At 70.8% G+C, this 114,972-nt stretch carries 99 protein-coding genes, 5 tRNA genes and 1 pseudogene (2 of these 105 running past the window's edge); 45 read left to right on the top strand and 60 right to left on the bottom strand.

Annotation, left to right across the window (positions count from 1 at the left end; translation table 11 throughout):
* From TR33_RS14875 to TR33_RS14860, 4 genes are all read left to right on the top strand, one after another.
* Window positions 1-503, top strand: the 3' portion of a protein-coding gene (locus TR33_RS14875) for a TIGR01777 family oxidoreductase (RefSeq protein ID WP_017535102.1). Its footprint begins 430 nt before the window's first position; 503 of the gene's 933 nt are visible here — the last part of the coding sequence; the start codon falls outside the window, past its left edge; its stop codon occupies window positions 501-503.
* 9 nt (window positions 504-512) lie between these two features.
* Window positions 513-1,214 carry a lipoyl(octanoyl) transferase LipB gene (gene lipB, locus TR33_RS14870; protein WP_014909162.1) on the top strand — a complete coding sequence of 234 codons (702 nt, stop codon included), beginning with the start codon at window positions 513-515 and terminating at the stop codon, window positions 1,212-1,214.
* Window positions 1,215-1,314: 100 nt separating this feature from the next.
* Window positions 1,315-2,268, top strand: a complete 954-nt coding sequence (gene lipA, locus TR33_RS14865) for a lipoyl synthase (RefSeq protein ID WP_014910578.1) — start codon at window positions 1,315-1,317, stop codon at window positions 2,266-2,268.
* 216 nt (window positions 2,269-2,484) lie between these two features.
* The gene (locus tag TR33_RS14860; protein WP_014909057.1) at window positions 2,485-3,204 is read left to right on the top strand and encodes a DUF4191 domain-containing protein; all 720 of its coding nucleotides are present in this window, start codon (window positions 2,485-2,487) and stop codon (window positions 3,202-3,204) included.
* Between the two features lie 74 nt (window positions 3,205-3,278).
* Here TR33_RS14860 and TR33_RS14855 read toward each other — a convergent pair whose 3' ends face one another.
* The 5 genes from TR33_RS14855 to TR33_RS14835 all read right to left on the bottom strand — a co-directional run bounded on the left by TR33_RS14855 (window position 3,279) and on the right by TR33_RS14835 (window position 8,092).
* The gene (locus tag TR33_RS14855) at window positions 3,279-3,518 is read right to left on the bottom strand and encodes a helix-turn-helix domain-containing protein (protein WP_042283744.1); all 240 of its coding nucleotides are present in this window, start codon (window positions 3,516-3,518) and stop codon (window positions 3,279-3,281) included.
* Window positions 3,518-4,162 (bottom strand): DUF2975 domain-containing protein, encoded by a 645-nt coding sequence (locus TR33_RS14850; protein WP_017535100.1) that lies wholly within the window; start codon window positions 4,160-4,162, stop codon window positions 3,518-3,520. The genes TR33_RS14855 and TR33_RS14850 overlap by 1 nt, the downstream gene beginning before the upstream one ends.
* Window positions 4,163-4,303: 141 nt before the next feature.
* Window positions 4,304-5,728: an LCP family protein gene (locus TR33_RS14845; protein WP_042283742.1), complete on the bottom strand. Its 1,425-nt coding sequence runs from the start codon at window positions 5,726-5,728 to the stop codon at window positions 4,304-4,306.
* Between the two features lie 275 nt (window positions 5,729-6,003).
* Complete coding sequence (locus TR33_RS14840) at window positions 6,004-7,431, bottom strand: LCP family protein (protein ID WP_042283741.1); 1,428 nt, start codon at window positions 7,429-7,431, stop codon at window positions 6,004-6,006.
* A 160-nt stretch (window positions 7,432-7,591) separates the two neighbouring features.
* Entirely contained in the window at window positions 7,592-8,092 is a 501-nt protein-coding gene (locus tag TR33_RS14835; protein ID WP_026125093.1) for an RDD family protein, read from the bottom strand.
* 318 nt (window positions 8,093-8,410) lie between these two features.
* On the opposite strand from TR33_RS14835, the gene glnA reads away from it, so the two are divergent.
* On the top strand, window positions 8,411-9,835 hold the full coding sequence (gene glnA, locus TR33_RS14830; protein WP_014908758.1) for a type I glutamate--ammonia ligase: 1,425 nt from the start codon (window positions 8,411-8,413) through the stop codon (window positions 9,833-9,835).
* A gap of 60 nt (window positions 9,836-9,895) precedes the next feature.
* On the opposite strand, the gene TR33_RS14825 is transcribed toward glnA, so the two are convergent.
* On the bottom strand, window positions 9,896-10,513 hold the full coding sequence (locus tag TR33_RS14825) for a hypothetical protein (protein ID WP_042283739.1): 618 nt from the start codon (window positions 10,511-10,513) through the stop codon (window positions 9,896-9,898).
* Between the two features lie 160 nt (window positions 10,514-10,673).
* Here TR33_RS14825 and TR33_RS14820 point away from each other — a divergent pair, with 160 nt between their 5' ends.
* A complete protein-coding gene (locus TR33_RS14820) occupies window positions 10,674-13,724 on the top strand; it encodes a bifunctional [glutamine synthetase] adenylyltransferase/[glutamine synthetase]-adenylyl-L-tyrosine phosphorylase (protein WP_017535096.1) in 3,051 nt (1,016 codons plus the stop codon).
* Here TR33_RS14820 and TR33_RS14815 read toward each other — a convergent pair.
* Together TR33_RS14815 and TR33_RS14810 are read right to left on the bottom strand one after the other, a co-directional pair.
* Window positions 13,712-14,824, bottom strand: a complete 1,113-nt coding sequence (locus TR33_RS14815; RefSeq protein ID WP_042283738.1) for a sensor histidine kinase — start codon at window positions 14,822-14,824, stop codon at window positions 13,712-13,714. The two genes, TR33_RS14820 and TR33_RS14815, sit on opposite strands and share 13 nt — an antisense overlap.
* A complete protein-coding gene (locus tag TR33_RS14810; protein WP_042283736.1) occupies window positions 14,821-15,495 on the bottom strand; it encodes a response regulator transcription factor in 675 nt (224 codons plus the stop codon). The genes TR33_RS14815 and TR33_RS14810 overlap by 4 nt, the downstream gene beginning before the upstream one ends.
* 169 nt (window positions 15,496-15,664) lie before the next feature.
* Between TR33_RS14810 and TR33_RS14805 the strand changes: the two genes are divergently transcribed.
* Window positions 15,665-16,285 carry a M15 family metallopeptidase gene (locus TR33_RS14805; protein ID WP_234305851.1) on the top strand — a complete coding sequence of 207 codons (621 nt, stop codon included), beginning with the start codon at window positions 15,665-15,667 and terminating at the stop codon, window positions 16,283-16,285.
* A gap of 10 nt (window positions 16,286-16,295) precedes the next feature.
* Here the strand turns inward: TR33_RS14805 and TR33_RS14800 are convergent, their stop codons facing one another.
* The 3 genes from TR33_RS14800 to TR33_RS14790 form a co-directional block, all read right to left on the bottom strand.
* Window positions 16,296-18,101, bottom strand: a complete 1,806-nt coding sequence (locus TR33_RS14800; protein ID WP_042283733.1) for a carbohydrate-binding module family 20 domain-containing protein — start codon at window positions 18,099-18,101, stop codon at window positions 16,296-16,298.
* Window positions 18,102-18,399: 298 nt separating this feature from the next.
* Complete coding sequence (locus tag TR33_RS14795; protein WP_014909896.1) at window positions 18,400-18,738, bottom strand: hypothetical protein; 339 nt, start codon at window positions 18,736-18,738, stop codon at window positions 18,400-18,402.
* Between the two features lie 76 nt (window positions 18,739-18,814).
* A complete protein-coding gene (locus tag TR33_RS14790; protein WP_042283731.1) occupies window positions 18,815-19,477 on the bottom strand; it encodes a COG1361 family protein in 663 nt (220 codons plus the stop codon).
* Between the two features lie 385 nt (window positions 19,478-19,862).
* Here TR33_RS14790 and TR33_RS26920 point away from each other — a divergent pair, with 385 nt between their 5' ends.
* Window positions 19,863-20,012 carry a hypothetical protein gene (locus tag TR33_RS26920; protein WP_199806144.1) on the top strand — a complete coding sequence of 50 codons (150 nt, stop codon included), beginning with the start codon at window positions 19,863-19,865 and terminating at the stop codon, window positions 20,010-20,012.
* Window positions 20,012-22,975 (top strand): helix-turn-helix transcriptional regulator, encoded by a 2,964-nt coding sequence (locus TR33_RS14785; protein ID WP_042283730.1) that lies wholly within the window; start codon window positions 20,012-20,014, stop codon window positions 22,973-22,975. The genes TR33_RS26920 and TR33_RS14785 overlap by 1 nt, the downstream gene beginning before the upstream one ends.
* 1 nt (window position 22,976) lies before the next feature.
* Here the strand turns inward: TR33_RS14785 and TR33_RS14780 are convergent, their stop codons facing one another.
* Window positions 22,977-23,582: a TetR/AcrR family transcriptional regulator gene (locus TR33_RS14780; protein WP_017535087.1), complete on the bottom strand. Its 606-nt coding sequence runs from the start codon at window positions 23,580-23,582 to the stop codon at window positions 22,977-22,979.
* A 123-nt stretch (window positions 23,583-23,705) separates the two neighbouring features.
* On the opposite strand from TR33_RS14780, the gene TR33_RS14775 reads away from it, so the two are divergent.
* Window positions 23,706-24,314 carry a dihydrofolate reductase family protein gene (locus TR33_RS14775; protein ID WP_042283729.1) on the top strand — a complete coding sequence of 203 codons (609 nt, stop codon included), beginning with the start codon at window positions 23,706-23,708 and terminating at the stop codon, window positions 24,312-24,314.
* 247 nt (window positions 24,315-24,561) lie between these two features.
* Entirely contained in the window at window positions 24,562-25,923 is a 1,362-nt protein-coding gene (locus TR33_RS14770) for a gamma-glutamylpolyamine synthetase GlnA2 (protein WP_014911719.1), read from the top strand.
* A gap of 57 nt (window positions 25,924-25,980) precedes the next feature.
* On the opposite strand, the gene TR33_RS14765 is transcribed toward TR33_RS14770, so the two are convergent.
* The 4 genes from TR33_RS14765 to TR33_RS14750 all read right to left on the bottom strand — a co-directional run bounded on the left by TR33_RS14765 (window position 25,981) and on the right by TR33_RS14750 (window position 32,410).
* Window positions 25,981-28,848 (bottom strand): helix-turn-helix transcriptional regulator, encoded by a 2,868-nt coding sequence (locus TR33_RS14765; protein WP_042283787.1) that lies wholly within the window; start codon window positions 28,846-28,848, stop codon window positions 25,981-25,983.
* Window positions 28,849-28,981: 133 nt separating this feature from the next.
* Window positions 28,982-30,190, bottom strand: coding sequence for a globin domain-containing protein (locus TR33_RS14760; protein ID WP_042283727.1), 1,209 nt, complete (start codon window positions 30,188-30,190; stop codon window positions 28,982-28,984).
* Between the two features lie 115 nt (window positions 30,191-30,305).
* Entirely contained in the window at window positions 30,306-30,764 is a 459-nt protein-coding gene (locus TR33_RS14755; protein ID WP_014910586.1) for an RrF2 family transcriptional regulator, read from the bottom strand.
* Window positions 30,765-30,811: 47 nt separating this feature from the next.
* The gene (locus TR33_RS14750) at window positions 30,812-32,410 is read right to left on the bottom strand and encodes an MFS transporter (RefSeq protein WP_042283725.1); all 1,599 of its coding nucleotides are present in this window, start codon (window positions 32,408-32,410) and stop codon (window positions 30,812-30,814) included.
* Between the two features lie 356 nt (window positions 32,411-32,766).
* On the opposite strand from TR33_RS14750, the gene panB reads away from it, so the two are divergent.
* Entirely contained in the window at window positions 32,767-33,621 is an 855-nt protein-coding gene (panB, locus tag TR33_RS14745) for a 3-methyl-2-oxobutanoate hydroxymethyltransferase (protein WP_014909621.1), read from the top strand.
* Here panB and TR33_RS14740 read toward each other — a convergent pair.
* The gene (locus tag TR33_RS14740; RefSeq protein ID WP_042283722.1) at window positions 33,609-34,931 is read right to left on the bottom strand and encodes an MFS transporter; all 1,323 of its coding nucleotides are present in this window, start codon (window positions 34,929-34,931) and stop codon (window positions 33,609-33,611) included. The genes panB and TR33_RS14740 overlap by 13 nt on opposite strands.
* Window positions 34,928-35,563, bottom strand: a complete 636-nt coding sequence (locus TR33_RS14735) for an ArsR/SmtB family transcription factor (protein WP_042283719.1) — start codon at window positions 35,561-35,563, stop codon at window positions 34,928-34,930. The genes TR33_RS14740 and TR33_RS14735 overlap by 4 nt, the downstream gene beginning before the upstream one ends.
* 188 nt (window positions 35,564-35,751) lie before the next feature.
* Between TR33_RS14735 and TR33_RS14730 the strand changes: the two genes are divergently transcribed.
* Complete coding sequence (locus TR33_RS14730) at window positions 35,752-36,792, top strand: LLM class F420-dependent oxidoreductase (RefSeq protein WP_014912050.1); 1,041 nt, start codon at window positions 35,752-35,754, stop codon at window positions 36,790-36,792.
* A 51-nt stretch (window positions 36,793-36,843) separates the two neighbouring features.
* Here TR33_RS14730 and npdG read toward each other — a convergent pair whose 3' ends face one another.
* A complete protein-coding gene (gene npdG / locus TR33_RS14725; protein ID WP_014913149.1) occupies window positions 36,844-37,539 on the bottom strand; it encodes an NADPH-dependent F420 reductase in 696 nt (231 codons plus the stop codon).
* A gap of 56 nt (window positions 37,540-37,595) precedes the next feature.
* Window positions 37,596-37,787, bottom strand: a complete 192-nt coding sequence (locus tag TR33_RS14720) for a hypothetical protein (RefSeq protein WP_014911821.1) — start codon at window positions 37,785-37,787, stop codon at window positions 37,596-37,598.
* A 130-nt stretch (window positions 37,788-37,917) separates the two neighbouring features.
* Between TR33_RS14720 and map the strand changes: the two genes are divergently transcribed.
* The 8 genes from map (at window position 37,918) to TR33_RS14680 (ending at window position 46,555) form a co-directional block, all read left to right on the top strand.
* Window positions 37,918-38,769, top strand: a complete 852-nt coding sequence (gene map / locus TR33_RS14715; RefSeq protein ID WP_234305850.1) for a type I methionyl aminopeptidase — start codon at window positions 37,918-37,920, stop codon at window positions 38,767-38,769.
* Between the two features lie 455 nt (window positions 38,770-39,224).
* Window positions 39,225-39,797 carry a hypothetical protein gene (locus TR33_RS14710; RefSeq protein ID WP_026125091.1) on the top strand — a complete coding sequence of 191 codons (573 nt, stop codon included), beginning with the start codon at window positions 39,225-39,227 and terminating at the stop codon, window positions 39,795-39,797.
* 65 nt (window positions 39,798-39,862) lie between these two features.
* Window positions 39,863-40,696 (top strand): M55 family metallopeptidase, encoded by an 834-nt coding sequence (locus TR33_RS14705; protein WP_014913275.1) that lies wholly within the window; start codon window positions 39,863-39,865, stop codon window positions 40,694-40,696.
* 206 nt (window positions 40,697-40,902) lie between these two features.
* Entirely contained in the window at window positions 40,903-42,294 is a 1,392-nt protein-coding gene (locus TR33_RS14700) for a M20/M25/M40 family metallo-hydrolase (RefSeq protein ID WP_014910214.1), read from the top strand.
* Window positions 42,295-42,389: 95 nt separating this feature from the next.
* Complete coding sequence (locus TR33_RS14695) at window positions 42,390-43,406, top strand: S66 peptidase family protein (protein ID WP_017535077.1); 1,017 nt, start codon at window positions 42,390-42,392, stop codon at window positions 43,404-43,406.
* A gap of 77 nt (window positions 43,407-43,483) precedes the next feature.
* On the top strand, window positions 43,484-43,756 hold the full coding sequence (locus TR33_RS14690; RefSeq protein ID WP_017535076.1) for a helix-turn-helix domain-containing protein: 273 nt from the start codon (window positions 43,484-43,486) through the stop codon (window positions 43,754-43,756).
* Window positions 43,757-43,910: 154 nt separating this feature from the next.
* Window positions 43,911-45,884, top strand: coding sequence for an acyl-CoA dehydrogenase family protein (locus TR33_RS14685; RefSeq protein WP_014909212.1), 1,974 nt, complete (start codon window positions 43,911-43,913; stop codon window positions 45,882-45,884).
* Window positions 45,885-45,964: 80 nt separating this feature from the next.
* Window positions 45,965-46,555 (top strand): PadR family transcriptional regulator, encoded by a 591-nt coding sequence (locus TR33_RS14680; protein WP_042283715.1) that lies wholly within the window; start codon window positions 45,965-45,967, stop codon window positions 46,553-46,555.
* A gap of 18 nt (window positions 46,556-46,573) precedes the next feature.
* Here TR33_RS14680 and TR33_RS14675 read toward each other — a convergent pair whose 3' ends face one another.
* Entirely contained in the window at window positions 46,574-47,323 is a 750-nt protein-coding gene (locus TR33_RS14675; protein ID WP_017535075.1) for a DUF8817 family protein, read from the bottom strand.
* 123 nt (window positions 47,324-47,446) lie between these two features.
* Here TR33_RS14675 and TR33_RS14670 point away from each other — a divergent pair, with 123 nt between their 5' ends.
* Complete coding sequence (locus TR33_RS14670) at window positions 47,447-48,739, top strand: MFS transporter (RefSeq protein WP_042283711.1); 1,293 nt, start codon at window positions 47,447-47,449, stop codon at window positions 48,737-48,739.
* A 48-nt stretch (window positions 48,740-48,787) separates the two neighbouring features.
* Here TR33_RS14670 and TR33_RS26050 read toward each other — a convergent pair.
* The 6 genes and pseudogenes from TR33_RS26050 to TR33_RS14645 form a co-directional block, all read right to left on the bottom strand.
* Window positions 48,788-49,378, bottom strand: a pseudogene (locus TR33_RS26050) (hypothetical protein); the annotation flags it as partial.
* A gap of 98 nt (window positions 49,379-49,476) precedes the next feature.
* Entirely contained in the window at window positions 49,477-50,124 is a 648-nt protein-coding gene (locus tag TR33_RS14665) for a TetR/AcrR family transcriptional regulator (RefSeq protein ID WP_042283708.1), read from the bottom strand.
* Between the two features lie 22 nt (window positions 50,125-50,146).
* Complete coding sequence (locus TR33_RS14660) at window positions 50,147-51,319, bottom strand: acyl-CoA dehydrogenase family protein (RefSeq protein WP_042283705.1); 1,173 nt, start codon at window positions 51,317-51,319, stop codon at window positions 50,147-50,149.
* Complete coding sequence (locus TR33_RS14655) at window positions 51,316-53,412, bottom strand: ATP-binding protein (protein WP_042283702.1); 2,097 nt, start codon at window positions 53,410-53,412, stop codon at window positions 51,316-51,318. The genes TR33_RS14660 and TR33_RS14655 overlap by 4 nt, the downstream gene beginning before the upstream one ends.
* Window positions 53,413-53,425: 13 nt before the next feature.
* Window positions 53,426-55,024 (bottom strand): acyl-CoA carboxylase subunit beta, encoded by a 1,599-nt coding sequence (locus tag TR33_RS14650; protein WP_042283699.1) that lies wholly within the window; start codon window positions 55,022-55,024, stop codon window positions 53,426-53,428.
* Complete coding sequence (locus TR33_RS14645) at window positions 55,021-56,769, bottom strand: acyclic terpene utilization AtuA family protein (protein ID WP_042283697.1); 1,749 nt, start codon at window positions 56,767-56,769, stop codon at window positions 55,021-55,023. The genes TR33_RS14650 and TR33_RS14645 overlap by 4 nt, the downstream gene beginning before the upstream one ends.
* A gap of 146 nt (window positions 56,770-56,915) precedes the next feature.
* On the opposite strand from TR33_RS14645, the gene TR33_RS14640 reads away from it, so the two are divergent.
* Entirely contained in the window at window positions 56,916-57,386 is a 471-nt protein-coding gene (locus tag TR33_RS14640) for a hypothetical protein (RefSeq protein ID WP_017535067.1), read from the top strand.
* Between the two features lie 104 nt (window positions 57,387-57,490).
* Entirely contained in the window at window positions 57,491-58,060 is a 570-nt protein-coding gene (locus tag TR33_RS14635; RefSeq protein ID WP_017535066.1) for a hypothetical protein, read from the top strand.
* Between the two features lie 202 nt (window positions 58,061-58,262).
* On the opposite strand, the gene TR33_RS14630 is transcribed toward TR33_RS14635, so the two are convergent.
* The 10 genes from TR33_RS14630 to TR33_RS14585 all read right to left on the bottom strand — a co-directional run bounded on the left by TR33_RS14630 (window position 58,263) and on the right by TR33_RS14585 (window position 69,356).
* Window positions 58,263-59,552, bottom strand: a complete 1,290-nt coding sequence (locus TR33_RS14630; protein ID WP_042283694.1) for a thymidine phosphorylase — start codon at window positions 59,550-59,552, stop codon at window positions 58,263-58,265.
* A 96-nt stretch (window positions 59,553-59,648) separates the two neighbouring features.
* On the bottom strand, window positions 59,649-60,089 hold the full coding sequence (locus TR33_RS14625; protein WP_017535064.1) for a cytidine deaminase: 441 nt from the start codon (window positions 60,087-60,089) through the stop codon (window positions 59,649-59,651).
* Window positions 60,068-61,327: an ABC transporter permease gene (locus TR33_RS14620; RefSeq protein WP_014911018.1), complete on the bottom strand. Its 1,260-nt coding sequence runs from the start codon at window positions 61,325-61,327 to the stop codon at window positions 60,068-60,070. Before TR33_RS14620 ends, TR33_RS14625 begins: the two co-directional genes overlap by 22 nt.
* On the bottom strand, window positions 61,324-62,907 hold the full coding sequence (locus TR33_RS14615) for an ABC transporter permease (protein ID WP_017535063.1): 1,584 nt from the start codon (window positions 62,905-62,907) through the stop codon (window positions 61,324-61,326). Before TR33_RS14615 ends, TR33_RS14620 begins: the two co-directional genes overlap by 4 nt.
* Window positions 62,904-64,505, bottom strand: coding sequence for an ABC transporter ATP-binding protein (locus TR33_RS14610; RefSeq protein WP_042283691.1), 1,602 nt, complete (start codon window positions 64,503-64,505; stop codon window positions 62,904-62,906). The genes TR33_RS14615 and TR33_RS14610 overlap by 4 nt, the downstream gene beginning before the upstream one ends.
* 182 nt (window positions 64,506-64,687) lie before the next feature.
* Entirely contained in the window at window positions 64,688-65,737 is a 1,050-nt protein-coding gene (locus tag TR33_RS14605) for a BMP family lipoprotein (RefSeq protein WP_042283689.1), read from the bottom strand.
* A 327-nt stretch (window positions 65,738-66,064) separates the two neighbouring features.
* Window positions 66,065-66,781, bottom strand: a complete 717-nt coding sequence (locus TR33_RS14600) for an alpha/beta fold hydrolase (protein WP_234305849.1) — start codon at window positions 66,779-66,781, stop codon at window positions 66,065-66,067.
* A gap of 174 nt (window positions 66,782-66,955) precedes the next feature.
* Window positions 66,956-67,297: a biotin/lipoyl-containing protein gene (locus tag TR33_RS14595; protein ID WP_042283681.1), complete on the bottom strand. Its 342-nt coding sequence runs from the start codon at window positions 67,295-67,297 to the stop codon at window positions 66,956-66,958.
* Between the two features lie 5 nt (window positions 67,298-67,302).
* On the bottom strand, window positions 67,303-68,322 hold the full coding sequence (locus TR33_RS14590) for an alpha-ketoacid dehydrogenase subunit beta (RefSeq protein WP_042283678.1): 1,020 nt from the start codon (window positions 68,320-68,322) through the stop codon (window positions 67,303-67,305).
* Window positions 68,319-69,356, bottom strand: a complete 1,038-nt coding sequence (locus TR33_RS14585; RefSeq protein ID WP_042283674.1) for a thiamine pyrophosphate-dependent dehydrogenase E1 component subunit alpha — start codon at window positions 69,354-69,356, stop codon at window positions 68,319-68,321. Before TR33_RS14585 ends, TR33_RS14590 begins: the two co-directional genes overlap by 4 nt.
* Window positions 69,357-70,108: 752 nt before the next feature.
* On the opposite strand from TR33_RS14585, the gene TR33_RS14580 reads away from it, so the two are divergent.
* Entirely contained in the window at window positions 70,109-70,603 is a 495-nt protein-coding gene (locus TR33_RS14580; RefSeq protein WP_014911596.1) for an Lrp/AsnC family transcriptional regulator, read from the top strand.
* Between the two features lie 10 nt (window positions 70,604-70,613).
* Here the strand turns inward: TR33_RS14580 and TR33_RS14575 are convergent, their stop codons facing one another.
* From TR33_RS14575 to deoC, 6 genes are all read right to left on the bottom strand, one after another.
* Window positions 70,614-72,287, bottom strand: coding sequence for a phospho-sugar mutase (locus tag TR33_RS14575; RefSeq protein WP_017535057.1), 1,674 nt, complete (start codon window positions 72,285-72,287; stop codon window positions 70,614-70,616).
* Window positions 72,288-72,381: 94 nt separating this feature from the next.
* Complete coding sequence (locus tag TR33_RS14570) at window positions 72,382-73,179, bottom strand: purine-nucleoside phosphorylase (protein WP_014911701.1); 798 nt, start codon at window positions 73,177-73,179, stop codon at window positions 72,382-72,384.
* Between the two features lie 260 nt (window positions 73,180-73,439).
* Window positions 73,440-74,084 carry a GNAT family N-acetyltransferase gene (locus tag TR33_RS14565; RefSeq protein WP_234305848.1) on the bottom strand — a complete coding sequence of 215 codons (645 nt, stop codon included), beginning with the start codon at window positions 74,082-74,084 and terminating at the stop codon, window positions 73,440-73,442.
* Between the two features lie 63 nt (window positions 74,085-74,147).
* The gene (locus tag TR33_RS14560; protein WP_017535055.1) at window positions 74,148-75,119 is read right to left on the bottom strand and encodes an aldehyde dehydrogenase family protein; all 972 of its coding nucleotides are present in this window, start codon (window positions 75,117-75,119) and stop codon (window positions 74,148-74,150) included.
* A complete protein-coding gene (locus TR33_RS14555; RefSeq protein WP_017535054.1) occupies window positions 75,112-76,542 on the bottom strand; it encodes an aldehyde dehydrogenase family protein in 1,431 nt (476 codons plus the stop codon). The genes TR33_RS14560 and TR33_RS14555 overlap by 8 nt, the downstream gene beginning before the upstream one ends.
* 2 nt (window positions 76,543-76,544) lie before the next feature.
* Window positions 76,545-77,492 carry a deoxyribose-phosphate aldolase gene (deoC, locus tag TR33_RS14550; RefSeq protein ID WP_017535053.1) on the bottom strand — a complete coding sequence of 316 codons (948 nt, stop codon included), beginning with the start codon at window positions 77,490-77,492 and terminating at the stop codon, window positions 76,545-76,547.
* A 342-nt stretch (window positions 77,493-77,834) separates the two neighbouring features.
* Between deoC and TR33_RS14545 the strand changes: the two genes are divergently transcribed.
* Entirely contained in the window at window positions 77,835-78,521 is a 687-nt protein-coding gene (locus TR33_RS14545; RefSeq protein ID WP_014912451.1) for a hypothetical protein, read from the top strand.
* A 10-nt stretch (window positions 78,522-78,531) separates the two neighbouring features.
* On the opposite strand, the gene TR33_RS14540 is transcribed toward TR33_RS14545, so the two are convergent.
* The 6 genes from TR33_RS14540 to TR33_RS26635 all read right to left on the bottom strand — a co-directional run bounded on the left by TR33_RS14540 (window position 78,532) and on the right by TR33_RS26635 (window position 85,340).
* On the bottom strand, window positions 78,532-79,797 hold the full coding sequence (locus TR33_RS14540; protein WP_042283672.1) for a heparan-alpha-glucosaminide N-acetyltransferase domain-containing protein: 1,266 nt from the start codon (window positions 79,795-79,797) through the stop codon (window positions 78,532-78,534).
* 115 nt (window positions 79,798-79,912) lie between these two features.
* Complete coding sequence (locus TR33_RS14535) at window positions 79,913-81,919, bottom strand: acetoacetate--CoA ligase (protein WP_042283670.1); 2,007 nt, start codon at window positions 81,917-81,919, stop codon at window positions 79,913-79,915.
* A 213-nt stretch (window positions 81,920-82,132) separates the two neighbouring features.
* Window positions 82,133-82,810, bottom strand: coding sequence for an HAD family hydrolase (locus TR33_RS14530; RefSeq protein WP_042283668.1), 678 nt, complete (start codon window positions 82,808-82,810; stop codon window positions 82,133-82,135).
* A 44-nt stretch (window positions 82,811-82,854) separates the two neighbouring features.
* Window positions 82,855-83,532: a DUF4126 domain-containing protein gene (locus TR33_RS14525; RefSeq protein WP_042283664.1), complete on the bottom strand. Its 678-nt coding sequence runs from the start codon at window positions 83,530-83,532 to the stop codon at window positions 82,855-82,857.
* A 109-nt stretch (window positions 83,533-83,641) separates the two neighbouring features.
* Window positions 83,642-83,887 (bottom strand): DUF2630 family protein, encoded by a 246-nt coding sequence (locus TR33_RS14520; protein WP_014911967.1) that lies wholly within the window; start codon window positions 83,885-83,887, stop codon window positions 83,642-83,644.
* Window positions 83,888-83,948: 61 nt separating this feature from the next.
* Window positions 83,949-85,340 (bottom strand): hypothetical protein, encoded by a 1,392-nt coding sequence (locus TR33_RS26635; protein WP_159068792.1) that lies wholly within the window; start codon window positions 85,338-85,340, stop codon window positions 83,949-83,951.
* Window positions 85,341-85,581: 241 nt separating this feature from the next.
* Between TR33_RS26635 and TR33_RS14510 the strand changes: the two genes are divergently transcribed.
* Both TR33_RS14510 and TR33_RS14505 read left to right on the top strand, forming a co-directional pair.
* Window positions 85,582-85,872: a metal-sensitive transcriptional regulator gene (locus TR33_RS14510; RefSeq protein WP_017535043.1), complete on the top strand. Its 291-nt coding sequence runs from the start codon at window positions 85,582-85,584 to the stop codon at window positions 85,870-85,872.
* Between the two features lie 53 nt (window positions 85,873-85,925).
* On the top strand, window positions 85,926-86,576 hold the full coding sequence (locus TR33_RS14505) for a hypothetical protein (RefSeq protein ID WP_042283661.1): 651 nt from the start codon (window positions 85,926-85,928) through the stop codon (window positions 86,574-86,576).
* Here TR33_RS14505 and TR33_RS14500 read toward each other — a convergent pair.
* A complete protein-coding gene (locus tag TR33_RS14500) occupies window positions 86,564-87,937 on the bottom strand; it encodes an NAD(P)/FAD-dependent oxidoreductase (protein ID WP_042283659.1) in 1,374 nt (457 codons plus the stop codon). The genes TR33_RS14505 and TR33_RS14500 overlap by 13 nt on opposite strands.
* A 304-nt stretch (window positions 87,938-88,241) precedes the next feature.
* Between TR33_RS14500 and TR33_RS14495 the strand changes: the two genes are divergently transcribed.
* Complete coding sequence (locus TR33_RS14495) at window positions 88,242-88,802, top strand: hypothetical protein (protein WP_052358167.1); 561 nt, start codon at window positions 88,242-88,244, stop codon at window positions 88,800-88,802.
* 83 nt (window positions 88,803-88,885) lie between these two features.
* On the opposite strand, the gene TR33_RS14490 is transcribed toward TR33_RS14495, so the two are convergent.
* Window positions 88,886-89,479 (bottom strand): SACE_7040 family transcriptional regulator, encoded by a 594-nt coding sequence (locus TR33_RS14490; protein WP_042283657.1) that lies wholly within the window; start codon window positions 89,477-89,479, stop codon window positions 88,886-88,888.
* A gap of 156 nt (window positions 89,480-89,635) precedes the next feature.
* Here TR33_RS14490 and TR33_RS14485 point away from each other — a divergent pair, with 156 nt between their 5' ends.
* From TR33_RS14485 to TR33_RS26915, 6 genes are all read left to right on the top strand, one after another.
* Entirely contained in the window at window positions 89,636-91,246 is a 1,611-nt protein-coding gene (locus TR33_RS14485; RefSeq protein ID WP_017535038.1) for a carboxyl transferase domain-containing protein, read from the top strand.
* Window positions 91,247-91,253: 7 nt separating this feature from the next.
* Entirely contained in the window at window positions 91,254-93,335 is a 2,082-nt protein-coding gene (locus TR33_RS14480) for an acetyl/propionyl/methylcrotonyl-CoA carboxylase subunit alpha (protein WP_042283654.1), read from the top strand.
* A complete protein-coding gene (locus TR33_RS14475; protein WP_017535036.1) occupies window positions 93,332-94,489 on the top strand; it encodes an acyl-CoA dehydrogenase family protein in 1,158 nt (385 codons plus the stop codon). Before TR33_RS14480 ends, TR33_RS14475 begins: the two co-directional genes overlap by 4 nt.
* A 203-nt stretch (window positions 94,490-94,692) precedes the next feature.
* On the top strand, window positions 94,693-95,556 hold the full coding sequence (locus tag TR33_RS14470; protein ID WP_042283653.1) for a serine/threonine-protein kinase: 864 nt from the start codon (window positions 94,693-94,695) through the stop codon (window positions 95,554-95,556).
* Between the two features lie 307 nt (window positions 95,557-95,863).
* Window positions 95,864-96,544: a hypothetical protein gene (locus TR33_RS14465; RefSeq protein WP_042283650.1), complete on the top strand. Its 681-nt coding sequence runs from the start codon at window positions 95,864-95,866 to the stop codon at window positions 96,542-96,544.
* Window positions 96,545-96,645: 101 nt separating this feature from the next.
* Entirely contained in the window at window positions 96,646-96,804 is a 159-nt protein-coding gene (locus tag TR33_RS26915) for a hypothetical protein (RefSeq protein WP_014913300.1), read from the top strand.
* Window positions 96,805-96,880: 76 nt separating this feature from the next.
* On the opposite strand, the gene thrS is transcribed toward TR33_RS26915, so the two are convergent.
* Window positions 96,881-98,854, bottom strand: coding sequence for a threonine--tRNA ligase (gene thrS / locus TR33_RS14460; protein ID WP_026125088.1), 1,974 nt, complete (start codon window positions 98,852-98,854; stop codon window positions 96,881-96,883).
* A 538-nt stretch (window positions 98,855-99,392) separates the two neighbouring features.
* Between thrS and TR33_RS14455 the strand changes: the two genes are divergently transcribed.
* Window positions 99,393-99,686 (top strand): PGPGW domain-containing protein, encoded by a 294-nt coding sequence (locus tag TR33_RS14455; protein WP_199806143.1) that lies wholly within the window; start codon window positions 99,393-99,395, stop codon window positions 99,684-99,686.
* Between the two features lie 137 nt (window positions 99,687-99,823).
* Here the strand turns inward: TR33_RS14455 and TR33_RS14450 are convergent.
* Window positions 99,824-99,897, bottom strand: a tRNA-Val gene (locus TR33_RS14450).
* Window positions 99,898-100,376: 479 nt separating this feature from the next.
* Between TR33_RS14450 and TR33_RS14445 the strand changes: the two genes are divergently transcribed.
* The gene (locus TR33_RS14445) at window positions 100,377-100,799 is read left to right on the top strand and encodes an SsgA family sporulation/cell division regulator (RefSeq protein WP_014910549.1); all 423 of its coding nucleotides are present in this window, start codon (window positions 100,377-100,379) and stop codon (window positions 100,797-100,799) included.
* A 126-nt stretch (window positions 100,800-100,925) separates the two neighbouring features.
* Here TR33_RS14445 and TR33_RS14440 read toward each other — a convergent pair whose 3' ends face one another.
* Window positions 100,926-101,768: an aminotransferase class IV gene (locus TR33_RS14440; protein WP_042283648.1), complete on the bottom strand. Its 843-nt coding sequence runs from the start codon at window positions 101,766-101,768 to the stop codon at window positions 100,926-100,928.
* 391 nt (window positions 101,769-102,159) lie between these two features.
* Between TR33_RS14440 and TR33_RS14435 the strand changes: the two genes are divergently transcribed.
* The 5 genes from TR33_RS14435 (at window position 102,160) to TR33_RS14415 (ending at window position 103,209) form a co-directional block, all read left to right on the top strand.
* The gene (locus TR33_RS14435; protein ID WP_014913584.1) at window positions 102,160-102,591 is read left to right on the top strand and encodes a roadblock/LC7 domain-containing protein; all 432 of its coding nucleotides are present in this window, start codon (window positions 102,160-102,162) and stop codon (window positions 102,589-102,591) included.
* 188 nt (window positions 102,592-102,779) lie between these two features.
* A tRNA-Gly gene (locus TR33_RS14430) sits at window positions 102,780-102,852 on the top strand.
* Window positions 102,853-102,922: 70 nt separating this feature from the next.
* A tRNA-Gly gene (locus TR33_RS14425) sits at window positions 102,923-102,995 on the top strand.
* A gap of 45 nt (window positions 102,996-103,040) precedes the next feature.
* Window positions 103,041-103,115: transfer RNA gene (locus TR33_RS14420), tRNA-Cys, on the top strand.
* 20 nt (window positions 103,116-103,135) lie between these two features.
* Window positions 103,136-103,209, top strand: a tRNA-Val gene (locus tag TR33_RS14415).
* Between the two features lie 110 nt (window positions 103,210-103,319).
* Here the strand turns inward: TR33_RS14415 and TR33_RS14410 are convergent.
* Window positions 103,320-104,072 (bottom strand): IclR family transcriptional regulator, encoded by a 753-nt coding sequence (locus TR33_RS14410; RefSeq protein WP_199806142.1) that lies wholly within the window; start codon window positions 104,070-104,072, stop codon window positions 103,320-103,322.
* Window positions 104,073-104,281: 209 nt separating this feature from the next.
* On the opposite strand from TR33_RS14410, the gene TR33_RS14405 reads away from it, so the two are divergent.
* From TR33_RS14405 to TR33_RS14395, 3 genes are all read left to right on the top strand, one after another.
* Window positions 104,282-105,637, top strand: coding sequence for an RraA family protein (locus TR33_RS14405; protein ID WP_042283643.1), 1,356 nt, complete (start codon window positions 104,282-104,284; stop codon window positions 105,635-105,637).
* An 88-nt stretch (window positions 105,638-105,725) separates the two neighbouring features.
* Window positions 105,726-107,072: a TRAP transporter large permease subunit gene (locus TR33_RS14400; protein WP_017535031.1), complete on the top strand. Its 1,347-nt coding sequence runs from the start codon at window positions 105,726-105,728 to the stop codon at window positions 107,070-107,072.
* A 2-nt stretch (window positions 107,073-107,074) separates the two neighbouring features.
* The gene (locus tag TR33_RS14395) at window positions 107,075-107,329 is read left to right on the top strand and encodes a hypothetical protein (RefSeq protein ID WP_234305847.1); all 255 of its coding nucleotides are present in this window, start codon (window positions 107,075-107,077) and stop codon (window positions 107,327-107,329) included.
* A gap of 61 nt (window positions 107,330-107,390) precedes the next feature.
* Here TR33_RS14395 and TR33_RS14390 read toward each other — a convergent pair whose 3' ends face one another.
* From TR33_RS14390 to TR33_RS14370, 5 genes are all read right to left on the bottom strand, one after another.
* Complete coding sequence (locus TR33_RS14390; protein ID WP_042283640.1) at window positions 107,391-108,557, bottom strand: uroporphyrinogen-III synthase; 1,167 nt, start codon at window positions 108,555-108,557, stop codon at window positions 107,391-107,393.
* Entirely contained in the window at window positions 108,554-108,925 is a 372-nt protein-coding gene (nirD, locus tag TR33_RS14385; RefSeq protein WP_017535029.1) for a nitrite reductase small subunit NirD, read from the bottom strand. Before nirD ends, TR33_RS14390 begins: the two co-directional genes overlap by 4 nt.
* Window positions 108,922-111,432: a nitrite reductase large subunit NirB gene (gene nirB / locus TR33_RS14380; RefSeq protein WP_042283637.1), complete on the bottom strand. Its 2,511-nt coding sequence runs from the start codon at window positions 111,430-111,432 to the stop codon at window positions 108,922-108,924. The genes nirD and nirB overlap by 4 nt, the downstream gene beginning before the upstream one ends.
* A 208-nt stretch (window positions 111,433-111,640) precedes the next feature.
* Complete coding sequence (locus TR33_RS14375) at window positions 111,641-113,083, bottom strand: FAD-dependent oxidoreductase (protein ID WP_042283634.1); 1,443 nt, start codon at window positions 113,081-113,083, stop codon at window positions 111,641-111,643.
* A protein-coding gene (locus tag TR33_RS14370; protein ID WP_042283632.1) for a molybdopterin oxidoreductase family protein crosses the window boundary here: on the bottom strand, window positions 113,080-114,972 show its 3' portion. It continues 243 nt past the right edge of the window; 1,893 of the gene's 2,136 nt are visible here — the last part of the coding sequence; its start codon lies beyond the right edge, outside the window; its stop codon occupies window positions 113,080-113,082. Before TR33_RS14370 ends, TR33_RS14375 begins: the two co-directional genes overlap by 4 nt.

Genomic DNA, 114,972 nt, shown 5'->3' with positions numbered 1-114,972 from the left:
GCCGCGACTGGGAGGAGGCCACCCTTCCCGCGGAGGAGGCCGGGATGTCGGTGGCCCATCTGCGCACCGGACTGGTCCTGGCCCGCGAGGGCGGGCTGCTGCGGACCCTGGTCCCGTTACAGCGGATGGGTCTGGGCCGTCGCCTGGGCCCCGGCGACCAGTACCTGACCTGGATCTCCCTGACCGACCAGGTGGGCGCCATCCGTTTCCTGCTGGACCGTCCGGACCTCACCGGGCCGGTGAACCTCTGCTCCCCCGAGCCCGTCGGCAACGCGGCCTTCTGCCGCGAGCTCGGCCGCGCCCTGGGCCGCCCCGCGCTCCTCCCGATCCCCGCCGCCCTGGTACGCGCGGCCCTGGGAGGGCCGGCCGAGGAGAGCGTCCTCCTCGATCTGAGGGCGCACCCCCAACGTCTGGAGAAGGCCGGGTATTCCTTCTCGTTCCCCATGGTCGATCGTGCTCTTTCCGACATCCTGACCCACCCTCGACCCTCGACCGGGGCGTAAGGTGGTGGTGTGAATGATCTCGTTTACGCATGGCTGGGCGATGCTCCCGTCCCCTACCACCAGGGCTGGGATCTCCAGAAACGGCTCCACCAGAGTCGTGTCGCCGACGAGGTGGCCGACACCGTCCTCCTCCTGGAGCACGAGCCCGTGTACACGGCGGGCAAGCGCACCGGGAGGTGGGATCGTCCCATCACCGACCCCGGCGCTCCCGTCGTGGACATCGATCGGGGCGGCAAGATCACCTGGCACGGCCCCGGACAGCTCACGGTGTACCCCATCGTGCGGCTGGCCCAGCCGATAGACGTGGTCGCCTATGTTCGCATGTTGGAGGAGGCCGTCATCCGCACCATCGCGGAGTACGGCCTGACCGGCAGGCGGGTGGAAGGGCGCAGCGGGGTCTGGCTCGACGCCGACCCCGAGCGCGGTCTGATCGAGCGCAAGATCTCGGCGATCGGCTGTCGTATCGCCCGCGGGGTCGGTATGCACGGATTCGCCCTCAACTGCGACAATGACATGTCGTGGTTCGATCGGATCGTCCCTTGCGGGATCACCGACGCGGGGGTCACCTCGCTCACCAGGGAGCTGGGGCGCACCGTCACCGTCGCCGACGTGCGACCGAGCCTCGAACGCCACCTGGCCGATGTCCTCGGCGCGTCGGACTACAGCCACACCGACGGCGCCGGGATGCTCTCCGTCGCCACCGCCCGATGATGACAGACCACACCATGAGCCAGCCCCCACCGGGACACGATGCCCGAACCGAGGGCGAGAGGGTCCCCGTCACAGGGGTACAGAAGGGAACGGGTTCGCGTTGACCATCGCTCCTGAGGGCCGCAAGCTGCTGCGCGTGGAGGCGCGTAACAGCGAGACCCCCATCGAGAGAAAGCCGCCGTGGATCAAGATCAAGGCGCACATGGGGCCCGAGTACACCGAGCTCCAGTCCCTGGTCAAGGGTGAGGGCCTGCACACCGTCTGTCAGGAGGCGGGCTGCCCCAACATCTACGAGTGCTGGGAGGACCGCGAGGCCACCTTCCTCATCGGCGGCGACCAGTGCACGCGCCGATGCGACTTCTGCCAGATCGCCACCGGCAAGCCGACCGCCCTGGACAAGATGGAGCCGCTCAAGGTCGCCACCTCCGTCCAGAAGATGGAGCTGCGCTACGCCACCATCACCGGTGTGGCCCGCGACGACCTGGAGGACGGCGGCGCCTGGCTCTACGCCGAGACGGTCCGCAAGATCCACGAGCTCAACCCCGGCACCGGTGTCGAGCTGCTGATCCCGGACTTCAACGCCGAGCCCGACCAGCTCGCCGAGGTCTTCGGATCGCGTCCGGAGGTCCTGGCGCACAACGTGGAGACCGTGCCGCGGATCTTCAAGCGCATCCGTCCGGGCTTCCGCTACGAGCGTTCCCTCAAGGTCATCACCGAGGCGCGCGACTACGGTCTGGTCACCAAGTCGAACCTGATCCTGGGCATGGGCGAGACCCGTGAGGAGATCAGCGAGGCCATGCGCGACCTCCACGAGGCCGGCTGCGACCTGCTGACCATCACCCAGTACCTCCGTCCGTCCAAGCTGCACCACCCGATCGACCGCTGGGTGAAGCCGCAGGAGTTCGTGGAGCTGGGCAAGGAGGCCGAGGAGATCGGCTTCGCCGGTGTCATGTCCGGTCCGCTGGTGCGTTCCTCCTACCGAGCGGGAACGCTGTACAAGCAGGCCCGCGAGAAGCGTGACGCCGAGGCCGCGACCGCCGCGAACGGGACATGACGATCGATACGCCCGAGTCGTGATCAAGCTGGAACGGTGGCCCGCGGGCCACCGTTCCGCATGTGGGCGCGCGGACACATATCCTGGTGGTTCCAGGGCGCCCGTTTCGTGGCGCCGGGAGGCGCCGCATCGAAGGTCGACCGCGAAGAGGAGGCAAGGCAGCTCAGGGATCTCCTTCCCCACCGATCAACTCGGTGTGCGCTGCCTGAAAGCACGATGGCGAAGAAGTCCGACACCACGTCCGCCGGTAAGGGTGACGCGAAGCAGCCGGGCCGGTTGAAGCAGATCGGCATGGTCGCCAAGGTCGTCCATCAGCAGAGTCCGCGTACGATCCCGCTCGCGATCACCGTCGCGGTCGTGATCCTCGCGATCTTCATCGGTATCGGCATCTGGACCGGTTCCTGGATCATCTGGCCGCTGACCGGTCTGCCCGTCGCCTTCCTGGTCGGCTTCATCATGTTCACCCGCTCGGCCCAGCGCGTGCAGTACAAGATGCTGGACGGCCGTCTGGGCGCCGGTATGGCGATCCTGGAGAACATGCGCGGCAACTGGGTGGTCGAGCCCGGTGTCGCCGCCAACAAGCAGATGGACGTGGTCCACCGCGTCGTGGGCCGTCCCGGCGTCATCCTCGTCGGCGAGGGCGACCCCGGCCGTCTGCGCGGCCTGATCGCGGGCGAGAAGAAGCGTGTGGCGCGCGTCGCCCACGACACGCCCATCTACGACTTCAAGGTCGGCAACGGCGAGGACCAGGTCCCGGTGTCCAAGCTCCAGCGGACCCTGGTGAAGCTGCCCAGGAACCTGGACAAGGCCGGCACCGCCGAGCTGAACTACCGGCTCAAGGCGCTGCCCGCCGCGATGCAGATGCCCAAGGGCCCCATGCCCAAGGGCGCCAAGCTGCCCAAGGGCATGCGCGGCCAGAGCGGCGGCACCGCCTGATCACGACCGTGCTCGCATGAGCTCTCACGGCGACCTTCGGGGCCGTCGCACCGATCGGTGCGACGGCCCCGTTCTCATGCGCCGGTCCCGGGTTCCGGCTCGTAGTCGATGAGGTCTCCGGGAAAGCAGTCCAGCTCCCGGCAGAGGGACGCCAGGGTGGAGAAGCGGATCGCCCTGGCCCGCTGGTTCTTGAGCACCGACAGGTTGACGATGGTGACACCGACCCGTTCGGCCAACTCGGTGAGGGTCATCCCGCGCTCGGCCAGGATCCGGTCCAGGTGGATCCTGATCCCGGTGGTCTCCTCCGGCGGCATCAGACGAGGCCTTCGACGTCGTGACGCAGCCGCGCGCCCCGTCGGAAGATCTCGGCGAGCGCCGCCAGGATCAGACCGACCAGGACCAGGGGCACCGTCCCGCCCTCCAGACCGAAGGTGAACGTGAGGGAGGGGTCCGTTCCCAGGGCCCGGCTCTCCAGCACCGCACCGGTGACCCCGGCGCAGGCCGGGACCAGGAGGGAGCCGGTGATCACCGTGAGGGCGACGGTGTAGGCGCGGCGCACGTTGGCGGCTGAGAACGGGTCCCCCTCGCGCAGGGACGGGAGCATGCGCAACAGCAGGTAGGCGACCAGGCCGATGGCCAGGGTCGTGAGCAGCGCGGGGGCCACGAGGAGCAGGCGTTCGCCCACCGAGGGGTCGTGGAAGACGAGCACCATCCGCTCGACCCCCTCGATGGTGACGTTCCCGTGGGGGACGACCCCCGTCACGGAGGTCGAGGCCTCGGAGGGCAGGGGCCTGGTGAGCAGGTCGAGTCCGGCCCTGCTGTCGGCACGGACGAAACCGAGCCCCCAGACCACCAGGAAGAGCCCGTGCAGAGCCTGGAGCGCCAGGAAGACGGCGAGGACGAAGGTGAGGATCACGGAGTCCGTCCGTGACCAGAGCAGTACGTGTCGGCGACTCATGGCACCACTTTCTTATCGATCATCGATATTAACGATAAACGATAATTTCTGGGCTCGGGACGGGGCCCCGGGTGGTCCGGGAACGCCGCGGGGGCGGGACCCCCGTTCGGAATCTCCGCCCCCGCGACCGCCGCGTCGTTCTCAGTCGCAGCTCACCTTGTCCGCCGCCGCGCTGTTGGTCTCCAGACCGTCCAGGACGTCGCCGCCGGACCCCCCGGACCCTTCGCCGCCGCCACCGCCGACACCGGACACCCCGGACCAGTCGGCGCCCATCACCAGCTCCAGGTCATCGCCCAGAGTGGGCTCCTCGACGACCTCCGCGCCACCGGTCAGGGCCGAGGCCAGGAGTTCGGCCTCCCCGTCCAGCCCCGCACCGTGGTAGACGGTCGTGGCCTCGGGGGCGCGCAGCTCGGGGTTGCCGGTACCGACGACACCGAAGCCCTCGGCCGCCAGCAGCGGTTCGACCTGCGCCCCCAGCCCGTCGATGCCGGTGTTGTTGAGCAACGTCAGGGAGACGTCGGAGGGCTCGACCTCGCTCTCCTCCTCCGAGGAGTCGGAGTCGTCGGAGCCCTCCTCCGGGTCCTCGGTGAGCTCACCGGCGGCCACCGCCGAGAAGAGCTCGGAGGCGTCGGGCTCCATGAGCTCGACCTTGTCCGGGTTGGGCTGGTAGTCCATGACGGGGGCGGTGACCATGTTCATCCGGCCCAGGTCGACCTCGCGCATCGCCGCGGCCAGCTCGGCCATCTTGGCGTTGTTGAACTGATCGTCGGTCACGAGGCTGTCGGTGACCGAGTCCAGGAACCCGGCGAGGTTGCCCGGACTGGTGAGGATGTCGCCCGAGGTGACCTCGCGCAGGATGGCGCCCATCATGCGCTGCTGGTTCTCGATCCGCCCCAGGTCGCTCCCGGTCTCCGTACTGTCCCGGGACCGGGCCAGGCCCAGCGCCTGCTCACCGTTGAGCCGCTGGGTCCCCGCGTCCAGGGTCAGATGCGCCTTGGGGTCGTCGATCGCCTCGGGGACGCACATCTCGATACCGCCGACGGAGTCGACGATCTGCTCGAAGCCCGCGAAGTCCACCAGGACCAGGTGGTCGAGGTGGATCCCGGTGACGGTCTCCACGGTATTGCCCTGGCAGTCCATCCCGCCGTAGGTCATGGCGTGGTTGATCTGGTCGACACCGCCGGCCCAGCCCTCGCCCTCCTCGCCGGGGTCGCACGGGGGGATGTCGACCATCGTGTCGCGCGGCAGGTTGACCATGGTCACCCCGCCCTGGTCGACGTCGATGCTGACGACGACCAGCACGTCCGGGCGGATGCCGTTGAGGTCGTTGTAGGCGGCGTCCTCCCCCGCCCTCTCGTCGGTGCCCAACAGGAGGATGTTGTTCACACCGTCGACCTGGGCGGGGCGATCGCCCCAACCATCGGGGTCCACATGGGCGGTCTGGATACCGAGGACGTCCTGGTAGAAGCCGTAGCCCACCAGACTTCCCGCGATGACCACGCCGGTCATCGCGCAGGCCGCCCACTTGCCGAGGGTCATCTTGGCGGCGACGGCGGCCGTAGACACGTTTCTTGGGGCCAACAGGGCACCTGCGATCCGTTCCGGGGCACGAGAGGGAGTGTCCGACCTGAGGGGGACCCGCCCCGGAGCTCGTTCCCCGGTCGGGTAATCGGACGTAACCCACCGGATGGTACCGGAACGGTCTCACCGTGTCAGATCCCGGTCATCGGCACGGCCCGCCCCACCCCCACTCCGACAGAGGGCGAAATCGCAGGTCATGGACGTGAGACGACGCCGGCGCCCCGAAGGACACCGACGTCGCCACCTCGATCCGCGAACCCTTAGCAGGCGCTCTCGGGCGCCTCCTCGGCGGTGACCCCGCCCAGGTCGTCGGTGATGGACAGATCGGTCTCGGCCGAGGAATCCCCGACGAAACCGTTCCAGTCGGCGCCGGCCACCAGCTCGAGGGTCTGCTCCAGCCCCTCGGCCTCCTCGATCTGGGCGTTCTCGAGGGTGCCGGCCAGCAGCTCGGCGGCGGCCTTGTCGTCGGGGCCGTAGTAGACGGTGGTGGCGTCGGGGACCCGGATCTCGGGGTTCCCCGTACCCGTGACCACGTAACCCTCCTGGGCCAGGACCGCCTGGATCTCCAGGGCCAGCCCGTCGATCCCGGTGTTGTTGAGGATCTCGACGGAGACCTCCTCGGGGGCCACCGGACTCTCGTCCGTCTCCTTGTCCGAGGAACCCGCGTCGTCGCCCCCGGACAGGTCGACCCCGGCGTTGATCGCCTCGAACAGCTCCGAGGCCTGGGGCTGGCTCATCATGATGCGGTTCTCGTCGTCGGGGTGCGCCCCGTTGGGGACGGTGACGAACTGGACCTTGCCCAGGTCGACCTCGCGCATCGAGATGGCGATGTCGGTCATGGTCTCGACGGTGAGCTCGTCGTCGGTGGTGATGGAGTCGGTCACGGCTCCCAGGAAGTTGGTGATCGTCACCGGGTTGGTCATGACCTCGCTGCTGAGGACCTCGCGCAGCATGGCGCCCATGAACTCCTGCTGACGGTCGATCCTGGACAGGTCGCTGCCGTCGCCCTGCGCGTAGCGGGAACGCACGAAGCCCAGGGAGTCCTCGCCGTCGAGCCTCTGGAGACCGGCCTCCAGCGTCAGGTGCGCCTTGGGGTCGTCGACCGGTTCGGGGATGCACATCTCCACGCCGCCGATGGCGTCCACCATGTCCTTGAACCCGACGAAGTCCATCATGATGAAGTGGTCCAGGTGGACACCGGTGACCTGCTCGACCACCTTCCACTGGCACCCCACCCCGCCGACGGTCATCGCGGAGTTGATCATGCCCTGGTGCGGGGACATGCCCTCGTAGCCCTCGCTCGGCTCACAGGCCGGCATGTCGACCATGAGGTCGCGGGGCAGGTTGACCAGGGTGGCGGCCCCGTTGTCCACGTTGACGCTGACGATGAGCATCGTGTCGGGGCGTTCGCCCTCGGCCACGCCGTAGTCGGCGTTCTCGCCGGAACGGACGTCGGAACCGATCACCAGGAGGTTCATGACCCCCTCGACGCTGGTGGGCCGATCCCACTCGTCGGTGTCGACCCGAGTGGTCGTGATGTTGCCGATCAGGCCCTGGTACCAGCCGTACCCGCCGAGCCCGGCGATGATGGTGAGCGCGGTCGCGATACAGGCGACCCAGTGCCCGGTGGACAACCGTGCGGCGCCCAGGGCGCCGGAGGCGCGGGGGGCGGATCGTTTTCCAGCCATGCGAACCTTCGGATGCGAAGAGACCTAGAGGGGGCGGGGTCAAGGCGGCCCACAGGTCGCGGCCCCGGGAAAGCTGTGAACGGATGCTAACAGCCGTACGGAAGAGGTACTGAACGCTTCGGTGGAGGATCCGACGCCGGGAGAGACGTGCCGTATTCGATCAGTAACGAGTGGTGATCGTCCCGGCGGCCCGGTCGTGCAGGCCGCGAGTGTCGCGATCGTACACCACGGCCGGGATGACCAGGCAGAGGAGCAGGGTACGCGCGGTCATGGACAGGAACCAGGGCCAGGTGCGCTCCCCCGTGGCCGTGATGCCGACGCCGACGATCCGCCGCCCGATCGTTGTACCGAAAAGGGTCAGCAGGACGATGTTCATCGCCGCGAACACCACCAGAGTGGACAGGGTGGTGAAGTTGGTCAGGGCCAGGGCCTCCTCCTCACCGCCGGAGGCGGCGGCCGCGGCCAGGTCCTGTCCGATCAGCCCGAGGGAGACGGCGCCCCACACCAGCAGGACGGCCAGGCCCCAGTCCAGCGCCAGGCCGACCAGACGTCGCATGACCCCGGGGACCGAACCGGGACCGTTCTCGGGCAGGCCGAGCCGGTTGCCCCGGTAGCGGAAGTCGTCGTCGGGGGTGGCGGCCGACCGGCTCTTGTCACTCATGTCATTCACGGTATAGGCACGTCGTGGGCGCGCGTACGCGGGTCGAGGGGGCCGGTGCGATACCGGTCTCGCACCGGGGTGGCGATGGTCACCGGCAGACCCCGGGAACATCCCGTTTCACCCGTGGAACACGCGGAACCAGCAGGTGGAAGGACACATCGCCCGCGGACGGCCGGCTCCGTAACATGCAGGAAACAATCGAGACATGGCGTGGAAATCACGCGCTCATAGCTTCGAAGAGAAGCCGGGAGACGGTGCGGCCCGACCCCTGAGGGGCCGGAGGGCCGCCGTCTCAGCCACCTGCACGGAGGTTCCGTTTTGTTCAGCAGCGTCGATGAGGTGCTCGCTTACATCCGCGACGAGGACGTCAAGTTCCTCGACGTCCGTTTCTCGGACCTGTTCGGGGGTGTGAACCACGTCACCCTTCCGGTGGAGAACGTCGACGAGTCCACGTTCACCGAGGGCCAGATGTTCGACGGCTCCTCGATCCGCGGCTTCCAGGCCATCCACGAGTCCGACATGCTGCTGCTCCCCGACCTGAGCACCGGCGTCCTCGACCCGTTCCGCAAGCACAAGACGTTGAACATGACGTTCTTCGTCCACGACCCGCTCACCCTGGAGTCCTACAGCCGCGACCCGCGCAACATCGCGCGCAAGGCCGAGGCCTACCTGCGCGGCTCCGGTGTGGCCGACACGGCGTTCTTCGGTCCCGAGGCCGAGTTCTACATCTTCGACGACGTCAAGTTCGAGACGCGTTCGAACACCGGCTACTACGAGATCGACTCCATCGAGGGCGCCTGGAACACCGGCTCCTCCATCGAGGGCGGCAACCGCGGCTACCGTCCGCGCTACAAGGGCGGCTACTTCCCGGTCGAGCCGGTCGACCACTACAGCGACCTGCGCTCGGACATGGTCCGCGCCCTGATCGACGCCGGCATCGAGGTCGAGCTCCAGCACCACGAGGTCGGCACCGCCGGGCAGGCCGAGATCGGCATCAAGTTCGGCACCCTCCTGAGCTCGGCCGACCAGATCCAGCTCTACAAGTACATCGTGAAGAACGTCGCCAACGAGGCCGGCAAGACCGCGACGTTCATGCCCAAGCCGCTCTTCGGCGACAACGGCTCCGGCATGCACTGCCACCAGAGCCTGTGGAAGGACGGCGAGCCGCTCTTCTTCGACGAGTCCGGCTACGGTCAGCTCTCCGACATGGCCCGCCACTACATCGGCGGTCTGCTCAAGCACGCCCCGGCGCTGCTGGCCTTCACCAACCCGACGGTGAACTCCTACCACCGTCTGGTGCCGGGTTACGAGGCCCCGATCAACCTGGTCTACAGCCAGCGCAACCGTTCGGCCTGCATCCGTCTGCCGCTCACCGGGTCCAACCCCAAGGCGAAGCGGATCGAGTACCGCGTTCCGGACCCCTCGGCCAACCCGTACCTGGCCTTCTCCGCCATGCTGATGGCCGGTCTGGACGGTATCCGCAACAAGATCGAGCCGCCGGAGCCGGTCGACAAGGACCTCTACGAGCTGCCCCCGGCCGAGGCCGAGGCCATCGAGACGGTCCCCGCGTCCCTGGACGCGGCCCTGGAGGCCCTGGAGAACGACTACGAGTTCCTCCTGGAGGGCGGGGTCTTCACCAAGGACCTGATCGACACCTACATCGACTACAAGCGCACCGAGGAGATCGAGTCGCTGCGCCTGCGCCCGCACCCGCGTGAGTTCGAGCTCTACTACGACGTCTAAGGACGTACGACGCCGGACGCGCGCCCTCCCTTCCGGAGGGCGCGCGTCCGGCGTTCGCGGTCACTCGATGAGGGCCTCGGCGGCGTCGACGAGGAGCTCGTCCATCTCCTCCTCGGTGAGGGCCTGGTCGATGTCGTCCCTGCCGATCGACATGGCCGCGACGAACACCCCGCCGGGCAGATGCAGGAGGGCGCCGCGTCCGGTGTCGACCTCTCCCATGTCACTGATCTCCAGGAGACCGCCCAGCTCGCTCGCCCGGTCGGTCAGGTACAGCTCCCGGTCCTGTGACTCGGCCACGACCTCGTAGTTGTCCTCGATGTCGGGCATGTCGGCCAGCGTGAAGCCCTCCGAGTAGACCAGGTTCACGCCGTTCTGGGCCTCATGGCTTCCGAAGAGGCAGCGGATCCCGCCCTCATCGGTCGTCTCCTCGTTGACCCGTTCCACGTCGGCGGGCTGGTAGTCCCGTACGACGTCGAGGGCGCCCGCCGCGTCGCAGTCCTCGGGGAAGGCGAACTCCGGCGGGACCTCCTCGGCCTCGGTCGTCGGCTCCTCGTCCACGGCGGCCTCCTCCGTCGGGGCCGTCTCCTCCTCGGGGACGGCCTCCTCTCCGCCACAGGCCGTGAGAGCGAAGGTCACGGCGGCGGTGAGGGCCAGGAGGCGTGCGGGGCGGTGGGGCATGTCGGTCCTTCGATGTCGGGGGAGACCTCGTTCCTCCCCTACGATCCCGCCCGTCTCCGCCCCGTTCGATGACGTGGATCACCACCCGCCGCCACCCGGGCCCGCCGTTTCCGGCTCCTCCGGCTACCGTTGACGCGTGGCAAGGGACGGAAGAACCAACATGACAGCGGGCGCGCTCGCCCGACGCGGTTTCGGTGACAGCGTCCGGGCCTTGAGCCTGGTGACGGCGGCCGGGTTGGACACCTCGGACGACGTCGACGTCATCGGCGCCCTCGGTGCCGCCGCCGACCCCGACCAGGCCCTGTTGGGTCTGGTCCGGCTGTTGGAGACCTCTCCCGACCCCGACGAGGTGCGCTCCGCCCTGCGCCGGGAGTCGGATCTGAGGGAGCGTCTGTGCCGGGTGCTGGGGGCGGGCACGGCCCTGACCGACCACCTGGTGCGCCATCCCGAGGACTGGCGGGAGCTGCGCGGCGCCGACGCCGCGCGCACCCCTGAACCGGAGGAGGCGCGTCGAGGGCTGCTGCACACCGTCGGCGCCCATCCCGACGACGAGGCCCCGGTGGCCGACCCCGCCGTGGTGGAGGGTGACGGGGCGGATCCCTCCGCGACCCTGCGCCATACGCTGCGGGTCGCCTACCGCCGCCGTCTACTGCGTCTGGTCGGGCGGGACCTGACCGGGGTGAACTCGGTCGAGGAGGTCGCGGCCGAACTCTCCGACCTGGCCTCCTCCCTGCTGGACGCGGCGTTGGCGGTGGCCCGGTGGGAGTCCCCCGAGGACGCGGCGCTGTGCCGGCTGAGCGTGATCGGCATGGGCAAGTGCGGCGGGCGGGAACTGAACTACGTCAGCGACGTGGACGTCGTGTTCGTCGCCGAACCCGTCGGTGACGCGGACGAGCAGGCGGCCCTGCGCGCGGCCACCGGGCTGGCCACCGCGATGATGCGGATCCCGGCGGAGACCGACGCCGAGGGCACCTTGTGGGAGGTCGACCCGGCTCTGCGCCCCGAGGGCAGGAACGGCCCGCTGGTGCGGACCCTGGCGAGCCATGTGGCCTACTACGAACGGTGGGCCAAGACCTGGGAGTTCCAGGCCCTGCTCAAGGCCCGTCCGATCGCCGGGGACGTCGCCCTGGGGCGTGCCTACGGCGAGGCGATCTCCCCCATGGTGTGGGAGTCCTCCGGGCGCAAGGGCTTCGTGGAGGACGTCCAGGCGATGCGGCGCCGCGTGGTGGCGCACATCCCCACCGGCGAGGCCGAACGGGAGCTGAAGCTGGGGCCGGGCGGCCTGCGCGACATCGAGTTCTCCGTACAGCTCCTCCAACTGGTCCACGGACGCACCGACGAGCGGTTGCGTTCGGGCAACACCCTGCGCGCGCTGACGGCCCTGTCCGAGCACGGCTACGTGGGGCGCGGCGACGCGGCCGGACTCACCGAGGCCTACCGTTTCCTCCGCCGCACCGAACACCTGTTGCAGTTGGAGCGGCTCCGCCGGACCCACCTGATGCCCGATCCGGACAGCCCGGACGGCCCCGCCCGGCTGCGCGGTCTGGGACGGGCCCTGGGCTTCACCGCCGACCCGGTCCGGGAGCTGACCGAGGCCCGTAAGCGGGTGTCGGCCGAGGTGCGGCGTCTGCACGAGAAGCTCTTCTATCGGCCGCTGCTCAACGCGGTGGCCAAGCTTCCCGAGGGCGAGGCGCGGCTCTCCCCCGGACAGGCCGAGGACCGGCTGGGCGCCCTGGGGTTCGCCGATCCGCGCGGGGCGCTGCGGCACCTGGAGTCGTTGACGTCGGGGATCTCTCGAAGGGCGGCGATCCAACGCACCCTGTTGCCCGTGATGTTGGGCTGGTTCGCCGACTCCCCCGATCCGGACGCGGGCCTGTTGGGGTTCCGCCAGGTCAGCGAGGCGCTCGGCACCACCCCGTGGTACCTGAGGCTGCTGCGCGACGACGTGCGGGTGGCCGAGCGGATGGCGTGGCTGCTGGGAACCAGCCGTTACGTGACCGAACTCCTGCTGCGCGCCCCCGGGTCGGTGGCCACGCTGGCCGACGACGCCGATCTGCGGAGCCGTCCGCCCCGCACACTGATGGCCGAGGCGGACGCGGCGCTGCGCCGCTACGACACCCCGGAGGAGGCGGTGTCGGCGGTACGCGCCCTGCGCCGCCGGGAACTGCTGCGCACGGCCTCGGCCGACCTGCTCGGGGTCTCCTCCGTGGAGGAGGTCGGTTCGGCGTTGACCGATATCGCCGCCGTGACCATCGACGCCGCTCTGCGCGCCGCCTACAAGAAGGTGGTGGCCGACTTCGGGGGCGAGGAGCTCACCCGCGTGTGCGTGGTGGCCATGGGCCGGTTCGGCGGCGGTGAGCTGACCTACGCCAGCGACGCCGACGTGATCTACGTGCACGACCCGTTCCCCGGGGCGGACGGTGGCGAGGCCACCCGTCAGGCGATGGCGATCGTGCGAGAGCTCGCCCGGCTCCTGGAGATACCGCAGGCCGAGCCGCCATTGAAGCTGGACACCGATCTGCGTCCCGAGGGCCGGAGCGGGCCGGTCGTACGCACCCTGGACTCCTACGCCGCCTACTACCGGCGCTGGTCCCAGGTGTGGGAGAGCCAGGCCCTGCTGCGGGCGCGTCCGATCGCCGGCGACCACGGACTGCGTTCGGCCTTCCTCGCCCTGGTGGATCCCCTCCGGTATCCGGACGGGGGGATCGACACCTCGGCGGTGTTGGAGATCCGCAAGTTGAAGGCGCGCATGGAGGCCGAGCGGCTGCCGCGCGGGGCCGACCCGACCCTGCACACCAAGCTGGGACGGGGCGGGCTCTCGGACGTGGAGTGGGTGGCGCAGTCGCTCCAGCTCCGTCACGCCCACGAGCATCCCGACCTGCGGACGACCGGCACGTTGGAGACGCTGCGGGTCGCGGTCGCCCACGGTCTGTTGAGCGCCGAGGACGGCGTGGTCCTGGAGCGGGCCTGGCGGTTGGCCTCCCGCGTGCGGGGCATGGTGATGCTCGTACGCGGACGCCCCGGCGACTCGCTCCCCTCCGACCTGCGGGTGCGGGCCGCGTTGGGCGAGGCCATGGGCTACCGCGACTCCTCGGACGACGACGAGAGCGACGTCGAGGCGGAGGGGCCCGCCGAGCAGTTGACCGAGACCTACCTGCGCGCCACCCGGCGGGCCCGCGCGGTGATGGAGCGGGTCTTCTACGACGACTGAGGGCGAGCGGGGAGGACCACCGTGACGAGGAGTCCTCCCCCGGGGCGCGCCTCCAGGGTCAGGGTGCCGCCGTGGACGTCCACGACCCGGGAGACCAGGGCCAGTCCCAGACCGTGTCCCTCTCCGTCCCGGCGGGTCCGGCCCTCTCCTCGCAGGAAGGGTTCGGTGAGCCGGGCGACGCTCTCCGGTGACAGCGTCGCCCCGGTGTTCTCGGTGCGCAACACGGCCGAACCGTCCCGATCCCGATCGACCGAGACCCTCGCCCATCCTTCGCCGATGTTGTGCCGCAGCGTGTTGCGGACCAGGTTGTCGGCCAGCCGCAGCAGCAGTTCGGCGTCTCCGGTCACCGGCGCGGCGCGAAGGTCGGATCGCAGATCGACGCCGCGCCGCCGGGCCTCCTCCGCTGCCTCCTCGACGGCCTGACCGACGGGATCGGCCAGGTCCAAGGGGCGGGCCGCGGCGGTGACGGCGTCGACGTCGGCCAGCCGCAGCAGCGCCTCGGTGAGGTCGACCGCTCGGGCGTTGACCCTGGACAGGCGCTCGATCAGGGCGGGGTCGTGGCCGGGCTCTCTGCGGGCCACGTCGAGCATGGTGGCGGTGATCGCCAGCGGGGTGCGCAGTTCGTGCGAGGCGTTGGCGGCGAACCTCTCCTGGACGGCGAAGGCGTCCTGGAGACGGTCGAGCATGTGGTCGAAGGCGTCCGCCAGCCGACGGAACTCGTCGTCGGGCCCTTCCAGACGGATCCGGTGGTCCAGGCCGCCGGCGGCGACGGCGCGGACCGCGGCGTCGATGCGGCGTAGTGGCCGCAGCACCCAGCCGGCCAGAAGCCAGCCACCGCCGAGACCGATGACGGCCAGCGCGGCCAGGACCCACAGTGAGACGTCCACGAGGGCGGAGAGGATCTCCCCTCGGGAGGTGATCCCGACATCGGAGAGGCTGGGGTCGGAGCTGGTCAGCGGGTAGTCGGGGATGAAGCGGACGACGACGTAGACGCCGACCAGGATCGCCGCCCCGGCCACGACCAGGAACGCCGCGTAGCCCAGGGTGAGACGGAGACGGGCGCTGACCGGCAGCCCCGGACGCCGGGGCGCCCGGCTCATCGTTCCCGCTCCGGGTCGACCAGGCGGTAGCCGACACCGGGGACGGTGACGATCGGGTCCGGGTCGCCCAACACCCTGCGCAGGTGCGAGACCGCGACCCGGGGCGCGGTGGTGAAGGGGTCGGCGTGCTCGTCCCACACCTTCTCCAACAGGGTCTCGGCGGTGACCACGGCCCCGTCGGCGCGCATCAGCAGTTCGAGGACGGCGAACTGTTTACGCGGCAGCCGCAGGGGACGACCGCCCCGGTGGGCCTCCCGACGGTAGGGGTCCAAGCGCAGGTCGCCGCAATGGAGCACCGGATCGACGGCGGTGGCCGGGCGGCGGGCCAGGGCGCGCAGACGCATCACCAGTTCCTCCAGGGCGAACGGCTTGGTGAGGTAGTCGTCGGCCCCCAGCGAGAAACCGTCGACCTTGTCCCGCAGCCGGCCCGCGGCGGTGAGCATGATGATCCGGGTTCCGGGATGGTCGCGGACCAGGACGGCGCACACCTCGTCGCCGTGGGTCCCGGGGATGTCCCGGTCCAGGACGACGGCGTCGTAGTCGTTGACGGCCACGCGCTCCAACGCCCGGTCTCCGTCGAGCGCGATGTCGGCGGCGATGGCCTCCTGGCGCAGACCCGCTTGAAGGGCCTCGGCCATGTAGGGCTCGTCCTCGACGACCAGTACGCGCATGCCGTGTCCTCCCTCGTCGGCGGCCTCCCCGGCCGCCCGGTCCCGAGTCTAGGGACGCACCCTGTTGCGGAAGTGTTGCGTGATCACTCGACACGGACGCAACGCCCCTCTTGATGGTCTGGCCCCGCACGTCGGGCACCGGCCCGGCTCCGAACGAAGGGGGAGACCCGTGGGTGCGGTACACCGTCGGACGATGATCGCGGCCCTGGCGGCCGTGTTGGCGGCCGGAGGCTGCGCGGCCCCGCCGGAGGGTGTCGAGGGCGGCGGTGCCCTGCTGGTGCTGCCGGGACCGGTGGGCGGATCCGACGAACCGACCGAGGCCGACGGGTACGTTCCGGTCGGCGAGGGGCTGGAGGTCGACGCCGACGTCCCCGCGTTGACCGGACTGGATCCGAAGCTGCTGGCCGCGGTGCGAGAGGCCGCGGCGGACGCCCTGGACTCCGGGGTCGACGTGGTGATCGTCACCGGGGGCTGGCGGAGCGAGCGCTATCAGGAACACCTGTGGGAGGAGGCGCTGCGCGAACACGGCGACGAGGAGGAGGCTCGCCGGTGGGTGGCCGCTCCCGACACCTCCTCCCACGTTCACGGGGACGCCGTGGACATCGGGTACACGAACGCGGCGGACTGGTTCTCCCGCTTCGGGTACGAGTACGGGCTCTGTCAGACCTACGCCAACGAGATGTGGCACTACGAGCTGACCGTCGACCCCGGGGAGCCGTGCCCGCCCCCGCTCGCCGACGCCTCCGAGGAACGCGGAGGCGCCCCCGACCACGAGAATCGAGGGCGCTGAGGGGCGTGGATCAGCCGCGACCCCAGGTGACCGCGGCGGCGGGGCCGACCCGGTTGTCACCGGGCTCCCAGTCGGCGGTGCCGTCGGTGTCCACACGGACGAGTTTCCACTCGGCGTCGGGGGCGATGTCGACGTTCCCCCGCCACTCGGGATAGGCGTCGGCGTCCGTGCTCAGGCGCACCCCGTTCGCGGGCTCCCAGGAGCCGAGTTCGGGGGTCGAACCGACCACGTGGACCTCCTGACCGGGACGGGTCTCGACGGTCGCGGTCAGGGTCCCCGGCTCGCCGGGCCCCTCTCCCCCGCCGTCGCACCCTTCCTCGCACTCGCCGCCCACGTGCAGGGCCAGGGCGCCCTCGTCGAGAACGGTGGCGGTGACCCGGCCGTCGGCGACCGTGGCGGTGCCCGGGCCGGCGGCGTTGTCGTAGGCGCCGTCGGGCAGGGAGGTCGGGGCGCTCAGCGACCAGGCCTGACCTGAGGCGTTGAAGGCCGCGAAACCGGTCTCGCCCCGGTCGAAGGCCACGCGCGCCGACCCGTCGCGCAGGCGCTCGGTCAGGTCGGTGCCCTCCACCGCGTTGCGGAAGGAGACCATGCCGGCGACGGTCTCGTTCCGGTGCTCGCAGACCCAGTCGCTCCCCGAGCAGTCGCTGTCGGCGGTGATCCATCCGGCCGGGTTGCCGTCGACCTCGCCGATGCTGGGCGGCCCCTCGCTCACGTTGCCCCGGAAGTCGTAGCTCGACATCACCACGGGCGTTCCGTAGGGGTGGGCGAGCATGAAGGCGGTGGCCAGGTGGTAGCGGTCGCCGTCGAGGTAGGTGAGGGTCGGCTCGTAGCGCTGGGTGTCGTGGTTGTCGACGAAGACCACCGACTCGTCACCGGTGAGCCCGCCGAAGTCGGGCATCGAGGTCAGGTCGGCGATGTTCCCGTCGGCGAAGGACGACGCGAGATTGCGCTGGTGATCGAAGTTGGTGACCTGACCGTAGGGCGTGTACGCGGTGTAGGGGATCGTCTGGTCGCCGTAGACCTCGTGGTAGACGCGCGGGGCGCCGCCGAAGCCGGGGACCTCGTCCAAGGCGCCGATGATCGCGCCCATGTCGTCCTCGGGGACGTGCTTGGAGGCGTCCACGCGGAAGCCGCCGACCCCCAGGGCGACCAGCCCGTTGAGGTAGCGGACGATCTGTGCCCGGACCTCGGGGTCACCGGTGTTCAGGTCGGCGAGTCCGAGGAGCTGACAGTTCTGCACCTCCTCCTTGTCCTGCCAGTTCTCGATCGTCTCGTAGCAGGGGCCGAAGTCCTCGTAGGTGTAGGAGGCCTCGCCGTCGCCGAACAGGTCGGGGTACTCGTACAGTTCCCAGTCGGTTCCGGCGCTGCCGGGGCCCTCGTTCTCGCGGGGGCCGGTCATGTGGTTGATGACGGCGTCGACGTAGATCCGGACGCCTTGGTCGGCACAGGTCTCGACCATGTTCCGGAACTCCTCGGCGGTGCCGCGCCGGGTGTTGTCGATGCGGTAGGACACCGGCTGGTAGTCCTGCCACCAGGGGTGGTTCCCACCTTCAGCGGTCGGGACGACCACGTGTTCCTGGGGCGGGGAGACCTGGACGCCTCCGTAGCCCCGCGGACCGAGGAAGTCGACGCACTCCGCGGCGACCGAGTCCCAGTTCCATTGGAAGAGGTGGACGATGGTGTCGCCGGCCTCCTGGGCCGCGGCGGGGGTCGGGGAGGGCGGTGCCGCGTCGGCGGCGGCCGTGGCGGGGGCCGTCAGCAGGCCGGTTCCCAACAACACGGCCGCGGCCAGGGCGCCGAGCCGGGGTGTTCTCATGTGCGCTCCTTGGGGGTTCCGCGGTGGGGACACACCACCCCACCGTCGTTCTCTTGCAGTACTTGCAAGAGTTTGCGTGAGCGTGACGAAGGTAACACGGAGATCTCCCCCTGGGAACCGCCCCTCACCTCCCCTTCATCCGCGCGATACCGATGACCTCAACGAAAACACGCGCAAGTTTTCCGCAAGATGTCAGCAAGAGGAGCCGGCGCGAAGGCACGAAAAAGCCGGGGGCGGGTCGGAATCCGACCCGCCCCCGGCGAAGATCCGGCCAGGACACTACCGGTGCCCTCGACTCCTACCAGAAGACCGCCACGGCGATGTTCAGGACGGCGAGCGCCCCGGCGGTGATCGCCAGGTTCTTCGCGGGCTTGCGCTGGTTGAGCACGGCGATCACGACGACCGTCAGGGCGACGACCAGCTTGACCCCGATCTTGATGTGGTTCATCTCCGCCACGTCGCCCATCTCGGCGACGCCGACCAGCAGCAGGCCGGTGACGAACTGGAGCAGGGAGCTGTGCAGCATGACCTTGGTGGCCTTGACGTTGTCGGTCATCAACTGCATCAGGAAACCGGCGATGATGCCGGCCAGGCCGATCATGTGCAGGAAGACGAGCACCGAGTAGAGAATGTCCATGCCGACACACTACTACGCGTTGTAGTTTTCACGTCCGCCACAGCGTCCCCCATGACGTAACGAATCGGACACCCGTTCAGGCGCGGCGGGCGGCGGGGCCCCACTGGCGCCAGAACATCCACGCCAGCAACATCAACGCGCCCGCGCCCATCGCGCGGATCATCGTGTCCCGGTCGAACACGTCGCCCACCCGGGAGAACATCGTCGGCTCCGCGATCAGGAGCGTCTCGCTCGCGCAGGCCGTCGGTTCCTCGTCCCGGTCCAACAGCAGACAGGCCGTGCTCACCGCCCTGGCGTCGGCCGGCGCCGTCTCGGAGACCCGGACCCGCACGGTGCGCACGGCCTCCTCCCCCGCGGGAAGGTCGATCCGCCAGTTGGCGACCCCCTCCTCCAATACACCGTCCTGGCCGACCTCCACCACCTCCAGCGGGGCGGGAACGTGCTGGGCCAGGAGAGCCCCCTCGGCGCGTTCGGCCCCGTCGTTGGTCACCGTCGCCCGGTAGACGAACTCCTCGCCGGGCATCGGCGAGGGAGCGTCCCCGGACAGGGCCACGCTCGTCGCCTCGGCACCGGACTCCGAGGGCGTCGCCTCCGAGGAGCCCCCCTCGCCGTCCGCCGCCACCGGGGCGGACGACAGCAGAAGGACGGCCGCCACCCCCAGGACCGCGCTCGCCCTCGCGCGCCCCGATCCCCGCGCGTCGACGCGCCCGCCACCGTTCCCGAAACCGTCCGGCGTCATCCCGTACCTCTCTGGTATCCACGCTGTGACACCAACAGACAACTACGGGTCACGCCGTTCCAGGGGGTGGTGACACGCCCCGCACCTCTATCTCGATGGACCGGGCCCCCTGGTGGCCGACCACTCACCGTGAAAACGGGGGTCATAATGGCCGACATGCCCCTCATATCAGGAAAGGCCACCTGTTATGCCTCTGCATGATGGGTGGGCCCGAAGGCTCGGGGTGTCTTAGGAGATCTCACGGAGGTCTTAGACGGGGGTGCCCGGCTCACGGATCGCGCCCGCGGAAAGCGGTATTTCTCCCCATGTGGCCCCGGGGTTCTCAGCGGCATCGTCGTGAGCGGGTCGGAAGAGCACCGATCCCGCGACATCCGAGGGGGACCCCATGACCTATGACGACCTTCGTTCCGCCAACGCCCACGCCCTGCGCGACGAGCGTCTCCGCCAGGCCGAACTCGCGCGGCGCGCCCGTCGACTGCGTGAGCAGGAGAGGCGTGACCGCCGTCGCCCGGAACGACGGGCCCGGAGAGCATAATGGGCGCCATGCCCCTTATCTCCGACATCAGCCCTGTCTTCGTCGGCCGCCGGGACCAGCTCCGTCTCCTCGCCGACCAGGCCGAACGGGCCCGCTCCGGCGGCTCCGAGACGCTGCTGGTCGGCGGCGAGGCCGGGGTCGGCAAGAGCCGTCTGGTCTCCGAGTTCGTCGAGACCCGGACCCGGGGCGCCGTGTTCGCCGGAGCCTGCCTGCAACTGGGCGAGGACGGACTGTCCTACGCCCCCTTCACCGCGGTGCTCCGCCAGGTCCTGCGCGACCTCGGCCGAGAGGTCTTCGAGACCGCGGCCCCGGGAGGGATCGGCGAGTTCGCGCGGCTCCTGCCCGAACTGGGCGAGGCGCCGCGGGACCGACGGGAGAACCGGGGCATCCTCTTCGAACAGCTGTTGCGCCTGTTCGGCGGTCTCGGCGGGGAAGAGGGCGTCACCATCGTGTTGGAGGACCTGCACTGGGCCGACGGGGCCACCCGCGACCTCCTGGTCTTCCTCGTCCGCAACCTGGACCGCCCCGGCGTACAGATCATCGGCACCTACCGCAGCGACGATCTGCACCGTTCCCACCCGCTGCGCCGTCTCCTGCCCGCGCTCGAACGCCTGCCCGGGGTCGGACGGATCCATCTGGAACCGCTCACCCGGGAGGAGGTGGCCGCCCAGGCCCGGGCGATCCGGGGCGACGATCTCACCCCCTCCCAGATCGACTCCCTCTACCGGCGCAGCGAAGGGGTCCCCCTGTACGTGGAGGCCCTGGCCTCGGCCGAGACCTGCCCGACCGAAGAGGACCCCGACCTGCCGGACCACTTCCGCGACCTGCTCCTGGAACCGCTCCACCGGTTCGACGAGACGGCCTGGAGCGTCCTGCACGCGGTCGCGGCGGGGGCCATCGGCGGCGGTGTCGAACACGAGACGCTCTACCACGCCGTCGGTCTCCCCGAACGGGAACTGGAGGCGACTCTGCGCCTCCTGGTCGACGCGAACGTGCTGCGCGCGGGGCGGACCGACTACCGGTTCCGGCACGCCCTGCTGCGCGACGCCGTCCACGGGGAGATCCTCCCCGGGCCGCACGCCCGCCTCCACCTGCGGTTCGCCCAACTGATCGACGAGTATCCCGACACGGTCCCCTCGGAGCGCCGCGCCGCCGAGCAGGCGCACCACTACCAGGCCGCCCACGACCTGCCGCGAGCGCTCCAGGCCGCCTGGTGGGCGGCGGTCCGGGCCGGGGAGGCCCTGGCCTTCGACGAGGAGCTGGCCATGGTGGAACGGGTCCTGGACCTGTGGGACCGGGTGCCCGACGCGCGGGAACGGGTCCAGAACCGCTCCCGTGCCCAGGTCGTGGACCGGGCCGCGGGCGCCGCGTTGGACTCGGGACGCCCGAAGCGGGCCCTGGAGCTCTTGGACACGGCCCTGGCCGAACTGCCCGAGGAACCCGAGGACGATGAGACCCGCATGATCAGGGCGGTCCTGCTCCGCGAACGCGGCCAGGCCCTGTCCCAGGGGGTGCGGGACGGTGGGCTGCCGGACCTGGTGCGCGCCCTGGAGATGCATCCGCCGCATATGCCGGGGTACGCGCGGCTGTTGGCCGCTCTCGCCAAAGAGAGCCGTCTGGCACGGGCCGACCGCGAGGAGACCCCCGACCAACGGCTGCTGACCCGACTGCTCAGGGCCGGGCTCGGCCCCCGCGCGCTGGCCGAGCGTGCCATAGATGTGGCCACCCGGGAGGAGACCGCCGATCCCCGGGGAGAGGTCGACGCCCTGATCGTCCTGGGCGGTCTGCTCATGGAGGAGGGCGACGTCGAAGGGGGACGCCCGCTCATGGAGCGGGGCACCCTGCGCGCGGTGGAGCTGACCGACCCGATACTCGAAGCGCGCGGCGCGGGCAACCTCGGCCACCATCTCCGAGAACTGGGCCGGCACGAGGAGGGGATGGAGGTCCTGCGGAGCTCCCTGGCCCGACACGATCGGCTGGGCTGGGCGTCGGTGCACCGGGCCTTCAACCACCAGAACGTGGCGGAGATCCTCTTCGAGATGGGGCGTCTGGGCGAGGCCCGGGAGCTGTCCGACCACACGGTGACCGCCGCGACCGAGCGGGTCCGGGTGCACTGCGTCCTGACGGTCCAGGCCCGCGCCGCGGCGGCCCAGGGCGACCTGGAGGCGGCCCGTCGGGCCACGGGGCCCAAGGGAGATCGGAGCATACTGAACGCCCATCGGATGAACGTCCTTCAGCTGCACGCCCTGGCCGCGGTGGACACCTCCCTGGCCGAGGGCGATCCAGAGGAGGCGCTGGACCTGTCCCGGACGCTCCTGAACCGGACGGCCCTGGAGAGGTTCCCCGGCTACACCTGGCCGTTGCTGGAGGCGATGGCCGAGGCCGCGCGCCAGGGCGACGATCCGAAGGTGGCCGAGCGGGTACTGCGGGTGGCGGAACGGACGGACGTGGTCGGTTCGATCATGCCCGCCTATTCCGCCTCGATCGCCGCCCTGGTCACGGAGACCGTGGGCGATGACGCGGGTCCGCTGTGGAAGGGCGCCGTGAAGGCGTGGGAGCCGCTTCCCATGCCGCTGTACCTGGCCCGGGCCCGGTTGCGCGAGGCCGAGGTCGGCGCCGCCCGCGATCGTGATCTGGCGATGTGCCGGGTGCGTCAGGTGTACGCGACGGCCGTCGAGTGCGGGGCGTCCCCCTTGGCGGCCTCCGCCGAGGGGTTGGCGCGCAGGCTCGGGGTCGGGGTCTCGGACGAGGCCCCGGCCCCGAGGACGCCGGCGGGGTTGACCGCCCGTGAGACGGAGGTGCTCCGGCTGCTCGCGGAGGGCGCCACCAACGCCCGGATCGCCGAGGCCCTGTTCATCTCGCCCAAGACCGCCAGCGTCCACGTCTCCAACATCCTCGCCAAACTCGACGTCCCCAACCGCGCCACCGCCGGAGCCCACGCCCGAAGGCTCGGGGTGGCCTGACTCACCCGGCGCCGTCGCCGTCGGAGGACGGGGCGTCCAGGACGATCCCCTCCACGACCCGGGCGACCAGGGTGTCCAGGTCGCCCTCGGGCGCCAGCACCCCCGGCAGGGTGAGGTGTTCGGTGACCATCCAGTTCAGGGCCAGGTAGAGGATCAGGACGGTGTCGCGGCCGCCCGGCATCCTCGATTCCTCGTGGAAGGCGATGTTGGCGTCCAGGTCGGCGCGGACCCGCGCGGTGAGGTCACGGCGCAGATCGGGGCGGCGGGTGGCCTCCAACTGGAGTTCCAGGGTGGCGAGGTAGACCTCGGGGTCCGAGACCATGCGCGTGATCGTGGCGCGCATGACCTCGACGAGCTTGGCGCGGTCCCGGGGGCCGACCAGCACGTCGTCCCACTCGGCCTGTCCGGGCATGAAGCGTTCGTAGGTGCGCACGCTCGTCTGGGCGAGCAGGTCGTCGCGGTCGGCGAAGTAGTTGGAGGCGGTGCCCGCGGGCACCCCCGCCCTGGTGTCGACCGCACGGAAGGTGAGTCCTCGGGCGCCCTCCTCCGCGAGGGCCGCGATGGCGGCGTCCAGCAGCGCGGCGCGTCGTTCCGGGTTCCTGACCATGGTTCTTCCTCTCCTCGGGTCTTTTCCGTTGCCAAACCACTATGCATGGAGTACTTTATCCGTAGTACTTCAACCATAGTGGTCAACCGGCCGCGGAAGTACCCCTTTCTCTCAAGGAGATGTATGCGAACCCTCACCTACTTCGTCGCGGTCTCGATCGACGGCTACGCCTGCGGGCCCGACGGCTCCTACGACTTCTACGAGGCGCCCGACCCCGGCGGCGACCTCGGGGACAACGGACGTTTCCACGTCGAGGAGTACCCCGAACTCCTGCCCACCGCCGCACGCGTCCACCTCGGTCTGGACGTGCCCAACAAGCACTTCGACACCATGCTCCAGGGCCGCGGCTCCTATCGGATCGCCCTCGACGAGGGCATCACCAGCCCCTACGACCACATGCGCGAATACGTCTTCTCCCGTTCCCTGCCCACCGACATCGATCCCAACGTCACCATCGTGGCCGGCGACCCCCTGGAGACCGTTCGCGAACTCAAGCGAGAGGACGGCCCCCTGGGCATCTGCGTCGTCGGCGGCCCCCGCATCGCTGGCACCCTCCTGCCCGAGATCGACGAACTCATGATCAAGCGCTACCCCGTCGTCGCGGGTCACGGGCGCCCCCTCTTCGAGGGCGCCGCCTTCGACCCCGCGCGCTTCGCACGGGTCGAGAGCCACACCTTCGAGGGCGGGGCCGACTACACCCTCTTCCGCCGGATCACACCCGAAGCGCCTTGAGCGGCGCGGCCCCGCCCCACCGGCTCGCGGACCGCGCACCGCCCCCGAGGACGCCCTCGGCACGGTGTGGTCCGCGAGCCCTCGATCAACGGTCATAATGCGTGTGCGGGGGGACGGACCGGGCAGGACGCTCGGGAAACACCCCGGAAACATCCGCACGGCAGACTGGTTCCGGACGACGTGTCCGGTAGGGCTCCAAGGTCGACGGACCGGAACCGGGGCCGACCGGCATCGAGGAAGGTTGATCGTGAATCGACAGCAGGAATTCGTGCTCCGCACGCTGGAGGAGCGCGACATCCGGTTCGTGCGGCTGTGGTTCACCGACGTGCTCGGGTACCTCAAGTCCGTGGCGGTGGCACCGGCCGAACTGGAGGCCGCCTTCTCCGAGGGCATCGGTTTCGACGGGTCCGCGATCGAGGGGTTCGCCCGGGTCTACGAGGCCGACATGCTCGCCCAACCCGACCCCGGCACCTTCCAGGTGCTCCCCTGGCGCAACGAACCGCACGGCACCGCTCGCATGTACTGCGACATCCTCATGCCCGACGGTTCGCCCTCGCCGGCCGACCCGCGCCACGTGCTCAAGCGTCAGCTCGGCAAGGCCTCCGATCTGGGCTTCACCTTCTACACGCACCCCGAGATCGAGTTCTACCTGCTCAAGAAGTTCCCCGAGCACGGGGAGTTCCCCGAACCGAACGACTCGGGCGGCTACTTCGACCACACACCGCACAACAGCGCCCACGACTTCCGTCGCAACGCGATCAACATGCTGGAGGCCATGGGCATCTCGGTGGAGTTCAGCCACCACGAGGGCGGCCCCGGCCAGCAGGAGATCGACCTGCGCTACGCCGACGCGCTGACCACCGCCGACAACATCATGACCTTCCGACTGGTCATGAAGGAGGTCGCGATGGAGCAGGGCGTGTACGCGACCTTCATGCCCAAGCCCTTCACCGAGTACCCCGGCTCGGGCATGCACACCCACCTGTCCCTGTTCGAAGGCGACCGCAACGCCTTCTACGAGCCCGGCGCCGAGTACCAGCTCTCCAAGGTGGGGCGCGGGTTCATAGCCGGTCTGCTGCGACACGCCGACGAGATCGCCGCCGTCACCAACCAGTGGGTGAACTCCTACAAGCGGCTGTGGGACGACCCGGCGGCCTCCGCCGGCATGGGCGGGGAGGCGCCCGCCTACATCTGCTGGGGTCACAACAACCGGTCCGCCCTGGTCCGGGTGCCCATGTACAAGCCGGGCAAGTCCAACTCCAGCCGGATCGAGATCCGTTCGCTGGACAGCGCCACCAACCCCTACCTGGCCTACTCGGTGATCCTGGCCGCCGGGCTGAAGGGCATCGAGGAGGGGTACGAGCTGCCCCCGGGCGCCGAGGACGACGTGTGGGCGTTGACCGACGCCGAGCGCAGGGCGCTGGGGATCAGGCCGCTTCCGCAGAGCCTGGACGAGGCCCTGCGCCTGATGGAGAACAGCGAGCTCGTGGCCGAGACCCTCGGCGAGCACGTGTTCGACTTCTTCCTGCGTAACAAGAAGGCGGAGTGGAACTCCTACCGCCGCCAGGTGACGCCCTACGAGCTACAGCGCTACCTGCCCACCCTCTGAGGTCGGTCTTCGAGGCCCCGTCGAACCCAAGCCCGTTCGGCGGGGCCTCGGCCGTGTTCACCCGAGCCCGAGTTCGCGGGCCTTGGCGGCGGCCGCCGTCCGGTTCTCCACACCCAACTTGGCCATCAGGTTCGTGACGTGCACGCTCACCGTCTTGGGCGAGATGAACAACGCCTCCCCCACCTCACGGTTGCTCAGCCCCCGGGCCACCTCCACCAACACCTCCACCTCACGCGAGGTCAACCCGGCCGGCGGAACCGCGCGTTCCGGAGCGGAGGCGGTCAGGGCGGCCCGCATCCGCTCGTTCCGTTCGGGAAGACCGAGCCCGGTGCGCCCGTGCAGTTCCTCGACGCGCTCCAGCATCTCCCGCGCCCGGTCCCTCCGTCCCAGGGCGAGCAGATCGCGGAAGGCCCCGGACCAGGCGTCCATCCGGGTGAGGACGTCGGCCCGCTCCGCCAGGGGCAGAGCCCGTTCCCAGTGTTCGAGCGCCTTGGCGGGGTCGGACTCCAACCACCCGAGGGCCAGGTGCCGGCCGAGTCGGGCCGCCGGCGTGGTCGGTCGGTCCTCGCGTTCCAACACCTCCAGCAACAGCCCGGCCAGCCTCTCCGCGAGCTCGGTGTCCCCGGCATCGGCGCGGTTCCGCAGGAGGTCGACCAGTTCGGCCCACACGAACAGGTCGTGGTAGGCGTGGCGGGTGTTGCCGATGAGCCCGATGTCCTCCTCCCCCTCGAAGGCCAGACGCGCGGCCTCGGCCGGTCGGGGCTCCGGGCCGTTCACCAGCAGGAGCATCCGGCCGTGGTAGTGGGTGAGGTACTCCATCGCCGAACTGCGATCGCGGGGCAGCAGACGGACGAACGCGGCCAAGGCCCTCTCTACGCCCTCCCAATCGCCCCGCGCCATGTGGATCCGGATCATGAGCCCCTGTCGGCGGGCGGCGATGAGGTCCTCATCGGCGGGATGGTCGGCCAACACCCGCTCGGCCTCCTCGACCCGGCCCAGGGAGATCAGGTAGAGGGCGACCCCGTTGGCGTAACCGCCGCCCTGACTGCGCAGGACCCCGAGCTCGGCGCAGCGCTCCAGGATCTCCCACGACAGTTCCAGGCCGCGCTCGATCTCCAGACGCCGATGCATGTTGCTCGCCAGGTTGTTGAGTCCGCGCAGCTCCACCTGGACCTCACCCGTCTCCCGGGCTATCCCGATCCCCTCACGGAGCAACTCCTCCGGCTCGTTCGAGTCGACCGCCTCCAGCAGGGTGCCCAGGGTGACGAGGGCGTCGGCCTCGCTCGCCCGATCACCGACCGACCGGGCCAGGCGGACGGCGGACCGCGCGAACTCCTCCGCCTCCGTCTCGAACCCCTGGAGCATCAGCACCGAGGCGGTGGCGGCGGTGATGGCGGCCTGTTCGACGTGGCCCTCCGGCAGGAGCCGGGCGGCGGCCCGCAGGTCGTCCAGGGCCGCGGTACGGCCCAGGTCCTTGTAGGCGCGGGCCCGCGCCACCAGCAGACGGGCGGACGTTTCGAGGTCGGTCTCCGGGTCGAGGTCGGCGAGCCCCTCGGTGGCGTGGTCGACGGCGCGGCGCAGGTCACCGGTGACCTGCGCGGCCAGGCAGCCCCGCAGCAGAACCCCGCTGCGGGGCAGGGAGAGCCGTTCGGCGGCGTCGGGCACCGATTCCCACAGTTCCAGGACCCGTTCGAGCAGATCGAGGTGTTCGGGGTGGGCCGCCGAGACGAGCGCCCGTTCGGCCGCCTCCCAGGAGGCGACGAGGGCGCGTGGATGGTCGTGCGCCGCGTAGGCGTGGTGGGCCAGGTGGAAGGCTGTCGTGGCGCCGGACAGCCCGGGGACCCCCGCCTCCAGTGCCTCGGCGTAGCGGCGGTGCGCGCGGATCCGCCGTCCGGGCAGCAGGTCGCCCTCGACCGCCTCCGCCAGCAGGGCGTGCCGGAACACGTAGCCGGTGTCGGTCGCGGTGAGCACCCGGGCGTCGACCGCCGGACGCAGGGCCTCGTCCAGCTCGTCCTCGCCGATCCCGGAACGTTCGGCCACCGCCGAGAGAAGGGCGTGGTCGACCCGGTCTCCGGCGACCGAGGCCAGCCCCAGGACCTCGCGGGTGGTGTCGGGGAGGGGCTCGACCCGGCGCATGAGGAGTTCACGCGGCCCGTCGGGGACCCCGGCCCCGTCGGCGACGCCCACGAAGGACTCGACGAACAGGGGGTTGCCGCCGCTGCGCTCGTGGATCAGGTCCAGGTCGGTGCCGCTGAGCGGGGATCCGCCCAGCGCGGCGGCCTGTTCCGCGACCTCCTCCCGAGAGAGCGGACCCAGGTCCAGTCGGGACACTCGGGGCAGCCGCTCCAGCTCGGGCAGGAGGGGCCGCAGCGGATGGGTGCGGTGCAGGTCGTCGACGCGCACCGAGACCACGAGGTGGACCGGAACGGTGTGCAGGTTGCGCAGCAGAAAGACCAGCAGGTCGCGGGTGGAGGCGTCGGACCAGTGCAGGTCCTCCACCACCAGACCGAGTCCGCCGGGGCGGGCACGCTCCTCCAGGAGGGTCAGCACCGCCTCGAACAGCCGGGCCCGCCCGTTGTCGTCCGTCGAGGGGAGACCGTCTCCCCCGGCCTCACCCGGGAGCAGACCGGCCAGCCCCACGTCGTCGAAGGGCCGTTCGCCACCGCGTGACAGGGCGCGGACCAGGGCGGTGAAGGGGGCATAGGCGATGCCCTCCGTCCCCAGCTCCAGGCAGGCCCCCAGAGCGGTCCGCTCCACGGGGGTGCGCTCCAGGTACTCGGTGAGCAGCCGTGACTTGCCGATCCCGGCGTCCCCGCACAGCAGGGTCGTCCGGGTCTCCCCCGACAGGGCACGCCGGGCGTCGGTGAGGAGATGGTCCAGGTGGCGTGCGCGGCCCACGAAGACCGAGCTCTCGGAGGGGGACATAGAGGTCAGTATGCCCGGAACGAGGGGCACACGGTCGAGTGTCGGGGCTCGGTTCCGTACCGTTCCCCGGCCGAAGTCGGCCATTCCCGGAGGCGACGGATCGGGCGGCCTCGCAGCGGGGCCGCCCCCGCGCTCACCCCTCGCCGAGCCAGAGGTCGGGGCCGAAGACCTCGTAGTGGACCCGACGGGCGGGGAGGCCTCCCCGGAGCAGGCCCGCCCGGACCTCGCGCATGAACGGCAGTGGGCCGCACATGTAGACCTCGGCCGTCTCGGGGATCTCGATCGGGTCCAGGTCGAGGGTTCCGGGGCGGACCTCGATGCCGTCGACACCCGCGTCCCCGTGGTCCCGTTCGTACCAGGTGTGTCCCTCGGCCCCGGGCAGACGGTCGATCAGCTCGGCGATCTCCTCACGGTGGGCGTGGTCGAGGGGTGAGCGGTCGGCGTGCAGGACCACGACGCGGCGCTCGGCGCCCCGTTCGGCCAGGTGGTTCAGGATCGCCACCATGGGGGTGCAGCCGATCCCGGCGGAGATCAGCACCAGTGGGTGATCTCCGTCGGCCGGGGTGACGTCGCCCGCCGGCGCGGAGACCATGAGGGTGTCGCCGGGGGCGGCGGTGGCGTGCAGCAGGGTGGAGACCTCGCCGGAGGGGCTCCGTTCCCCGGCGCGCAGACGCTTGACGGTGATCCGGCGGCGCTCCCCGTTCCATCCGGAGACGGAGTACTGGCGGGCCTGGTGGACGCCGTCGGGCATGAGCGCCCGCACGCTGACGTACTGGCCGGGCAGGAGGTCGGGGGCGGGTCCGTCGTCCCCCGGCACCAGGGTGAGGGAGACCGCGTCGGGGGTCTGTTCGCGGCGTTCGGTCACCGTCCAGGGGCGCCATACGTCGCGACCGGTGTGCCCGGATTCGGCGTACAGGCGCGCTTCCAGGGCGATGAGGGCCCCGGCCATGAGCCAGTAGACCTCGTCCCACGCGGCGACGACGTCGGGGGTGGCGGCCTCGCCGAGGGTGTGGGCGATCGCTTCGAAGAGGTACTTGTGCACGACCACGTACTGGTCCTCGGTCACTCCGAGGGAGACGTGCTTGTGCGCGATACGGGACAGGAGGGCGTCCGGGCGTTCGTCGGGGTGGTCGATCAGGGCGGTGGCGAAGGCCGCGATGGACCCGGCCAGGGCCCGACGCTGCTCACCGCTCGCCTGGTTGCCCCGGTTGAAGAGGCCGTCGAGGAGCTCGGGGCGGTCGCCGAGCATCGTGTCGTAGAAGCGGGAGGTGATCGCGTCCAGTTCCTGGGCGACGACGGGGATGGTGGCGCGGATCGTGGCCGCGGACTCGGTGGAGAGCACGCTTCCTCCTAGACCGGGACGGGTGTTCCCGGCAGAGATAATTGGTATCTGAAATGCATATTAAACCCGCGTCCCGTGGACCCCTCGGCGGGGTGGAATAAGAGATACGACCAGGTCAGGAAGGCTCTACGGCCGGTGATCCGTCCGACCGGAGCACCATCAGGGTCTGCTGTGTGGGCGGGGACACCAGGGACTCCACCGTCACCTCGTCCAGGGAGGCGTAGAAGGCCTCACGCGCCCGGGACAGCGCTCCGCGCAACCGGCAGGCCGAGCGCAACGGGCAGGGCGGATCGTCCTCGCACCCGGCCAGGTCCCCGGCGCCCTCCAGCTCGCGCACGATCGCCCCCACCGAGGACCGCCGCCCCGCCTCGGTCAGGGTGAGGCCGCCACCGCGTCCGCGCCGCGCCTCGACCAGCCCCAGCTCCGACAGCCGCGCCACCGCCTTGGCCATGTGCGAATAGGGCACGACGAGCATGCCCGCGGCGGCCCGGGTGGTGAGGAGTTCGCCCTCCTTCGCCACCGCCAGTCGCATGACCAGGCGCAGGGAGACGTCGGTGAAGGCGGTCAGACGCATACGCCCATGCTAGGTCGTGCTCTTGTGAATCGCTCCGCTCTCGTTCCCTAGCCCTCGCCCCTCGACTCCCCCTCTTCGCTCGAGGCCCTTTCCCGTCGACCCGAGCCCTCTCGCCCTCGAGCGGCCGGTGTCCCGCGCGGCATCCAGATCCACACCATCAGCAGCCCCAGCAGACCGGTCACCAGGGAGACCGTCGCCGCCATGTGCAGGCCCGCCAGGAAGGCCGTCTTGGCGGGGGCGATCAACGCGTCCCCGCTCGCGCCCAACGTCTTGGCGAACGCCACCGTGGACTCGATCGACTCCCCCACCGAGGGGTCGGGGTGACGGTGCGTCTCCTCGGTCACCCTCGTCAGCGTGGGCTCGATCGCCGGCCGGTAGTGGAAGGAGATCACCGCGCCCAGGACCGCGACCCCCATGGCGGTGGAGACCTGACGCACCGTGTTCTGCACCGCCGACGCGGAACCCGCCTTGCCCGGCGGGACCGAGGCCATGATCGTGTCCGTGGCCGGGGTGAGGACCACCGCCATCGCGGAGTTCTGGAGGAAGAAGAACACGACGATCAGGGCGACCGGGGTGGTCTCCTGGAGTTGGGTGTAGAACGCGAAACAGCAGCACACGACGGCCACGCCCACGAGCGCCAGGTTGCGTCGGCCCACCAGCCGCACCAGGGTCGGGCTGAGCGGGGCGAAGATCATCTGGCCCAGGGCCGAGGGGAGGATCAGCAGCCCCGCGACGAGCGGGCTGAACTCGCGCACGCTCTGCCAGTAGAAGCTCAGGAAGAAGATGATCCCGGCCATGCTGAAGAACAGCACCATGATCACTGCGATGGACACGCTGAACCCGGGGTCGCGGAAGAAGCGCACGTCCAGCGAGGGGTTCGGGGTCCGTGCCTCGTGCACCAGGAACAGGACGAGCACACCCACCCCGAGGAGCAGAGCGCCGTACACGTCCACGTCGAACAGGGAGGCCCGCTCCCCCGCGGTGATCACCCCGTAGATCAGCAGCACCAGGCCGGGGATCGACAGCGCCACGCCCAGCAGGTCGAGGCGACCGGGGTTCTCGTTCCTGGACTCGGGGACGAGGAAGAACATCAGCGACAGGCCGATCAGGACGAACGGCACGTTGATCAGGAAGATCGAGCCCCACCAGAAGTTCTCCAGCAGCAGCCCGCCGGCGGACGGTCCGATCGCCAGCGCCAGGCCGACCGCCCCGGCCCACAGGCCGATCGCCCGTCCCCGTTCCTCCTCCGGGAACAGGTTCCTGATCACCGACAGGGTCTGCGGCATGACCATGGCGGCGCCGAACCCCATCGTCGCCCGCGCCGCGATGAGCTGTTCCGGTGTCTGCGAGTAGGCGGTCAGGGTCGAGGCCGTACCGAACACGATCAGTCCGGACACCAGCATGCGTCGCCTGCCCCAGCGGTCACCGAGGATGCCGAAGGTGAACAGCAGCCCCGCGAACACCAGGGTGTAGGCGTTGATCGCCCACGCCAACTGCGCCTGGCTCGCGCCGAGCCCCTTCGACGGATCGGAGAGGGTGCGCAACGCCACGTTGAGGATCGTGTTGTCCGCCACGATCACCAGCAGGCAGATGATGAGCACCGTGAGCCCGCCCCACCTGCGCCGATACGCCGTCCGCTCGTCCACAGGGCCTCTCCTCGTCCACCGGCCGTCCGGGTCCGTGGGACACCTACCCGGGGCCGGCATCGTGCCGAACCTCTCCTGTCGGGCGCGCACCCCCCCGGAGGGGAATGTTCGGATCTGTGAAGCCGTTGATCTCGCGGAGACGGCGGCATGCGATGATGCCCTCGGGCACCCCGCTCACCCGTTCTCCCCACCGCACCGGTCCCCCGGACGGCGGGGGCGACGGGCGTGGAGGCCGTCCCACGACACAGGTATTCCCCCCGGGGAACACGCGCTCCGACGAGCGCATCACACCATCTTTTCGTCCACAGGTCCGGAGACACCCCGCAGGTGCTTCGAGACAACGGAGGAAGAACACCATGAACACCACGCCCAAGACGCCCGAGGCCGGCAACGCCCTGTACGGCGGGGTCACCAACCGCCGCGTCACCATCAGGGACCTGGCCCGGGCCAAGCAGCGCGGCGAGCGTTGGCCGATGCTGACCGCCTACGACGCCCTCACCTCGCGGATCTTCGACGACGCGGGCATCCCCGTCCTCCTCGTCGGCGACTCGGCGGCCAACGTCGTCTACGGCTACGAGTCGACCGTGCCGATCACGATGGACGAGCTGGTGCCCCTCACCGCCGCCGTCGCCCGTTCCACCAAGCGGGCCCTGGTCGTGTCCGACCTGCCCTTCGGCGCCTACCAGGGCTCCCCTCAGCAGGCGTTGGAGGCGGCCTCCCGGTTCATGAAGGAGGGCGGCGCCCAGGCGGTGAAGCTGGAGGGCGGCCGGGCCGTCGCCCCCCAGGTCGAGTTGTTGGTCTCGGCCGGGGTGCCGGTGATGGGCCACGTTGGTCTGACCCCGCAGTCCGTCAACACCCTGGGCGGCTACCGCGTGCAGGGGCGCGGCGAGGCCGCCGAGGAGCTGCTCAAGGACGCCAAGGAGCTGGAACGCGCGGGCGCGTTCTCGGTCGTGCTGGAGGCGGTCCCGGCCGACCTGGCCGCCGAGGTGACCCGGCAGCTGTCGATCCCCACCATCGGGATCGGCGCGGGCGCCGGGACCGACGCCCAGGTGCTGGTGTGGCAGGACATGGCCGGGCTGAGCCCTCGGGTGGCGAAGTTCGTCAAGACCTACGCGAACCTGGCCGACACGCTGCGCGAGGCCGCCTCCGAGTACGCGGACGAGGTCGTCAACGGCGCCTTCCCCGCCGAAGAGCACACCTACAAGAGCTGATCCGGTTCGGGGTCGGGCCCAGGGTCCGACCGTGACCGCGTGCGCCGGTCGGGGTTCTCCCCGGCCGGCGTTCCCGTGTCCGCGCCCGGTTCCTCCGTCGAACGGTCGAAGGCCCGTGCCGCCGCCCCGAACATCGGGAGCAGGACCGCGGCCAGGTGGACGAACGCCCCGGCCGCCAGGACCGGGGCCACCCCCAGGAGCCCGATCGCCGCGCCGATGCCGGGAGCCGCGAGGGGCGCCCCCACACGGGTGAGGGCGCCGAGCATGGACATGCCCCGGCCGACCATGGTCAGGGGCAGCCGCTCGAAGATGATCGCCGACAGCAGGGGGTTGATGAGCCCGCCGAAGAGCCCGGAGGCCGCCCACACCGTCAGGGCGACCCACAGAGGCACGTCCAGGGCCAGGACCAGGACGCGCGGCGGCCCACCGATCACCATGCAGAGGAAGAAGGTCGCCTTCCGGGGCAGCCGGTGACCGGCCCAGGCCGCGATCAACGACCCGAGGATCGACGCCCCGCCGAGCGCTCCGGCCACGAACCCGACCGCCTCGGGCCCCATTCCGCCCTGGTGCGCCCAGATCGGCAGGGCCAGACTCATCACCGCGATGTCGACGATGTTGGTCACCATGATCATGACGGTGAGGGTCCGTAGGGGGATGTCGCCCCAGATCGCCCGCCATCCCGCGTGCAGCCGGGTGAGGTAGCCGTGTCCCTCCTCCGGGTCGGGACCGGCCCGGCCGACCGTCTCGGTGTCGCGGCGCAGCAGGACCGCCGTGACCAGCGCCGACACGATCATGAGCGCCGCGTTGAGGTGGAGGGCGGTGAGCGCGCCCAGGAGCGCGACCACCGCTCCGGCGGCGATCGGGCCGACGGTCATGGAGAGACGGTCGACGGTGCCGGTGAGTCCGGTGACCCGTTCGACCCGCACCCCGGCGGCGCGGGCGACGAAGGGGGCCAGGGAGACCTTCGCCGCCTCGGAGGGGCCGGTGGCGAGCCCGATCACGGTGACGAGCGCGAGCAGGAGCGGGAAGGGCAGGAGGTCGGCGGCGAAGAGCAGCGGCACGGCGGCGAGCGCGGCGGCCGCGAGGAGGTCGACCCGGATGCTGACGGCCCGCTGCCCGATCCGGTCCAGGACGGGGCCGACGAACAGCCGGGCCAGGGTGTAGGCACCGAGTTCGCACAGGGTCACCAGGCCCATGTGCGTCGGGCTTCCGGTGGTCTCCAGGACGAACCAGGGGATGGCGATCATCGCCAGACGGGTGCCGAGATAGGCGCACGCCTGCGCGAGGATCAGCCCGGTCATGGGCCTCACGGCGCACCCTTCTCGGCGCCCGGGGGAGCCTCGGTGTCGCCGAAGGGTTCCCGGTCGGTCTCGGGGAAGGGGAAGGCGGCGAGCTGGACGTTCACCGCGTGCCCTTCGGGGTCTCCCTCGTGCGCGTATCGGGCGAGCGTCTCGCTCAGCTCGGCGCGGAGGCGTTCCATCTGCTCCAGGTTCAGGTGCAGGACACGGTCGGCCATAAACTGGGCCTCACGCCACCCTTCGGGCTGCGAGGCCCACAGGTCGACCGCGGCCGCCATGCGTTCGGACCAACGGGCGGCGAGGGCGTGGCGCAGGGCGGTGCTGAGTTCGGGGGCCTCGGTGTCCAGGTGCTCGGGCATACGGAATCCCTTGTGGAGGACGCGCCACCAGCGTTCACGGGCGGTTCCCAGGGCCGGGTCCTCCTCGATGAAGCCGTAGGTCTCCAGTTGGCGCAGGTGGTAGCTGGCCGAGGCCGAGGAGATGCCGAGTTCGGCGGAGACCTTCTTACCGGTGGCGGGGGCCGCCTGAAGGAACTGGTAGACCCGCAGCCGTAGAGGGTGGGCCAGTCCGCGCAGGGAGTGGGCGTCCAGGACCGCGGCCTTCTCGAAGGGGTCGGGGACGGGGGTGGGGTTCTCGCCGTTCATGCCGAGAAGATAGACGCCCAAGGTTCCTTGGCCAAGACCCCTTGGCCAAGAGATCTTGGGAAGAGACTTCGACCAGGGCCTTCCCTTGATGTGAGGCGGACCACAGACCGAATGCCGCTCGGTAGTACAGTGACGCCGACACCAGGACCGCCACGGGCCGGTTCCCGGCCCCACCGGGAGGACAGCAGATGCGCATCTCGATGCCGCTCCAGTACGCGGGCGAACCGAAGGACGCCGTCGCACAGGTCGCCGAGCTGGAGAAGGTCGGACTGGACACCGTGTGGGTCGCCGAGGCCTACGGCTTCGACAGCCCCACCCTCATGGGCTATCTGGCGGCCCGCACCGAGCGCGTGGAGATCGGCTCGGCGATCCTGCCCATGTACAGCCGCACCCCCACCCTCATCGCGATGACCGCCGCCGGACTCGACCACCTCTCCGACGGCCGCGCGCTCCTCGGGCTGGGCGCCAGCGGCCCCCAGGTCATCGAGGGCTTCCACGGCGTCCCCTACACCCGGCCGTTGACCCGCACACGGGAGACCATCGAGATCTGCCGCCGGGTGTGGGCCCGCGAGGAACGGCTCACCTACGACGGCGACGTCTTCACCCTCCCGCTGCCGGCCGACCAGGGCACCGGACTGGGGCGTCCGCTCAAGATCATCAACCACCCGGTGCGCCCGCGCATCCCGATCCACGTGGCCTCGCTCGGCGTGAAGAACGTCGAGATGACCGCCCGGATCGCCGACGGCTGGCTGCCGCACCTGTTCATCCCGGAGAAGGCCGAGAGCGTGTGGGGTGAGGCGCTGGCCCGGGGCCGCGCCGAACGCGACCCCTCCCTGGGCCCGCTCGACATCACCGCCGGCGGTCTTCTGGCCATCGGCGAGGGCGAGGACACCAAGAGACTCCTGGAGTTCACCCGCCCGATCATCGCCCTGTACGTGGGCGGCATGGGCGCCAAGGGCAAGAACTTCTACAACACGGTCGCCCGGCGCTACGGCTACGAGGAGGCCGCCGAGAAGATCCAGGACCTGTACCTGGCCGGCCGCAAGGACGAGGCGGCCGCCGCGGTCCCGGACGAGTTCGTGGAGCTGACCAACCTGGTCGGCCCCGAGTCCTACGTACGCGAACGGGTGGAGGCCTTCCGCGCCGCCGGGGTCACCCGACTCAACGTCACCCCCATGGGCGACGACCCCGCCACGCTCATCGGCAAGATCAAGGAGTGGGTCTCCTGATCCGACGCGGTGCCGCCCGGAACCGTTCGGGCGGCACCGCGGGGCCCGTGTTCACAGGCCGGTGACGCGGATCCCGGCGTGGGTCTTGTAGCGGCGGTTGACCGCGATGAGGTTGGCCGTGAGCGCCTCCACCTGGTGGGCGTTGCGCAGTCGGCCGCCGAACACGCCCCGCGCGCCGGGGATGGTCCCGGCCAGGGCTCGCACCACGTCGGTGGCCTCGCGGTCCTCGCCCAGGACCAGGATGTCGAGCTCGATCTCGGCCACCTCGGGATCGAGCAGGAGCACGGCCGACACGTGGTGGAAGGCGGCGGTGACCCGGCTGCCCGGCAGGACCTCGGCCGCCTGTTGGGCGGCGCTGCCCTCGGGGACGTCGAGGGCGTAGGGGCCCTTCTTGTCGAAGCCGAGCGGGTTCACGCAGTCCACGACGATCTTCCCGGCGAGCCGGTCCGCCAGCGAGACCAGCAGTTCGCGGTGGCCGTCCCAGGGCACCGCCACGACGACGATGTCGCCCATGGCGGCCGCCTCGGCGTTCTCCAGCCCGTGCACCCGGATCTCGGTGGCCTCCGCCTCGACCAGGTCGTTCGCGGCCTTGGCGGCGCGTTCGGCGCTGCGCGAGCCGAGGTGGACGGTGTGCCCGGCCAGGGCGAACCGGCGGGCCAGGCCTCTGCCCTGGTCACCGGTGCCGCCCAACACCGCGATGCTCTTCCCGGTGATGTCCACGTCCTGTGGTGTGCTCTGTTCGGTCATGAGGCGATCCTGTCAGAGCGCTCCCTGCCGGAGAACGCGCAGGGCCGCGCGCCGGCTCAGCGTCCTTCCTCCTCCGACTCCTCCTCGTCCCAGGCCTCGTTGCGCTCGGCGGCGATGCTCAACGCTCTGGCCGCCGTCTCCCGGTCCGGGTAGGGGCCCAGCCGTTGACTGTTGGGACAGCCCTTTCCGTGCTCCACCTCGTCGTGCTTGAGACAGAACCACCAACCGTCGTCCTGAACGTCCGTCACGGTCGACCACCTCTCGTCGTTCCAGGGCCTCGTTCGGGCATCTACCCGCCCCCGGCGCGCTCTTCACACGTGTCACGTGTCGGCGTCACCGGGTACGGGCGGGTGCCCTCCGCCAATACAATCGTTGTCCATGACTACTCCGCTGGTTCCTGGGCGCATCTCGCCGCAACGTTCGGTCCCCTCGCACATCGTCCGCCCGGAGTACGTCGGCAAGAAGTATCCCGTGGAGGGGGTCCTGGGCGATGTCCAGGACGCCGAGACCATCGAGCGGCTCCGGGTGGCCGGCCGGATCGCGGCGCAGGCCCTCGAAGAGGTCGGCAAGCACGTCGAGCCCGGTGTGACCACCGACGAGCTCGACCGGATCGGCCACGAGTTCCTGCTGGACCACGGCGCCTACCCGAGCACCCTCGGCTACAAGGGCTACCCGAAGTCGCTGTGCTCCTCGCTCAACGAGGTCATCTGCCACGGCATCCCCGACGACACCGTCCTGTCCGACGGCGACATCGTCAACATCGACATCACGGCCTACAAGGACGGCGTGCACGGCGACACCAACGCCACCTTCCTGTCGGGGAACGTCTCCGAGGAGAACCGTCTCCTGGTGGAGCGCACCCGTGAGGCGACCATGCGCGCGATCAAGGCCTGCCGCCCGGGGCGACAGATCAACGTGATCGGTCGGGTCATCGAGTCCTACGCCAAGCGCTTCGGTTACGGCGTGGTCCGCGACTTCACCGGTCACGGCGTGGGCCCGGAGTTCCACTCCGGCCTGATCATCCCGCACTACGACGACCCGCGCGCCACCACCGTGATGGAGCCGGGCATGACCTTCACCATCGAGCCGATGATCACCCTCGGCGGCGTGGAGTACGACCTGTGGGAGGACGGCTGGACCGCCGTGACCGCCGACCGGAGGTGGACGGCGCAGTTCGAGCACACGCTGGTCATCACCGAGAGCGGCGCGGAGATCCTCACCCTTCCCTGAGCGTGGCCTCCCAGGACCTCGGACCCGTTCCGGGGTCCTTTTCGCGTGCGGGGTCCGGAACGCCCCGATCGTGCCCGCGCGTCGGAGGAACGGACCCGCGACCCGGCCGACGAGGCGACGCGTTCCGCCGTACCCGCCGGCCTTAGAATCCTGAACCATGCACCAGAGCGCGCGCCGATCCGGACCACGGATCGCCGGTCGCGCCGGTGCGGGCACGGCGCCACCCGGGTGACCGTTCCCGTTCCGGGACCGACCGGTCCGCGCTCCCGTGAGGTCGACGGTCCGGACCGCGACGTCGCTCGGACCGTGCCCCTGCCCCGCGCACCGAGGACGTTCACCCGGCGCGGCCGGGTCCCGCGCCATGGGAGTCCCGGCGCCCCCTGCCGAGAACCCTGTACGAGGCTCATGCCATCGACCGCCGACCCTCTCCGACCGACTCACAGGGATCCGATGTCATGGCGATGTTCGTCCACCTGACGCCCCGGGCCAACGCCGCCCGCGTCGAACACGCGGGGGTGCGCCCCACACTCGGGCAGAAAGGGACCAGTGGGGTCTTCTGTTTCCCCACGCTCCCCTCCTATGCCCTCACCCACCACTGGTCGCACGAGTTGAGCCGTCACCACGGACCTCGCGGCCTGATCGCCATAGACGTACGGCTTCCGGACGACGAACCGGTGACGGTCGGCCACTTCGCCGACGGGAACGGGCCGCGGGCGGTGACCGCGGCGGAGGCGGTCCGGGTGATCGTGGCGCTGCGCGATCCGCTCGGCTGGGAGGTGGTCGTCCCCCGACCGATACTCCGCGAGGAGGTGCAGGCCATCCGGGAGATCCGTTGGACGTCCGGCCGGGGCCCCTTCCCCGAGTCCCCCTCCCCTCTCCTGCCGGCGCCTCGGCACGACGAGTTCCCCCAAGGCCCCCTCCCCGAATCGCTCACCCTCGCCGACCTGCCGGTGTCCCTTCCCGGCCTTCCCCGGCTCAGTCCCGTCCCCGGGCAGGTCGGAGGAGGAGAGCCCCCACGAGGGCGCTGAATTCGTCCGTTCGATGCCCGTGGACCCATGGCCCCACGGGGTGCGCGCGGGCTAGGCTCTGGCGGATGAAGATCCTCATCTCCGCGGACATGGAGGGCGCAACGGGCGTCACCTGGCCCGCCGACTGCGAGCCCGGGACCGAGCAGTGGCAGCGCTGCCGTTCGATGTTCACCGGCGACGTCAACGCGGCGATCGTCGGTCTCTTCGAGGGCGGCGCCACCGAGGTGTTCGTGAACGAGGCGCACTCGACCATGCGCAACCTCCTCTTGGAGCGTCTGGACGAGCGGGCCACCATGATCACCGGCCGCCACAAGGAACTCTCGATGATCGAAGGGGTCCAGAGCGGCGACGTGGACGGGATCGTCTTCCTCGGCTACCACTGCGGTGCCGGGGAGGACGGGGTCCTGGCCCACACCTATCTGCCGAACGCGATCACCGGGGTGTGGTTGGACGGCGTGCCCGCGAGCGAGGGTCGGCTCAACGCCGCCGTGGTCGCCGAGTACGGTACCCCCGTCATCCTGGTCACCGGCGACGACAAGGCCTGCGAGGACGCCGCCTCCTACGCCCCGCAGGCCCTGACCGTCGCGGTCAAGGATCACGTCAGCCGCTACGCCGCCCGCTGCCGTCCCCCCGCGCGCACCGCCGCCGACATCACCGAGGCGGCGCGCAGGTCCCTGGCCCCGGCCGGCCGGGTCGAGCCGGTCGCCCCCGCGCCCAGGACGGTGGAGGTCGAGGTGGACTCCGCCCAACTCGCGCAGGCCGCGGCGATCGTCCCCGGGGTGACCCGGACCGGTGAGCGCCGGGTGCGTTACACCTCCCCCGACGCCTATGAGATGATCCGGGCCTTCAAGACGGTCACGACCATGATCTCCAACCACATGGAGAAGGACTACGGCTGACCGTCCCCGCCTCGCCCGGAGGGTCTCCTCCTTCCGAGCGGTTCGGCGGACAATCGACGGGGTCGACAGGTAGAACTGTCCCCGGGGTCGGTAACGGATCGTGCCGTTCGGCACGGGCCGCCCCGGGCGTCGCCCCTGCCCGCGCCCCTCCATCGGCGCGCGACGACTCCGTCCTCATCACCTGTACCCGACGAAAGGCCGACTCCGTGGGCCACAACGACACCTTCCCGTCCGACAGTGCCCGAGAGGCGGCCCTGACGGCGGCGGGCGAGGACGCCATCCACCTGACCCGCGAGCTGATCCGACGCGACTCCACCAACCGGGGCGGAGGCGAGGGCGACGAGCGCGCCGCCGCCGAGTTCGCGGCCGAGGCCCTCGGCGCGGCCGGGCTCTCCCCCGTGATCCTGGAGTCCGCGGACCGCAGAGCCAACGTGGTGGTGCGCGTCCCGGGCACCGACCCCGACGCGGACGCCCTGCTGGTCCACGGACATCTGGATGTGGTGCCCGCCGACGCCCACGACTGGTCGGTGCCGCCGTTCTCCGGTGAGATCGCCGACTGCCCGGTCACCGGTGCCCCCGCCCTGTGGGGGCGCGGCGCGGTGGACATGAAGAACACCATCGGCATGGTCACCGCGGTCGTGCGGCACTGGTCGGAGATGGGCCTGCGACCGCGTCGCGACATCGTGCTGGCCTTCGTCGCCGACGAGGAGGACAGCGCCGCCTATGGGGCCGACCACCTGGTGCGCGAGCACGCCGATCTGTTCGAGGGCTGCACGGTCGCGATCGGCGAGGGCGGCGGCCACACCGTGCACGCCCGCTCCACCAACGGGGACCCGGTCCGTCTGTACCCGATCGGCGCGGCCGAGCGGGGCAGCGCCTGGCTGACCCTGCGCTCGCGCGGTACCGCGGGCCACGGGTCGCGTCCGCCGCGCGACAACGCGGTCGGCACCCTGGCCGCGGCCATCGCCCGGATCGACGAGCACCGTTGGCCGCTGCACATGACGCCGGTCACCCGCGCCGCCATCGAGTCCATCACCAAGGCCCTGGGGGTGGAGCGCGCGCACGGCGACATCGAGAGCAACGAGGCGGTGGACGCGTTGATCGCCCGGTTGGGGACGGCGGCGCCCCTGGTCGCGCCGACGGTACGCAACAGCGCCGCCCCGACCATGCTCTCGGCCGGGTACAAGGTCAACGTGGTGCCGGGCGAGGCGACGGCGGGGGTGGACGGCCGGGTGCTCCCCGGCGCCGAGGAGGCGTTCACCGCCGCCATGGACGAGCTGACGGGGAACCGGGTGACCTGGGAGTACGCGCACGGGTCACCGCCCGTCTCCGCCCCGGTGGACTCCCCCGCCTTCGACGCCCTGCGTTCGGCGCTGCTGGCCCACGATCCGGAGGCCCACGTGGTGCCGGTGTGCCTGTCGGGCGGCACCGACGCCAAGGTCTTCGCCCGGTTGGGGATCGACTGCTACGGCTTCTCCCCCATGCGTCTGCCCGCCGGGATGGACTACCCCGGGCTGCTGCACGGGGTGGACGAGCGGGTGCCGCTGGACGGACTGCGGTTCGGCGTGCGGGTGTTGGACGGCTTTCTGCGTTCTTGATGACCCGGGAGGGGCGTCGACGGGTACGACCCGTACGGCGCCCCTCCCTTTTCGGGTGCCCGAGGGCGGGTGCCCTGGAGGAGACGACGAAAGGGATGGGGACCGACGTGGGCGAGTCGACGGCCGAGGTGCGCGAGGGGTTCGAGGAGCGTAAGGGGGTCCCCGGGGCGTCACGTCCCGTTCCGTCTCCGCTGAGGCGTCCGCCGAGGCTGCGTCGAGGCGACCGGGTGCGGTTGGTGGCCCCGTGCAGTCCGGTCCCGGCCGCCCAACTGGACGCGGCGGTCTCGATCCTCACCGGGTGGGGGCTGGAGGTGGAGACCGGCCGGCACATCCGTGACCAGCACCCCGTACTGCCCTACCTGGCCGGGGAGGACCGGGATCGGGCCGCCGACCTCCAGGAGGCCTGGTGCGATCCCGACGTGCGCGCGGTGTTCTGCGCGCGCGGTGGCGACGGCGCGCACCGGATGCTCGACCTGCTGGACTTCGACGCGATGCGCGAGGCCGGGCCCAAGGCGCTGATCGGGTTCAGCGACATCACCGCCCTGCACGAGGCGTTCGCGATGGAGTTGGGGGTGACGACGGTGCACGGCCCGGTGGTGGGCACCCGCTACTTCGTGGGCGACGAGCCGGCCCAGCGGGATCTGCGCACGACCCTGTTCTCGCCCGAGGAGCGTCTGACGCTCACCTCGCCCGCCACGCGCGCGCTGGTCCCGGGCCGGGCCGAGGGGGTGCTGTTCGGCGGGAACCTGAGCCTGCTCAACGACGGGCTGGCCACACCGCACAGCCGGCTCTCCGCCGCCGGGGGGATCCTCGTGTTGGAGGACATCAACGAGGACGCCGCGCGCCTGGACCGGATGCTCACCCACCTGCTGCGCACCGGGTGGATGGACGGTGTGGCCGGGGTGGCGTTGGGCACCTGGACCGACTGCCCGCCGGACCCGGAGACGATCGCCGAGTTGATGCGCGACCGTCTCGCCCCGCTGGGGGTCCCGGTGCTGTGGGGTCTGGACTTCGGTCACTGCGCCGCCCAGCTCACCGTTCCGCTGGGGGTCCCGGCGGTCCTGGACGCCGACCTCGGGACCCTGGAGGCGCTCGTCCCCGTTCTGGAGTGAGGTCCGCGCGTCGAGCAGCCCCCTCCCGACCTCGTTCTTCTCGATCGGGGTCGGGGAGGCCGGGTTACACTCGGCCCATGGTTCGTGAACCGTTGACCCAAGAGCAGATCCAGCGCGGCCGGACCCTGGGCGCCCTCCTCCGCCGGGCACGGGCCGACCGCACGATGGTGGACGTCGCGCGGGACTCCGGCATCTCGGTGGAGACCCTGCGCAAGATCGAGGGCGGCCGCATCCCCACCCCCGCCTTCTTCACCATCGCGGCCGTCGCCACCACACTGGGCCTGTCCCTGGACGACCTCCTGGCGCGGACCGACGACCCTCTCTCCCCGCCCCGCGACGTCGCGGTGTGACCCGCACGACCTCTCCCCGGGGACGGAACGCCCCCACCACCGCCTACGTTGGTTTCCACACCCGTGTCCCGGGCGTGTTCGGCACTCCCGCGCGTCGGGATGATGGTCACATGAGGGGCACGGGCGCGTGTCCGGACGACCACAGGGGGAGCAGATGAGCGAACAGGCACCGCTGACACCGAACGAGACCGAACTGCGCGGTCTCCTGGACGGGCGCTGGGCGCACGTGCGAGAGCGGGCCAGGGACGTCGTTCGAGGCGAGCGGTTCGCCCCGGTGTACGGCCTGTCGGTGGAGGAGCACCGGGCCCGGACTCTGGACCAGCTCATGGCCCTGACCGAGACCGATATGCCCGGCTACGGCTTCCCCGAGTCCGTGGGCGGCAGCGACGACGTCGGCGCCTCCGTGGTGGCCTTCGAGATGCTCGTCGCCGACATGTCCCTCATGGTGAAGATGGGCGTGCAGTTCGGGCTGTTCGGCGGGGCGATCAAGGCCCTGGGCACCGACGACCACCACCGGCGCTACCTGCCCGACGTCATGAGCGTGGCGCTGCCCGGTTGTTTCGCGATGACCGAGACCGGCCACGGTTCGGACGTGCAGCGGCTGCGCACCACCGCGACCTACGACCCGGCCACCGAGGAGTTCGTGGTCCACACGCCCGACGAGGCGGCGCGCAAGGACTACATCGGCAACGCCGCCCGCGACGGTCGCGCCGCCGTGGTCTTCGCCCAGTTGCGCACCCCGGGCCCCGACGGCCTCATCGAGCACGGTGTGCACGCCCTGATGGTGCCGATCCGCGACGAGGACGGCGCGGCGCTGCCCGGGATCACCATCGAGGACTGCGGCCCCAAGGCCGGCCTCAACGGCGTCGACAACGGCCGGCTCTGGTTCGACCAGGTGCGCGTGCCCCGCACCGACCTGCTCAACCGCTACGGCGACGTCTCCCCCGACGGCACCTACTCCAGCCCGATCGAGAGCCCCAACCGGCGCTTCTTCACCATGCTGGGCACCCTCATCCGCGGCCGGATCAGCGTGGCCGGCGGCGCGGGCAGCGCCACCAAGGCCGCCCTGACCATCGCCCTGCGCTACGCCGACACCCGCCGCCAGTTCACCCGTCCCGCCGCCGACGGCCGTCCGGCGGAGGAGGTGCGGATCCTCGACTACCTGGCCCACCAGCGCAAGCTCCTGCCGGCCCTGGCCCGCACCTACGCTCTGCACTTCGCCCAGGAGGAACTGGTCACCGGGCTGCACGAGCTCTCCCGGAGCGAGGAGTCCGACGACCGTGCCCAGCGCGAGCTGGAGTCCCGGGCCGCCGGTCTGAAGGCGGTCGCGACCTGGCACGCCACCGCGACCATCCAGACCTGTCGTGAGGCCTGTGGCGGTTCGGGCTACCTGTCGGAGAACCGGATCCCGCAGCTCAAGGCGGACTCGGACATCTTCACCACCTTCGAGGGCGACAACACGGTCCTGTTGCAGCAGCTCACCAAGGGGCTGCTCACCGACTTCAAGGACTCCTTCGGCGACCTGGACCAGCTCGGCCTGGCGAAGTTCATGGCGGGCAAGGTCTTCGAGACCGTCATCGAGCGCACCGCCGCGCGGCCGTTGATCGAGCGGCTGATCGCCGCCGCCCCGGGCCGGGGCGACGAGTCGAGCCTGTACAACCGGGGTTGGCACCTGGAGCTGTTCGAGGACCGCGAGAAGCACGTCATCGAGGGTCTGGCGGCGCGCCTGCGCCGTTCCAAGAAGGACGGCAGCGACGCCTTCGAGGTGTTCAACCAGGCCCAGGACCACGTCCTGGAGGCCGGTCGGGCGCACATGGACCGGGTGGCGCTGGAGGCGTTCGTCGCGGGTATCGACCGTTGCGGCGACAAGGCCACCGCCAAGCTGCTCAACCGCCTGTGCGACCTGTTCGTGCTGTCCGTGATCGAGGAGAACCGCGGCTGGTTCCTGGAGCACGAGCGGATCTCCACCTCGCGCGCCAAGGCGGTCACCGCGGCCGTGAACGAGCTGTGCCGGGGGCTGCGCCCGTACGCGGTGCCGCTCGTGGAGGGCTTCGGTCTGCGCGACGAGTGGCTGGGCGCCCCGATCGCGTTGGGCGCCGAGCACCGACGCCAGGGCGACCGGGACTGACGTCCGGAGCGACCCTAGGCCCCGTGAAGCCCGTCTTCGCGGGGCCTATGCTTTTGCGGACGTCCAGAGGAGGTGGGGCCATGTCGGCGATCCGGTTGTTGGTGCTCGGCGCGATCCGGTCGCGCGGTCGCGCGCACGGGTACCAGGTCCGTTCGGATCTGGAGTCGTGGGGCGCGCACGAGTGGTCCACGGCCAAGCCGGGGTCGATCTACCACGCGCTCAACCGGATGGAGCACGAAGGCCTGTTGGCCGCCGAGGAGGCCGCCGTCTCCGGAGGGCCGCCGCGTACCGAGTTCACCCTGACAGGGGACGGCGAGCGGGAGTACCTGTCGCTGCTGCGCGACGCCCTGGCCGCCGAGCACGACGCCCGGGTGGACGTGGTCTCGGCGGGGCTCGGCTGTATGACCGATCTGCCGCGCCCGGAGGTCCTGACGCTGCTCCGCCGCCGGCTGGAGAACCTGGAGGGGTGGCGTTCCAGCGTGCTGGAGCACCACGATCCCGAGGCCCCCGTCGACGAGGAGATCGGGGCCGTCGGTGAGGTCTTGGGCTTCTGGGTGCACTCGGCCGAGTCGGCGGCGGGGTGGACGCGCTCCCTGATCGAGCGGATCGAGGGAGGCGCCCACGTCTTCGCCGGCGAGGAGGGGTGGCGTCCCTCCGGCATCCCGAGCTAGGAAGTGCCCGGGGAGCGCCTACTCGTCGCGCCACTCGACCAGGTCGGCGGCGCGTTCCAGCTCCTCCCGGACCGTATGGCGCTCCTCTTCGGTGAGCTCCTCGGCCATGATCGGTTCCAGCGCCCGCCGCCACTCCTCGGCCTCGTCGGCGCGGTCCAGGGCGGTGGCCAGCTCCACGAGCACCGCGTGGGCGGTGGCGCGCTCCAGGGCCGAGGCGGTCTCACCATGACGCTTGAGCGCGGACCGGGCCCTGCGGTAGGCGGCCGCGTCGTCGGTCTTGAACTCGCGATAGATCCGTACCTGGTCCAGTGCCTTGGCCAACCCTTCCAGGGCGGCGGAGCCCCCGTACTCCACCTCCTCGGGTTCGCCCCTCTGGATGAAGATCAGCGAGTTGCCCGAGGGGTCCACGAGTGTGAAGCGGGAGGCTCCGGGGCGGTACCGGGTGATCCGGGGCAGCCCTCGGGACAGGACCTTGCCGTGGGCGGCGCGCATCGCCTCGGTGAAGGCCGAGTGGTAGGGGGCGACGTGGTCGACCATGACGAGGCAGCCGCCGGTCATCTCCGTCGTGGGGTCCATCCCCCGGGGTCCGGCGGAGAAGTGCACCTGGAAGCCGCTCAGTTCGAAGGCCAGGTACACGTAGGGCTTGAGCTGTCGTGAGACGACGGTGAAGCCGAGCGTCTCGTAGAAGGCGAGGGTCGCCTCGGGGTCGTGGGTGTGCAGGGTCGGGATGGTGGTCTCGTTGGGGCGGATCGACGCGTTCCGGCTCATGGCCCTCCCGGGTTCGTGGTCGCCGGACCACCCTACTAGTCAACTTTGACTAGTTGACTCCCCCTTCCTCCCCGAGCCCCTTCGCTCTAGGGTGGAGCCTCATCATGTAAGGCAGGTCACACCGTGAGCACCTCCCCCGCGCCCCGGTCGCCCCACCCCGCCGACGACCCCCCTCCCGCCGCCCTCGCCGAACCCACCCGTCCCGTCCGTGCCCTGTGGGTGGCCGGTGTCAGCCTGGCCAACCTCGGGATGTGGATGGCCTTCTTCGGCCCTCTCCAGGTCCTGCTCCCCGAACAGATCGGCCACGTCGCCCCCGACGGCAAGGAGACCGTCCTGGCCTGGGTGACCGGGGTCGGCGCCGCCATGGCGATGATCGCCACCCCGCTGATCGGGGCGCTGTCGGACCGCACGACCGGCCCGCTCGGGCGCCGCCGCCCCTGGGTCCTGGCCGGGGCCGTGCTCGGCGCCGCCGGACTGATCGTCCTCGGCCGGCAGGAGAGCGTCACGGGGATCCTGCTGGGCTGGTCCTTCGTCCAGACCGCCCTGTCCTGTCTGAACGCCACCCTGCTCGCGGCCGTCCCGGACCACGTGCCGCGCTCCCAGCGCGGGGCGGTCTCGGGCTGGGTCGGCGTGCCACAGTCGGCCGGGGTGGTCGCCGCCGTGGTGCTGGTGACGGTCGTGGTCACCGAGATCGCCCCCGGCTACACGCTCATCGGGCTGCTCACCCTGGCCTGCGCCCTGCCGTTCGCGCTGTTCTCACCCGACCCGCCGCTGCCCCGCTCGGCCCGGCCGGCGTGGGGCGCTCTGCTCCGGGATCTGTGGGTGTCGCCCCGTCGGCACCCCGACTTCGCGTGGGCGTTCCTCACCCGGTTCCTCATCGGCACGGGGAACGCCATGTTCATCCTGTACCTGTTGTACTTCCTCCGGGACGCGGTCGGCTACGAGGAGCGTTTCCCGGGTTCCTCCGCCGCCGACGGCCTCCTGACCCTGATCCTGGTGTACACGGCGGCGGTGGTGGCCACGACCGTGGTGGCGGGGATCGTCTCCGACCGGCTGGGGCGCAGACGGGTGATGGTCTGCCTGGCCGGGATCGTCATGGGGGTGCCCGCGTTCATGGTGGCGGCCTCACCCGAGTGGACCACGTTGCTCGCGGGGGCGGTGGTGCTGGGCGTGGGGTTCGGGATCTTCCTGTCGGTGGACAACGCCCTGGTCACCGAGGTCCTGCCGACCGCCTCAGGGCGCGCCAAGGACCTGGGGATCGTCAACATCGCCGGGGTCGGACCGCAGGTGATCGCCCCCGCCCTGGCCGGGCCGATCGTGGTGCACCTGGGCGGCTACCCCGTCCTGTACGCCGTGTGCGGCCTGGTGTCCCTTCTGGGGGCCGCCGCCGTGTGGCGGATCGAAGGCGTGGCCTGACCTCGGGATCCTGCGCAGCAGCCGGCCGATCGACGCCTTGGGCAACCGTTCGGCGACGGTCGTCTCCGTGCCCTCACCGACCCGGGGCGGGGGCGGCCCCTCCGTGCTCGCCTCGGGTCCTCGATCCGCCTCGGCCCGCAGACGCGCGGGCTCCCACCACCACCAGTGGGTCTCGGGGACCCAGGCGGGCACCTCGGCGAGGCTGGCCTCCTCGGCCACGGCGGTCAGCGCCTCGTCGATGCGCGGGATCGCCTCGATGTCGCCCGGGCGCATGAAACGTTCCCAGGGGACGAACTCGTCACCGAGGATCTGGAGCATGGAACGGCGCCAGCAGGCCGGACGGTAGCCCTCGTGGCGTCCGTGGTCGGCGGCGGTCTGGGTGCGCACCACGTAGAGGCCGACGCGGTCCGGGTTGCTCCCGCCGACCAGGAGTTCGGCGAGGGTGGCGTTGAGGTCCCGGCCGGCGGGCGAGCCCCGCTCGGCGGCGCTGGTGGCCTGATAGAGGTCGAACAGCCGCGCGAAGGCGGTGTCCATCAGGGAATCGCGGTCCCTGCGCCGCGCGGCGCTCTCCGCGAAGGCGTCCACCACACGTTGGGCCAGGCCCGGGAGGTCCCTGTCCGTTCGCACACCCACCGACACACCATCCCGTCCGTTCACCATCGCGACCGCGTTCCCGCGACCACGCCCCTGTCCGGCCCTCCCGATCATAATCATCGGTCGCGAGGGCGGACAGAAGGTTACCGCTTGGTAGTGGAGCGTGGGGAACGGGTGGACGGAAGGGGTTCGCGAAGCGTGCGATCGAGCATCACGGCCCACTGGGCGACCACCCGCCGCCGGCGCGCGGTGTCGTCCGTGAGCAGATTGGCCAGCCCCAGCCCCCGGGCCAGGTCGAGGGTGGCCTGGACCGCTTCCCGGTTGCCGGGGATCGACTCGTCGGCGCCGAGCAGCTCGACCACCGCGTGGTGCACCGCCCGCCCCACCTGTTCCTCCAGGGGGATCACCCGTTCCCGCAGGGCCGGGTCGCTGGCGGCGGCCGCCCACAGTTGCAGGGCGGCGTCGAAGTCCGGCCCACTGAAGGCGTCCACCACCATCTGCACGACGGCCTCGGTACGTTCGGGGCCGGCCGGGACGGCGTCCGCCCGGCGGCGCAGGTCGGCGCTCCGGCTCTCGACCATGTGCCGCAGCGCCGCCAACAGGAGCCCCTCCCGGGTCGGGAAGTGGTGCTGGGCCGCGCCCCGGGAGACCCCGGCCCGTTCGGCGACCACCCCCACCGTGGCCCCGGAGACCCCCCGTTCGGCCAGGCAGCCGACGGCGGCGTCCAGCAGCCGGGCCCGGGTGACCCGGCTGCGTTCCTGTCTCGGTTCCCGGTCCGATGCCGTGTCCACCGCGCGCCTCTCCCCTTGGTCGTCAGTACGACTTGGGCAACCCGAGGGACTGCTGGGCCACGTAGTTGAGGATCATCTCCCGGCTGACCGGGGCGATCCGGGCCAGACGGGCGGCGGCGATCGCCGAGCCCAGTCCGTACTCGGAGGCCAGCCCGTTGCCGCCCAGCGTCTGAACCGCCTGGTCGACCGATCGCACGCACGCCTCGGCGGCGGCGTACTTGGCCATGTTGGCCGCCTCCCCGGCGCCCGCGTCGTCGCCGGCATCGTAGCGGAGCGCCGCGTGCTGGGTCATCAGGCGTGCCTGCTCGGTCTCGATCTTCGCCTGGGCCAGCGGATGCGCCAGCCCCTGATGGGCCCCGATGGGGCGATCCCGCCACACCACGCGCTCCTTGGCGTAGGCGACCGCCTTGTCGAGCGCGTGCCGGGCACTGCCGGTGGCCAGGGAGGCGGCCATGATCCGTTCCGGGTTGAGGCCGGCGAACAGTTGCAGGAGTCCGGCGTCGGGGTCTCCGACCAGGGCGTCGGCGGGCAGCCGGACCCCGTCCATCAACAGTTGGTACTGATGGTCCGGACTGATCAGATCCATCTCGATGCGGCGGGCCTCGAACCCGGGGGTGTCGGTGGGGACCACGAACAGGGCCGCCGAGAGCCGCCCGGTGTCGGTGTCCTCGATCCGGCCGACCACGAGGACCGCGTCGGCGACGTCCACACCGGAGATGAAGGTCTTGCGGCCGTCGAGCACCCACTCGTCGCCGTCGCGTCGGGCGGTGGTGGTGATGCGGTGGGAGTTGGAGCCGGCGTCGGGTTCGGTGATGGCGAAGGCCATGATCCTCTCGCCCGAGGCCAGCCCGGGGAGGAGACGTCGTCGCTGGTCGGGGGTGCCGAAGCGGGACAGGACGGTGCCGCAGATGGCCGGGGAGACCACCATCATCAGGGTCGGGCAGCCCGCGGCGGAGAACTCCTCCAGCACGGCGGCCAGGTCCCCGATGCCGCCTCCCCCGCCGCCGTACTCCTCGGGGATGTTGACGCCCAGGTAGCCGAGTCCGCCCGCCTCCTTCCACAGTTCGGTCAGGTAGGCGCCCTCCTTGGCCTTGGCCCGGTAGTACTCGGAGCCGTAGCGGGAGGCGAGCGCGGAGACCGCGGAGCGCAGTTCGCGGCGTTCGGTCGGTTCGTCGAAGATCATGGCACCGGTCACGGGTTCGACCCTTCGTCGACGGGGTGGGAGGGGGTGGTGCTCTCCGGGGGGCCTGAGGGTTCCTCGGTCCCGGTGTGGTCGAGGACGGCCAACGGTGTCCCGGCGGGCACCCGCTCGCCCGCCTTCACGGGGAGCTCCCGCACCGTGCCGTCGGCGGGCGCCGTGACGCGGTGCTCCATCTTCATGGCCTCCATGCGCAGCAGGGTCTGGCCCTCGCGCACGCTCTGCCCGACCTCCACGTCCACGGCGGTGATCGTGCCGGGCATGGGGGCGGGCAGCGCTCCCGGGTCGACGCGCGCCTCGGGGACGGGCAGGGGGTCGACGGGGGTCAGGACGACCGTGCCGGACGAGGACCGTACGTGGACGCTTCCCGGGACGCCCGGGGTCGCGGGGGCACGGTGGATCTCGAAGGGGCGGCGTACCCCGTCCGTCTCGAGGACGACCAGGTCGGGGGCGACCGACAGGACCCGGACTCCCTCGGCGGCGGGCCGGTGGACGCCTCGCTCGGAGTGGAAGGAGGAGACGATCTCGCGTCCGTCGTCGGTGCGGTGTCTTCGCTCGTGCGGGGCCGAGGGCACGTTGCGCCATCCGGCGGGCGCCCCGACGGGGGTCGGCCCGTGGCCTCGGACTGCCTCGATCGCGGCGAGGGAGGCGGCCAGCGCGGCCGCGCGTTCGGTCCCCTCATCGGCCAGGGGACGGGCCAGGGCGACGAGCCGATCCCCGGTGAGCAGCCCGGTGTGCAGGCGCGCGGGGTCGACCAGGTGGGGGTCGCCGAGGATCCGCACGAGCAGGTCCCGGTTGGTGCCCACCCCGTGCAGGAGGGCGGTGGAGAGCGCGGCGGACAGGCGGCGCAGGGCGTCGCGCCGGTCCCGACCGTGGGCGACGACCTTGGCCAGCAGCGGGTCGAAGTCCGTGCCGACCTCGTCGCCCGTCTCCACCCCGTGGTCGAGGCGGACGCCGTACCCGGCCGGCGTCTCGAAGAAGGCGGTCGCGGCGGGCACCTCGAAGGCGTGCAGGGTACCGGTGCGGGGGCGCCAGTCCCGGCGCGGATCCTCCGCGTACAGACGGGCCTCGATCGCGTGACCGCGGGGCTCGGGGGGTTCCGGGGCCGGGAGAGGTTCCCCTTCGGCGATCCGTATCTGCCACTCCACCAGGTCGAGCCCGGTGACGCATTCGGTGACGGGGTGCTCGACCTGGAGTCGGGTGTTCATCTCCAGGAAGACGGGCTCGCCCGGACCGTCCTCGGTGACGGGGACGAGGAACTCGGCCGTGCCCGCCCCGGTGTAGCCGATGGCGGCGGCCAGGTCGCGGGCGGCGCGGTGCAGCCGGGCGCGGAGCCCGTCCGGCAGCCCTGGAGCGGGCGCCTCCTCCAGCACCTTCTGGTGGCGTCGCTGGACCGAGCAGTCGCGTTCGCCCACCGCCCAGACGGTGCCGTGGGCGTCGGCCAGGATCTGCACCTCGACGTGGCGGCCGCGTTCGACGTAGGGCTCGCAGAACACCTCGGGGTCACCGAAGGCGGAGGCGGCCTCGGAACGCGCGGCGTCGACCTCCCCGGGCAGCGCCTCCAGGTCGCGCACCACCCGCATGCCCCGGCCACCACCGCCGGAGACCGCCTTGACCAGGACCGGCAGGTGTTCGTCGCGGACGTCGGCCGGGTCGAGCGCGTCGGCGACCGGTACCCCGGCGTCGCGGGCGACCCGTTTGGCGAGGGTCTTGGACCCCATGCGTTCGATCACCTCGGCGGCGGGGCCGATCCAGGTGAGTCCGGCGTCGACGACGGCGCGGGCGAACCCCGCGTTCTCGGACAGGAAGCCGTAGCCGGGGTGGACGGCGTCGGCCCCGGCGCGGCGGGCCGCGTCGACCAGGGCGTCGGGGTCCAGGTAGGCGTCCACGGGTCCGCGCCCCTCGGGAACGGGAAGGGCCGCGGCGATGTCGGCCTCCCGCACGTGCGGCGCGTCCTCCTCGCCCGGGGTGTGGACGGCGACGGAGGACACCCCCAGGGCGCGGCAGCTCCGAAGGACACGGCGGGCGATCTCTCCCCGGTTGGCCACCAGCAGGGCGGTGACCGGGGTGACGTGGTCGTCGGGGGACATGTCCCTCCCTCCTCTACATGCGGAAGACACCGAAGGTGTCGGTACCGGCGACGGGCGCGTTGTGGGCGAAGGACAGGCACAGTCCGAGGACGGTGCGGGTGTCGCGGGGGTCGATGATCCCGTCGTCGTAGACCCGTCCGGACAGGAACATCGGCAGGGACTCGGCCTCGATCTGCCGTTCCACCAGTTCGCGCATGGCCGCGTCCTGGTCGTCGTCGTAGGGCGTCCCCTTCTTCGCGGCGGCGGCCCTGGAGACGATCGAGACCACCTCGGCCAACTGTCTGGGGCCCATCACCGCGGAGCGGGCGCTGGGCCAGGCGAAGAGGAAGCGGGGGTCGTAGGCCCGTCCGCACATGCCGTAGTGTCCGGCGCCGTAGGAGGCCCCGATGAGCACCGAGAAGTGCGGCACGGTGCTGTTGGAGACGGCGTTGATCATCATCGAGCCGTGCTTGATGATGCCGCCCTGCTCGTACTCGGCCCCGACCATGTAGCCGGTGGTGTTGTGCAGGAAGATCAGCGGGGTGTCGGCCCGGTTGGCGAGCTGGATGAACTGCGCCGCCTTCTGCGCCTCCTCGCTGAACAGCACCCCGTTGTCGTTGGCCAGGACACCGACCGGATACCCGTGCAGGCGGGCCCACCCGGTGACCAGACCCGCCCCGTAGAGCGGTTTGAACTCGTCGAACTCCGAGCCGTCCACGATCCGGGCGATGACCTCGCGGGGGTCGACCGGGATCTTGAGGTCGGGGGGCATGATCCCCAGGAGCTCCCCGGCGGGGTGGAGCGGTTCGACCACGGACCCGGCCGGGGCGGGGCCCGCCTTGGTGTGTCCGAGCCGGGCGACGATCCGACGTCCGATCCGGATCGCGTCGTGTTCGTCCTCGGCCAGGTGGTCGGCGAGCCCGGAGACCTCGGCGTGCATGCGGGCCCCGCCCAGGGACTCGTCGTCGCTCTCCTCACCGGTGGCCGCCTTGACCAGCGGCGGTCCGCCCAGGAACACCTTGGCCCGGTCCCGGACCATGACCACGTGGTCGCTCATCCCGGGGATGTAGGCGCCCCCGGCGGTGGAGTTGCCGAAGACCAGGGCGATCGTGGGGATACCGGCGGCCGAGAGCCGGGTCAGGTGGCGGAAGGTCCCGCCGCCGGGGATGAAGATCTCCTTCTGGGTGGGCAGGTCGGCGCCGCCCGACTCCACGAGGCTGATCATCGGCATCCGGTTGCGTTCGGCGATCTCGCCCGCCCGCTGTGACTTCCTCAGGGTCCAGGGGTTGCTGGAGCCGCCCCGCACGGTGGGGTCGTTGGCGACGATCACGCACTCCACGCCGGAGACCACACCGACCCCGGTGACCACGCTGGCGCCCACGTGGAAGTCGCTGCCCCAGCCGGCGAGCGTGGACAGTTCGAGGAAGGGGCTCCCCTCGTCGAGGAGGAGTTCGATCCGCTCCCGGGCGAGCAGTCCGCCCCGGGAACGATGGCGTTCGATGTAGCGCTCCCCTCCTCCGGCCAGGGCCTTGGCGTGTTCGGCGTCGATCTCGGCCAGCCCCGCGAGCATGGCCTCCCGGGCCTCGGCGTAGGCCGGGCCCCGTATGTCGAGTCTCGAGGTCAGGACGCTCACCTGGTCTCCTCTCCGTTCGGGCTCCGCTCCAGCAGGAGTTCGGGGACGGGCATCCGTCGGGCCCGTAGCCATTCGCCGAGCCCCTTGGCCTGGGGGTCGGCCCCTTCACGGCGGGCCGTCCCCGGGGCGAGCAGCCCCTCGATCCAGAAGTCGACCGCGCGCAGGGAGGGCAGCGGATGACGGGTGACCCTCAGGTCGGCGACCTCGGGCAACAGGTCGCGCAACACGTCGACGGTGAGCGCGTGGGAGAGCCAGCGCCACCCCTCATCGGTGGTCGCCCATACGCCCAGGTTGGCGTCGGGACCCTTGTCGCCGCTGCGCGCGCCCAGCACCAGACCGAGGGGGACGGTGCGCACGGGCCCCTCCGGCAGGGGTTCGGGCTGCGGCGGGTCGGGGACCTCGGCGAGGGCGAGGGTCCTGGTCGGATGAGGGATCCTCTCCCACTCGCCGTCGGGGGTGATGACGATGTGCTCGACCTCCGCGGCGGGGACGAGGACGTGGGTGGCGGCGACCCCGTCGGGGCGGGCGTCGCGCGGTGGGGAGGTGATGTGGAAGCCCGCGTAGCTGCCCAGGGCCAGTTCGACGGCGGCGGCGCCGAGGCGACGGCCGATGACGGCGGGGTCGCGGTCGCGGGCGATCGCGCGCAGCCGGGCGGTGGCCGCGTCCTGCGTCGCCCCGTGCGGGTCCTGGGCCGGGGTGAACTCGAAGCGCAGTTCCTCGGGCTCGTTCCCGGCCAGGGCGGCGCGCATCTGTCGTTCCACCCGGGCGGCCTTGGCCTCGGCCTCCAGTCCGGGGAGGAGGAACTCCACCTCGTTGCGAAAGCCCGTGAGGCCGGTCAGGCCGACCTTGAGGTCGGGCGGCGGCGGTTCGCCCTGGACCCCGTCGATCCGTACCCGGTCCGGGCCCGCCTCGGTGAGGCGGACGGTGTCCAGGCGCGCGGTGACGTCGGGCCCCGGGTAGCGGGCTCCGCGGATCTCGTAGACGAGTTGGGCGGTGACGGTGCCCACCGTGACCGCTCCCCCGGTGCCCTCGTGCTTGGTGATGGTCGACGAGCCGTCGGCCTCGATCTCCGCGAGAGGGAAGCCGGGCCGGTCCAGGTCGTGGCCGGACAGCGCTTCGGCGAACGCGTAGTTGCCGCCGGTGGCCTGGGCGCCGCACTCGATGACGTGTCCGGCCACGGTGGCGCCGGCCAGGGCGTCGAGGTCGTCGTGGGTCCAGCCGAAGTGGGAGATGGCCGGCCCCACCGTGAGGGAGGCGTCGGTGACCCGTCCGGTGACGACGATGTCGGCTCCGGCGTCCAGACAGCGGGCGATGCCGAAGGCCCCCAGATAGGCGTTGGCGGTGAGGGGTCCGTCCAGGTCCAGTTCCTCGGCCCGGTGCAGGAGGTCGTCGCCGGTGACGCAGGCGATCCGGGGTTCGAAGCCCAGCTCCTCGGCCAGGTCGGTGAGGCGGTCGGCCAGGCCCCGGGGGTTGAGGCCTCCGGCGTTGGTGACCACTCGGATCCGGCGTTCCATGATCAGCCCGAGGCATTCCCGCATCTGTTTGAGGAAGGTCCGGGCGTAGCCGCGTCCGGGGTCGGCCAGTTGGTCGCGTCCCAGGATCGCCATGGTGAGTTCGGCCAGGTAGTCACCGGTGAGCACGTCCACGGTGCCTTCGGTGAGCATCTCGTGCACCGCCGAGAGGCGGTCTCCGTAGAAGCCGGAGGCGTTACCGACCCACAGGGAGGGGGCTTCTGTCGCGGTCATGGCACGAGAGTGACATCGGACACACGAAAAAACAAGCTCTCCTGATTGTTCTTCCGGGACGAGACTCCCGTATTGGCCGGAACCGGACGCCGCCGACCCGCGTTCGGGCCCCCGGGACGGGGAACGCGGCCGGTATTTTGACGCGGGTGAGTACTTCCCCAGAGGACACCACCGACACCTCCTCCACCGAGACCCCCGAACCCGACGACACCACAGGTGACGCCACCGGGGCCGAGGCCACGAAGGACGAGGGCGAAGAGGCCTTCCTGTCCGCGGCCCCGGCTCACGGACGCGGCGGCGGCCTGTTCGGTCCCGAGACCTTCGGCGTGGCCGGCGCCCTGCTCTTGGGCGTGGTCCTGTTCTCCACCGAACTCATCGCGATCTTCAACCAGTACGTCCTGACCGGGGCCTCCGGGGTCCTCGTACCCGCCGTCCAGGGCCAGCTGACCGGGGCCGGGCTGTTCTCCGCGCTGGCCGTGGCGAGCGCGTCCGCGGCCCTGTTCCGGGCGACGCACACGACACGCCCCTGGGCCCGTCACCTGGCCGCCGCCACGATTCTGGTCGGGCTGCTCGCGGTCCTGTTGACCGTGCTGTCCTACGTGCTGTTGGGCTCCTGAAGGGCGCCTCCGAGACGCCACCGTGTCCGGAACGGCCCGAATCCCTCCATTGACCAGGTGGTTCTTAGGCCCCGCTTACACGGACCCACCGGTACGTTGGCCGCGTGAGTACCACTCCGGAAGATCACCCAGGACCCGAGAACACCACGAGCGCGCCGGAGGGTGGCGGCAAGCCGACCTTCGAACCGGCGGGGACGGAGGCCCCGCCGCGGGACGAGGCGCCCGTCGAACCCGAGACGGACCCGAACGGTGAGGACACCGACCCCGGCGAGGACGCGGAGGAGGCGCTCCCCACCGAGCCCCGCCCCGGAGGCGTCCTGTCCGCCGAGACCTTCACCATCGCAGGGCTGATCCTGCTCGGTGTGACCGTCATGTCCGGGCAGCTCATCGAGATCCTCACCAGCATGATCCTGGTGGACGGCCAGCCCATCGAGGGCGGCCAGATCAGGCAGATCAGGATCCAGCTCATGACCGGCGGGTCGATGGCCCTGATCGCCGTGATCCTCGGCGGTCTGGCCCTGAGCCTGACCGACGCGGGCAGCCGCCACTGGGCCCGGTGGGGTTCGGCGGCGACCATCCTCGTGGGGCTGATGTTCGTGGTCGTGGCGGCCGTGGCCGTCTACATGATCCCGGAGGCGGCGCCGCAGATGATGCCGCCGCCCATGCCGAACTGACGGGGGCTCCCCCGCGACACCGCCCGAGACACGGAACGGCCGGGGCCCATCGAGGCCCCGGCCGTTCTCATCGCTTGCCCCGAGGACTCCCGCCGCGACGCGACCCTCGCCCACGTCCTGAACTCCACCTGGGCCTGAGGAGCCTGAACGCCGATGGGGCGGGGCCGAAGATCCGGTCCCGCCCCATCGTTCGTCCGTGGGGTCAGGCGATGCGGTCGATGACCAGCGGGGCGGCCTTCCACTCGTCGCCGGCGCCGATGTCGAACGCGCCCTCCAGGGCCTCGGCCGCCCGGTCGAAGCGCTCCGGCTCGTCGGTGTGCAGGGTGAACAGCGGCTCGCCCGCCTTGACCTCCTCGCCCGGCTTGGCGTGCAGGGTCACGCCCGCGCCGAAGGACACCGCGTCCTCCTTGCGCGCTCGCCCGGCGCCGAGCCTCCAGGCGGCCAGGCCCACCTGGTAGGCGTCCAGTCGGGTGACCACGCCACCGGTCGGGGCGAGGACCACGCGACGCTCGGCGGCCACGGGCAGCGGCGCGTCCGGGTCGCCGCCCTGCTCGCGCACGAGCTCCTTCCAGGACGCCAGCGCGCTGCCGTCGCGCAGCGCCTCGGCCGGGTCCCTGGTGCCGCCCTCGCCCGGGGTCAGACCGGCGGCCAGGAGCATCTCGCGGGCCAGGGCCACGGTCAGCTCGACCACGTCGGCGGGCCCGCCTCCGGAGAGGACCTCGACGGCCTCGGCGACCTCCAGGGCGTTGCCGACCTGACGCCCCAGCGGGCTCTCCATGTCGGTGAGCAGGGCGACGGTGCGCACCCCGTGGTCGTTGCCGATGTCCACCATGGTGCGGGCCAGTTCGCGGGCGGAGGCGAGGTCCTTCATGAACGCCCCCGAGCCCACCTTGACGTCCAGCACCAGCGAACCGGTGCCCTCGGCGAGCTTCTTGCTCATGATGGAGGCGGAGATGAGCGGGATCGACTCGACGGTGCCGGTGACGTCGCGCAGGGCGTAGAGCCTGCGGTCCGCCGGGGCCAGCCCGGAACCGGCCGCGCAGATCACCCCGCCCGTGGTGGTGAGCACCCGGCGCATCTCCTCGGTGCTCAGCGACGCCTTCCAGCCGGGGATGGCCTCCAGCTTGTCGAGGGTGCCGCCGGTGTGGCCCAGCCCGCGACCGGAGAGCTGGGGCACGGCCGCGCCGCAGGCCGCCACGGTGGGGGTGAGCGGCAGGGTGATCTTGTCACCGACCCCTCCGGTGGAGTGCTTGTCGGTGGTGGGCCGGGCCAGGTCGGAGAAGTCCAGCCGCTCGCCCGAGTCCAGCATCGCCTCCGTCCATCGGCTCACCTCGGAGCGGTCCATCCCCTGGAGGAAGATCGCCATGGCCAGCGCCGCCATCTGTTCCTCGGCGATCTCGCCACGGGTGTAGGCCCCGATCACCCAGTCGATCTGCTCGGGGGTGAGGGTCCCCCCGTCGCGCTTGGCGCGGATGATCTCGATGACGTCCATGTCACGTTCCTTCCGTGGCACTGCTTCGGTGATGGCGAGGGTGGATAAAGGGCGTCTCCCCGGCCGCGGTGGGCCGGGGAGACGCCGATGGGGTGACTATGTGAGGTTGTGCGGTCCGAAGGCCTGCGGCAGGACCCGGTCCATGGGGAGGATCCCCTCGGGCGTGTCCACAAGCAGTTCGGGCCCGCCGTGTTCGTACAGCAGTTGTCGACATCGCCCGCACGGCATCAGGGCGGAGCCCCGCCCGTCCACGCAGGCGAAGGCGACCAGACGTCCGCCGCCGGTGGCGTGCAGCGCGCTGACCAGACCGCACTCGGCGCACAGGCCCACACCGTAGGAGGCGTTCTCCACGTTGCAGCCGCTCACCACCCGGCCGTCGTCGACCAGAGCGGCGGCGCCCACCGGGTAGCGGGAGTAGGGGGCGTAGGCGCGGCCCATCGCCTCCCGGGCGGCCGCGCGGAGCGCCTCCCAGTCGACGTCCGGGGCCGTGCCCTCGGCGCCCTTCGCGTGCTCGGTCATGAGCGGCTCGCCCTCCATTGCCTACCGACGCCCGCGGGTGCCCGCAGCCGTTGCGAGGCCAGCGACAGCACCAGCAGGGTGGCGATGTGCGGGCTGTAGGTGGCCAGCTCGCGCGGCAGGGAGTCGGTGGTGAAGTACCAGAACAGCAGCACGATCGCGGCGAGCGTACCGGCCACGGCCAGACCCTTGCGGTCCTTGCGCACCTGCCACACGGCCACCACCAGCAGTACCACGGCCAGGAGCAGCAGCAGCGCGTGGATCGCGGCGCCGCCACCACGTACCTGGAGGGCGTCGGTGTAGCCGAACAGGCCCGCGCCCATGGCCAGACCGCCCGGACGCCAGTTACCGAAGATCATCGCGGCCAGACCGATGTAGCCGCGGCCGCCGGTCTGCCCCTCCTGGTAGATCTGCGAGGCGACGATCGCGAGGAAGACGCCGCCCATACCGGCCAGACCACCGGAGATGAGCACCGCGACGTACTTGAGCGTGTACACCGGCACACCGAGGGACTCGGCGGCGTCGGGGTTCTCGCCCACCGAACGCAGTCGCAGACCGAAGGTGGTCTTCCACAGCACCAGGTAGCTGAGCGGGATCATCAGGACCGCGATGAGCGTCAGCGCCGACATCCGGGTGGTGAGGCCGATGATCAGCGCGGCGATGTCGCTGACCAGGAAGATCCCGCTCTGCGCGACCGGGGTGAGCGCCTCGGGCAGCCACGGCACGTTCAGGGTGGGGAACGAGGGCGCGGGCGGGGACTGGGCCGCGCCGGCGCCGGGGATGTCGGCGTAGACGAGGATCGACAGGTAGCGCATGGCGCCCAGGGCGAGGATGTTGATCGCCACACCGGACACGATGTGGTCCACGGCGAAGGTCACCGTGGCCACCGCGTGCATGAGGCCGCCGAACATCCCTCCCAGGGTGCCGGCCAGCAGACCGATCCAGGGGTTGTCGAAGCTCCACGCGAAGTAGGCGCCGAACCAGGTCCCGAAGATCATCATGCCTTCGAGACCGATGTTGATGATGCCGGCGCGTTCGGCCCACAGACCACCGAGCGCGGCCAGGCCGATCGGGACCGCGAAGGTCAGCGTGGTGCGGACGGTGCCCGCGTCGGTCAGCATGTCCTGGCCGGTGATGACCCGCAGCCCCGCGAGGGACACCAGGACCGCCATCAGCAGGGTGAGAAGACGCCAGCGCCCCCACCCCTTGGGCCGGGACCTTCCGGCCACCGGCTCCATCACGTTGAGTTCCTGACTCACTTCGCCTCCCCGCCGCGCTCGCCGTCGGTGCCGTGGGCGCCGTCGCCGCCCTCGGTCCCCTCGGCGGAACCGTGCTCCGGGCCGGCGCCGTGGGACACGGTCGCGGGCTCCGGAGTGGTCTCGGTCGTGCGACCGAGCTGTCGACCGACCTGTTGCTGCTGGTGGCGACGGCCCCAGCGGTGGACGACCTCGTAGACCACGACGACCGTGAGGACGATGGTGGCCTGTGCGATGACCGCGATCTCCTGGGGGATGCCGTCGAAGGGCAGAATGCCCGCCGCCTGGTTCAGGAAGGCCCAGAACAGGGAGGCGAAGACGATGCCGACCGGGTGGTTGCGCCCCAGCAGGGCGATCGCGATACCGACGAAGCCGATACCGGCCGGGAAGTCCAGGGCGTAGTAGTGGGAGCTGCCCAGAAGCTGGGGCAGGCCCACGAGCCCGGCGACCATGCCGGAGAACAGCATGGACAGGAAGATCATCTTCTTGACGTCGACGCCGCTGGCCTCGGCCGCCGTCTTGGACTGGCCGGTGGCGCGCAGTTCGAAGCCGAACCGGGTGCGGTTGAGCATCACCCAGTAGCCGATGCCCACGGCGATGGCGAGGAAGACCAGACCGAAGATCTCACGCTCCGAGCCCAGGAAGGTCGCCGGGATGCCGGGGACCCAGCCGGACTCGGGGATCGGCGGGGTGCCGATGTTGTTGGTGCTGATCTCGACCGCGAGACGGCCTTCGGTCAGCAGGTAGGCGGTGATACCGGTGGCGATCGAGTTGAGCATGATCGTCGCGATCACCTCGGACACCCCTCGGGTGACCTTGAGGTACCCGGCGATACCGGCCCACACGCCACCGACGGCGACCGCCGTGACGATGACGACGAACTGGCTGATCACCGGGGGCAGCACCAGGTATCCGCCGACCGCGGCGGCCAGCAGGGCCGCCAGTCGGTACTGGCCGTCCACGCCGATGTTGAACAGCTTCATCTTGAAGCCGATCGCCACGGCCACGGCGGCCAGGTAGTAGGTGGTGCTGTCGTTGATGATCTGCACCATGCTGTTGGGCCGGGTGCCGTATTCGAGCATCCGCTCGAAGGTGCTCAGGGGCGCGATGCCGCTGAAGAACAGCACGGCGGCGGTCACGGCGGTGGCGATGATCCCGGCCGCGAACACGGCGGCGAAGGACAGCGCCAACATGGCCGAGAGCCGGTGGATCAGCAGGAAGGCCAGTCCCGCGCCGACGGCGCCGCCCAGGAGGGCCGCCGCCCACTCCTGGAGCTGGAGGTCCAGCGCCCAGGCCGCGAGCAGTCCGCCGAGCACCGACAGCACCAGGGCGGCCGGGAGCACGAGGGTCTTGTGCAGCGTCGTGTGCTTCTCGTCGACGTCGTCGCCCGGATCGCCGTCGTCGGTCCGGCCGGAGGCGGTCCAGAACACGAAGGCGAAGGCCGCGACCACACCGATGATCAACGCGGCCCACCACAGCAGCGCCAGATCGAGCCCGGCGGTGACACCGGCGCCCAGGAGGATCGCGATCACCACGACGGCGGGACCGGGCAGGGGCGCGCCGGGGCGGGAGGTCCTACTCATGATCCGCCCTCGTTCTCTTCCTTGTCGGTGCCATCGTTCGCACCGGTCTCACTTTCCTCATCGCCGCACAGGCCGGCGCCGGTCATGGCCGAGCCGAGCTGTTCGGGGGTGACGGTGGCGGGGTCGGCCTCGGCGACCAGGCGTCCGCGCAGGATGACGTGGAGCGTGTCGGACATGCCGATCAGCTCGTCCAGGTCCGCGGAGATCAGCAGCACGGCCAGGCCCTCGGCCCGCGCTTCGCGGAGCTGTTTCCAGATGGCGGACTGGGCGCCCACGTCCACGCCTCGGGTGGGGTGGGCGGCGACCAGGAAGCGCGGTTCCCCGCTCATCTCCCGGCCGATGATGAACTTCTGCTGGTTACCGCCCGAGAGCGCGTCGGCGATGACGTCGATGCCGGGGGTGCGGACGTCGTACTCGGCGACGATGCGTTCGGAGTCCTTACGGGCTCCGGCCTTGTCGATCCAGGGGCCGCGTACGCTGGGCGCCTTGGTCTGGTGACCCAGAATGCGGTTCTCCCACAGCGGCGACTCCAGCAGCACGCCGTGGCGGTGCCGGTCCTCGGGGATGTAGCCGACCCCGGCCTCGCGGATGCGCAGGGTGGACCAGGTGCTGATGTCCTCCTCCTCCAGGAGGATCCGCCCCGAGGAGAGGCGGCGCATGCCCATGATCGCCTCGATGAGCTCGGACTGGCCGTTGCCCTCGACACCGGCGATGCCGACGATCTCGCCCCGCCGGATGTTCACGGAGACGTCGTCGACGACGGGGCGGCCCTCGGCCGACAGCACGGTGATCCCGTCCAGGGACAGGACCACGTGGTCGGTGACGGTGGACTCGCGCAGCTCGGGGACGGGCAGTTCGCCGCCGACCATCAGGGTCGCCAGTTCCCGCGCGGTGGTGGTGCGCGGGTCGGCGGTGGCGACGGTGGTGCCGCGTCGGATGACGGTGATGTCGTCGGCGACCGACAGGACCTCGTCGAGCTTGTGCGAGATGAAGATGACCGTGAGGCCCTCGCGCTTGAGTTCGCGCAGGTTGGCGAAGAGTTCGTCGACCTCCTGCGGGACCAGTACGGCGGTGGGCTCGTCCAGGATGATGGTCTCGGCGCCCCGGTACAGGACCTTGAGGATCTCCACCCGTTGGCGGTCGCCGATGCCCAGGTCCTCCATCAGGCGGTCGGGGTCCACGCCCAGCCCGTACTGGGCGGACAGGCTCCTGATCCGTTCACGGGCCTTGTTGCCGATGCCGTGCCGGCGTTCGGCCCCCAGGACCACGTTCTCCAGGACGGTGAGGTTGTCGGCCAGCATGAAGTGCTGGTGCACCATGCCGATGCCGTGCTTGATGGCGTCGGAGGGCGAGTGGAAGCGCACCTCCACGCCCTTGACTCGGATCTGTCCCTCGTCCGGCCGGTGCATGCCGTACAGGGTCTTCATCAGCGTGGACTTGCCCGCCCCGTTCTCGCCGACGATGGCGTGCACGGTACCGGGGGCCACGGTGATGTCGATGTCGTGGTTGGCCACGACGCCGGGAAAACGCTTGGTGATCCCGCGCAGCTCAACGGCGGCGGGTCCGTTCGACCCGCCGCCCGATGGCGTGCTGCTCATCAGACTCCTCTATGGGAACTTGCGGCGGGGCGTGGCGGGCCTTGACAGGGCCACGACCGGACGCCTTCGTCGCGGTGCGGCTACCGGGCGGAGCCGAAGGGGTCGTGTGCCCCTTCGGCTCCGTTCCTCGTGACCCTCGGGTCACCTCGCGGGCCCGGCTCCCGCGGTGGGCTCGACGCCCGTCACGGCTCGGTGGGAACCTCGATCTCACCGGCGACGATCTGCTCCTTGAGCGCGTCCAGCTCCTCCTGGATCGGCTCGATGGCCTCCTCGTTGGAGGTGGTGTAGTCGACACCGCCGTCGGTGAGGTCGAAGCGCTGGATGCCGCCCTCGACATCGCCCTCGACGGCCGCGCTGATGAGCTCGAAGACCGAGACGTCGACCTGCTTGATGGCGGAGGTCAGCACGTGCTGCTTCTGGTCGTCCTCGGCGTTGACGTACTGGTCGCTGTCGACGCCGATGAAGGTGAAGTCGTTGGCGACCGCGGACTCCAGGATGCCGTTGCCGGAGGCGCCGGCGGCGTGGTAGATGACGTCGGCGCCGCGGTCGTACTGGGCCTGGGCGACCGCGGAGCCACGGGCGGGCTCGTTGAAGCCGCTCATGTCCGGCGGCTGGCTCAGGTAGTCGATCTCGACGTTGATGTCCTCGTTGACGTGTTCGGCCCCGGCCACGAAACCGGCTTCGAACTTGTGGATCAGCGGGGTCTCGACACCGCCGATGAAGCCGACGTGGTCCTCCTCGGTGGTCAGCGCCGCGGCGGCACCGGCCAGGAAGGAGGCCTGTTCCTCGGCGAACACCAGGCTGGTGACGTTGTCGATGCCCTCGATCTCGGAGTCGATGATCGCGAAGTCGACCTCCGGGTACTCGGGGGCGACCGACTGGATGGCGCCGTCGTAGGCGAACCCGACGGCGATGACGAGGTCGTAGCCCTCCTCGGCCATCGTGGTCAGGCGCTCCTCCTTGGCGGAGTCGGCCTCGTCCTTGGCGGGCTCGAAGTCCTGCGTCTGGACGCCGAGCTCCTCGGCGGCCTGCTCCAGCCCGCGGTAGGCGGAGTCGTTGAAGGAACGGTCGCCACGACCACCGACGTCGTAGGCCAGTCCCACCTGGAGCTCGGATGCGTCGTCACCGGAGCCGTCGCCGGACCCGTCGTCGGCCGCGTTGTCACACGCGGTGAGTGCCAGCATGCTCGCCGCTGCGACGGCGGCGAACTTGGCCGCGTTACTGCGCTTCACTTGGGTAACTCTCCCCTTCGCCCTCTCAGCACTGCCGCATTCCGCAGCGGAACCGGCCTGAGTTCTGCTGCCGGACGATATCTCGTGGCCGAAAGTACACCGCACCATCGGACGGAGTTGTTATAAAGGCGAGAGCCAAGTGACATGGGGCCTTACCCGGAAGTTACCAAGAACACACCGGAGCCGGTCAACCGTCTTCCTATTCTCTGTTTTTTCACCCCCTCTTCCCTGGAGGAACACGAGTCCGGCACCGATGGTGCGGACCCCTTCACCCCTGGTCACGAGGCCCCGGTGACACCCTACCGGTCTAGACCGGACTGACCCACTTCAGGCCTCGTCCGCGTCGACCTCCAGAAAGTCGATCACGGCCCGGCGGAACGCCCGGGAGGAGACGGCGTTGACGTGGTCCCTCTTGGGAACCTCGACGAAGGTCGCGCCGATGGCCTCGGCCAACCCCTCCACACCCGCCGCCACGGGGTCCTTCGCACCCGCCGCGAACAGGATCGGAACACCCCCGGGACGGGGTTCGGGGGTGAAGGGTCGGGCCGCCTGACCGAGGGCGCAGGCGGCCAGGGCGTCGGCATCGTTGCCCGGGAGCCCGACGACCGTTCGATAGACCTGGTCGAAGGGGGTGTCGCCCTCACCCGGGACACCCTCCTCGACCCCGGCCAGGGCGTTGTCCGGGCCGAAACCGCCGAGGACCAGCCGGCGCACCCGCTCGGGGGCGGTGAGCGCGAGTTCCCAGGCCAGGCGGGAGCCCATCGAGTAGCCGACGACGTCGACACGCTCCAGACCGAGCCGATCGAGCAGGTCCACCAGGTCGGAGACGAAGTGTTCGGGGAGGTAGAACGCGCTTTCGGTGGGTTTGTCACTGGCACCGTGGCCGCGCAGATCCGGGCCGATGACACGGCGTCCCACGGCCTCCAGATCACGCACCCAGCCGGTGGACCCCCAATTCATCTGGAAGTCGCTTCCGAAACCGTGCAGGAGAAGGACCGGAACGGCCTCTCCCGGGGCCTCCGGAAGCAAATCCACATAACTCATCGTCACGTCTCCGACAGGATTCGTCGTCATGAATATCTCCGTGCCTTTCACGGGTTCGAACTTACTGAGAAAAGGGACGGAGGCCCATTCAGATGTTCCTATGAACGAATCGACTCTCCGGGCCTTTTCGTTCGTGTCGACATCCGAATGGACCTCCGTGGAGGGATGATCCGATCAATCCGTCGGGGGCTTCAGACGCACCCGCCTGCGGGGCGCGGCCTCCTCCGTCGGAACGCGACCGACGATCCCGGCCTGCGGTCCGTCCTTCCTCTCGACCGTGAAGGTCACCAGAGGGGCGCCCACCGGGACGACCTGCTCCTCCTCGGCGTGCAGGCCCGCCACGACCCCGCTCTCGGGGGAGGGGATGACCACGGCCGACTTGGTGGTCTCCACCTCCACCAGCGGGTCGTTGCGGCCGATCCGGTCCCCGACCTCGACCTGCCATTCCAGGACGGTCGCCTCGACCAGCCCCTCGCCGAGGTCGGGAAGGGAGAAGGTGATGTTCTCTTCTGCCATGTCGGCTAGTACTCCAGGGTTCGCTGGACCGCGAACAGGACGCGGTCGATCGTCGGCAGGTACTGGTGCTCCAAGGGGCCGGCCGGGTAGGGCACGTCGAATCCGGTGACGCGCTGGACCGGCGCGGCCAGGTCGCGGAAGCACTGTTCGGTGATCAGGGAGGAGACCTCCGCCCCGAGCCCGGCCGTGAGCGGTGCCTCGTGGACGACCACGGCGCGCTTGGTGCGCGCGACCGAGGCGGCCAGTCCGGCGGCGTCGATCGGCTTGAGCCAGCGCAGGTCCAGCACCTCCAGCTCGACGCCGTCCTCCGCGGCCAGTTCGGCCACCTGGAGGCAGCGGTGCACCATGGCGCCCCAGGCGACGAGGGTGGCGTGCCGGCCCGGACGCACGACACGCGAGGTGCCGATGGGGTCGGTCGGCTCGCTCAGGCGGACCGGACGACGGTCCCAGTAGCGGGCCTTGGGCTCCATGTACACGACCGGGTCGTCCGAGCGCACCGACTGGAGCAGCAGACTGTAGGCCTCGCCCGGGTCGGAGGGCGCCACGACCTTCAGGCCCGGGGTGTGCGCGAAGAGCGCCTCCAGGCTCTCCCCGTGGTGTTCGGGGGCCTGGATGCCGCCGAAGGAGGGCAGACGCAGGGTGATGGGCATGGGGGCGGCGCCGCGGGTGCGATAGTTCATGCGCGCCACCTGGTTCACGATCTGGTCGATGGCCGGATAGGCGAAGCCGTCGAACTGGAGCTCCGGGACGGGACGCCAGCCGTTCATCGCCAGCCCGACCGCCATGCCCATGATGGCGGACTCGGCCAGGGGGGTGTCGAAGACGCGCTGGTCGCCGAACTCCTTCTGGAGGCCGTCGGAGACGCGGAAGACCCCGCCGAGGGCGCCGACGTCCTCACCGAAGAGCAGGACCCGGGGGTCCTCGGCGAGCAGGGTGCGCAGGGCCCGGTTGATGGCCTGCTGCATGGACAGTTCGACCGTCTCGGTCTCGGGCGCCGGTTCGGCCCTCTCGATCAGCTCGGTCACAGCTCGACCTCCTCCTGCCAGGTACGGCGCTGGCGGGACAGTTCTTCGGTGGACTCACGGAACACGTGGGTGAACAGATCCGAGCCGTGGGGCTCGGGGGCCGTGGCCACACCGTCGCGGATCCGCTCGGCGCGGGCGGCGGCCTCGGCGTCCACCCGGTCGAGGTGGGCCTCGTCGGCGTGGCCGGCCTCGATCATGGCCGCGCGCAGCAGGTCGAGGGGGTCGCGTCGACGCCACCGGTCGGCCTCGGCCTCGTCCCGGTAGCGGCCCGGATCGTCGGAGGTGGAGTGCGGTTCGACCCGGTAGGTGAGGGCTTCGATGACGGTGGGGCCGCCGCCCTCGCGGGCCCGCTCGACCGCCTGGGCGGTGGCGGTGTGGACGGCGCCGACGTCGTTGCCGTCGACGAGGACCCCGGGGAGGCCGTACCCCTCGGCGCGCGCGGCGATGGAGCCGCCCGCGACCTGCCGGTGGTTGGGCACCGACAGCGCCCACTGGTTGTTCTGGCAGAAGAAGATGACGGGTGCGCCGAAGACGCCCGCGAAGTTCATGGCCTCGTGGACGTCGCCCTCGGAGCTGGCGCCGTCGCCGAAGTAGGCCATCGCCACGCCGTCGCCGCCGCGCAGGCTCTCGCCGATCGCCCAGCCCACCGCGTGCGGCACGGGTCCGCCGACGACGGCGTTGACCGCGCCGAAGCGGGACTCCATCACGTCGTAGAGGCCGCCGTGCCACAGGGCCCGGTGGGTGGACATGTAGCCGACCATCTCGACGCCGTAGGCCAGGGCCGAGGCCATCTCGCGGTAGGTGGGGAAGACGAAGTCGCGTGCGGGATCGAGCGCGGAGACGCCGCCGACCTGCGCGGCCTCCTGGCCCCGTACGGAGACGTAGGCGGGGAAGACGCCCTGGCGCTGGAGGGCGATCGCCTCGGTGTCCAGGTCGCGCGCGGTGCGCATGTCGCGGTAGAGCCCGCGGGTCAGTTCGGGCGACAGGTGCTCCACGGTGATGGCGCCCCGGCCCGTCGACTCTGGGGATGGCATGTCGAGCGGCTCCCAACGTGGCCCTGGGTACGCGTGGAGCGCCGCCGGGGCTCGAGGTGGTCACGGTCTTGCCTTGATTGTCCGGATGTCTGGACGTTTTCGCTAGATATCACCGAACAGTCGAGATGATCGGGAACGACACGAGACTCTCGGTTCGTGATCGTCTAGGATTCAACCCTCAGAACGGAGGAAAACGACACAACACGCTGAACACCACGAACCACCACCGACCCCACCATCTCTACCCTCTCGACGGTGCGCCGCGCCATCGTTTTCCGCGACCTCCACCGAGCACGGCGAGGCGTTGCGATCCGAACACGGGGGGTACGCGACCGTCGTCGGAACGCGTACCTTCGTACCCCCGACCCACAGGAGTCGTCATAGGTACACACAGAAGCAACGAATGCGATCGAAATAGCCGAACGAAGGGTAATTTCCTCCTGATTCATGACACTTCGGCCTAGACCCCGCCCGCTCGGGGAAACTCTCGAGCCACTCCGCGCGTCAACCATGAGTACAGTCGGACTCCACCGCCATCCCGCCGGGCGGTTCGCACGAGAGGCGACCGCGCGCAAATCCCCCGACCCCCCATCCCCCTCCGACCCACAACAGCCCGAGCGTGCGCATCCCATCTCGCCGACTGAGATCTCCATGGACGAGAACGACGTTTACCTGGCATTTCCTCGGTTCTCCGCCAAAGACGGAGACAAAGGACCGAGCACCATGACAAGAACACCTGAGGAGCACCCGACATGGCCATGGGCGAACAGCGCAGGAACGGCCGGCGGCCGGACACCACCGACCAGACCATTCTGAGCGCGCTCGCCAAGGACGCGCGAACCGGCATCACGGAGATCGCCTCACTGGCCAACGTCTCCCGGGCCACGGCCTACAACCGGATCAAGCGACTCACCGACGACGGCGTCATCCGCGGCTACTCCGTGGTGACCGACCACGCCAAGATGGGGCTGGGCGTCACCGCGCTCGTCCTCATCTCCGGTAGCCAGCCCGATTGGCGGGCCAACCGGGAGATCCTCTCCTCCTACCCGGAGATCGAGTACTGCTGGTACGTGGTCGGTTCGGCCGACATCGTCCTGCTGGTCAGGGTCGCCAACACCAACCAGCTCCGCGACCTGATCCTCACCCGGCTCCAGGCCCTGCCAGGGGTGACGTCCACTCAGACGCTCACCGTGATCGACGAGGTGGTCCATCGGCCCGTCGTGGAACCGACGGACGAGGAGGAATGAACCCTCCGGGTCACCCGCCCACCAGGACGGCGATCTCCGCCTTCAGCTCGGACAGGATCTTCGAGCCGCGCGCACGGACGTCCGCGACGTCCCCGTCGACCCCCGACACGACCTCGATATAGGCCTTCAGTTTGGGTTCGGTCCCCGAGGGGCGCAGGGTCACCCTCCCCCGCACCGTGCCCTCCAGTTCGAAACGCACGGCGTCGGTCGAGGGCAGACCCTCGTGCCCCTCGGCGAAGTCGACGGTCCTCGCCACCCTCAGAGGACCGAACGCGGTGGGCGGCTCGACGCGCACCCGCCGCATCGTCGCGGCGATCACGGCCGGATCGGACACCCGCACCGAGAGCTGATCGCTCAGGTGCAGGCCGTGGCGGCGCGCCTGGTCGTCCAACAGATCGACCAGGGTCAGCCCCCGACGTTTCGCGGTCGCGGCCAGCGAGGCGGCCACCAGCGCGGCGGAGATCCCGTCCTTGTCGGCGACCGGGCGCCCCTCGTCGCCTCCGACGCAGTACCCCAGCGCCTCCTCGTAGGCGAACACCCGACGCTCCCCCGGCCCGCCCGCGCGGGCCAGCCACTTGAAGCCGGTCAACGTCTCCTCGTAACGCGCCCCCCGGTCCCGCGCGATCTCGCCGAGCAGGCTGGAGGAGACGATGGAGGTGGCCACGACCCGATCGGGGCCCTCGGTCCGGTCGAGCACGTACTCGGCGAGGAGCCCGCCCACCTCGTCGCCGGTGAGCATCCCGTGCCCCGGGACCGCCAGGGCCAGACGGTCGGCGTCGGGGTCGTTCGCGATGACCAGGTCGACGCCCTCGGCCTCGCCCAGCGCGAGGGCCAGGTCCATCGCCCCGGGCTCCTCGGGGTTGGGGAAGTCGACCGTGGGGAAGTCGGGGTCGGGCTCGAACTGTTCGGCCACCACGACGGGACGGGGGAACCCGGCCCTTTCGAAGGCCTCCAGGAGCACGCGGCCGCCCACACCGTGCAGGGGCGTGTAGGCGACGGACAGGTCGCGGTCCTCGCCCAAGGGCAGAGCGGTGACGGCGTTCAGGTAGCGGTCGACCGCCTCACGGCCCAGGACCGTCCACCCCTCGCCCAAGGGCAGGTCGCCGACCGGGCCGACCGCGTCGATGAGGGTGGAGATCTCCGCGTCCACCGGGGAGACGATCTGCGCGCCCGCGTCGTCGCCCTCGCCGCCCACGTACACCTTGTAGCCGTTGTCCTGGGGCGGATTGTGGCTGGCGGTCACCATGATCCCGGCGTCCGCGCCCCGTTCCCGCAGCGTGTAGGCCAGCACCGGGGTCGGCAGGGGCCCTTCCAACAGGGTCACCCGGTGGCCCGCCCCGGTGATGACGGCGGCGCTGTCCCGGGCGAAGTCCGCCGAACGGTGCCGGGCGTCGTGACCGATCACCACGTGCCGGCCGCCGTCTCCGAGCCAGGCCGCGATCCCGGCGGCGGCCCGCATGACCACGACCCGGTTCATCCGCCCGGGGCCCGCGCCCAGGGCACCGCGCAGCCCGGCCGTACCGAACTCCAGCCCGGCCGCGAACCGGTCGGCGAGGTCGGTCGCCGCGGCACGCTCGCCCGCCTCGGCCCGGCCGAGCAGGTCGGCCAGTTCGTCCCGGGTGACGGGGTCGGGGTCCTGGTCGAGCCAGTCCCGGGCACGGGTGAGGAGTTCGGTATCGGTCATCGGATCGCCTTTCGGTCGAGGGATCGCCCTCGTGGGGGGAGGTCCGGGGCGGTACGGGCCCCGGACGGGAGAGGGGCGTCGGTGCGGGGTCGGATCAGATCCGGCCGACGATGTCGGCCAGCAGACGGCCGACGGTCTCGGCCGAGTCACGGCCGGTGGCCAGGACCTCCTCGTGGTCGAGGTTGGCCCCCTCCAGCCCCGCCGCGATGTTGGTGACCAGGGACATCCCCAGGACCCGGGCCCCGGCCGCTCTGGCGGCGATGGCCTCCAGGACCGTGGACATGCCGACCAGATCGGCGCCCAACGCGCGCAGCATCCGGATCTCGGCGGGGGTCTCGAAGTGCGGGCCGGGCATGGCCGCGTAGACGCCCTCGGCCAGGTCGGGGTCGACCTTGCGGGCGATGGCGCGAAGCTCGGCGCTGTAGGTCTCGGAGAGGTCCACGAAGGACGCCCCGCTCAGCGGGGACAGCGCGGTCATGTTGATGTGGTCGGCGATGAGCACCGGCGAACCGACCGAGTAGCCGGGGGCGATCCCGCCCGCGGCGTTGGTGAGGACGATGGTCCCGGCGCCCGCGGCGACGGCGGTGCGGACGCCGTGGACGACGGCGTCGGTCCCGTGCCCCTCGTACAGGTGGGTGCGGCCCAGGAAGGCGAGGATGTGCCGGTCTCCGTCGGTGATGGAGCGGATGGTGCCGCTGTGACCGTCGACGGCCGGGGGCAGGAAGCCGGTCAGTTCGGCGGAGGCGAACTCCTCACCGGAGTCTCCGAGCAGGTCGGCGGCGGGGGCCCAGCCCGAGCCCATCACCAGGGCCACGTCGTATCCGTCCACACCGGTACGTTCGCGCAGCTCGTTCGCGGCCTGCTCGGCGGTGGCCTGGGGCGTGAGAGTCACTACGGGTTCTCCTTCATCGGTGCCGCGCGGGCGGCGGGGTGCTGATGGTGGTCTTCAGGGGACGCGACCTCACGTCCCGGGCGTACGGCGCGGCCTGCGCGACCAAGGGGTCCGACAGGGGCGATGGCACGAGGTCGGGCCGATCTCCCGGCGCTGCCATTGTGGCGTGACGTCATGGGCGCGTACGGGCACCGCCGCCTCCGGCGCGTCACCGCCCGCCCGGAGCGGGCGGACGGTGGGACGCGCCTCCGGTACGAGGGTCATCGTGGTTCCGGAAGTCGGGGGACGGGGTGGTAGCCGGTGTCGACCGGCCGGGAGAAGACGCTCTGCATGCCGTGGTCACCGGCGTCGTGGCGACGGCCCGTGGGGGTGAAGCCGGCCGCCCGGTAGGCGCGTTCGCCGGCCTCGTTGCCGTCGTTGACGCACAGGACGATGTGTTCGGCCTCGGGAACGATCTGGGAGACGAGCAGGTCGAGCAGCGGGGCCGAGCAGGCGGTCCTGCCGATCCCGTGCCCCTGATGTTCGGGGGACAGGTAGAAGGCGCGCAGCAGGACCGCCCGCTCCGGCTCGTCCACCAGGTCGCGCAGCACGCCGACCCGGTCGATGATGCCGAAACCGGCGCAGGCGTCCAGGGCCTGGGCACGGTCGGACAGGTCGGCCCCGGTGAGCACGACCGCGTAGGGGAAGAGGTCGGGTACGGCGTCGGCGCGGGGCAGGGTGTGCATCGCCTCGTCGACGAACCTGCGCTGTTCGGGGGCGACCCGCTGACGCGTGACGATCTCGCGCAGCGTGTCGACCTCGGGGGTCCTGCGGTCCAGGCGCACCAGGCGCAGCCCGGGAACGTTCCTGTGTTCGGTCGCGGTGGTCGCGGGGGTGTCGGCCTGTTCGGGGGTCTTCGGCGGCACGTCGTCCTCCACTCGGCTGTCGGACCGGACCCGCCCCGGGAGGGACGGGCCGGACCGTCAGTCTTACATTCCGACCGGATGCCAGACCGTCTTGGTCTCCAGGAAAGGGGTCAACCTGGAGGTACCGGGGTCGGTGTCGAGCCAGGCGTCCTCTCCCCCGTCGGCCTCGGGGCCGGGGCGCAGTACCCGGGTGAGGGTGGCCGCCGCCGCCCTCTCGAAGTCGACGGCCGACTCGCCGGCCCCGGTCAGGTCCAGGGCGTCGACGTCGGCGTGCGAGGCCAGGTGCGGACCGATCTCGCCCGCCTTGCCGGTGAGCACGTTGACCACACCGCCGGGCACGTCGGAGGTGGCGAGCACCTCGGCCAGGTCGATGGAGGCCAGGGGCGCGCTCTCGGAGGAGACCACCACGGCGGTGTTGCCGGTGGCGATGACCGGGGCGAGCACCGAGGTCAGCCCGAGCAGCGGGGCGCCCTGGGGCGCGAACACCACGACGACGCCGGTGGGCTCGGGGGTCGAATGGTTGTAGTAGGGACCCGAGACCGGGTTCGATCCCCCGATGACCTGGGCGAACTTGTCCGTCCAGCCGGCGTAGTGGACCCAGCGGTCCACGGCCGCCGACACGTACCGGTCGGCCTCGGCCCGGGAGACCCCCAGGGCGGCGACCAGCTGGTCCGCGAACTGGGCGTGTCGGCCCTCCAGCACCTCGGCGATCCGGTAGAGGATCTGGCCGCGGTTGTAGGCGGTCCGACCGGACCAGCCGCCGAAGGCCTTACGGGCCGCGACCACCGCGTCGCGCGCGTCCTTGCGCGAGGCGAGCGAGGCGTTGGCCAGGTGTGCGCCGTCCGCTGAGGTCACGGGGTGGCTCCTACCCGACTCCGAGCGGGGGAAGGCCCCGCCCAGATAGAGCTTGTAGGTCTTGCGGACCGCGATTCGGGCCGGAACGTCGGCCTTCGTCGCGGTCGTCCGGTTCTCGGTGGCGCCGCCGTCGGCCGCGCCCTCGTTCTTCCTCTTGCCGCCGTCGCGCCGCTCAGCCAAGGTAGGCCTCCAAACCATGTCGCCCGCCCTCGCGGCCGTATCCCGACTCCTTGTAGCCGCCGAAGGGGCTGGTCGGGTCGAACTTGTTGAACGTGTTGGACCAGATCACCCCGGCGCGCAGCCGTTCGGCGGTCCAGAGCATGCGCGAGCCCTTCTCGGTCCACACGCCGGCGGAGAGCCCGTAGGGGGTGTTGTTCGCCTTGGTGACGGCCTCCTCGGGGGTCCGGAAGGTCAGTACCGACAGCACGGGGCCGAAGATCTCCTCGCGGGCCACCCGGTGGGCCTGGCCGACCCCGGTGAGGACGGTGGGCGCGAACCAGTAACCGGACTCGGGGAGCGCGCACTCGGGAGACCAGCGCTCCACGCCCTCCTCGTCGGCGGTGTCGGTGAGCTCGCGGATCCGTTCCAGCTGGGCGGCGGAGTTGATCGCGCCGATGTCGGTGTTCTTGTCCAGCGGATCGCCCAGGCGCAGTTTGGCCACGCGCTCCTTGAGACGGGGCAGGAACTCCTCGGCGATGGACTCCTGGAGCAGCAGCCGCGAACCGGCGCAGCACACGTGTCCCTGGTTGAAGAAGATGCCGGAGACCACACCCTCCACGGCCTGGTCGAGTGCGGCGTCGTCGTAGACGATGTTGGCGCCCTTGCCGCCCAGTTCCAGGGTGAGACGTTTGTCGGTGCCGGCCACCGCGCGGGCGATGCCCCGGCCCACCTCGGTGGAGCCGGTGAAGGCGACCTTGTCGGTGCCCGGGTGGTCGACCAGGGCCCGGCCGGTCTCCCCCGCGCCGGTCAGGATGTTGACCACGCCCGGGGGCAGGTCGGCCTCCTGGCAGATCTCGGCGAAGACCAGCGCGGTGAGCGGGGTGGTCTCGGCCGGTTTGAGGACGACGGTGTTGCCGGTGGCCAGGGCCGGGGCGACCTTCCACGCCAGCATGAGCAGCGGGAAGTTCCACGGGATGATCTGGGCGGCCACGCCGAGCGGGCGGGGGTCGGGGCCGAAGCCCGCGTGGGCGAGCTTGTCGGCCCAACCCGCGTGGTAGAAGAAGTGCGCGGCGACCAGCGGCAGGTCGACGTCGCGCGTCTCCTTGATGGGCTTGCCGTTGTCCATGCTCTCCAGGACGGCCAGCTCGCGCGAGCGTTCCTGGATGATCCGGGCGATGCGGAACAGGTACTTGCCCCGCTCCGCGCCGCTCATGCGGCCCCAGACGTTCTCCTGGGCGCGGCGGGCGGCGACGACGGCGCGGTCGACGTCGGCCTCTCCGGCCACGGACACCCGGGCGAGCGTCTCCTCGTCGGCCGGGTTGAGACTGGTGAGGTGCTCACCGCTCAGGGCCGGGGTGAACTCGCCGTCGATGAACAGGTCGTAGGTCTCGCGCAGGTGGACGACGGAGCGGGACTCCGGTGCGGGCGCGTACTCGAAGATCACGGCTAGTCCTGCGTGTAGTGGTCGGGGCCCGGGTAGGTGCCGGTGGACAGCCTGGTCCGCTGCATGAGCAGGTCGTTGAGCAGACTGGAGGCACCGATCCGGAACAGGTCCGGGGTGAGCCATTCCGGTCCGGCGGTCTCGTTGACCAGGACCAGGTTGCGGATGGCGTCCTTGGTGGTGCGGATGCCTCCGGCGGGCTTGACGCCGATCCGGCGGCCGGTGGCGGCGTGGTGGTCGCGCACGGCCTCCAGCATGATGAGCGTGACCGGGAGGGTGGCGGCCGGGGACACCTTGCCCGTGGAGGTCTTGATGAAGTCGGCGCCCGCCCGCATCGCCAGGTGGGAGGCGCGGCGCACGTTGTCGTAGGTGACCAGTTCGCCGGTCTCCAGGATGACCTTCAGGTGGGCGTCGCCGCAGGCCTCCTTGACCGCGGCGATCTCCTCGTAGACCTTCAGGTAGCGGCCGGCCAGGAAGGCGCCCCGGTCGATGACCATGTCGATCTCGGCCGCCCCGTCGGCGACCGCGCGCCGGGTGTCGGCGAGCTTGACCTCCATGGGGGCGCGCCCGGCGGGGAAGGCGGTGGCCACCGAGGCCACGCCGATCCCGGTGCCGCGCAACGCCTCGACGGCGACGGCGACCATGTCCGGGTAGACGCACACGGCGCCCACCTTGGGCACGGTGCGGTCGGCGGGGTCGGGCAGCGCCGCCTTGACGCACAGGGAGCGGACCTTGCCGGGGGTGTCGGCCCCTTCCAGCGTGGTCAGGTCCACCATGGAGATCGCCAGGTCGATGGCGGCCGCCTTGGCGGTCGTCTTGATGGACCTGGTGGCCAGGTCCTGGGCCCGGGCTCGGGCGCCGACCTCGTCGACTCCCGGCAGGCCGTGCAGGTAGGCCCGGAGAGCGTGGTCGGTGATCGCCTCGGGCACGGTCGCGGTGTGTGGCACGGGCACCTACAGCTTCGTCGGTTCGTGTGGCCGTCCGCCGGTGACCGGTGGGGGACGGCCCGTACGGGCTCGGTACGGGGTGCGGGCCCCGTTTCCGGCCGTCAGGTGGTCACCATAACCCCGGGTCGCTTCGGCGGCGCGCCCCCGCACGTTCGATCCCCCAAGGTTGGAGAAGCCTCCAAGGACAGGGGTGGATCTCTGTCATGGTTTCCTCCGAATAGACCCTCGAATCGGGGTGGAAACGGGGTTTTTCGACGAACTTCGACAGGGTCGGCGTCCTCTCCGGTCTAGACCGGACCACTCCCTTGGACCTCGATGGACGTCGCACCGGACCGTTATCGTGGAGGCATGGCGGAGTTTCGGATCAGCAGTGACGACGACGGGATCGACCTGCGCAGGATGGCGACCGCGTTGGCCGAATCGCAGGGGTGGGCCCGCGAGGACGTGAGCGTCTGGGACAACCGTCGGGGCGAGGTGATCGTGACCGTCGACGACTCCCTGCTGCGCAAGCCCGAGGTCGACCCGCTGCACCGGCCCCGGCACACCCCGCACGCCGTGCACGACGCCTGTGAACGGCTGCGTCGGGAGGACACCTCGCTGCGCGGAGTGGACTTCGCCTTCCTCAAGGCCGAGTGCGCCCGCTTCTTCTCGGCCGGTTGGACCCTGGCCGACGTCGAGCACGCCCTGGGCCACCGGCCCGACGGTCGCGTGTGGGAGAAGGGCGAGCGCTATCAGGGCGGCCGCTGGTTCTCGCACCGTCTGAGCGCGTGGAAGACGCCCGACGGCGACATCCGCCCCTCCCTGTCCCAGGAGGAGGCCCAGCTCCGGGTGATCGGCAAGGCCGGGCTCCCCATGGACATCGGGCTGCCTCAGGACACCGAACTGTCGCAGCGCCCGGTGGCCAGCCCCGCCGTGGCCCGGTCGGCCGCCGACGACGCCCGCCGCCTCATCCGGCAGAACACCCGCACCACCACCGACTCCCTCGCCCACCAGGACCGCACCTCGGCGCACATCCGACGCCCCGACCGCCCCTGAGGTCCTCCGGCTAGGGAGCGCCGTTCTCCCGTCGACGTTCCTCCACCACGGTGACCGCGGCGTCGGCGCAGCGGGCCAGCCCGAGTTCGAGCGGCCCCCGTCCCACCGCGTAGCGCCATAGGGAGGCGAAGAGGAGCGATCCGAACACGAACCACTCCATGTACCAGGGGCCGCCGGCCCCCATGGTGGTCTCCGTTTGGAACGGGATCAGGATCGCCAGCACCAGGATGTGCCCGGTGTAGACGGTCAGCGGCATCCGCCCCACCGAGGTGAGCGGGTACATCGCGCGGGGCAGCCGTTCGGCGAGCAGCATGCACACCACCAGCACCACCAGTGCCTGCCCCACCGCCTCCAGGATCTCGAAGGTCGTACCGGTGTGCGGTGTCCCCACCGCCAGCCACCACCAGCTGTCGGTGGGCACCTGCCCGCTGACGTTGTGCATGGCGTCGCGCGTGTTCTCCCGCAGCTGCTCCGCCGTCCAGGCGTCCATCGAACCCAGCGGGGCCCCGGCGAGGAAGGTGCTGTGAGCCTCGGTCAGCCGGTCGATCCCGCCCATCCGCTCGAGCAGGAGCCACGGCCCCAGGTAGCCGAGCGCGGCGGCGACGGCCCCACCGACCGCCATGCGCACGCGGACCGCGGTGGCGGTCAGATCGGTGCGGCCCACCGCCATCCCGGCCAGGACGAAGGTCATGAAGGTGATGGCCGGGTAGTAGCCGGTGAGGAGGAACTCCGGGAGCGAGGTGAGCGATCCCGTGCGCGGTGCCGTCGGGACGAGGTCGCGGCGCAGTAGGAAGGACGCCACCGGGCCGCACAGGGCCAGGGTCCCCGCCGCGGTCCACAGCACGGCCGCCCGCGCCCGGAGGAACGGCAGCGCCAGCAGGAAGAACCCGGCGTAGTAGGTGAGGATGACGGCGATCGGGACCGCGAACAGGTCCAGCACCACGCCGAGCAGCCCGATGAGCACGGCGCGGGCCATGATCCGCACGATGGCCCGGCGTAGGGCGTCTCCCTCGACCGGCCGGGTGCGTCCGGTCATCAGGGCCAGCGAGACACCGGCCAGGAAGGCGAAGAGCGCCGAGGAGTTGCCTCGGACCAGCCCGTGCAGCGCCCACCCCTGTTCCTCGGGGAGCAGACCGTGGGAGGCCACCCCGAGGTGGACCGCGAACATGCCGAAGACCGCGAGGGCGCGGGCCGCGTCGATACCGTCGATCCTGCGCGCGACCGAGGAGGGCGTTCCCGAGGGCGCGCCTGTGTCGCCTGACTGATGCTGTGCCACATCCGTCAGGTTATGCCTGTTCCGGACATTCCCCTTCTTCGTGCTAGGCCCCGTACCGCCGGCCTTCGACCGGCCGGGGCGGAGTGGACGTTCCGCCCCGGCCGGTCGGAGCGGGTCAGCCCCGCTCGGCCAGGTCGCTGAAGTGGTCCAGCGCCTCGGGGTTGGCCAGCGAATCGCGGCTGGCCACCTTCTCGGGCCGCTCGCCCATGAGGATGCGCTTGACCGGGACCTCCAGCACCTTGCCCGACAGCGTGCGCGGTACCGCCGCGATCGCCCGGACCCGGTCCGGAACGTGGCGGGGCGAGCAGTCGGTGCGGATCCGTCGGGCGATCTCCTTGGGCACGTCGCCCTCCAGGTCGGCGCCCTCGCGCAGGACGACGAACAGTTCGATCTTGGAGGAGCCGTCGCCCTGAGGGACGTCGACGACCAGGGCGTCCAGGACGTCGTCCAGGGACAGGACCGCGCGATAGATCTCGCTGGTGCCCATGCGCACGCCACCGCGGTTGATGGTCGAGTCCGAACGCCCGTAGATGATCGCCGTGCCGCGTTCGGTGATCTCGATCCAGTCGCCGTGCCGCCAGATACCGGGGTAGACGGAGAAGTAGCTGTCGCGCAGACGCTCGCCGTCGGTGTCGCCCCACAGGTACACCGGCATCGAGGGGGCCGGTTCGGTGACGACCAGTTCACCGACCTCGCCGATGAGCTCCTTGCCCTCGGGGTCCCAGGAGGCCACCGCCATGCCCAGGCCCCGGGACTGGATCTCCCCCTCGTAGACGGGGAGCGTCGGGGTACCGCCGACCAGACAGCTACAGATGTCGGTGCCGCCGCTGGTGGAGAACAGCCACAGGTCCGATCCGAACTCCTCGTACGCCCAGGAGAAGGCCTCGGGGCTGAGCGGGGAGCCGGTGGAGCCGATCGCCTTGAGCGCGGACAGGTCGCGCCCCTCGCGCGGGTGGACGCCCTCCTTCATGCAGGAGGACAGGAACCCGGCGCTGGTCCCGAAGACCGTCACACCGGCGTCGGCGGCCAGCTCCCACAGGGTGTCCAGGCCGGAGGCGGGGGTCGAGGGGCTGCCGTCGTACAGGACGATGGAGGCCTTGGTCAGCAGGACGCTGGCCAGGAAGTTCCACATCATCCAGCCGGTGGTGGTGTACCAGAAGACCCGGTCGTGCTCCTGGGCGTCCAGGTGCAGGTTCAGGTTCTTGAGCTGCTCCAGCAGGATGCCGCCGTGACCCTGGACGATCGCCTTGGGCAGACCGGTCGTCCCCGAGGAGTAGAGGACCCACAGAGGGTGGTCGAAGGGGACGGGGGTGAAGCTCAGCGCGTCGCCCGAGCCGGAGGCCTCCAGCTCGGACCAGGGCAGGGTGCCCTCCAGGGTCGCGCCCGAGGAGAGGTTGTCGAGGAGGACCGTGTGCTCGACCGTGGGCAGGGCCTCTCGCAGCTCCTCGACCACCGGTCGGCGGTCGAAGTCCTTGCCGCCGTAGCGGTAGCCGTCCACGGCCAGCAGCACCTTCGGTTCGATCTGCGCGAACCGGTCGATGACGCTGCGCACGCCGAAGTCGGGCGAGCAGGAGGACCAGATCGCGCCGAGGGAGGCCACCGCGTAGAAGGCGGCGATGGTCTCCGGCAGGTTGGGCAGGTAGGCCGCGACGCGGTCGCCCTCGCCCACACCCAGCCTGCGCAGCCCCGAGGCGATGGCGGCGGTGCGCTCGCGCAGCTCGCCCCAGGTCCACTCGGAGAGCGGACGCAGCTCGGTGGCGTGCCGGATCGCGACGGTGTCGTCGTCACGCCCCTCGAAAACGTGCCGGGCGTAGTTGAGCGTCGAACCGGGGAACCATTCGGCGCCCGGCATGCTCCGGTCGGCCAGGACCGCCTCGTAGGGGGTGTCGGCCCGGACCCCGTAGAACTCCCAGATGGACGCCCAGAAACCGTCGATGTCGGTGACCGACCAGCGCCACAGGGCGTCGTAGTCGAAGTCGCGGACGGCGGTGGACCCGCCGGAGCCGAAGGCCTCGACCCCCTTCTCCCGTGCGGCCCATCGTGCGAACGCGACGACGTTGGAGGACTCGATCCGTTCCTCGTCGGGCTCCCAGAGCACACGGGGCACGCTGCTCTCCGTCATTGGCCCGCCTTCCCAATCGCGTGAACGTGTTGCTTTGAGACCCATCTAACAACACCGCGTATCCGCGCTCACGCGCCGGCCCGGGTTTCGGCGCCCGGCCCGGCCCACTGGTGTTCGCAGGTCACCGTGGGACGACCCGAACGCGAGGACCCCGCCCTCGACGACGCGCGAGAACGGGGCCCGCCCGCCGGAGCGGACAATGGTCACGGAGGGTCAGCGCAGGGAACGGACCGCCGCCACCGCCTCGGCCGGAGAGTCGACGACGGGGGCACCGGTGGCCTCCAGACGCTCACGGGCCATCAGGCCGCTGGCGACCAGGACCGTGCGGGCCCCGGCCTCACGGGCGGCGCGGGCGTCGTCGTCGATGTCCCCGATGAGGACGACCCGGGAGGGGTCCAGGTCCTGACGCCGCAGATGGTCGATGAGGTGCTCGGCCTTGGAGTCCTTCACCGTGGCGAACTTACGCCCGTCGACCCGGGTGAAGTGCGAGGTCAGACCGCGCTCGGCGATCAGCGGGACCAGGTGTTCGTGGGTGGCCATGGACAGCAGCGACTGGGTGCGTCCCTCCCCCGCCCACGCGTGGAGGACGTCGGGAACGCCCTGCGCCAGCTCACAGGTGGGCAGGTGGCTCACGTAGCTCTCGTCGTACAGTTTCTCGACCCGCTCCCACTCGCCCTCGGCGAAGGTCCGTCCCAGCAGCTCCTCGTAGCAGGGGATGAGCGGACGCCGGAAGATCGAACGCCAATGGTCCATCTCCACCGGCTCACGGCCGAAGCTCGCGCAGACGGCGTTGACCGCGGCGAGGTTGGCGTGGTTGTCGTCCAGCAGGGTTCCGTTCCAGTCCCAGACGATGTGGTGGGGGTCGTGGTTCTCGGATGTCATCTCAGCCATTGGATGCACTTTACGACCGAACGTCCGTTCGCGATACGCGGTTTTCACCACTCTCGCCGAGGATCCTCCAGGTCATCGCCGCCTTGGAGAGCCTCCTCGGGGTCCGAACCGCGCCGGTCGCGACGTTCGGACCGTAGCCGTCGACGTCGACGCACCACCCACACCGCGGCGAACACCATCGCCGGGAACACGATGAGGATGAGCACCGGAAGGAGGATGGCCATCAACGAGGTGAGGAAGCTGACGACGTCCTCCAGGAAGGAGACCACCGGCGCCGCGCAGCCGAGGCTCATCGTGTTGATCACCGGCCGCGACAACGCCTTGACCAGGTGGAAGGCCAGAGCGATGAGCACGCCGGCGATCACCGGCCCCCAGTCCACCCCGCCGGAGGACACGGCGGCCCCGGAGGCCTCGCCGGTGATCTCGGACAGCTCCACCGTGGAGGCGCCCGCGCCGAAGGTGATGCCGCCCGAGGTCGGTCGGACGATCGTCTGGACGACGTCGTTGACGCTGTCCAGCGCCGGGAACTTGTCGGCCGCGAACTCCACGACCAGCAGCACCCCGAGACTGATCAGGGTGACGGGATGCTCCAGCCAGGCCCAGGTGGGACCGAGCGGGATCAGGTCGGTGAAGCGGGCGACCAACCCGACGAGGAGGAGGGGGATGTAGGCGTTGAGCCCCGCCGCGGAGGACAGGCCCAGGCCGGTGAGCGTGGCGAACATGCGGTTCCTTCGTGCGCGCCGAACGGTAAAGAGGGTGCCGGCCCGAACCCTCGGACCGGCACTCATCGTTGTTGACGCTCGCCGGAGGCTCCCGGTTTCGCGTTCGACGCTATTGGCGGTAGTTCTCGACCTCGGAGGCCGGGCGGACCCTCGCCTCCTCCGGGTCCTGTCCGTACTCGTCCTTCGCCCTGCGTTGACGCAGCAGATCCCAGCACTGGTCGAGCGCCTCCTCGACCTGCTTCATCCGGGCGCGAGAGGTTCGATCCAGACCATCCGGGTCGGAGCGGAGCGCGTGCTCCTCGTCCATCAGACCGCGAATGGTCGTCATGATGTCCTGTTCGGCGCTGTCGCTCATACCGTCATCGTCGACGCGTCCCCGGGCCGGGGCAAGGGCTCCGGCCCGGGGATCACCCGATTCAGACCGAACGTTTACGGGAGACCACGAACGCGACCAGGGCCGCTCCGATCGCGGCCAGCCCCCCGATGATCAGCGCCGCCACTCCGGGGCCGGTGACCGGGAGCGTGGGCTCGTACCCGTGGGACGGCGGCTTCGGCTTCTCCGTCGGCTCCTCGGTCGGTGTCGGGTAGCCCGTCGGTTCTTCGGTCGGCCCCTCCGTCGGCGTCGGGTAACCCGTCGGCTCCTCGGTCGGAGCCGGACTCGGCGTGGGCGACCCGGTCGGGCTCGGGGACGGGGATTCCGTCGGTGACGGGGTGGGGGTCGGAGACGGCGACCCGGTGGGCGACGGTGTCGGACTCGGGGATGGGCTCGGAGACGGAGTGGGGATCGGGATCGGTGAGGGGGTCTCGGTCGGCGACGGAGACGGAGACGCCGTGGGCGACGACGAAGGACTCGGGCTCGGAGAAGGCGTGGGCGAAGGAGACGGGCTAGGGCTGGGAGAGGGGCTCGGCGAAGGAGACGGACTCGGTGAGGGCGACTCGGTCGGCGACGGCGTCGGGGTCGGTTCCGGATCGGGCGTCTGGGGGGCGGCCTGGTCACAATCGACCCGAACGTCACCGAGGGTCATGTCGAAGAGCGTCTCCGGGGCCCCCACGGGGTTCCCGTCCGCGTCCTGCCCCTGGACGACCGCCGTGTAGTCGGTGCGGGCGTGCCCGATGTAGGGGTCTTCGATCTCGTACACGTGGGAGATCGTGACGGTGACGTGGGCGTTGGTGATCCCGTCGCCGTAGTCGCCCGGGAAGTCGAGTTCCGTGACGGCGGTGCCCGCGGAGTTCGGCGCGGGCGCGTTGAGCAGCCGGCCGAGGAAGTAGGGCGCGGTGGTGGAGTCCTGGATGATGACCCCGGCGGGCGGGGCGCACTGCACTCGGTTGTTCCAGGTGGAGACGGAGAGGAGACGGTGCTGACCGTCGGGCTGCCTGGGCCCTTGGGCGACCAGGCCGGCGGCCACTCCCCCACCGACCGGTAGGGGCACGTCCAGATTGGTGAAGGCGCCGTTGGCGTTGGACATCGCGGACTCCGGCGAGGACTCCACGTTCACCTCGGCGGTGCCGGTGGCGGAGGTCAGATTGTCGGAGATGTTCGAACCGGGTCCGGTGTTGATGTCCCATGATTCGTTGCCCTGACCGCTGACCTCCAGGTCGGTCAGGGTTCCGGAGACGGCCCCGTCACCGTAGACCGAGGGGTCGAGCGTGAGGCGACCCCAGGTGCTGGAGGCGTACGGCGTGGCGGGCTGGGCGACCGCGTCCCTGGCGGTGAAGGTGGTCCCCGCGGCCACGGCCCCGGACGCCAACAGAACAGACGCCACTATGGCCACCCCCGTCTGACGGACCCTCGTGGTCTGTAGTGACATCCGCACTCCAAGTTACTTATCGAAACCAAACGACTACTCAGAGCAACGATAAGGGAGGGGGGGTCCGACATGGCGAAGCGACCGGCCCATCGATCTGGGAAACTCCTACTGTGACCCCATTGAGGGCGAATCGCCCTCACCCCAGGACCCCGCGGCGGAATAGAAGGCCGAACCCCGGCCTTCAATACCACGAGGGGGTATTCTGATGACAGCTGAGCAGGTACTACACGGGAACGAAGGTATGACGGCGACCCACGGTTACAGCAGCGACAAACAGAGCCACATCAACCGACTCCGCCGCATCGAGGGCCAGATCCGCGGACTCCAGCGCATGGTCGAGGACGACCAGTACTGCATCGACATCCTCACCCAGACCTCGGCGGTCAACAAGGCGTTGCGCTCGTTCGCGCTGTCCATGCTCGACGAGCACCTCAAGCACTGTGTCGCCCACGCCGTCGCCAACGGCGGCGACGAGGCGGAGGAGAAGGTCCGCGAGGCATCGGACGCGATCGCCCGTCTCGTCCGCTCCTGACCGTTCCGCCACATCCCCCGCCCCACGGGTCTCCCGAGGATCGACGTTCGCGTATGCCCCCCACCGAGAACAGCCGTTCGAGCGCTCTGGAGCGCCACCTGGCCCTCCCGGTCATGGTGTGCGCGGCCGTCTCCGTTCCCGCGATCTTCCTGGATCTGTGGGGCGAGGGGATATGGGGCCGGATCGGCCGCCAGGTCAACTGGGCGGCCGGACTGGCCCTGTGGGCCGAGTGGATCCTGCTCATCCTCCTGGCGAAGGACAAACGCGCGTGGTTGCGCACGCACAGGTGGACCACCTTCATCGCCGTGCTCACCGTGCCCGCGCTCCTCTTCACCCTCGGTCCGGCCCAGGTCCTACGCCTGGTCCGGACCGCGGGGACACTGCGCCTGGCCCGGGTGACCCGGATCATCGAGGCCGGCGGGGTCCTGCGCCGCCGTCTGGGGCTCCGAGGGACGGCGGGGATCACGACGCTCGCCGTCACCATGGTCCTGTCCGCGGCGTTCGTCGTGACGGTCCTGGCCGACCCCGAATCGGCGAGCCGCCGCTACCTGGCCGACCTGCCGGGGAGCCTCTCCAACGCGCGGATCGCCGCGGCCCTGTTCCTGATCGCCGCGACGACCGCCCTCATCCTGTACCTACGCCGACGGGCCTCCTCCGCCCCCGAAGACGCCTCCGGGGCCGACGTTCCCGATCAGTCCCCGTAACGGGCCCGTTCGTTGTCGAGCAGCCGGGCGCCCTCCCGACGCGAGCCCTCCGCGTCCAGGTAGTCGACCGTCTCCTTGGCCACGAACGACGAGGGGCGACCGCCGTCGGCGAACCCCAGACGGGAGACCTCGCCTCCGGTGACCGCCCTGATCCCCCAGTTGGCCACGATCCGCGCCCGCGCCGTGGTGGAGGGCACCGAGGCCACGTGGTAGCCGCGCGTGACCGCCAACGCGGGCAGTCCGCTCAGATCGAACCGTAGGACCCGGGCCAACGCGTCCCTACCGCTCAGGTCCACCACCAGCCCCATGTCCTTGTGCTTGAACTCGTGCAGAGGTCGGCCCAGGACCGAGGCGACCACGTTGTGCGCGGCGACCTCCGCCTGACGACCGGCGTACTGGGCCGTGGGCGGGCAGTAGGCGCTGTCGGCGCTCGACAGGTCGGGCACCGCCGCCGCGTCACCGAGGGCGAAGACGTCCGACAGCCCCGGAACGGAGAGATCGGTACCGACCTCCAGACGCCCCCGCATCGTCGGCTTGTCGAGAGTCTCCATGAGCGGGCTCGGTGAGACGCCCGCCGTCCAGATCAACGTCCGGCAGGGCAGGGAGCGGCCGTCGGTCAGCACCACCTTGTCCGCGCTCACCTCGCGGACGCTCACCTTGAGCTTGACCTCGATGCCCATCCCCCGGAGCAGGTCCATGGCCTTACGGCCGAGCTGGTCCCCCAGCTCGGGCAGCACCTTGGGGGCGATGTCGACCAGATGCCAGCGGATCACCGAGCGCAGTTCCGGATAGCGACGCGCGGCCTCCTCGCACAGGCGCATCAGGGAGGCGGCGGTCTCCACCCCCGTGTAGCCGCCGCCGACCACCACGAACCGGCAGCGCTCCTCCCGCTCGATCGGGTCTCGAGAGTCGTTCGCCAGTTCCAGCTGGGCCAGGACGTGGTCGCGGAGCAGGACCGCCTCGGCCAGGGTCTTGGCCCCGTAGGCGTGCTCGGCGAGGCCGGGGATGTCGAACTCCCGGGTGACCCCGCCCGGCGCCAGGACCAGCCGGTCGTAGGGACAGGGGATCAGTTCTCCGGTGGGGCGACGCACCACCACCACGCGTTCCCGTGGGTCGACACCGATGGCGTGGCCGGGGACGAAGCGGGTCTTGCGGGTGAGCCGGTGCACCGACATGGCCACCGATTGGGGGGTGAGCAGACCCGAGGCCACCTGGGGCAGCAGCGGGCTGTAGAGCATGTAGTCGTGCGGAGCGACCAGCGCGATGTCGGCCGCCCCGTTCGGGATACGACGTTCCAGATGGCGAACGGTGTGAAGTCCACCGAAACCCGCTCCTACCACCACGATCCGAGGCCGAGACATGTGTTCACCGCTCCTTCTCCGTGTCGGGGTCGGGACGTCCCGGGCCTTAGAGGGGCCCTGAACGGGGGGCGTACCCACTTCGCCCCTGCCGAACGTACGGGTCCGGTCGGATTTCCTCTGCCTCCCACACGAGTCGTTTCCGGGACTTTGACCCCCATTGGTCCTCGCCCGAAAAGGCATACGGGGACTTCAACCCGACGAAACCCGCCCTTGGTCGCGCACCCCGAACACTAGGTGACTGTGTGTGGTCGAGCACGAACAGAATGTGCTGACCCGTGTTCATGGAGAGGGGCAAGGAACGCGTATGCGTCCGTTCACCAAGATCGCCGCCACGACCGTACTGGCCGGAGGGATGACCGTGTTCGGTGCCGGGGCGGCGTTCGCCGCCGGGGCCGACCCGTCCCCCGAGCGGCCTCCGGCGGAGATCCCGGCCGAGGCGCCCGCCGACGTCGCCCAGCCGGTGGAGGACGTCGTCGGTGAGGCCCCGGCCGAGCTGCCGGCGGAGGTACCCGCGGAGATCCCGGCCGAGGTCCCGAGTGACGTCACCCAGCCCGTGGAGGACGTCGTCGGCCAGGCCCCCGTCGACGTTCCCGCCGAGGCCCCGGCCGAACTGCCCGCCGAGGTCCCGGCCGACGTCACCCAGCCCGTGGAGGGCATCGTGGGCGAGGCCCCGGCCGAGCTGCCGGCGGAGGTACCCGCGGAGATCCCGGCCGAGGTCCCGAGTGACGTCACCCAGCCCGTGGAGGACGTCGTCGGCCAGGCCCCCGTCGACGTTCCCGCCGAGGCCCCGGCCGAACTGCCCGCCGAGGTCCCGAGCGACCTCACCCAGCCCATCGAGGGCGTGACCGGTGGCCTGCTTCCCTGACGGGCCGCGATGACGAGGGGCGGACGGCCGTGGCCGTCCGCCCCTTCATTCGTCCAGGCGAAGGAGCCGCCCCGGGGCCCCGATCACTCAGAGACCTCCGTCGTCCCGTCCCCTGCCGAGAGCAGGGCCGCGCCCCCCATCTCCAGGAGCAGGTCCGCCATCGCCTCTCGAGAGAGCTCCCCTCGACTGTGCGGCGTGGAGTTGAGCAGCCCGAAGGCCGCGTGCACCGACGCCCTGAGCGCGGGCCCGGGAACGTTCGGACACAGCTTCTCCAGAACACCGACCCACTCCTCCACGTAGCCGCGCTGGAGCCGGCGGACCGTACGCCGGTCCTCCTCGGTGAGGTTGCCCAGTTCACGATCGTGGACGGTGATGAGGTCGGGCTCGTCCAAGGCGAACTCGATGTGGCCCCGCAACAGGGCCCGCAGCGCCTCCTCAGGCCCGTCGGCCTCGGCCACCAGGGCACGTCCGCGCGCGGCCAGACGTTCGCTGATGTCCACCAGGACCGCCCCGAGCAGGGCCTCCTTACCGGGGAAGTGACGGTAGAGGGCGGGGCCGGTGGTACCGACCGCGCGCCCGAGGTCGTCGATGGTCACCCCCCGGTAGCCGTGCGCCGCGAAGAGGCGGGCCGCCGCCCGCAGGATCGCCGTCCTCCGCTTTCCCATCTCCCTGGCCATCGTCCACCCGCCCCTCACCCGCGCTCTCGCCGGTCCGGCCTCGTTCGGCGTCCGATGTCGGCACACCCTGGACACCCATGTTAGTAGTTACTAACATCACCTTTGTTAGTGAGCATTAACATCCCTCCACGAGAGGACACCATGAGCAGGGCACCTGTGCTCGGCTCGGCGGTGGACACCGCCGGGCCCGCGTTCGCCGCCAACGACGCCGCGAACCGCGCCCTCGCGCTGGAGCTGCGGGAACGGATCGACACCGCCGCCCTCGGCGGCCCCGAGAAGACCCGGATCCGCCACGTCGAGCGCGGCAAACTCCTCCCCCGAGACCGCGTCGACCTCCTTCTCGACCCCGGATCCCCCTTCCTGGAGATCGCCCCGCTGGCCGCCTACGGCCTCTACGGCGCGGACGGCCACGACGCGCCGGGCGCCGGGATGATCGCCGGGATCGGGCGCGTGGCCGGACGCCCCATGGTGGTGGTCGCCAACGACGCCACCGTCAAGGGCGGCAGCTACTACCCGATGACGGTGAAGAAGCACCTGCGCGCCCAAGAGGTGGCGCTGCACAACCGTCTGCCGTGCGTCTACCTCGCCGACTCCGGCGGCGCCTTCCTCCCCATGCAGGACGACGTCTTCCCCGACCGGGAGCACTTCGGCCGCATCTTCTACAACCAGGCCACCATGTCCCGGATGGGCATCCCCCAGATCGCCGCGGTCCTGGGGTCGTGCACGGCGGGCGGCGCCTACGTCCCCGCCATGAGCGACGAGGCGGTCATCGTCCGGGAGCAGGGCACCATCTTCCTGGGCGGCCCGCCCCTGGTGAAGGCCGCCACCGGCGAGGTCGTCACCGCGGAGGAACTGGGCGGCGGCGACCTGCACTCGCGCGTCTCCGGGGTGACCGACCACCTCGCCGACGACGACGCCGACGCCCTCGCCCGGGTCCGGACCATCGCCGACACCCTCGGCCCGCTCGACCCGCCCGCCTGGGAGACCCGGGAACCGCGCCCGCCGGCGCTGGACCCCGAGGAGCTCTACGGCGTGGTCCCCTCCGACACCCGCACCCCCTACGACGTGCGAGAGGTGATCGGTCGGATCGTCGACGGCAGCGAATTCGCCGAGTTCAAGGCCGAGTACGGGACCACCCTGGTCACCGGGTTCGCGCACATCAACGGCCACCCGGTCGGGATCATCGCCAACAACGGCATCCTGTTCGCCGAGTCCGCGCTCAAGGGCGCCCACTTCATCGAACTGTGCGACCGCCGCTCGATCCCGCTGGTGTTCCTCCAGAACATCTCCGGCTTCATGGTCGGCCGCGACTACGAGGCCGGTGGTATCGCCAAGCACGGCGCCAAGATGGTCACCGCCGTGGCCTGCGCCCGCGTCCCCAAGTTCACCGTGGTGATCGGCGGGTCCTTCGGCGCCGGCAACTACTCGATGTGCGGCCGCGCCTACTCCCCCCGCTTCCTGTGGATGTGGCCCAACGCCCGCATCTCCGTGATGGGCGGCGAACAGGCCGCCTCGGTGCTGTCCACCGTGCGCCGCGACCAGAAGGAGGCACGCGGGGAGGAGTGGTCGGCCGAGGACGAGGAGGCCTTCAAGGCCCCCATCCGCGACCAGTACGAGGAGCAGGGGAGCCCCTACTACTCCACCGCCCGCCTGTGGGACGACGGCGTCATCGACCCCGTCGACACCCGCGACGTGCTCGCCATGGCCCTGTCCGCCGCCCGCCACGCGCCCCTGGACCCCGTGGGCTACGGCGTCTTCCGGATGTGAGGAACCCTTGACCACCACACCACGCACCATCTCGGGGAGTCACGGAGTCGCGCGCGTCCTGGTCGCCAACCGGGGCGAGATCGCGCTGCGGATCATGCGTACCCTGCGCCGCATGGGCATCAGCCCGGCCACCGTCTACACCGACGCCGACTCCGAGGCCCCGCACACCCTGGCCGCCGACATCGCTCTGAGGGTGGAGCACTACCTGGACGCCGACGGGATCGTCGCCCTGGCCCTGGACTGCGGGGCCACCGGCGTGCACCCCGGCTACGGCTTCCTGTCGGAGAACGCCGACTTCGCCCGCGCGTGCACCGACTCCGGCCTGGTCTTCATCGGCCCGCCCGCCTCGGCCATCGAGGCCATGGGCGACAAGATCCGCGCCAAGGACACCGTCGCCGCGGCGGGGGTGCCCGTCCTGGGCGGCTTCGCCGAGAAACCCGGACAGCCCTTGGACGACGACGAACTCCTTCGCGCGGCCGAGGAGACCGGCTACCCGCTGCTCATCAAGCCCTCCGCCGGAGGCGGCGGCAAGGGCATGCGCTCCGTGTACGCGCCCGAGAGCCTGCTCGCCGACGCCGCGGCCGCCCGCCGCGAGGCGCTGGCCTCCTTCGGTGACGCGACCCTCCTGGTGGAGAAGCTCGTCCGGCGGCCCCGCCACATCGAGGTCCAGGTCATGGCCGACGCGCACGGCCACGTCCTGCACCTGGGCGAACGCGAGTGCAGCCTGCAACGCCGACACCAGAAGGTGGTGGAGGAGGCCCCCTCCCCCCTGCTCACCGAGGGGCAGCGCCGGACCATGGGCGAGGCCGCCGTCGCCGCCGCCCGATCCTGCGGCTACGTGGGCGCGGGCACCGTCGAGTTCATCGCCGAGACCGACCCCGACGGAGGCCTGTCCTTCTCCTTCCTGGAGATGAACACCCGCCTCCAGGTGGAGCACCCGGTCACCGAGGAGGTCGTCGCCGTACGCGGCGAGCGCGGCGTCGACCTGGTGGAACTCCAGGTACGCGTGGCCTATGGCGAGGCCCTGCCCTTCGCTCAGGAGGACGTCTCCTGGGAGGGGCACGCGGTGGAGTCCAGGATCTACGCCGAGGACGCCGACCGCGGTTTCCTGCCCTCGGGCGGGCCGATCCTGCTCTTGGAGGAGCCCTCCGGCCCGCACGTGCGGGTGGACTCGGGCATCGCCCGGGGCGGGGCGGTCACCTCCGACTTCGACCCGATGCTGGCCAAGGTCGTCACCTGGGGCGCGGACCGTGCCGAGGCCCTGAACCGGATGGACGCCGCGCTCGCCTCCTACCGGCTGCTGGGCTGTGTGACCAACACCGCCTACCTGCGCCGCCTCCTGCGCCACCCCCGGGTGATCGCGGGCGACCTGAGCACCGACCTCATCGCCTCCGACCCGCCCGAGGAGGCCCCCGACCTCCTCTCCTCCGTGGCCATGGCCGCCGCCCTGGACCACCAGCTCGACCTGGAGATCGGCCCCACCGCCGACCGGTTCGCCGTACCCGACGGTTGGCGGATGGGCGGCCCCGCCTGGACCCCGTGGAGACTGCGGGCCCCCGGCCACGACGCCGTCGTCGTCCGGGTCCGACGCGACGGCGCCCCCGGGCGCTACCTGGTCGCCCTGGCCGACCGGGAGCCGGTCGCGCTCGGGGCCCGCCGCTCCGCGGACGGCACCCGGCTCACGATCACCGACGCCGACACCACCGTCACCTACGCCCGCGCCGACGACCCCGCCACCGCCCACCGGTGGCTGGGGCTGGAGGGCGCCGCCTGGAGCCTGCACGAGGAACCGGTGACGGCGGCGCTGCGCGAGGACGACGCGGCCGCCGACGGCACCGTCCGCAGCCCCATGCCCGGCACCGTCCTGGACGTACCGGTCCGGGTCGGGCAGACGGTCACCGCCGGAACCACCCTGGCGGTGGTCGAGGCCATGAAGATGGAGCACTCCGTGCCCTCCCCGATCGACGGGACCGTCGCCTCCGTGGCGGTCCGCACCGGTTCCTCCGTGCCCATGGACGCCGTCCTGGTCACCGTCGAACCCGAGAACCCGGCCGACACCCCTTCCACCTCCACCGAGGAGCAGCGATGAACCGCCACGAACTCTCGACCGAGCACGCCGATCTGCGGGCCGCGGTGGAGACCTTCGCGCAGACCGAGGTCGCGCCGGTGATCGGCGACTTCTACGAGCGCGGCGCCTTCCCCTACGAGATCGTCGCCAAGATGGGCCGGATGGGCCTGTTCGGGCTGCCCTTCCCCGAGGAGCACGGCGGCATGGGCGGCGACTACTTCGCCCTGTGCCTGGCCCTGGAGGAGCTGGCCCGGGTGGACTCCTCCGTGGCGATCACCCTGGAGGCCGGGGTGTCGCTGGGCGCCATGCCCCTCCACCGCTTCGGTACCGAGGAGCAGAAGAAGACCTACCTGCCCCGGCTCACCTCCGGCGAGGCCCTGGGCGCCTTCGGGCTGACCGAACCCGATGGCGGCTCCGACGCCGGTGCCACCAAGACCACGGCCCGTCTGGAGAACGGCGAGTGGGTGATCAACGGGACCAAGTCGTTCATCACCAACTCCGGGACCGACATCACCGCTCTGGTCACGGTAACCGCCGTGACCGGTGAACGCGAGGACGGCCGGCCGGAGATCTCCTCGATCCTCGTCCCCAAGGGCACCCCCGGTTTCTCCGTCGGCCAGAAGTACTCCAAGGTCGGCTGGAACGCCTCCGACACCAACGAACTGGTGTTCGAGGACTGCCGTGTGCCCGAGGCCAACCTGGTCGGCGAACGCGGCCGCGGCTACGCCCAGTTCCTGCGCATCCTCGACGAGGGCCGCATCGCCATCGCGGCGCTGTCGGTCGGTCTGGCCCAGGGCTGTGTCGACGAGAGCGTCCGCTACGCCCACGAACGCCAGGCCTTCGGCGGCAGCATCGCCCGCTACCAGGCCATCCAGTTCAAGATCGCCGAGATGGAGGCCCGCACCTACAGCGCCCGTCTGGCCTACTACGACGCGGCCTCTCGGATGCTCGCCGGCGAACCCTTCAAGAAGGAGGCGGCGATCGCCAAGCTGATCGCCTCCAACGCCGCCATGGACAACGCCCGCGACGCCACCCAGGTCTTCGGCGGCTACGGCTTCATGAACGACTACGCCGTGGGCCGTTTCTACCGCGACGCCAAGATCCTGGAGATCGGCGAGGGCACCAGCGAGGTCCAGAAGATGCTGATCGCCCGCGAGCTCGGCCTTCCCGCCTGAGACTCCCACCGACCGCGGGCCCGGGGACAACGGCGTCCCCGGGCCCGCGCTGTACACAAGGAATGTGGACGACTTCAAGGGGCTGGAGAGCGCACTGGAGATCATCGGGATCCGAGTGTTCGGGGGGCGACCGTGCGTGATGCGCGTTCGGCCGGCATCATGGGTCCGCTCAAGGCCCCTCATGCCCCCGAGGTCCCGGCGCAGTGCCCCTCTCCCTCTTTCCCCGTCCGCAGGACCCCACCGAGGTCCTCCCCCTGAGTGCCCACGACCCGACGAGGCTGGGCCCCTATCGACTGCTCGGGCGGCTCGGCTCGGGCGGGATGGGGACCGTCTATCTCGGTCGCTCTCGTACCGGCCGTTCGGTGTCGGTGAAGGCGGTGCATCCGGAGCTGGCCGACGAACCCGAGTTCCGTGAACGTTTCGCCCGGGAGGTGGCCGCGCTGCGACGCGTGCGCGGCCGTTTCGTGCCCCGGTTCGCGGGCGCCGCGCCCCGGGCGGAGATCCCCTGGCTGGCCACCCTCCACGTCCCCGGTCCGACCCTGCGCGAGCGGGTCGAGCACGTACGCCCGTTGCGGGCGGGGGCCCTCATCGCTCTGGCCTCCGGTGTGGTCACCGCCCTGGCCGACATCCACCGGGCCGGGCTCGTGCACCGGGACCTGAAGCCGGGCAACGTCGTCCTCTCCCCCTCCGGGCCGCGTGTCCTGGACTTCGGCGTCGCGGCCTCGGCGGCCTCTCTGCCCTCCTGCGGGCGGATCTGGGGCACCCCGGGATGGGTCTCCCCCGAACGTCTGCGCGGAGGGGCCGCCACGACCGCCTCCGACGTGTTCAACTGGGGGCAGGTGACGGCCTACGCCGCCACCGGGCGCAACCCGTTCGGCACCGGACCCGTCGCGTCGGTCGAGGAGCGGATCCTGCGCGGCGAGGCCGACCTGATCGGTCTGCCGGCCGAGCTCCTGCCCATCGTGCGCGCGGCGCTGGCCCCGGATCCGGTCCTGCGCCCCTCTCCCGCCCAGCTCCTGTCATCGCTGCCGCGGCAGGACGGTCCCCTCACCCGGCGTTCCTGGTGACCCGGTTGGCCACAATCGGACACGTATCACTCTGAGCCTCCGATCCACCACGACAGGTGACCGAGCGTGGTCTCTCGGCCGACCAGAGGCCCGTGCACCGGGATACCAGAGGTGTACGAGGCCGGTGTTGTACCGGTGACGGCGAAGAGTGATCACACGGGGGTGACAAGTGGACGAGGGCGGCACAGAATGGACTCGTAAGGCCGACGCGGCCCCCTGTCACCGGGCCCGCGACCGACCCGGATCGCCACGACGCCTCGCACGGGTCCACCGGCCCTCACACGTTCCCCACCGGAGGAGACACCGGATGGAAGGCGCTCTGCCGCTGATCGCCCTGGTCGCCGTGGTGGTGTCCGCCGGAGTGATCACGGTCGCCGCGCACTTTCGCCAGGAGCGGGTCGCCGAGCTGCGCGGATGGGCCCGGGAGCACGACTGGGACTACGTCGAACAGCACCCTTCCCCGCTGGCGGACGCCACCCTGCCCCGGGAACTTCGCGCCCCCGGCGTCCGGGCACGCCACGTGCTCACCGGCCGACGCGGCCGCCACCTGGTCACCCTGTTCGAGCTCGACCGCCCCTCCGGCCGGGGAGGGGACGGTCCCGCGCCGCGCCCCCACCGGATCGTGGCGGTGCGCGCGCCCGGCCCGGGCGCGGAACTGGAGATCCACCGCCGTGATCTGTCCCGCACCGTGTCGTTCGACGGTCGCGGAGAACCGGAGGAGATCGACCGCGCCTTCGCCGGGGCCTTTCACACCAGCGGTGACGACGAGCGTTTCGCCCGCGCCGTCCTGACCCGGGGGACCGTCGCGTGGCTGTTGTCGGACTGTCGTTCCCGGTCGCTCCCGGTCCGCTTCTCCGGCGGGCACGTCCTCACCTGGGCGCCGATGCGACTCGATCCCGCCCGTGCCCTGACCGCCGCCGACTATCTGATCGATCTGGTCGACCGGATCCCCGGCCGGGCGTGGGGGCTCAACACCGCCGGTTCCTGAGCCCGGACACGACTACCCCCGGCGCACGCACCCGGACGTTCGGCCACCCGGTGTGGTCCCGATAAAATCCGCCTTGCCCGAACCACGAGGAGTAGGACCCGATGAGCGACCCCAACGCCACGCACCGCATCTCGCGCGCGGATCTGTTCCGCGACGACGAGGAGGAGACCACGGCGGACCCCGACGCCACCGCGCAGATCTCCCGCGAGGATCTCTTCAAGGAGGACCCCGCGCCCCGCGACCGCCGGGAGCGGAACTGACCCCCTGGAGAACACGAGGAGCGCCCGCCCCCACGAGGGGGAACGGGCGCTCCGTGGTTTCAGGGGACCGTCGCGGTCAGCGGCGTTCGCGCACGGTGGCGACGATCTCGGCGACCGCCTCGTCGATCGGGACGCCGTTGTTCTGGGAGCCGTCGCGGTAGCGGAAGGACACGGCCCCCTTGCTGATGTCCTCGTCACCGGCCAGCAGCATGAAGGGCACCTTCTGCTTCTGGGCGTTGCGGATCTTCTTCTGCATCCGATCGTCTCCGGCGTCGACCTCGACCCGGATGCCCTCGGCCTTGAGCCTGGCCGCGATCTCCTGGAGGTAGGGCACGTGCTCGTCGGCGATCGGGATGCCCACCGCCTGGACCGGGGCCAGCCAGGCCGGGAAGGCGCCGGCGTAGTGCTCCAGGAGCACCGCGAAGAACCGCTCGATGGAGCCGAACAGGGCGCGGTGGATCATGACCGGACGCTGACGGGAGCCGTCGGCGGCGGTGTACTCCAGGTCGAAGCGCTCGGGCAGGTTGAAGTCCACCTGGATCGTGGACATCTGCCAGGTGCGGCCGATGGCGTCCTTGGCCTGGACGGAGATCTTCGGGCCGTAGAAGGCCGCGCCGCCCGGGTCCATGACCAGTTCCAGGCCCTGCTTCTCGGCGGCCTGACGGAGGATGCCGGTGGCCTCCTCCCAGACCTCGTCCTCGCCGATGTACTTCTCCGGGTCCTTGGTGGACAGCTCCAGGTAGAAGTCGTCGAGGCCGTAGTCGCGCAGCAGGTCGAGGACGAAGGTGAGCAGCGAGTCGAGCTCGCCCGCCATCTGCTCCTTGGTGCAGTAGATGTGGGCGTCGTCCTGGGTGAAGCCGCGGGCGCGGGTCAGGCCGTGCACCACGCCGGACTTCTCGTACCGGTACACGGTGCCGAACTCGAACAGGCGCAGCGGCAGTTCACGGTAGGAGCGCCCGCGCGCGTCGAAGATCAGGTTGTGCATCGGGCAGTTCATCGGCTTCAGGTAGTAGTCCTGACCGCCGTCGAGCTGCATGGGGGGGTACATGCCGTCCGCGTACCAGTCGAGGTGCCCCGACTTCTCGAACAGCGTGCTCTTGGTGGCGTGCGGCGAGTAGACGAACTCGTAGCCGCTCTCCTCGTGGCGCTTGCGCGAGTAGTCCTCCATGACCCGGCGGATGATGCCGCCCTTGGGGTGGAAGACGGCCAGTCCGGAGCCGATCTCGTCCGGGATGGAGAACAGGTCGAGCTCGGAGCCGAGCTTGCGGTGGTCGCGCTTCTCGGCCTCCTCCAGGAAGGTCAGGTACGCCTTGAGCGCGTCCTTGCTCTCCCAGGCGGTGCCGTAGATCCGCTGGAGCTGCGGGTTGGTCTCCTTGCCGCGCCAGTAGGCGGCGGCGGTGCGCATGAGCTTGAAGGCCGGGACCACCCGGGTGGTGGGCAGGTGCGGGCCCCGACACAGGTCCTTCCAGCACAGCTCGCCGGTGCGCGGGTGGACGTTGTCGTAGATGGTGAGCTCGCCGGCGCCGACCTCGGCGGAGGCGCCGTCGGCCGCCTCGGCGGCCCCGCCCTTGAGACCGATCAGCTCCAGCTTGTAGGGCTCGGTGGACAGCTCGGCGCGGGCGTCGTCGTCGGAGACCGCGCGCCGGTCGAAGCGCTGCCCCTGCTTGATGATCTGCTGCATCTTCTTCTCGATGCTCTTCAGATCGGCCGGGGTGAAGGGCTCGGCGACGTCGAAGTCGTAGTAGAAGCCGTTCTCGACGGGCGGACCGATGCCCAGCTTCGCCTCGGGAAAGAGCTCCTGCACGGCCTGGGCGAGGATGTGCGCGGTGGAGTGGCGCAGGATCGCCCGCCCCTCCTCGGAGTCGATCGCGATCGGCTCGACGGTGTCGCCGTCGGAGAGCTCCAGGGCCAGGTCGCGGGGTTCACCGTTGACCAGGGCGGCGATCACGGTCTTGCCGTCCGCCTCCAGTGCCTGGCCCGCGGTGGTCGTGGCCGCCACCGCACGCGAGGTTCCGGCGAGGGTGATATGCAGCTCAGACGCGGCGGACACGGTGACTCCCAGGGATACGTCGATGTCATGGATACGCACCGGCCGCCGGTGACGGCGGCCTGGTGTTTCGTCACCGATGCTATCGGCTCCGTGATGAGGTCGCCCCGTCGTCCACAGGGCCCGGGGACGATCCCCCCATCGGCCGCTCCGGGCCCGTCGGGGCGGGGAATCCAGAACGGACACCCGTGATTCGGTCGGAGAATCGGAGCGATCCGGGCCGGGGGGACGAGGTGCTCCGAGGCCCTTCGAAGCCCTGGCGGCGGGGCCTCCACCAAGGACCTATCGGACTCTTCGTGATCTTCCGGTCTTTTCCTCAGGGCATTGATCCGCATCACGAGATCGGTGAGAATCGGCAGACATCCGACGCCGCACCGAGTTCGTGACCCGAATGCCATCAGATGTAACGACCGAATACTGTGAGCGCATGTCACCGAGTCCTCCAGACGGACCTCCAGCGACGGAGACATCCCACCGGCACCGCACCCGGGTACGCCGGTGGAGGAGGCTGCGCGCGCGGCTCAGACTCTTCCGCCGACGCATGCACACCCACCCGGTGCTGCACCTGCCCTGGCGGATCCTGGTCGGGACGGTGGGCGCGGTGGTCGTCGTCGCCGGGATCGTCATGCTGGTGATCCCCGGCCCCGGTATCGCCTCGATCCTCTTGGGGCTGCTCATCCTCAGCACCGAGTTCCGTTGGGCCCGGCGCCTCCTCCATCCGGCCAAGGTCTGGACCCTGCGCGCCGAACGGTGGGCGCTTCGGACCAAGGACGACCATCTGCGGCGGATGCGCCGCCGGCGGGCCAGGCGACGTGGACGGACCCCCGACGAATAGGCGGGACCTTTCCCGGAGGGGGTGGCCGCCGAAATCGGGGCCGTGGAGCAAAGTCGCACGTTGCCCGGCATTGAGACGACCGAAACGAAAAAAGAGGGAGCGGATCCGTAACGATCGGATCCGCTCCCTCTTCGAGGTGGGCGATACTGGACTCGAACCAGTGACCTCATCGGTGTGAACGATGCGCTCTAGCCAACTGAGCTAATCGCCCCTCGGGCCTGGGCCCCCGTCCGGCCTCGTCGGCCTGACATGTAGAACTCTAGCGCATGTTCGAGGGTGCCTCGCAACTCGACCACCGAGCCGCCCCCGAAGAGACGTGACCGAGGTCACATTGCCGACATGAAGACCCCCATTGGAGTTCCACGGACGCCCCTGATCCCCGCGATGAGTAGGAGTTCCCGGCTTCACGACCCCTCCGAGGACGACCACGAGTTGACCTCCGCGTGACACGGGCCACCCATCATGGGGAAATCTTTGGTTTCCCCTGGTCATTACAGTGACGAAGGATCGTGGTGCCGCCCCGCGGCGCGCTGGGCCCGCTGGGCGGGCAGCGAGACCTCCGGTCCCACCGACCAAGAAAGTCTCCGTACTCACGTCATGATCCGCGGACAAGCGCGTTGGAGCGAGTGAGACGGCAACCGGCCGGCGCCCCAGGAACGCCTGGGCCGGACGAGAAAAGGTTTGGCGAACATGAACAGTAGCGATATCACTGCCACCGCCGAGCTGGGCCTGCGACTCGTGGTCCCGGAGCGCACCGCGGTTCCCCTGGTCGCGCGACTCGACTACAGCGCTGACGACCCGTACGCGATCCGCGTGGCCTTCCACACCGGCGAGGACAGCCCCGTCGAGTGGATCTTCGCCCGCGAGCTCCTCACCGTGGGCATCGTGCGCCCCGTCGGCGAGGGCGACGTCCGGGTGTGGCCCTCCAAGAGCGAGGGTGGAGAGCGCTCGGTGAGCATCTCCCTCTCCTCTCCCTTCGGTCAGGCGGAGTTCGATACCCAGGTCTCCCCCCTCGCCGAGTTCCTCCACCGCACCTACGAGATCGTCCCGGCCGGCCAGGAGGGCAGCTTCGTCGACCTCGACGAGGAGATCCAGCAGCACCTCCACTCCTAGAGAGTGGAACGGAGCCCGGCACCCCCGTGGGGCGGCGCGAGCGGGGCACCGACACATCGGCGGAAGAGTGAGGGGACGACGCCTGGGCGTCGTCCCCTCACTCGTTCCCGTTCCCCAGGATCCCGGTCACGGGTCCTGGTCGTCCGCGGAACGCTCGGCGAACACCGCCATCGCCTTGAGCGTGATCGGCCCCGGCTCCACCGACACCGTCCGGTCGTCGATGGCCAGGATCGGCTGTACGTCACGCCCGGTGGAGGTCAGGAACGCCTCGGTGATCTCGGGCAGACGCTCCATGGGAACGTCCTCCTCCTCACCGCCGAACCACTCCAGGACCAGCTCGCGGGTGATGCCGGCCAGCGGCCCCGCCGACAGCGGCGGGGTGACCAGCCGGCCGTCCAGCACCACGAAGACGTTGCTGCCGGTGCCCTCGCACAGGTTCCCCGAGATGTTGCGGAAGATCGCCTCGCTCGCGCCCCGCTCGCTCGCGTAGGCCAGCGCGCGCACGTTGTCGGCGTAGGAGGTGGTCTTGAGCCCCGCCAGGGCCCCGAACTCGTTACGCGGCCACGGAGCCAGCGCCACGGTCGTGTGCGGGGCGATCCCGGGGAAGGGCGACATCGCCACGATCATGGTCTGCTCCCCCTCCCCGCGGCCCGAACCCAGCGGCCCGGTCCCGTCGGTGACGGTGATGCGCACACGGGCGTCGGTCACCTCCGCGTTGGCCTCCAGGGCCCGGGCGACGCCGTCGGCGATCAGTTCCAGGTCCGGCTCGTCCATGCCCAGGCCGGTCGCGGAACGCGCCAGCCGCTTCAGGTGCCGGGTCAACGCGAACGGACGCCCGTTCCGCGCCCGGACCGTCTCGAAGACGCCGTCCCCGACGGTGACGCCGTGGTCGACCACCGGAATCAGCGCGTCCTTCTCCTCCAGCACCGCGCCACGCCCATGGCCGGCTCCGGCGATCCACACCCTCATTGCAACCCCCACTCTCAAGAGCCCTGGTCGGGCCGGTGTCATCCTCGAATCCTGCCACTTCGGAGCGGGTGCCCGCCGGGAGATGCCCCGAACCGGGCCCTACCCGGCGCCGTCCCCCCTGACAAGACCTGTGACCGGCACCGGCCGCGAGGCCTCTCCACACCGTCTTTCGCGACCCCGTTCTCGCTGGTCCGGACACCGGAACACGCCGGTGTTCCGCCCCGTCCCACGAACGATGGCCGGACAGATAAGTTACGAATGACTATCATCTGGGCAACGCTTATGCGGGACCGGTGGCCGTACCCCCACGACGGTGACCTCCCCGGAACGTCCCGCAGAGCACGCGCTCCAGAACACACAAGGCCCCGCCTCCGACAGAGCAAAGAGAGACATGACCCAACCGAGCACCGCCCGCGGAGAACTCAGCTGGCTGCTGGACGACCTCCTGACTCGCGCTTCGGGCACTCAGCACGCCATCGTCCTGTCCACCGACGGGCTCCTCATGGCGACCTCCAGTGGCCTGGACCGCCCCGCCGCCGAACACCTCTCGGCCATCGCCTCCGGACTGCACAGTCTCGCGGGAGGGGCCAGTCGGCAGTTCTCCGCGGGCGACATCCGCCAGAGCATCATCGAGATGGACCGCGCCTTCCTCTTCGTGGCCGCCGCCGGCGAGGGCGCCTGCATGGCCCTGATGTCGGACGCCGACAGCGACGTGGGCCTGATCGCCTACGAGATGAACAAGGTGATCGAGCGCGTCGGTCAGTACCTGTCCGCCCCACCCCGGCCGGACATGCCCTCCACCCCCGCGCAGGCGGAGAACTGATCCTCGTTCCGTACGCACGCGCGGGGATCCGCCCCTGCCGCCGCGGTGGACCTCGACGGTCCGCCACGGCAGGGCACGGAACCCCGTGGGGAAGTCGATTTCGCACTTGCCCGAAGATCCGCTAGAGTTCTTAACGCAGCGAGGGACGCGGCACCGGGAAGAACCGGAGGCCACGGAACACTCGCCGCGCGGACGTGGCTCAGCTGGTAGAGCATCACCTTGCCAAGGTGAGGGTCGCGGGTTCGAATCCCGTCGTCCGCTCGAAGGGTCCGAACACGATCGCCTCGGCGACACGGTAGGATCCAGGGACGGGAGAGATCCCGTACCACACGCGGACGTGGCTCAGCTGGTAGAGCATCACCTTGCCAAGGTGAGGGTCGCGGGTTCGAATCCCGTCGTCCGCTCGGAGAAAGGCACGCATGGGTGCCGCTCGGCCCCCCGTGCCTCCAGCCGGAGTGGCCGAGTGGTTGAGGCAAGGGACTGCAAATCCCTGCACACGGGTTCGATTCCCGTCTCCGGCTCCATGCGCACCACATTTCCATAGGGGCGATTAGCTCAGTTGGCTAGAGCACTACCTCGACACGGTAGGGGTCACAGGTTCGAGTCCTGTATCGCCCACAGGTAAGGCCGAAGGCCGGGATCCACACGGATCCCGGCCTTCGTCGTTCCCGGGGTCCGAGCCGGGCGCACCGCTCCCCCGCCGGGAGGACTCGGACCGCGCGACCGGCTCAGATGCGAGCGCCGATGGCCCCGGCCCCCCGCGACAGCTCGGGCAACCAGGTGAGCAGCTCCTCCGCGCTGGTGACGTCGGTCGTCGTCACCAGGTTGAGCGCCCCGGCGAGTTCCTTGTCGGCGTCGTACACCGGCACGCTCAGGCTCAGCGCGCCCAGTTCCCGCTCGGACTCCGAGAGGTGGTAGCCGTTCTCGCGCACCCTGTGGATGTCCTCCATCAGGGCCCGCTCCCCCTGAACCCGCCCCGAGGCCAACGCGACCTCCGGGAAACGGCGAACGTAGTCCTCGATCTCCTCGTCCGGCCAGGCGGCGAGCAGCACCTTCCCACCACCGACGTCGAGCGGCACGCGCCGTCCGATCGGGAACTGGTAACGGAGGGGGTCGGCTCCGCTGACACGGGCGACGAGGATGCGTTCGTCCCCCGAGCGGACGAACACGGAGGAGGTCAGCCGCGTGGTCGCGGAGAGCTCGGTGAGCACCGGCGTGGCGATCGTGCTCATCCGGTCGTTGACCACGAAGCCGTGCGCCAGCCCCAGCACCACCGGGCCGAGTGAGTACCCCAGACGCCCCTGTTGGACGTAGCCACGCCGCACGAGCTGGTTCACCGTCCGCTGTGTGGTGGCCAGGTGCAGGTCGGTCTCCCTGGCGATGTCGCTCAGCCGCAGCGGACCGCGCGCGCGTTCCAGGCATTCGAGCACGTCCAGCGCACGGTCGAGCGTGCGTCCCTGGTTTCCGCCTCCGGCGCCCATGCTCGCCTCATCACCCCTTCTTCGTTCTCTTCTGAGGATTTCCTCGCCCCGGGCGATGACCTCCAAGCCCGTGGAATACGGCGATCCGGCTCGCCTCCGTTCCCTCCAAGGTAGCGGAGGGGTTTCCGGGAGGTTGACAGCCGAGAGAGCCACAGGTCACACTCCCTATCAATCCACAAGATAAACTATCACTCAATGATAGCTGGTGCATGATGAAGGTAGCCGTTCTGGGACTGGGAGAAGCCGGCGCGATCTTCGCGGAGGCCTACGCCGCCGCCGGTCAGCTGGTCATCGGCTTCGACCCCGCGAGCACGGTGCGGACCCCCGAGGGCGTCGATCGGGCCTCTTCGATCGCGGAGGCGGTGGCCGGGGCGGACGTGGTCCTGAGCCTGGCCACGGCCGCCCACGCGGTCTCCGTCGCCCGTGAAGCCGCGCCCGCGTTGCGGTCCGACGCCGTCTACATCGACCTCAACGCGGCCTCACCGCAGGTCAAGACGGATGTGGCACGTACTGTCGATGGTGCGGCCCGCGTGGTCGACGGGGCCCTCATCGGTTCGGTCGTCAAGTTCGGGTCGAAGGTCGACATCCTCCTCGCGGGCCCCGCGGCCGAAGAGGCCGCTCGGATGCTCCGGGTCGTGGGCGCGAACGCCGAGCCGATCGGCGAGACCGTGGGCGCCGCGTCGGGACGCAAGCTGCTGCGCAGCGTGTTCATGAAGGGGTTGGGGGCGCTGATCACCGAGGCCTTGGACGCCGGACGCGCGGCGGGCGAGGAGGAGTGGATGCGCGAGCAGGTGGCCGCCGCCCTCACGGACGGGACCGCCGCGCTCGAGCGGTTGGACAACGGGACACGGCTGCACGCAGTGCGGCGCTCCCAGGAGCTGGACGCCAGCATCGCCCTGCTGGACGAACTCCACGTGGAGGCCCCGGTGAGCACGGGCGCGGCCGACCGTCACCGGTACCTGGCGCGTGTGACCGACCACCCCGACGAACGACTGATCGACGCCTACGCGACGATCCCCACCGCCGCCATCGGGGACGCGCGGGACCGGCTCGGTTTCCTGTCCTCCAGGATCAGGCCCGTCTGGGCCGGGGCCCGGCTGTCGGGGCGCGCCCTGACGGTGCGGACACGGCCCGGTGACAATCGCGCGTTGCACGAGGCGCTGACCGTCGCCCGCCCCGGCGACGTCCTGGTCGTGGACGGAGGGGGCGACGACTCCCGGGCGCTGTTGGGCGAGCTCATCGCCGAACGAGCCATCAACAAGGGGGTACGCGGGATGGTGATCGACGGAGCGGTCCGCGACGCCGACGAACTGCGCGAACTCGGCTTCCCCGTCTGGTCCGCCGCGATCTCTCCCGCGGGGCCCTACAAGGACGGGCCGGGCCACATCGGTCGCACCATCGCGGTGGGCGGCGCGGTCTGTTCCCCGGGGGACATCGTGGTGGCCGACGGGGACGGCGTGTTCGTCGTGCCCCGCCTGGAGGCCGAGCGGACCCTTACCGCCGCCCGGCTCGTCCTGGCCGACGAGGCCGAACGCCGCGAGGCGATTCGGAGGGAACGCGCGTGACGATCCCCTCCCCCACCCGGTCGCTCCCCCGAAGCGACACATCGCCCGTCCACGGGCACCAGAGTTCCCCTCCACCGAAAGTCGACCCATGCCGATCGCGCTACTAGCCCTCGCGGCGTTCATCGCCGTGATCATCGTGTGGAACGTCGTGTTCAAGCGGAACATGGGCGAGGCCATGCTGCTCGGACTCGTGGTCACCGCCCTGTTCGCCGGAACACGGGCCCCGGAGTACCTCCTGGGAGGGCTGGCCGACGCCCTCACCCACGACGTGCTCTACGCCGCCCTGGCCTTCGTGTTCATGGCCTACCTCATCGACACGACAGGGCTGATCCAGAAGATCCTGGCCATCCTCAACTCCGCCTTCGGACGCCTCCGGGGCGGCCCCGCGTTCATCGACACGGCCGGTTCCGCCGTCTTCGGGGCCCTGTCCGGCTCCAACTCCGCGAACACCGCCTCCAGCGGTTCCTTCACCGGCCCCTGGATGGTGCGCACCGGGTGGACCCCCACGCGGGCGGCCACCGTGCTCGCCGGCAACGGCGGGATGGGCGCGGCTCTGCCACCCAGTGCGTCGATGGTCATCATGATCGGCTTCGCCGGAGGGATGGTCACCACCGGCCAGGTGTATCTGGGCCTCCTGATCGCCGGGCTGTACCAGATCCTGCTGCGCATCGGTCTGGTCACGTACTTCGTCCGCCGTGACGGTGTCCCCAGGGTGGACGAGCACGACCTGGTGCCGATGCGTACGTCGCTGCGTCAGGGGGCCGGCGCGCTGACGATCTTCCTCGGCGCCCTCATCCCCATCGCCGTCACCGTGGGCCCCCTGGCCACCTACCTCACCGAGGCCACCCCACTGGGCGACGCGGTCGGCGACATCTCCCTGCTGACCTGGATCCCCATCCTCATCATCGGCTTCTCGCTCATCGCCGGTCGGGACCGTCTCCCGCGGACGGTGCGCGGCTGGTCCCGTCTTCTGGACGGCGCCCTGCCGAAGTTCGCGACCATCGGCGCCCTGCTGTTCTTCGCGATCGCCGCGAGCGAGATCCTGGGGCGCCTGGGCCTGGCGGAGGACGTCAACGTCATCCTGGAGTCCCTGCCCGTCGGTTCCACCGTGATGGTGGTCGTCGTCGGCCTGGTGATCACCCTGGTCGCCGGTCCGCTCTCGTCCACGGCCACACTGACGGCGGTCGGTCAGATCTCCTTCCTCGCGCTGGTCGGCGTGGGGGTCGACCCTCTCCTCGCGATCATCGCGATCCTGGTGTTCGCCTCCACCGAAGGGGCCTCCCCTCCCGCCTCCGGCTCGATCTTCGTCGCCGCGGGTCTGACCGGGGCACGGCCGGAGAGCACCTTCCTGCCGCTCATCGTCTACTACATGATCCCGATCTTCCTGATCGGCTGTCTGATCGGTTGGGGCGTCCTTCCGGTCCTGGGGGTATGACCATGCTCGCTCTCAAGCCCCGGACCTTCGGCGTGGTCCGCGCGCTGTTCAAGGTCGGTCTCGTCTGCTGCCTGGCACTAGGAGCGCTCCTGGTCCTGGGACAGATGGCCGGAGTCCTCACCCAACGTCCGGACTGGGTGACCGGCGCCTCCGACCTGCTGTTCGTGCCGAGCGTCGGCGCGGCGGCGACCTTCGGTGTCCTCGGTTTCATCTGCAACTACCTCGCGCCGGAGGAGCCGGAGTCCGAGGACGACTGAGGGTCCGGGAAGGGCGGGGCGGGGCGCGCCGTCACCCGCCCCGCCCTTCCCGGTGTCGGGGTCAGAGGTCGCGGTCGGGGGCGTCCAGGGCCAACCGATAGCCGCGCTTGACCACGGTCCGGATGATCCGTGGGTCGCCCAGGGCGGTGCGCAGTCGGGCGATGGCGGCCTCCACCGCGTGGGCGTCGGCGTCCTCGCCCAGGCAGGTGAGCAGCCGAGCCCGGTCCAAGACCTGCCCGGGGCGATGCGCCAGAGCTCTCATGACGCGCATCAGGGTGGGAGAGAGCGTGCGGGCGACGCCGTCGACCAGGACGGCGTGACCTCGCGGTTGGAGATGGTGCCCGGCCACCTCCAGAGTGGGGTACCGGGCCGGCAACTCCTCGGCGAGCCTGCGGATCTGGGCGCCGACGCGCGCGCGTTCGGGCCGGACGGTGGGGATATCGTGCGCCACGAGCGGGCGGGCGGTGACCGACCCCACGCACATGGCCAGGACGTCGCCGCGCAGGGCGTGGACCAGGTCGGCCCGGCGGCCGGTGGCGTGGGCCCGGGCGAGCAGTCCGGCCGCGGCGGGGGCGCTGGTGAAGGTGACGGCCTCCGCTCCCCCGGAGACGACGGTCTCGATGAGACGGTCCAGGGCGGCCGTGTCCTCCGGCTCGACCCAGCGGTAGACGGGGACCTCGATCACCTCGGCCCCGGCCAGGCGCAGTGCGGCGGTGAAGTCCGGCAGCGGTTCACCGTGCAGCTGGACCGCCACGCGCAGGCCTCGGACACCTTGGGCGAGCAGGTGGTCCAGGACCTCGGCGGAGGATTCCGAGTTCGGTGACCACTCTTCGGTGAGACCGGCCGCGCGGAGGGCACCGCGGGCCTTGGGGCCTCGGGCCAGGAGACGTGAACCGCGCATCCCGGTCAGGAGCCGGTCGGCGACGCCCCACGTCTCGCAAGCCTCGATCCAACCGCGAAAGCCGATGCCGGTGGTGGCCACGACGATGTCGGCGGGGCGACGGGCGAGTTCGTCGGAGACCGAGGCCAGGCGTCGGTCGTCGCTGATCGGGACGATGCGCAGAGCGGGGGCGGACACGACCCGGGCCCCTTTGCGGCGTAGCAGGGCGCCGATCTCCTCGGCTCTGCGGGCGGCGGTCACGGCCACGGTGAAACCGGTCAGTGGACCGGAGGGCGTGGACCCGCTCGCGGAGACGGTGTCGTCGAGGGTGGTGGGGACCGTGCTCACGGGGTCCCCTCCTCGGTGCGGACGGCGATCTGCACCGTGGCGCCTCTCCGTCGTACGGGCCAGGTGGTCAGGCACGTGTGCTCGTCGTCCAGGCTGCGCCCGGTCGACAGGGAGAAGACGTGCTTGAGCATGGGCGAGGCGATGGTGGGCTCCCCCGCCCGGTCGCCGACGATACCTCGGGAGATGACGGCGGCCCCGGTGTAGGGGTCGATGTTGTCCACCGCGTACAGGCGATGGTCACGGGTGCGGAACAGGGCCGCCTGGCGTCCGTCGGGGAGCAGGACGGCCACTCCGTCCTCGACCCCCGGCAGGTGCGCGGGGCAGGCGTCGATCCAGGTCGTGGTCGGCTGGACGGTGGCGGTGATCATCGTGGTCCCTCCTGGGGTCGACGGGCGGGCATGCCCAGGTCCACGGACGCGCCGGCGGGCACGGGCTGGTCGCGGACGGTGGTGAAGTCGATGGTGGGGTCGGGGGCGTGGGGGGCGTTGGCGAAGGAGACGAACCGGGAGAGCTTCTCGGGGTCGGCCAGGACGGCGGCCCACTCGTCGGTGTAGGAGGCCACGTGGCGTTCCATGGCCTCCTCCAGTTCCGCGGCGATCCCGAGGCTGTCGTCGATCACGACGTCGCGCAGGTGGTCCAGGCCGCCTTCGAGGGACTCGATCCAGGGCGCGGTGCGCTGAAGCCGGTCGGCGGTGCGCACGTAGAACATCAGGAACCGGTCGATGTAGCGGATGAGGGTGGGCTCGTCCAGGTCGCCTGCCAGGAGTTCGGCGTGGCGGGGGGTGAAGCCGCCGTTGCCGCCCACGTACAGGTTCCACCCCTGGTCGGTGGCGATCACCCCGAAGTCCTTGCCTCGGGCCTCGGCGCACTCCCGGGCGCATCCGGAGACGGCGGACTTGAGTTTGTGGGGTGAGCGCAGGCCCCGGTACCGCTCCTCCAGGCGGATGGCCAGACCCACCGAGTCCTGGACGCCATAGCGGCACCAGGTGGTGCCCACGCAGGACTTGACGGTGCGCAGGGCCTTTCCGTAGGCGTGTCCGGATTCGAAACCGGCCTCCACCAGACGTGCCCAGACCGCGGGCAACTGTTCGAGGCGGGCGCCGAAGAGATCGATGCGCTGCCCGCCGGTGATCTTGGTGTACAGGCCGAAGTCGCGAGCGACCTCGCCGATGACGATGAGCCGCTCGGGGGTGATCTCGCCGCCGGGGATCCGAGGTACGACCGAGTAGGTGCCGTTGCGCTGGAGGTTGGCCAGGTAGCGGTCGTTGGTGTCCTGGAGGGTGGCCTGCTCGCCCTCCAGGATGTGACCGTTGCCCAGTGAGGCCAGGATCGACGCGACGGCGGGTTTGCAGACGTCGCATCCGTGTCCGGTGCCGTGGGAGGCGATCAGCGCGGAGAAGGTGGAGACGCCGGTGGAGCGGACGATCTCGACGAGTTCGGCGCGCGAATGGGTGAAGTGCTCGCACAGGGCCTTGGACTGTTCGATGCCGGACCGGGCGAGGATCCGCTTCAGCATGGGCACGCACGAGCCGCAGCTGGTGCCCGCCCCGGTACGGGCCTTCAGAGCGGGGACGTCGTGGTCTCCATCGGCGATGGCCCGGGAGAGGGCGCCCTTGGTGACGGCGTTGCACGAGCAGATCTGCGCGTGGTCGGGCAGGGAGTCGGCGCCCAGGTCGGCCCCGCCCTCGGGGGTGATCAGGGAGAGCGGGTCGCCGGGGAGGGGGGAACCGACCAGGGGGCGCAGGGCGGAGTAGGCCGAGGCGTCGCCGACCAGGACGCCGCCGAGCAGGGTTCCCGCGTCGTCGGAGACCACGAGTTTGGCGTAGCGGCCGCCCGCGGCGTCGTTGACGACCACGTCCAGGGCCCCGGGGGTACGGCCGTGGGCGTCGCCGAAGCTCGCCACGTCCACGCCCAGGAGTTTGAGCCTGGTCGAGGTGTCGGCTCCGGTGAAGACGGCCTCCCCGCCCAGAAGACGGTCCGCGACGACCTCGGCCATGGCGTTGCCCGGGGCGATGAGGCCGTAGACGGTGCCGCGGTGCTCGGCGACCTCGCCGATGGCGTGGATGCGGGGGTCGTCGGTGGTGCAGGTGTCGTCGATGACGACGCCGCCGCGTTCGCCGATCCGGAGCCCGGCCGCGCGGGCGAGATCGTCGCGGGGACGGACGCCGACCGAGAAGACGACGAGGTCGGTGTCCAGGCGGTCTCCTCCGTCCAGGACCAGGCGGGCCGCCCTCCCCTGGGGGGAGGCCTCGATGGCCGTCGACGCGGTACCGGTGTGGACGTGGACGCCCAGATCGGTGACCAGGGCGCGCAGCAGCGCGGCGGCCCCCTGGTCGATCTGCGCGGGCATCAGGTGGGGGGCGAGTTCCACCACGTGTGTCTCCAGACCCAGCAGGCGCAGGGCGTTGGCGGCCTCCAGCCCCAAGAGCCCACCGCCGACGACCACGCCGGTGCGGGCGTCGCGGGCGGAGGCGATGATGGCGTCCAGGTCCTCGATGGTGCGGTAGACGTGGCAGCCGGGCAGGTCGTGGCCGGGGACGGGCGGCACGAAGGGGGTGGATCCGGTGGCCAGGACCAGACGGTCGTAGCGCAGTCCACGGCCGCGGGCGGTGGTCACGGTGCGGGCGTCGCGGTCGATGGCGGTGACGCGTTCGTCGACGTGCACGTCGACGGTGGGGCCGGAGAGATCTCCCAGGGAGAGGTCGTGGGCGTCGGCGCCGTCGAAGTAGGAGGACAGGGCCACCCGGTCGTAGGCGGTGCGGGGTTCCTCTCCCACGAGGGTGACGTGCAGGTGACGATCGGTGTCACGGTCACGGAGGGCCTCGACGAGGCGGTGGCCGACCATGCCGTTGCCGACGACGACGATCTCTTCCATGGTGTGCGCGGCTCCTCCTGCTACGGGGGCGGACGGATCCCAGACAACCTCTCGAGTGTTTCCGTCGGGTCGGCCGCGTGTGACGCGGTGGTTTCGTTGTGCCGCCATCGCGGTTCGAGGGCCTGTGATGTCACGGGGGCGTGTCGTCACGGCGGGCACGGCGGGGCCGGCCCCGGGCGCGCGGTCGCGGGGCGGCGACCCCGACGGATCACCCCGCCGGGGCACTGCGCATCCCCTCCAGCACGGCCCGTACCTCGCGCACGCATCCACCGCAGCCGGTGGTGGCGCGGGTGCGTTCGGCGATGTCCTCTCGGGTGCGGGCCCCGTCCAGCCACGCCTGTTCGATCTCGATACGGCCGACCGCGTTGCAGCGGCACACCGGCGCGTCCCGTGCCTCCCGAAGACCCGAGGCGGGAAGGGGCGCTCCTTGGAGCAGGGCCAGCCGGTCCGAGGGCACCGGGTCGCCGGTGTCGTAGAGTCCGGCCAGGGTGGCGGCGGCCTCGGGGAAGCCCAGCAGTACCGCGCCCACCACCTTCTCCTCACGGACCGTCAGCTTGGCGTAGCGACCGCCGTAGGGGTCGCTGATCGTCACCGTCTCCGCGCTCGGAGAGCCCTCTTCCTCGTGGACCCGGCCGAACGCGGTCAGCTCGATGCCCTCGGCCTTGAGACGGGTCAGCGGTCGGGCTCCGGTGTAGGTCGCGTGCGGTGCGGTGCCGGTCAGGCGTTCTGCCAGGACCGCGGCCTGTTCCCAACCCGGCTGGACGAGCCCGGCCCCGCCGCCGGGGTGGCGGGCACAGTCTCCGATGGCGTGCACACGCGGGTCGGAGGTGGCCATGCGGTCGTCCACCACGACACCGTGATCGACCTCGATCCCCGCGGAGGCGGCCAGGTCGGTGTCGGCTCTCACCCCGGCCGCGACCACGAGGGCGTCGCCGGGCAGGACCCGGCCGTCGTCCAGTTCCAGTCCGGAGCCGGGGGTCCAGCGGACGGCGGTCCGACCGGAGTGGACCGTCACGCCCAGGGCGGCGTAACGGTCGGCCAGGATGTCCGCGGCCGCTCGGTCGATCTGGCGACGCATGATCCAGGGCGAGGCCTCCACCACCGAGACCCGTACCCCTCGGCCCACCAGGCCGCGTGCGATCTCCAGCCCCAGGACCCCTCCGCCCAGGACCACCATGGGAGCGCCGGGGCGGGCCACCGCGATCAGACGCCGACAGTCCTCCAAGTCACGGAGGACGCCCACCCCCTCCCCCGGTCCTCCCTCCGAAGCGCGCACGCCCGGGACCGGAGGAAGCACGGCGCGTGCCCCCGTGGCCAGGACGAGTTCGTCGTAGGGCAGGCGGGAACCGTCGTCCAGGGTGAGGACGCGTCGTCGGGTGTCCAGGTCCGTGGCGGTCGTACCGGTGGGCACGGTGATCCCCGGCCCGTCGGGTACGGGCAGCCGGATCCGTTCGGCGGTGTGGTCCCCGGCGAGCACACCGGAGAGCAGGACCCGGTTGTAGGCGGCGTGGGGTTCCGCTCCGACCACGCTCACCCGCACGTGTTCTCCGGACGGGTCCAGACGGGCGACCTCTTGGGCAAAACGGGCACCGACCATGCCGTTGCCGACGACCACGATCCGGCGGGGAGAGGTGCTCTGGAGGGTGTTCAACCGTGACCTCCGGGTGTGGGAGCGCCGGTCTCCTCCGGAACGCCTCGGCCGTTCCGGTCCGGCGGGGCGGGTTCCAGACGCACGGCGCTGACCTTGAACTCGGGCATACGGCTGGTGGGGTCCAGCGCCGGATGGGTGAGGTTGTTGGCGGACTGTTCGCCCGCGAAGTGGAAGGGCAGGAAGACGGTGTCCAGGCGGGCCGTGGGCGTCAGACGCACGCGGGCGAGGGTGTGCCCACGCCGGGAGACGACCCGTGCCGTATCCCCGTCGGCCAGCCCGACACGGGCCGCGGTGGCGGGGTGCACCTCCACGTACGCCTCGGGCTCGGCGGCGTCGAGTTCGGCCACACGCCTGCTCTGGGCCCCGGACTGGTAGTGGCCCATCAGCCTGCCCGTGGTGGCCACCAGGGGGTGGTCGGGATCGGTCTCCTCGGCGGGGGGCCGATGGTCGACCGGGACGAGGCGGGCGCGTCCGTCGGGGTGGGCGAAGGAATCCAGGAAGAGACGGGGTGTGGACTCCTCGGGTGAGCGCACCGGCCAGTACAGCGCCTGACCGTCGGCCAGACGTTCGGGCGTGACCCCGGAGTAGTCGGCGGCCCCTCCGGCGGAGGCCCGTCCGAGTTCGGCCAGGACGGTGTCGGGGTCGGTGGGGAAGCGATCGGCCGGCTGACCCAGCCGTGCGGCCAGTGAGGAGAGGACCTCCAGGTCGGTCCGGACCCCGTCGGGCGGGGCGGTGGCCCTCTCACGGCGCAGGATCCGCCCCTCCAGATTGGTCATGGTGCCGCGTTCCTCGGCCCACTGGGCCACGGGCAGGACCACGTCGGCCATGGCGGCGGTCTCCGAGAGCACGAAGTCGGCCACCACCAGTAGATCCAGGGAGTCCAGGCGGGCACGTACACGCGCGGAATCGGGGGCGGAGACCACGGGGTTGGAGCCGAACAGCAGAAGGGCGCGTGGCCCGTCGGGGGTGCCCAGGGCGTCGAGGAGTTCGAAGGCCGAACGCCCCGGGCCGGGCAGGGAGTCGGGCTCCACACCCCACACCCGGGCCACGTGGTCACGGGCCTCGGGGTCCTCGATGTGCCGGTAGCCGGGCAACTGGTCGGCCTTCTGGCCGTGCTCGCGTCCGCCCTGGCCGTTGCCCTGACCGGTGATACACCCGTAGCCCGAGCCCCGACGGCCCGGTAGTCCCAGGGCCAGGGCCAGGTTGATCCAGGCCGAGACGGTGTCGGTCCCTTTGGAGTGCTGTTCGGTGCCGCGCCCGGTGAGGATGTAGGCGGCGTGGTCTCGGGCGGCCCGGCCCAGCAGGTCGGCGGCGGCACGGATGTCGGCGGCGGGTACGCCGGTGACACGTTCGGTGCGTTCGGGCCACCAGGCGGCGGCGTGTTCCCAGGCGGCGTCGAACCCGGTGGTGCGTTCGGCGAGGTACTCCTCGTCGCACCGGCCCTGTACACGTGCGGCGTGCAGTAGCCCCAGGGCCAGGGCCGTGTCGGTGCCGGGACGGGGCGCCAGGTGGAGGCCGCCCCGATCGAGGGCGACCTCGGCGGTGGCCGAGCGACGCGGGTCGATGACGATGAGGGCGGGTGAGGACAGATGTCCCATCATCGGCGGCATGGTCTCGGCGGGGTTGGCCCCGGCGAGCAGGACCACGTCGGCCTCGGCGACGTCGGTCAGGGGGAAGGGCATGCCCCGGTCCAGGCCGAAGGCCCGGTTGCCCGCGGCCGCCGCCGACGACATGCAGAAGCGGCCGTTGTAGTCGATCTGGGAGGTCGCCAGGGCCAGACGGGCGAACTTGCCCAGGGTGTAGGCCTTCTCGTTGGTCAGGCCGCCACCGCCGAAGACGGCGACGGAGTCGGGGCCGGCCGCGGCGCGAAGGGCCATGAGGCGTTCGGC

This window comes from Nocardiopsis alba, assembly GCF_000710955.1.
Classification (GTDB): Bacteria; Actinomycetota; Actinomycetes; order Streptosporangiales; family Streptosporangiaceae; genus Nocardiopsis; species Nocardiopsis alba.
Note: the sequence above shows the minus strand (reverse complement) of the source record. Positions and strands in the feature narration are given on the sequence as shown.

Excerpts from the sequence above, each read along its gene's own strand:
- TR33_RS14835 (WP_026125093.1), bottom strand. The coding sequence starts at position 8,092 with ATGAGTGACAAGAGCCGGTCGGCCGCCACCCCCGACGACGACTTCCGC.
- TR33_RS14705 (WP_014913275.1), top strand. The coding sequence starts at position 39,863 with ATGAAGATCCTCATCTCCGCGGACATGGAGGGCGCAACGGGCGTCACC.
- TR33_RS14840 (WP_042283741.1), bottom strand. The coding sequence starts at position 7,431 with ATGGCTGGAAAACGATCCGCCCCCCGCGCCTCCGGCGCCCTGGGCGCC.
- TR33_RS14685 (WP_014909212.1), top strand. The coding sequence starts at position 43,911 with ATGAGCGAACAGGCACCGCTGACACCGAACGAGACCGAACTGCGCGGT.
- TR33_RS14575 (WP_017535057.1), bottom strand. The coding sequence starts at position 72,287 with ATGACCGATACCGAACTCCTCACCCGTGCCCGGGACTGGCTCGACCAG.
- nirD (WP_017535029.1), bottom strand. The coding sequence starts at position 108,925 with ATGATCACCGCCACCGTCCAGCCGACCACGACCTGGATCGACGCCTGC.
- TR33_RS14580 (WP_014911596.1), top strand. The coding sequence starts at position 70,109 with ATGGCCATGGGCGAACAGCGCAGGAACGGCCGGCGGCCGGACACCACC.
- TR33_RS14530 (WP_042283668.1), bottom strand. The coding sequence starts at position 82,810 with ATGGCTGAGATGACATCCGAGAACCACGACCCCCACCACATCGTCTGG.
- TR33_RS14510 (WP_017535043.1), top strand. The coding sequence starts at position 85,582 with ATGACGGCGACCCACGGTTACAGCAGCGACAAACAGAGCCACATCAAC.
- TR33_RS14545 (WP_014912451.1), top strand. The coding sequence starts at position 77,835 with ATGGCGGAGTTTCGGATCAGCAGTGACGACGACGGGATCGACCTGCGC.
- TR33_RS14525 (WP_042283664.1), bottom strand. The coding sequence starts at position 83,532 with ATGTTCGCCACGCTCACCGGCCTGGGCCTGTCCTCCGCGGCGGGGCTC.
- TR33_RS14860 (WP_014909057.1), top strand. The coding sequence starts at position 2,485 with ATGGCGAAGAAGTCCGACACCACGTCCGCCGGTAAGGGTGACGCGAAG.
- TR33_RS14695 (WP_017535077.1), top strand. The coding sequence starts at position 42,390 with ATGGGGACCGACGTGGGCGAGTCGACGGCCGAGGTGCGCGAGGGGTTC.
- TR33_RS14710 (WP_026125091.1), top strand. The coding sequence starts at position 39,225 with ATGGCGATGTTCGTCCACCTGACGCCCCGGGCCAACGCCGCCCGCGTC.
- map (WP_234305850.1), top strand. The coding sequence starts at position 37,918 with ATGACTACTCCGCTGGTTCCTGGGCGCATCTCGCCGCAACGTTCGGTC.
- TR33_RS14455 (WP_199806143.1), top strand. The coding sequence starts at position 99,393 with ATGCACACCCACCCGGTGCTGCACCTGCCCTGGCGGATCCTGGTCGGG.
- npdG (WP_014913149.1), bottom strand. The coding sequence starts at position 37,539 with ATGACCGAACAGAGCACACCACAGGACGTGGACATCACCGGGAAGAGC.
- TR33_RS14680 (WP_042283715.1), top strand. The coding sequence starts at position 45,965 with ATGTCGGCGATCCGGTTGTTGGTGCTCGGCGCGATCCGGTCGCGCGGT.
- TR33_RS14675 (WP_017535075.1), bottom strand. The coding sequence starts at position 47,323 with ATGAGCCGGAACGCGTCGATCCGCCCCAACGAGACCACCATCCCGACC.
- TR33_RS14850 (WP_017535100.1), bottom strand. The coding sequence starts at position 4,162 with ATGAGTCGCCGACACGTACTGCTCTGGTCACGGACGGACTCCGTGATC.
- TR33_RS14645 (WP_042283697.1), bottom strand. The coding sequence starts at position 56,769 with ATGACCGCGACAGAAGCCCCCTCCCTGTGGGTCGGTAACGCCTCCGGC.
- panB (WP_014909621.1), top strand. The coding sequence starts at position 32,767 with ATGAACACCACGCCCAAGACGCCCGAGGCCGGCAACGCCCTGTACGGC.
- TR33_RS14440 (WP_042283648.1), bottom strand. The coding sequence starts at position 101,768 with ATGAGGGTGTGGATCGCCGGAGCCGGCCATGGGCGTGGCGCGGTGCTG.
- TR33_RS14810 (WP_042283736.1), bottom strand. The coding sequence starts at position 15,495 with ATGCGCGTACTGGTCGTCGAGGACGAGCCCTACATGGCCGAGGCCCTT.
- TR33_RS14755 (WP_014910586.1), bottom strand. The coding sequence starts at position 30,764 with ATGCGTCTGACCGCCTTCACCGACGTCTCCCTGCGCCTGGTCATGCGA.
- TR33_RS14475 (WP_017535036.1), top strand. The coding sequence starts at position 93,332 with ATGAACCGCCACGAACTCTCGACCGAGCACGCCGATCTGCGGGCCGCG.
- TR33_RS14765 (WP_042283787.1), bottom strand. The coding sequence starts at position 28,848 with ATGTCCCCCTCCGAGAGCTCGGTCTTCGTGGGCCGCGCACGCCACCTG.
- TR33_RS14445 (WP_014910549.1), top strand. The coding sequence starts at position 100,377 with ATGAACAGTAGCGATATCACTGCCACCGCCGAGCTGGGCCTGCGACTC.
- TR33_RS14490 (WP_042283657.1), bottom strand. The coding sequence starts at position 89,479 with ATGGCCAGGGAGATGGGAAAGCGGAGGACGGCGATCCTGCGGGCGGCG.
- TR33_RS14790 (WP_042283731.1), bottom strand. The coding sequence starts at position 19,477 with ATGACGCCGGACGGTTTCGGGAACGGTGGCGGGCGCGTCGACGCGCGG.
- TR33_RS26920 (WP_199806144.1), top strand. The coding sequence starts at position 19,863 with ATGACCTATGACGACCTTCGTTCCGCCAACGCCCACGCCCTGCGCGAC.
- TR33_RS14435 (WP_014913584.1), top strand. The coding sequence starts at position 102,160 with ATGACCCAACCGAGCACCGCCCGCGGAGAACTCAGCTGGCTGCTGGAC.
- TR33_RS14825 (WP_042283739.1), bottom strand. The coding sequence starts at position 10,513 with ATGCCCCACCGCCCCGCACGCCTCCTGGCCCTCACCGCCGCCGTGACC.
- TR33_RS14625 (WP_017535064.1), bottom strand. The coding sequence starts at position 60,089 with ATGGAGGGCGAGCCGCTCATGACCGAGCACGCGAAGGGCGCCGAGGGC.
- TR33_RS14610 (WP_042283691.1), bottom strand. The coding sequence starts at position 64,505 with ATGAGCAGCACGCCATCGGGCGGCGGGTCGAACGGACCCGCCGCCGTT.
- TR33_RS14785 (WP_042283730.1), top strand. The coding sequence starts at position 20,012 with ATGGGCGCCATGCCCCTTATCTCCGACATCAGCCCTGTCTTCGTCGGC.
- TR33_RS14535 (WP_042283670.1), bottom strand. The coding sequence starts at position 81,919 with ATGACGGAGAGCAGCGTGCCCCGTGTGCTCTGGGAGCCCGACGAGGAA.
- TR33_RS14585 (WP_042283674.1), bottom strand. The coding sequence starts at position 69,356 with ATGCCATCCCCAGAGTCGACGGGCCGGGGCGCCATCACCGTGGAGCAC.
- TR33_RS14595 (WP_042283681.1), bottom strand. The coding sequence starts at position 67,297 with ATGGCAGAAGAGAACATCACCTTCTCCCTTCCCGACCTCGGCGAGGGG.
- TR33_RS14655 (WP_042283702.1), bottom strand. The coding sequence starts at position 53,412 with ATGTCCCCCGACGACCACGTCACCCCGGTCACCGCCCTGCTGGTGGCC.
- TR33_RS14795 (WP_014909896.1), bottom strand. The coding sequence starts at position 18,738 with ATGGACATTCTCTACTCGGTGCTCGTCTTCCTGCACATGATCGGCCTG.
- TR33_RS14820 (WP_017535096.1), top strand. The coding sequence starts at position 10,674 with ATGACAGCGGGCGCGCTCGCCCGACGCGGTTTCGGTGACAGCGTCCGG.
- TR33_RS14775 (WP_042283729.1), top strand. The coding sequence starts at position 23,706 with ATGCGAACCCTCACCTACTTCGTCGCGGTCTCGATCGACGGCTACGCC.
- nirB (WP_042283637.1), bottom strand. The coding sequence starts at position 111,432 with ATGGAAGAGATCGTCGTCGTCGGCAACGGCATGGTCGGCCACCGCCTC.
- TR33_RS14690 (WP_017535076.1), top strand. The coding sequence starts at position 43,484 with ATGGTTCGTGAACCGTTGACCCAAGAGCAGATCCAGCGCGGCCGGACC.
- TR33_RS14780 (WP_017535087.1), bottom strand. The coding sequence starts at position 23,582 with ATGGTCAGGAACCCGGAACGACGCGCCGCGCTGCTGGACGCCGCCATC.
- TR33_RS14400 (WP_017535031.1), top strand. The coding sequence starts at position 105,726 with ATGCCGATCGCGCTACTAGCCCTCGCGGCGTTCATCGCCGTGATCATC.
- TR33_RS14855 (WP_042283744.1), bottom strand. The coding sequence starts at position 3,518 with ATGCCGCCGGAGGAGACCACCGGGATCAGGATCCACCTGGACCGGATC.
- TR33_RS14615 (WP_017535063.1), bottom strand. The coding sequence starts at position 62,907 with ATGAGTAGGACCTCCCGCCCCGGCGCGCCCCTGCCCGGTCCCGCCGTC.
- TR33_RS14815 (WP_042283738.1), bottom strand. The coding sequence starts at position 14,824 with ATGAGCCGGGCGCCCCGGCGTCCGGGGCTGCCGGTCAGCGCCCGTCTC.
- TR33_RS14730 (WP_014912050.1), top strand. The coding sequence starts at position 35,752 with ATGCGCATCTCGATGCCGCTCCAGTACGCGGGCGAACCGAAGGACGCC.
- TR33_RS14800 (WP_042283733.1), bottom strand. The coding sequence starts at position 18,101 with ATGAGAACACCCCGGCTCGGCGCCCTGGCCGCGGCCGTGTTGTTGGGA.
- TR33_RS14735 (WP_042283719.1), bottom strand. The coding sequence starts at position 35,563 with ATGAACGGCGAGAACCCCACCCCCGTCCCCGACCCCTTCGAGAAGGCC.
- TR33_RS14410 (WP_199806142.1), bottom strand. The coding sequence starts at position 104,072 with ATGGGCGCCGGAGGCGGAAACCAGGGACGCACGCTCGACCGTGCGCTG.
- TR33_RS14600 (WP_234305849.1), bottom strand. The coding sequence starts at position 66,781 with ATGAGTTATGTGGATTTGCTTCCGGAGGCCCCGGGAGAGGCCGTTCCG.
- TR33_RS14500 (WP_042283659.1), bottom strand. The coding sequence starts at position 87,937 with ATGTCTCGGCCTCGGATCGTGGTGGTAGGAGCGGGTTTCGGTGGACTT.
- TR33_RS14405 (WP_042283643.1), top strand. The coding sequence starts at position 104,282 with ATGATGAAGGTAGCCGTTCTGGGACTGGGAGAAGCCGGCGCGATCTTC.
- TR33_RS14465 (WP_042283650.1), top strand. The coding sequence starts at position 95,864 with ATGGAAGGCGCTCTGCCGCTGATCGCCCTGGTCGCCGTGGTGGTGTCC.
- TR33_RS14505 (WP_042283661.1), top strand. The coding sequence starts at position 85,926 with ATGCCCCCCACCGAGAACAGCCGTTCGAGCGCTCTGGAGCGCCACCTG.
- TR33_RS14520 (WP_014911967.1), bottom strand. The coding sequence starts at position 83,887 with ATGAGCGACAGCGCCGAACAGGACATCATGACGACCATTCGCGGTCTG.
- TR33_RS14395 (WP_234305847.1), top strand. The coding sequence starts at position 107,075 with ATGCTCGCTCTCAAGCCCCGGACCTTCGGCGTGGTCCGCGCGCTGTTC.
- TR33_RS14630 (WP_042283694.1), bottom strand. The coding sequence starts at position 59,552 with ATGGACGTCATCGAGATCATCCGCGCCAAGCGCGACGGGGGGACCCTC.
- TR33_RS26635 (WP_159068792.1), bottom strand. The coding sequence starts at position 85,340 with ATGTCACTACAGACCACGAGGGTCCGTCAGACGGGGGTGGCCATAGTG.
- TR33_RS14495 (WP_052358167.1), top strand. The coding sequence starts at position 88,242 with ATGCGTCCGTTCACCAAGATCGCCGCCACGACCGTACTGGCCGGAGGG.
- TR33_RS26915 (WP_014913300.1), top strand. The coding sequence starts at position 96,646 with ATGAGCGACCCCAACGCCACGCACCGCATCTCGCGCGCGGATCTGTTC.